General features: G+C 70.3%; 97 protein-coding genes, 1 tRNA gene and 1 pseudogene (1 of these 99 running past the window's edge). 79 read left to right on the top strand and 20 right to left on the bottom strand.

Annotation, left to right across the window (positions count from 1 at the left end):
* From ACZK5D_RS05815 to ACZK5D_RS05790, 6 genes are all read right to left on the bottom strand, one after another.
* Positions 1-527, bottom strand: partial view of a TadA family conjugal transfer-associated ATPase gene (locus ACZK5D_RS05815; protein ID WP_463664613.1) — the beginning only. 829 nt of this gene lie to the left of the window's left edge; 527 of the gene's 1,356 nt are visible here — the first part of the coding sequence; its start codon is at positions 525-527; the stop codon falls past the left edge of the window.
* A gap of 133 nt (positions 528-660) precedes the next feature.
* On the bottom strand, positions 661-1,833 hold the full coding sequence (locus tag ACZK5D_RS05810) for a CpaE/TadZ family protein (protein WP_463664612.1): 1,173 nt from the start codon (positions 1,831-1,833) through the stop codon (positions 661-663).
* Positions 1,830-2,564, bottom strand: coding sequence for a Flp pilus assembly protein CpaB (locus ACZK5D_RS05805; protein ID WP_463664611.1), 735 nt, complete (start codon positions 2,562-2,564; stop codon positions 1,830-1,832). The genes ACZK5D_RS05810 and ACZK5D_RS05805 overlap by 4 nt, the downstream gene beginning before the upstream one ends.
* 22 nt (positions 2,565-2,586) lie before the next feature.
* Positions 2,587-3,543, bottom strand: coding sequence for a pilus assembly protein TadG-related protein (locus ACZK5D_RS05800; RefSeq protein ID WP_463664610.1), 957 nt, complete (start codon positions 3,541-3,543; stop codon positions 2,587-2,589).
* The gene (locus tag ACZK5D_RS05795) at positions 3,540-3,932 is read right to left on the bottom strand and encodes a TadE family protein (protein ID WP_463664609.1); all 393 of its coding nucleotides are present in this window, start codon (positions 3,930-3,932) and stop codon (positions 3,540-3,542) included. Before ACZK5D_RS05795 ends, ACZK5D_RS05800 begins: the two co-directional genes overlap by 4 nt.
* Positions 3,933-4,027: 95 nt before the next feature.
* Positions 4,028-4,231 (bottom strand): Flp family type IVb pilin, encoded by a 204-nt coding sequence (locus ACZK5D_RS05790; protein ID WP_463664608.1) that lies wholly within the window; start codon positions 4,229-4,231, stop codon positions 4,028-4,030.
* A 256-nt stretch (positions 4,232-4,487) separates the two neighbouring features.
* Between ACZK5D_RS05790 and ACZK5D_RS05785 the strand changes: the two genes are divergently transcribed.
* From ACZK5D_RS05785 to ACZK5D_RS05765, 5 genes are all read left to right on the top strand, one after another.
* Positions 4,488-5,933: a vWA domain-containing protein gene (locus ACZK5D_RS05785; RefSeq protein ID WP_463664607.1), complete on the top strand. Its 1,446-nt coding sequence runs from the start codon at positions 4,488-4,490 to the stop codon at positions 5,931-5,933.
* A 495-nt stretch (positions 5,934-6,428) separates the two neighbouring features.
* A complete protein-coding gene (gene gatC, locus ACZK5D_RS05780; RefSeq protein WP_463664606.1) occupies positions 6,429-6,722 on the top strand; it encodes an Asp-tRNA(Asn)/Glu-tRNA(Gln) amidotransferase subunit GatC in 294 nt (97 codons plus the stop codon).
* A gap of 2 nt (positions 6,723-6,724) precedes the next feature.
* On the top strand, positions 6,725-8,233 hold the full coding sequence (gene gatA, locus ACZK5D_RS05775) for an Asp-tRNA(Asn)/Glu-tRNA(Gln) amidotransferase subunit GatA (protein WP_463664605.1): 1,509 nt from the start codon (positions 6,725-6,727) through the stop codon (positions 8,231-8,233).
* Positions 8,230-9,720: an Asp-tRNA(Asn)/Glu-tRNA(Gln) amidotransferase subunit GatB gene (gene gatB, locus ACZK5D_RS05770; protein ID WP_463664604.1), complete on the top strand. Its 1,491-nt coding sequence runs from the start codon at positions 8,230-8,232 to the stop codon at positions 9,718-9,720. The genes gatA and gatB overlap by 4 nt, the downstream gene beginning before the upstream one ends.
* Before the next feature lie 9 nt (positions 9,721-9,729).
* Positions 9,730-10,014 (top strand): antibiotic biosynthesis monooxygenase, encoded by a 285-nt coding sequence (locus ACZK5D_RS05765; RefSeq protein ID WP_463664603.1) that lies wholly within the window; start codon positions 9,730-9,732, stop codon positions 10,012-10,014.
* Positions 10,015-10,017: 3 nt separating this feature from the next.
* On the opposite strand, the gene ACZK5D_RS05760 is transcribed toward ACZK5D_RS05765, so the two are convergent.
* The 7 genes from ACZK5D_RS05760 to ACZK5D_RS05730 form a co-directional block, all read right to left on the bottom strand.
* Entirely contained in the window at positions 10,018-11,634 is a 1,617-nt protein-coding gene (locus ACZK5D_RS05760) for a peptidoglycan-binding protein (protein ID WP_463664602.1), read from the bottom strand.
* Between the two features lie 28 nt (positions 11,635-11,662).
* A complete protein-coding gene (locus tag ACZK5D_RS05755; protein WP_463664601.1) occupies positions 11,663-14,218 on the bottom strand; it encodes a hypothetical protein in 2,556 nt (851 codons plus the stop codon).
* Between the two features lie 12 nt (positions 14,219-14,230).
* Positions 14,231-16,438 (bottom strand): hypothetical protein, encoded by a 2,208-nt coding sequence (locus ACZK5D_RS05750; protein WP_463664600.1) that lies wholly within the window; start codon positions 16,436-16,438, stop codon positions 14,231-14,233.
* A gap of 83 nt (positions 16,439-16,521) precedes the next feature.
* On the bottom strand, positions 16,522-18,942 hold the full coding sequence (locus ACZK5D_RS05745) for a CHAT domain-containing protein (RefSeq protein ID WP_463664599.1): 2,421 nt from the start codon (positions 18,940-18,942) through the stop codon (positions 16,522-16,524).
* Entirely contained in the window at positions 18,943-19,419 is a 477-nt protein-coding gene (locus ACZK5D_RS05740) for a hypothetical protein (protein WP_463664598.1), read from the bottom strand.
* Positions 19,416-19,979: an RNA polymerase sigma factor gene (locus tag ACZK5D_RS05735; protein WP_463664597.1), complete on the bottom strand. Its 564-nt coding sequence runs from the start codon at positions 19,977-19,979 to the stop codon at positions 19,416-19,418. The genes ACZK5D_RS05740 and ACZK5D_RS05735 overlap by 4 nt, the downstream gene beginning before the upstream one ends.
* A gap of 315 nt (positions 19,980-20,294) precedes the next feature.
* Positions 20,295-20,903, bottom strand: a complete 609-nt coding sequence (locus ACZK5D_RS05730; RefSeq protein ID WP_463664596.1) for a TIGR03085 family metal-binding protein — start codon at positions 20,901-20,903, stop codon at positions 20,295-20,297.
* Between the two features lie 32 nt (positions 20,904-20,935).
* Between ACZK5D_RS05730 and hisI the strand changes: the two genes are divergently transcribed.
* From hisI to ACZK5D_RS05560, 34 genes are all read left to right on the top strand, one after another.
* Positions 20,936-21,262, top strand: a complete 327-nt coding sequence (gene hisI / locus ACZK5D_RS05725) for a phosphoribosyl-AMP cyclohydrolase (protein ID WP_458993892.1) — start codon at positions 20,936-20,938, stop codon at positions 21,260-21,262.
* A complete protein-coding gene (locus ACZK5D_RS05720) occupies positions 21,262-22,749 on the top strand; it encodes an anthranilate synthase component I (RefSeq protein ID WP_463664595.1) in 1,488 nt (495 codons plus the stop codon). The genes hisI and ACZK5D_RS05720 overlap by 1 nt, the downstream gene beginning before the upstream one ends.
* Positions 22,746-23,153 (top strand): hypothetical protein, encoded by a 408-nt coding sequence (locus tag ACZK5D_RS05715; RefSeq protein WP_463664594.1) that lies wholly within the window; start codon positions 22,746-22,748, stop codon positions 23,151-23,153. Before ACZK5D_RS05720 ends, ACZK5D_RS05715 begins: the two co-directional genes overlap by 4 nt.
* A gap of 36 nt (positions 23,154-23,189) precedes the next feature.
* A complete protein-coding gene (locus ACZK5D_RS05710; protein ID WP_458993895.1) occupies positions 23,190-23,396 on the top strand; it encodes an HGxxPAAW family protein in 207 nt (68 codons plus the stop codon).
* On the top strand, positions 23,393-24,187 hold the full coding sequence (gene trpC / locus ACZK5D_RS05705; protein WP_463664593.1) for an indole-3-glycerol phosphate synthase TrpC: 795 nt from the start codon (positions 23,393-23,395) through the stop codon (positions 24,185-24,187). The genes ACZK5D_RS05710 and trpC overlap by 4 nt, the downstream gene beginning before the upstream one ends.
* Positions 24,184-25,419: a tryptophan synthase subunit beta gene (gene trpB, locus ACZK5D_RS05700; RefSeq protein ID WP_463664592.1), complete on the top strand. Its 1,236-nt coding sequence runs from the start codon at positions 24,184-24,186 to the stop codon at positions 25,417-25,419. Before trpC ends, trpB begins: the two co-directional genes overlap by 4 nt.
* Positions 25,416-26,264, top strand: a complete 849-nt coding sequence (gene trpA, locus ACZK5D_RS05695; RefSeq protein WP_463664591.1) for a tryptophan synthase subunit alpha — start codon at positions 25,416-25,418, stop codon at positions 26,262-26,264. The genes trpB and trpA overlap by 4 nt, the downstream gene beginning before the upstream one ends.
* Positions 26,261-26,884: an SCO family protein gene (locus ACZK5D_RS05690; RefSeq protein WP_458993899.1), complete on the top strand. Its 624-nt coding sequence runs from the start codon at positions 26,261-26,263 to the stop codon at positions 26,882-26,884. The genes trpA and ACZK5D_RS05690 overlap by 4 nt, the downstream gene beginning before the upstream one ends.
* Before the next feature lie 59 nt (positions 26,885-26,943).
* Positions 26,944-28,128, top strand: coding sequence for an alpha-amylase family protein (locus ACZK5D_RS05685; RefSeq protein ID WP_458993900.1), 1,185 nt, complete (start codon positions 26,944-26,946; stop codon positions 28,126-28,128).
* A 140-nt stretch (positions 28,129-28,268) separates the two neighbouring features.
* Positions 28,269-32,798, top strand: coding sequence for a glutamate synthase large subunit (gene gltB, locus ACZK5D_RS05680; RefSeq protein ID WP_458993901.1), 4,530 nt, complete (start codon positions 28,269-28,271; stop codon positions 32,796-32,798).
* Positions 32,791-34,257, top strand: coding sequence for a glutamate synthase subunit beta (gltD, locus tag ACZK5D_RS05675; RefSeq protein ID WP_463664590.1), 1,467 nt, complete (start codon positions 32,791-32,793; stop codon positions 34,255-34,257). The genes gltB and gltD overlap by 8 nt, the downstream gene beginning before the upstream one ends.
* 32 nt (positions 34,258-34,289) lie before the next feature.
* Positions 34,290-34,589, top strand: coding sequence for a putative quinol monooxygenase (locus tag ACZK5D_RS05670; RefSeq protein WP_463664589.1), 300 nt, complete (start codon positions 34,290-34,292; stop codon positions 34,587-34,589).
* Positions 34,590-34,685: 96 nt separating this feature from the next.
* Positions 34,686-38,225, top strand: coding sequence for a DNA polymerase III subunit alpha (gene dnaE / locus ACZK5D_RS05665; RefSeq protein ID WP_463664588.1), 3,540 nt, complete (start codon positions 34,686-34,688; stop codon positions 38,223-38,225).
* Positions 38,225-38,794, top strand: a complete 570-nt coding sequence (locus ACZK5D_RS05660; protein WP_458993905.1) for a hypothetical protein — start codon at positions 38,225-38,227, stop codon at positions 38,792-38,794. Before dnaE ends, ACZK5D_RS05660 begins: the two co-directional genes overlap by 1 nt.
* A gap of 11 nt (positions 38,795-38,805) precedes the next feature.
* Positions 38,806-40,107, top strand: coding sequence for a histidinol dehydrogenase (gene hisD / locus ACZK5D_RS05655; protein ID WP_458993906.1), 1,302 nt, complete (start codon positions 38,806-38,808; stop codon positions 40,105-40,107).
* Positions 40,104-41,195: a histidinol-phosphate transaminase gene (locus ACZK5D_RS05650; protein ID WP_458993907.1), complete on the top strand. Its 1,092-nt coding sequence runs from the start codon at positions 40,104-40,106 to the stop codon at positions 41,193-41,195. The genes hisD and ACZK5D_RS05650 overlap by 4 nt, the downstream gene beginning before the upstream one ends.
* Positions 41,192-41,800, top strand: coding sequence for an imidazoleglycerol-phosphate dehydratase HisB (hisB, locus tag ACZK5D_RS05645; RefSeq protein WP_463664587.1), 609 nt, complete (start codon positions 41,192-41,194; stop codon positions 41,798-41,800). The genes ACZK5D_RS05650 and hisB overlap by 4 nt, the downstream gene beginning before the upstream one ends.
* 8 nt (positions 41,801-41,808) lie before the next feature.
* The gene (hisH, locus tag ACZK5D_RS05640; protein WP_463664586.1) at positions 41,809-42,408 is read left to right on the top strand and encodes an imidazole glycerol phosphate synthase subunit HisH; all 600 of its coding nucleotides are present in this window, start codon (positions 41,809-41,811) and stop codon (positions 42,406-42,408) included.
* 65 nt (positions 42,409-42,473) lie between these two features.
* A complete protein-coding gene (gene priA / locus ACZK5D_RS05635) occupies positions 42,474-43,211 on the top strand; it encodes a bifunctional 1-(5-phosphoribosyl)-5-((5-phosphoribosylamino)methylideneamino)imidazole-4-carboxamide isomerase/phosphoribosylanthranilate isomerase PriA (RefSeq protein ID WP_463664585.1) in 738 nt (245 codons plus the stop codon).
* Positions 43,204-45,552 carry an HAD-IB family hydrolase gene (locus ACZK5D_RS05630; protein ID WP_458993911.1) on the top strand — a complete coding sequence of 783 codons (2,349 nt, stop codon included), beginning with the start codon at positions 43,204-43,206 and terminating at the stop codon, positions 45,550-45,552. Before priA ends, ACZK5D_RS05630 begins: the two co-directional genes overlap by 8 nt.
* Before the next feature lie 16 nt (positions 45,553-45,568).
* On the top strand, positions 45,569-47,089 hold the full coding sequence (locus ACZK5D_RS05625; protein ID WP_463664584.1) for a lactate racemase domain-containing protein: 1,521 nt from the start codon (positions 45,569-45,571) through the stop codon (positions 47,087-47,089).
* Positions 47,086-47,880 carry a lysophospholipid acyltransferase family protein gene (locus ACZK5D_RS05620; protein ID WP_458993913.1) on the top strand — a complete coding sequence of 265 codons (795 nt, stop codon included), beginning with the start codon at positions 47,086-47,088 and terminating at the stop codon, positions 47,878-47,880. Before ACZK5D_RS05625 ends, ACZK5D_RS05620 begins: the two co-directional genes overlap by 4 nt.
* Before the next feature lie 7 nt (positions 47,881-47,887).
* Positions 47,888-48,829 carry a GNAT family N-acetyltransferase gene (locus tag ACZK5D_RS05615; RefSeq protein WP_463664583.1) on the top strand — a complete coding sequence of 314 codons (942 nt, stop codon included), beginning with the start codon at positions 47,888-47,890 and terminating at the stop codon, positions 48,827-48,829.
* 60 nt (positions 48,830-48,889) lie between these two features.
* Positions 48,890-49,663, top strand: a complete 774-nt coding sequence (locus ACZK5D_RS05610) for a YebC/PmpR family DNA-binding transcriptional regulator (RefSeq protein WP_463664582.1) — start codon at positions 48,890-48,892, stop codon at positions 49,661-49,663.
* Positions 49,664-49,682: 19 nt separating this feature from the next.
* On the top strand, positions 49,683-50,198 hold the full coding sequence (ruvC, locus tag ACZK5D_RS05605) for a crossover junction endodeoxyribonuclease RuvC (protein ID WP_458996532.1): 516 nt from the start codon (positions 49,683-49,685) through the stop codon (positions 50,196-50,198).
* Positions 50,195-50,803 carry a Holliday junction branch migration protein RuvA gene (gene ruvA / locus ACZK5D_RS05600; RefSeq protein ID WP_463664581.1) on the top strand — a complete coding sequence of 203 codons (609 nt, stop codon included), beginning with the start codon at positions 50,195-50,197 and terminating at the stop codon, positions 50,801-50,803. Before ruvC ends, ruvA begins: the two co-directional genes overlap by 4 nt.
* 3 nt (positions 50,804-50,806) lie before the next feature.
* Positions 50,807-51,832, top strand: coding sequence for a Holliday junction branch migration DNA helicase RuvB (gene ruvB / locus ACZK5D_RS05595; RefSeq protein WP_458993917.1), 1,026 nt, complete (start codon positions 50,807-50,809; stop codon positions 51,830-51,832).
* Between the two features lie 43 nt (positions 51,833-51,875).
* Positions 51,876-52,664, top strand: coding sequence for an HAD-IIA family hydrolase (locus ACZK5D_RS05590; protein ID WP_458993918.1), 789 nt, complete (start codon positions 51,876-51,878; stop codon positions 52,662-52,664).
* Between the two features lie 89 nt (positions 52,665-52,753).
* Positions 52,754-53,194, top strand: a complete 441-nt coding sequence (gene yajC / locus ACZK5D_RS05585; RefSeq protein WP_458993919.1) for a preprotein translocase subunit YajC — start codon at positions 52,754-52,756, stop codon at positions 53,192-53,194.
* A 2-nt stretch (positions 53,195-53,196) separates the two neighbouring features.
* Positions 53,197-54,816 carry a protein translocase subunit SecD gene (gene secD / locus ACZK5D_RS05580; RefSeq protein ID WP_458993920.1) on the top strand — a complete coding sequence of 540 codons (1,620 nt, stop codon included), beginning with the start codon at positions 53,197-53,199 and terminating at the stop codon, positions 54,814-54,816.
* Complete coding sequence (gene secF / locus ACZK5D_RS05575; protein WP_463664580.1) at positions 54,816-55,934, top strand: protein translocase subunit SecF; 1,119 nt, start codon at positions 54,816-54,818, stop codon at positions 55,932-55,934. The genes secD and secF overlap by 1 nt, the downstream gene beginning before the upstream one ends.
* Positions 55,935-55,936: 2 nt before the next feature.
* Complete coding sequence (locus tag ACZK5D_RS05570; RefSeq protein ID WP_458996533.1) at positions 55,937-56,479, top strand: adenine phosphoribosyltransferase; 543 nt, start codon at positions 55,937-55,939, stop codon at positions 56,477-56,479.
* Positions 56,480-56,483: 4 nt separating this feature from the next.
* On the top strand, positions 56,484-57,569 hold the full coding sequence (locus ACZK5D_RS05565) for a potassium channel family protein (protein ID WP_458993922.1): 1,086 nt from the start codon (positions 56,484-56,486) through the stop codon (positions 57,567-57,569).
* A 57-nt stretch (positions 57,570-57,626) separates the two neighbouring features.
* Entirely contained in the window at positions 57,627-59,900 is a 2,274-nt protein-coding gene (locus ACZK5D_RS05560; protein ID WP_458993923.1) for a RelA/SpoT family protein, read from the top strand.
* An 18-nt stretch (positions 59,901-59,918) separates the two neighbouring features.
* Here ACZK5D_RS05560 and ACZK5D_RS05555 read toward each other — a convergent pair whose 3' ends face one another.
* Positions 59,919-61,166 (bottom strand): DUF349 domain-containing protein, encoded by a 1,248-nt coding sequence (locus ACZK5D_RS05555; protein ID WP_463664579.1) that lies wholly within the window; start codon positions 61,164-61,166, stop codon positions 59,919-59,921.
* A gap of 30 nt (positions 61,167-61,196) precedes the next feature.
* Between ACZK5D_RS05555 and ACZK5D_RS05550 the strand changes: the two genes are divergently transcribed.
* The 4 genes from ACZK5D_RS05550 (at position 61,197) to aspS (ending at position 67,771) form a co-directional block, all read left to right on the top strand.
* Entirely contained in the window at positions 61,197-61,868 is a 672-nt protein-coding gene (locus ACZK5D_RS05550; protein WP_463664578.1) for an MBL fold metallo-hydrolase, read from the top strand.
* Between the two features lie 7 nt (positions 61,869-61,875).
* Positions 61,876-63,210, top strand: coding sequence for a histidine--tRNA ligase (hisS, locus tag ACZK5D_RS05545; RefSeq protein WP_463664577.1), 1,335 nt, complete (start codon positions 61,876-61,878; stop codon positions 63,208-63,210).
* Between the two features lie 219 nt (positions 63,211-63,429).
* Positions 63,430-65,820, top strand: coding sequence for a beta-galactosidase (locus ACZK5D_RS05540; RefSeq protein ID WP_463664576.1), 2,391 nt, complete (start codon positions 63,430-63,432; stop codon positions 65,818-65,820).
* Positions 65,821-65,974: 154 nt separating this feature from the next.
* Entirely contained in the window at positions 65,975-67,771 is a 1,797-nt protein-coding gene (gene aspS, locus ACZK5D_RS05535) for an aspartate--tRNA ligase (protein ID WP_458993928.1), read from the top strand.
* Between the two features lie 201 nt (positions 67,772-67,972).
* Here aspS and ACZK5D_RS05530 read toward each other — a convergent pair whose 3' ends face one another.
* On the bottom strand, positions 67,973-69,202 hold the full coding sequence (locus tag ACZK5D_RS05530; protein ID WP_458993929.1) for a multidrug effflux MFS transporter: 1,230 nt from the start codon (positions 69,200-69,202) through the stop codon (positions 67,973-67,975).
* 74 nt (positions 69,203-69,276) lie between these two features.
* Between ACZK5D_RS05530 and ACZK5D_RS05525 the strand changes: the two genes are divergently transcribed.
* From ACZK5D_RS05525 to rpe, 26 genes are all read left to right on the top strand, one after another.
* Positions 69,277-70,686 (top strand): replication-associated recombination protein A, encoded by a 1,410-nt coding sequence (locus tag ACZK5D_RS05525; protein ID WP_463664575.1) that lies wholly within the window; start codon positions 69,277-69,279, stop codon positions 70,684-70,686.
* A complete protein-coding gene (locus tag ACZK5D_RS05520) occupies positions 70,683-71,057 on the top strand; it encodes a DUF948 domain-containing protein (protein ID WP_458993931.1) in 375 nt (124 codons plus the stop codon). The genes ACZK5D_RS05525 and ACZK5D_RS05520 overlap by 4 nt, the downstream gene beginning before the upstream one ends.
* Complete coding sequence (locus ACZK5D_RS05515; protein ID WP_463664574.1) at positions 71,054-71,287, top strand: hypothetical protein; 234 nt, start codon at positions 71,054-71,056, stop codon at positions 71,285-71,287. The genes ACZK5D_RS05520 and ACZK5D_RS05515 overlap by 4 nt, the downstream gene beginning before the upstream one ends.
* Positions 71,288-71,307: 20 nt before the next feature.
* Positions 71,308-73,959: an alanine--tRNA ligase gene (gene alaS, locus ACZK5D_RS05510; protein WP_463664573.1), complete on the top strand. Its 2,652-nt coding sequence runs from the start codon at positions 71,308-71,310 to the stop codon at positions 73,957-73,959.
* A complete protein-coding gene (gene ruvX / locus ACZK5D_RS05505) occupies positions 73,952-74,413 on the top strand; it encodes a Holliday junction resolvase RuvX (protein ID WP_463664572.1) in 462 nt (153 codons plus the stop codon). The genes alaS and ruvX overlap by 8 nt, the downstream gene beginning before the upstream one ends.
* On the top strand, positions 74,410-75,525 hold the full coding sequence (gene mltG / locus ACZK5D_RS05500; RefSeq protein WP_458993935.1) for an endolytic transglycosylase MltG: 1,116 nt from the start codon (positions 74,410-74,412) through the stop codon (positions 75,523-75,525). Before ruvX ends, mltG begins: the two co-directional genes overlap by 4 nt.
* Entirely contained in the window at positions 75,519-76,337 is an 819-nt protein-coding gene (locus ACZK5D_RS05495) for a shikimate dehydrogenase family protein (RefSeq protein WP_463664571.1), read from the top strand. Before mltG ends, ACZK5D_RS05495 begins: the two co-directional genes overlap by 7 nt.
* A 13-nt stretch (positions 76,338-76,350) precedes the next feature.
* Positions 76,351-77,547 (top strand): chorismate synthase, encoded by a 1,197-nt coding sequence (gene aroC, locus ACZK5D_RS05490; RefSeq protein ID WP_463664570.1) that lies wholly within the window; start codon positions 76,351-76,353, stop codon positions 77,545-77,547.
* On the top strand, positions 77,544-78,041 hold the full coding sequence (locus tag ACZK5D_RS05485) for a shikimate kinase (RefSeq protein ID WP_458993938.1): 498 nt from the start codon (positions 77,544-77,546) through the stop codon (positions 78,039-78,041). Before aroC ends, ACZK5D_RS05485 begins: the two co-directional genes overlap by 4 nt.
* A complete protein-coding gene (aroB, locus tag ACZK5D_RS05480; protein WP_463664569.1) occupies positions 78,038-79,111 on the top strand; it encodes a 3-dehydroquinate synthase in 1,074 nt (357 codons plus the stop codon). Before ACZK5D_RS05485 ends, aroB begins: the two co-directional genes overlap by 4 nt.
* A gap of 19 nt (positions 79,112-79,130) precedes the next feature.
* Entirely contained in the window at positions 79,131-79,763 is a 633-nt protein-coding gene (locus ACZK5D_RS05475) for a hypothetical protein (protein WP_463664568.1), read from the top strand.
* Positions 79,760-80,698, top strand: coding sequence for a hypothetical protein (locus ACZK5D_RS05470; RefSeq protein WP_463664567.1), 939 nt, complete (start codon positions 79,760-79,762; stop codon positions 80,696-80,698). Before ACZK5D_RS05475 ends, ACZK5D_RS05470 begins: the two co-directional genes overlap by 4 nt.
* 79 nt (positions 80,699-80,777) lie before the next feature.
* Positions 80,778-81,341 (top strand): elongation factor P, encoded by a 564-nt coding sequence (gene efp, locus ACZK5D_RS05465; protein WP_458993942.1) that lies wholly within the window; start codon positions 80,778-80,780, stop codon positions 81,339-81,341.
* Positions 81,342-81,767 (top strand): transcription antitermination factor NusB, encoded by a 426-nt coding sequence (gene nusB / locus ACZK5D_RS05460; RefSeq protein WP_463664566.1) that lies wholly within the window; start codon positions 81,342-81,344, stop codon positions 81,765-81,767. It abuts the gene before it with no gap.
* 18 nt (positions 81,768-81,785) lie between these two features.
* Complete coding sequence (gene carA / locus ACZK5D_RS05455) at positions 81,786-82,910, top strand: glutamine-hydrolyzing carbamoyl-phosphate synthase small subunit (protein ID WP_463664565.1); 1,125 nt, start codon at positions 81,786-81,788, stop codon at positions 82,908-82,910.
* Complete coding sequence (gene carB, locus ACZK5D_RS05450; RefSeq protein ID WP_463664564.1) at positions 82,910-86,212, top strand: carbamoyl-phosphate synthase large subunit; 3,303 nt, start codon at positions 82,910-82,912, stop codon at positions 86,210-86,212. Before carA ends, carB begins: the two co-directional genes overlap by 1 nt.
* Entirely contained in the window at positions 86,209-87,267 is a 1,059-nt protein-coding gene (locus ACZK5D_RS05445) for a quinone-dependent dihydroorotate dehydrogenase (RefSeq protein ID WP_463664563.1), read from the top strand. Before carB ends, ACZK5D_RS05445 begins: the two co-directional genes overlap by 4 nt.
* Entirely contained in the window at positions 87,264-88,073 is an 810-nt protein-coding gene (pyrF, locus tag ACZK5D_RS05440; RefSeq protein WP_463664562.1) for an orotidine-5'-phosphate decarboxylase, read from the top strand. Before ACZK5D_RS05445 ends, pyrF begins: the two co-directional genes overlap by 4 nt.
* A gap of 101 nt (positions 88,074-88,174) precedes the next feature.
* Positions 88,175-88,486 carry an integration host factor, actinobacterial type gene (mihF, locus tag ACZK5D_RS05435; RefSeq protein WP_458993948.1) on the top strand — a complete coding sequence of 104 codons (312 nt, stop codon included), beginning with the start codon at positions 88,175-88,177 and terminating at the stop codon, positions 88,484-88,486.
* A 26-nt stretch (positions 88,487-88,512) separates the two neighbouring features.
* A complete protein-coding gene (gene gmk / locus ACZK5D_RS05430; RefSeq protein WP_463664561.1) occupies positions 88,513-89,070 on the top strand; it encodes a guanylate kinase in 558 nt (185 codons plus the stop codon).
* A gap of 25 nt (positions 89,071-89,095) precedes the next feature.
* Positions 89,096-89,449, top strand: coding sequence for a DNA-directed RNA polymerase subunit omega (gene rpoZ, locus ACZK5D_RS05425; RefSeq protein WP_463664787.1), 354 nt, complete (start codon positions 89,096-89,098; stop codon positions 89,447-89,449).
* A gap of 91 nt (positions 89,450-89,540) precedes the next feature.
* Positions 89,541-90,728 (top strand): methionine adenosyltransferase, encoded by a 1,188-nt coding sequence (gene metK, locus ACZK5D_RS05420; RefSeq protein WP_463664560.1) that lies wholly within the window; start codon positions 89,541-89,543, stop codon positions 90,726-90,728.
* 3 nt (positions 90,729-90,731) lie between these two features.
* A complete protein-coding gene (locus tag ACZK5D_RS05415; protein WP_463664559.1) occupies positions 90,732-92,666 on the top strand; it encodes a primosomal protein N' family DNA-binding protein in 1,935 nt (644 codons plus the stop codon).
* Positions 92,663-93,577 carry a methionyl-tRNA formyltransferase gene (fmt, locus tag ACZK5D_RS05410; protein ID WP_463664558.1) on the top strand — a complete coding sequence of 305 codons (915 nt, stop codon included), beginning with the start codon at positions 92,663-92,665 and terminating at the stop codon, positions 93,575-93,577. The genes ACZK5D_RS05415 and fmt overlap by 4 nt, the downstream gene beginning before the upstream one ends.
* Positions 93,538-94,878, top strand: a complete 1,341-nt coding sequence (locus ACZK5D_RS05405) for an RsmB/NOP family class I SAM-dependent RNA methyltransferase (RefSeq protein WP_463664786.1) — start codon at positions 93,538-93,540, stop codon at positions 94,876-94,878. Before fmt ends, ACZK5D_RS05405 begins: the two co-directional genes overlap by 40 nt.
* Before the next feature lie 21 nt (positions 94,879-94,899).
* Complete coding sequence (gene rpe, locus ACZK5D_RS05400) at positions 94,900-95,553, top strand: ribulose-phosphate 3-epimerase (protein ID WP_463664557.1); 654 nt, start codon at positions 94,900-94,902, stop codon at positions 95,551-95,553.
* On the opposite strand, the gene ACZK5D_RS05395 is transcribed toward rpe, so the two are convergent.
* Complete coding sequence (locus tag ACZK5D_RS05395) at positions 95,547-96,410, bottom strand: proteasome assembly chaperone family protein (RefSeq protein WP_463664556.1); 864 nt, start codon at positions 96,408-96,410, stop codon at positions 95,547-95,549. The genes rpe and ACZK5D_RS05395 overlap by 7 nt on opposite strands.
* Before the next feature lie 42 nt (positions 96,411-96,452).
* Between ACZK5D_RS05395 and metH the strand changes: the two genes are divergently transcribed.
* The 7 genes and pseudogenes from metH (at position 96,453) to ACZK5D_RS05360 (ending at position 105,413) form a co-directional block, all read left to right on the top strand.
* Positions 96,453-99,926, top strand: coding sequence for a methionine synthase (gene metH / locus ACZK5D_RS05390; RefSeq protein WP_463664785.1), 3,474 nt, complete (start codon positions 96,453-96,455; stop codon positions 99,924-99,926).
* Positions 99,916-101,513 (top strand): annotated as a pseudogene (locus tag ACZK5D_RS05385) (HAD-IA family hydrolase). The gene metH and the pseudogene ACZK5D_RS05385 overlap by 11 nt, the downstream one beginning before the upstream one ends.
* 84 nt (positions 101,514-101,597) lie before the next feature.
* Positions 101,598-102,668 carry a prephenate dehydrogenase gene (locus ACZK5D_RS05380; RefSeq protein ID WP_463664555.1) on the top strand — a complete coding sequence of 357 codons (1,071 nt, stop codon included), beginning with the start codon at positions 101,598-101,600 and terminating at the stop codon, positions 102,666-102,668.
* Positions 102,668-103,324 (top strand): (d)CMP kinase, encoded by a 657-nt coding sequence (gene cmk, locus ACZK5D_RS05375; protein WP_463664554.1) that lies wholly within the window; start codon positions 102,668-102,670, stop codon positions 103,322-103,324. Before ACZK5D_RS05380 ends, cmk begins: the two co-directional genes overlap by 1 nt.
* Before the next feature lie 33 nt (positions 103,325-103,357).
* Positions 103,358-104,689, top strand: coding sequence for a ribosome biogenesis GTPase Der (gene der / locus ACZK5D_RS05370; protein WP_463664553.1), 1,332 nt, complete (start codon positions 103,358-103,360; stop codon positions 104,687-104,689).
* 85 nt (positions 104,690-104,774) lie between these two features.
* The gene (locus ACZK5D_RS05365) at positions 104,775-105,203 is read left to right on the top strand and encodes an OsmC family protein (protein ID WP_463664552.1); all 429 of its coding nucleotides are present in this window, start codon (positions 104,775-104,777) and stop codon (positions 105,201-105,203) included.
* 136 nt (positions 105,204-105,339) lie between these two features.
* A tRNA-Pro gene (locus tag ACZK5D_RS05360) sits at positions 105,340-105,413 on the top strand.
* 756 nt (positions 105,414-106,169) lie between these two features.
* Here the strand turns inward: ACZK5D_RS05360 and ACZK5D_RS05355 are convergent.
* From ACZK5D_RS05355 to ACZK5D_RS05340, 4 genes are all read right to left on the bottom strand, one after another.
* Positions 106,170-107,882 carry an AAA family ATPase gene (locus tag ACZK5D_RS05355; RefSeq protein ID WP_463664551.1) on the bottom strand — a complete coding sequence of 571 codons (1,713 nt, stop codon included), beginning with the start codon at positions 107,880-107,882 and terminating at the stop codon, positions 106,170-106,172.
* 620 nt (positions 107,883-108,502) lie between these two features.
* Complete coding sequence (locus ACZK5D_RS05350; RefSeq protein WP_463664550.1) at positions 108,503-109,423, bottom strand: toll/interleukin-1 receptor domain-containing protein; 921 nt, start codon at positions 109,421-109,423, stop codon at positions 108,503-108,505.
* Positions 109,424-109,731: 308 nt separating this feature from the next.
* On the bottom strand, positions 109,732-110,781 hold the full coding sequence (locus ACZK5D_RS05345) for a hypothetical protein (protein ID WP_463664549.1): 1,050 nt from the start codon (positions 110,779-110,781) through the stop codon (positions 109,732-109,734).
* A 200-nt stretch (positions 110,782-110,981) separates the two neighbouring features.
* Entirely contained in the window at positions 110,982-111,773 is a 792-nt protein-coding gene (locus tag ACZK5D_RS05340) for an abortive infection family protein (protein WP_463664548.1), read from the bottom strand.
* Between the two features lie 131 nt (positions 111,774-111,904).
* Between ACZK5D_RS05340 and ACZK5D_RS05335 the strand changes: the two genes are divergently transcribed.
* The 3 genes from ACZK5D_RS05335 to ACZK5D_RS05325 form a co-directional block, all read left to right on the top strand.
* Positions 111,905-112,417, top strand: a complete 513-nt coding sequence (locus ACZK5D_RS05335; RefSeq protein WP_463664547.1) for a GNAT family N-acetyltransferase — start codon at positions 111,905-111,907, stop codon at positions 112,415-112,417.
* 931 nt (positions 112,418-113,348) lie between these two features.
* Positions 113,349-114,395 carry a LacI family DNA-binding transcriptional regulator gene (locus ACZK5D_RS05330; protein ID WP_463664546.1) on the top strand — a complete coding sequence of 349 codons (1,047 nt, stop codon included), beginning with the start codon at positions 113,349-113,351 and terminating at the stop codon, positions 114,393-114,395.
* A 164-nt stretch (positions 114,396-114,559) separates the two neighbouring features.
* A partial coding sequence (locus ACZK5D_RS05325; RefSeq protein ID WP_463664545.1) for a substrate-binding domain-containing protein occupies positions 114,560-115,343 on the top strand: 784 nt, incomplete at its 3' end.

Genomic DNA, 115,343 nt, shown 5'->3' with positions numbered 1-115,343 from the left:
ATGATCGCGTTGACGCGGGATCCGTCCTCCAGGCGGGCGTCCACCAGGGGGGACGACTCGTCGATTCGTCGCCCCATGCGACCCACGATGCGGTCGATGATCTGCCGCAGGTGCGCCTCGTCTCGGAAGGCCACGTCAGATCTGTAGATGCGGCCGGCGTGTTCGATGTATACCTTGTCGGGACCGTTCACCATGACCTCGGTGACGGAGGGGTCCGCGAGGAGTCCCTCGATGGGGCCGAGGCCCAAGACATCGGACTGGACATCGTCGATGAAGCGGCGACGTTCCGCGCCGGTCATCGCAAGGTTCTCGCCCTCGATCACCGAGGCGAGTTCCTGCTGCACCATCTGCCGCAGCTGGTCGTCCGTCAGGGACGGGTCGCTCAAACGGCTGCCCAGCCGTTCGTACAGGGTCTCTGTGGTGCGGGCCTTGAGCGCCTGCATGGCATCCTGCGGTGCGGCGCGCGGTGCTCCGGCCCGCTGGGCGAGAGGCGAGGGCGGCGTGGACGAGGGCTCCTGGGCGGGCATGCGGCTCACCGTGGGGAGGGGCGAAGAAACGGACACCGGAGCGACATGTGTCTCTGGGTTCTCCGCAGCCGGCTCCATCACGGGTGTCGGGACGGCAGGCGGTTGCCCGTCGCCTCTCGCCGCCCGCAGCCTGTCAGCGAGACCCATCTGTGGCTCCCTTTCCCCTGCCGAACAGACGGCCCTTGGGGGCAGCGTCCGCGGGGCGCCGCGCGATGCGGTCGACCAGCACCGAGAGTTGCTTGGTGAGTGGATCCTTGCCCCCCGTCTGAAGCAGCGGGACGCCTTGGTTCACGGAGATCGGCACCAGTTTCGCGGTGGGGAGAGTCACGTCCACCTTGGCGTTGATGGTGGCCTCGACGTCGGCCACCGTCAGTCCGCGCGAGGAGTCGGCAAAGTTGAGCACCACGTGGCGCGACTCGATGAGCAGGGCGAGTTGGCCGAGCGTTTCGATCTCCTTCCTCAGTCCACGCACCCCCGGCACGTCCAGCCCGGTGACCAGGACGAGTTCGCCGGTCAGGTCGAGGGCGGCCAGCGTGTGCTCGGACAAACCGGGGGAGGTGTCGACCACGACGAAGTCGAACGACTGTGCTAATGCCTTGAGTAGCGCAGTGGCGTCGTCGGCGGTGACGGCGTCCGACGCGGCGGGTGAGTCGGAGCCGGGAACCACCCAGAGGCCCGTCTCGTGTCTGGCGAGGTAGGGCTTGAGGGCCAGAGGGTCTCCGGTGCCGGCGGGCCGCACAGTGTCGGGGAGCGTGTAGGTGGGTGAAAGGTTCAGCGCGCTGGCGACATCGCCGAAGTGCAGGTCCAGGTCCAGCAGGACGACCCGGTCGGGGTGGACCTTGGCCAGGCCGACTGCGATGTTCGTGGCGACGGTCGTTTTCCCCACACCGCCCTTGGGGGACGCCACGGTCACGATTCGCCCTCGCTGGGTAGCCTGGGACGTCTCGGTGGTGGGCACGCGCCGATTGCGCGCGACCGCGTCGCGGACGTCGTCGACGCTCGCCGCCGGCGAGACCATGTCCCTGACCCCGGCACGCATCGCCGGGAGCGCGAGCCCCGACGGGTCGTCGGTCACGAGCACCACCGGCACGCCGAATCGCTGCCGTGCCCAGTCCGCGATGGCCAGCGCCCCCTGCGGGTCGGGTCCGGCGTCGATCATCAGCAGTTCGGCGACGGGATGGGTGGACAGGGCGCGGGCCAACTCGTCTGCGTCCCTGCCAGAGAGTGGGGTGAGTTGGCCCGCGGTGGCCAGGGTCACCTGGTTGATGAGGTGCGTGTCGGTGGCGACGAGGATGACGGTGCTCACGGCTCGGGGGTCACTTCTGTTGCCCACACGGTGGTGGGTGTCACGATCGTCGTCCCGTCGACGATCGAACCCTCACGCTCGAGGGTGAGCCACAGCGTGCCGTGCTCGGCGCCCCAGACCACCCGCTCCGCGTCGACGGCGGGCAGCGCGAGGGTGATGAACTGTGCCCCCGGAGCCTGCACGGTGCCCTCGGTCTCGTCCGCTGGCGCGGGCTCGACGTCTTGGACCCGGCTGACCAGGATGCGGTGCAGGATGGTCTCCGACCAGTACGGGCCGACATCGGGGGAGACCGACACGATGATGCCGACGGTGTCCCCGGCTTTGAGGCGGCCACCCAGCACCCGCTCGGGCGTCAGGAGGACACTCACCTGGACGGCGGTCTCGGGCACGACCACCACGTCGCCGGTGACCGACTCGAGGGAGGTGAAGCGCTGCGGCACCACCTGCTCACCGGGGATGATCGGCGACGCCGCCACCAGCCCGCTGAGTTGCTCGTCGTCGGTGAGCGCACCTGGCACCACTGCTGACCGGGGGAGGTCGCGGAGTTCGGCGTTCTCGCCGAGCACCAGCGTTCCGCCCAGGGGGATGTCGGCGGTGACGACCAGCACGGGGGTGGGATCGAACTGGGCCAGGGCCCGTTCGTCGGCGCGCACGACGTAGGCCGCGACGAGCGCGGCCCCGGCCAAGGTGAGCAGGGTCGCCACGACCGCGGCGATGACACGTCTTCTCATTGTGTGTGTGGCCTTATCCTTCTCAAGCGATGAGAGACACAGTCACGGCGCCGTAGTCGTCGGGGCCTCCGCCTGCATCTTCGAGGGAGACACGTTTAATGTATTTGCCGGTGATCCAGCGATCGGCGGGGCACTTGGGAGGCTTCTTGTCCGGATCATCAGCCGAGCCGTTGAGCTTCTCGCTGAAGCAATAGTCGATCACCTGAATCCGGACGTAGGCCGCCAAATGGAAGGACGCCCCGGCGCCCGTGCCGTCATCCGTGTCGAAGATCGGCAGGAGGATCTCACTGCCGACGAGGCCAGCGAGGACTGTCTTGCAGGCCTCCTCGCTCGGGACCGAGATGCCTGGCTTGCTGGCGGCGTTGTAGTCGAGGTCGGTCGTGGCCATGCACTCCGCATCTGGAGCGAGCCAGCCGAATCCTCCTGGCAACTCGGTCGGCGGGGAGACCGGATCGCACGGATTGACGTCGTCGTTGTTGGGGGAGGCCTTGTGGTAGAACCGAACGATCCCATCCACAAGTCCCTCGATCTGGCACTCGGAGATGGTCAACGGCAGCACCCGCGCGCTGCCGATGCCGCCGTAGGACGCGGTCGCGCAGGCTCTCACTTCGGACGAGTCGTGCCCGATGACTGGGGCGAACCAGTGCTGGCGGATGGTGGTGACCGTGACGGAGACGGAGTTGCTTGCCGGCGAGCCGTCGCACTTTTGGTTGTGCACGATGCCGCCCGCCACGACCGCCACGCTGGCGTCCCGCTTATTGCCTGTTGCATAACTGTTGGCCATGGCGTACTCGTCGGCTTCGCATCCGCCGGTCGAGCAGCTCTGGGCCAAGGCCAAAGCGGCCGCATCGGCGCCGTTCTGCAACTCCTTGCGGTCCATCATCAGGGCGCCGACGTCCACGGCGAGCGCGGTGACGCCCACAAGGGACACCATGAGCAGGGCGACGGTAATTGCAACCGCTCCGCGTTGGGATTTCATCCGCCGCATCTCATCTCTCCCCTTCCAGTGGCCTCGAACGAGGAGCCAAAGAAGCCGGTCACTGAGCCATAGGGTGCAGTCAAGCTAATCGTCACTGACCCCCCCGGCGGACAGTCGGAAGATAGAGCTGCAGCTGTGACGGAGTCCGATACCCAAATCGGGGACAAATCACGGAAGACATCCTCGGCGTGACCCTCACCCTCGGACACATTTCCAGAAATCGCCGCGGCGCGGGCACCTTCGCGGGCTGCTTCCGCTGCGCCAGCGTTGACGAACATGAGAAAGCCGAACTCCACACTGCCAAGAACCAGAACAATCAACACAGGAAGGATGAGGGCGAATTCGACGGCCGCAGCGCCGCGGGAGGAAACTCGCCGATGGCTAGTCATTTTCATCCCCCGCCCGCAAATCCAGAGAACCGAACCCCTGCACTCTGGGGGCCTTAAGATCGTGCCACACGTTGCCGCCCCCCGACTCCCCTAGATCACGGAGCCTTGACCTTCCCGCCGACGTAATTGAACAGGCCGTTGAGGTTGGTGCCGACGAGGGTCACGCCGACGATGATGGCGATCGCAATGAGCGCGACCATGATGCCGTACTCGACGGCGGTGGCGCCCTTGGTCTTGTCGGCGAAACGGTGACCGACGACGTGCAGGAGGGCGGTGAGGTGGGCGTACAGTGCAACCATGGCGGTTGCCCCCTTTCGTGTTAAGGCCGGGGGAGAGAAATCCGGTCCCCCAAGGGGTGCACAACGCTGCTTCCCCCGTGGGCTAAAGTTAGGGCCCGGTTGGCCGTTCGTCAACTTGTTTCGGGCGCGGGTAGCGCTATGAGACGCGTCACGCAAGTTCGGGGGAGATGTGCAGGGACTCAGATCGGCGGTCGCGGCCCTTGTCGGCCTACTATTAGTTGTAGTAGGGGTACTCCCGGCGGCGGCTGACGAACAGTTGGAAGCCATCGCCGCGACACTCGGCATCGAAGACCAGGCCACCGACTACATCCTCATCGTCGACACCTCGCTCTCCATGCAGGAGGAGGGCCGCTGGGATCGCGCCCGCGATGCCCTCTCAGGCCTCGCTGACAGCCTCACACCCGACGACCACGTCACCCTCATCACGTTCGACGACGGCGCCCAGACCGTCTTCGACGGCGACGCCCCGGACACCGACACCCTCCTCGACGCGCTCCCTGCAGAGCCCACCGGTGATCAGACCGACATCGGCGCCGCCATCGACGAGGGCGTCGACGCGCTCAGCCGGGACGGGGCCTCCGACATCGCGGCCTTCGTCCTCCTCACCGACGGCGAGCTGGATGCCGCCGAAGACTCCGACTTCGTGACCGCCGACGCACCTGCCTGGGACGATCTCCGTACGCGCGCCGACGAGGCCACCGCAGACCGTCAGGTGGGCGCCTTCGCCCTCTCACTGGGCCCTGAGTCGGACGCCGGGCTCCTCACCCAGGTGTTCCCGAACGCGCAGGTGGCCACCCCGGACGACATCGTCGCCTTTCTCTCCGGCCTCACCGACGAGATCACGAGATTCCGCGTGGGCGAGATCCTCGCTCCCGAACTCGAGCAGCCGGTCACGGTGACGTTGAGCGAGCCCACGGTCGACGGCTCCACCGCGACCCTCACCGCCACCTGGACCTCCACCACCACGAACCTGCCCACCGCGGTGTCGGCGATCCAGCTGTCGCCGGCCATCGAGGGAGCTGCCCTCGGCATGGAGCCCGCGACACTCGAGCTCGCCCCCGGCCAGACCCAGACCAGCACGGTGACGATCACCGCCCCGCCCGGCACCGACGCAGCGGTCGCCTTGGCCGCGACCGTCACGTCCCCGTGGCAGCCCCAGCTCGCCCCGCTGAACCTCGGCCAGGCGCTCGCCGCCACGTCCGCGCCGGTCCAGCTCACCGTCGCCGCCTCTGCCCCGCCGCCGTCGCCGTCGCCCACGGTGTCGGCCGCCCCGGAGCCCGAGGCCGCCGAGCAGCCCGACCTTCTCGCGGGCCTGCCGTCGTGGGCCATCCCCGCCGCGCTGGGGACGCTCGCGGCCCTCATCGTGCTTGCCTTGGTGATCCGCGAGATCCGCAAGCGGATGCCCCAGCTCGACGGCTCGCTGGCCGTCGTCACCCCGGACGGGCAGGTCGCGGACGAGTTCCTCGTCACCGGTCCCTCTGCCAGGGCCAACCGCGGCGGGCTCACGGTGAGGGCCCGCCCAGGCAAGGGCGAGGCCATCCGCGTCGACGGCCGACTCGGTAAGGAGCGTTTCACCGCGACACTCGCTGACGGTGCCCAGCTCACGCTCCCCGACGGCCGCACCCTGCGCTACACCACGGAGCGCTCCCGCATGCTCGAGATGATCAACTCCACCGGCCCCGCGGTCCCATCCGGAGGCTGATGGGTCGTCTTTCAGGCCCCTGAACCGGGCGCGAGGGGTTCGACTCGGCGGCCGACGCTACGCAACCTCAACCAGCTGTCGGGCAGGGCGTCAGGGCTCCGCGAGGGCGGGGGACGGCAGGGCGGCTGCGCGCAGGGATGCCCAACTCGACGAAGACCCAACTGGCGTCCCGCCTCAACAGACCCGAGCCTGGGCCGCCCTGTCGGCACACGCCCGGACCCGACCACGCCACAGAGAGACGAGTGCAGGGAGACGTGAGACGAGGCCCGGGCGGCATCAAGTTACCCACCGCCAGACCACGGAAGAGTTCGAGCAAGCCATGGACAACGGCCGCCCGGGCCTCGTGTCAGGGCTCCCGGCACCGGTACACGAGGCTGCGGCGCTGCGCGGCTCAACCAGCGTATTCCGGATCGGCGGGCGAACCGCGCTACGCCAGTGGGTCCTAAGATGGGGCCGAGCCGCCGCCGCGGCACCCCGTCGACAGAAGGAACACCCGTGGGAATCACCGCCGACGACGTGGCCCGGTTGGGCGCGCTGGCCCGGATCCAGCTCACCGAGCAGGAGTGCCAGGACCTCGCGCCCGAGCTCAACGTCATCCTCGAGTCCGTCCGCAGCGTCTCCGAGGTGGCAGGCCCCGACGTCCCGATGGCCACGCACGCCATCCCGCTCACCAACGTGTTCCGCGACGACGTGGTCACTCCGTCGCTCACGCAGGATCAGGCGCTCTCCGGCGCCCCCGACAACGAGGACGGCCGCTTCCGCGTGCCGCAGATTCTGGGGATGGAGTGAGTGTGAACCCCCTCCTCGCCAAGCCCGCCCACGAGCTCGCCGCCCTCATGGCCGCCGGCGAACTCACCTCCGAGGCGCTCACCCGGGCCTGCCTCGACCGCATCGCGCAGCTCAACGACGAGCTCAACGTCTTCCTCTCCGTCGACGCCGATTCCGCGATCGCCCAGGCCCGCGCCATCGACGCCCGCCGCGCCGCGGGTGAAGGCCTGGGCCCGCTCGCCGGCATCCCGATCGGCGTCAAGGACAACTTCTGCACCACCGATCACCCCACCACCTGCGGCTCCCGCATGCTGGAGGGCTGGGTGCCGCCCTACGACGCCACCGTCGTGGCGCGCCTGCGAAACGCCGGGCTGGTCATCGTCGGCAAGACCAACATGGACGAGTTCGCCATGGGCTCCTCGACTGAGACCTCCTACTTCGGGCCCACCCGTAACCCGTGGGACACAGAGCGCATCCCGGGCGGCTCCGGCGGCGGCTCGGCCGCGGCCGTGGCGTCGTTCATGGTGCCGCTCGCCGTCGGCTCGGACACCGGCGGCTCCATCCGCCAGCCAGGATCGGTGACCGGCACCGTCGGCGTGAAGCCCACCTACGGGGGAGTGTCGCGCTACGGCCTGGTGGCCATGGCCTCCAGCCTGGACCAGCCGGGTCCCTGCGCCCGCACCGCCCTCGACGCGGCCCTCCTACAGCAGGTCATCGGCGGCTACGACCCGCACGACTCGGCCTCCATCGACAAGCCCGTCGGCGACCTCGCCGGCGCCGCCACCTCGCCGAACCTCACCGGCGTGCGCGTCGGCGTGGTGAAGGAACTCGGCGGCGAGGGCTACGAGCAGGGCGTGCTCGACCGGTTCACCGAGGCCGTCGAACTCCTGCGCGAGGCAGGCGCCGAGGTGGTCGAGGTCTCCTGCCCGGCGTTCAGCTACGCACTGCCCGCCTACTACCTCATCCAGCCCGCCGAGCTCTCCAGCAACCTGGCCCGCTTCGACGGCATGCGCTACGGCCTCCGCGTGGGCGACGACGGCACCCGCTCGGCCGAAGAGGTGATGAACATCTCCCGCGACGAGGGCTTCGGCAAGGAGGCCAAGCGCCGCATCATCATCGGCACCTACGCCCTCTCCGCCGGCTACTACGACGCCTACTACGGCTCCGCGCAGAAGGTCCGCACCCTCATCCAGGGCGACTTCGACAAGGCCTTCGAGGCCTGCGACGTCCTGGTCTCGCCCACCACCCCCACCGTCGCGTTCAAGATCGGCGAGCGGATGGCGGACCCCATGAGCATGTACATGGCGGACCTCTGCACCATCCCGTCGAACATGGCCGGCAACGCGTCCGCCTCGTTCCCGGCGGGCCTCAGCAGCGACGGCCTCCCCGTCGGCCTGCAGGTGATGGCCCCACCCATGGAGGACGCCAGGCTCTACCGGGTGGGCGGCGTGCTGGAGCGCGCCCTCGAGGAGCAGTGGGGCGCACCCCTGCTCAGCACCATGACCGACGGCGAGAAGGCGGTGTCCGCATGAGCGAGACGGTGGACTACGACGACCTCCTCACCCGCTACGAGCCCGTGCTGGGGCTCGAGGTGCACGTGGAGCTCAACACCCGCTCCAAGATGTTCTGCGGCTGCCCCACCACGTTCGGCGGGGAGCCCAACACCCAGGTGTGCCCGGTGTGCCTCGGCCTGCCCGGCTCCCTGCCGGTGATCAACGGCAAGGCCGTGGAATCGGCCATCCGCATCGGGTTGGCGCTCAACTGCCAGATCGCCGAGTGGTGCCGCATGGCCCGGAAGAACTACTTCTACCCGGACATGACCAAGAACTTCCAGACCTCCCAGTACGACGAGCCCATCGCGTTCGACGGCTGGGTGGACATCGAGGTGGACGGACACACCTACCGAGTCGAGGTCGAGAGAGCGCACATGGAGGAGGACGCGGGCAAGGCCCTGCACATGGGCGGCGCCACCGGCCGCATCCACGGCGCCAGCCACTCGCTCATCGACTACAACCGCGCGGGTGTGCCGCTCATCGAGATCGTCACCCGGCCGATCCGCGGCGCGGGGGAGAAGGCGCCGGAGGTGGCCAGGGCATACGTGGCGCACCTGCGCGAACTGCTCCGCTCCCTCGGCGTCTCGGACGTGCGGATGGAGCAGGGGTCGCTGCGCTGCGATGCCAACATCTCCCTCATGCCCATCGGCTCCGAGGTGCTAGGCACCCGCACCGAGACCAAGAACGTCAACTCCCTGCGCTCCGTGGAGCGGGCCATCCGCTACGAGATGACCCGCCAGGCCGCCATCCTCGACGGCGGCGCCAAGGTCAAGCAGGAGACCCGCCACTTCCACGAGGCCGACGGCACCACCTCGCCCGGCCGCTCCAAGGAGGAGGCCGAGGACTACCGCTACTTCGCGGAGCCCGACCTCATGCCGATCGCCCCCTCCCGCGAGTGGGTCGACGAGCTGCGGGCGACCCTGCCCGAGCCGCCCGCCGAACACAGAGCCCGCCTGCAGGAGCAGTGGGGCTTCAGCGACGTCGACTTCGGCAACATCCTCGCCTCAGGCGCGCTGAACCTCGTCGAGGCGACGGTGGCGGCGGGCGCTGCGCCCGCGTCGGCCCGCAAGTGGTGGGTCACGGAGCTGGCCCGCCGGGCCAACGAGGCCGGCGTCGAGCTCGAGGAGCTGGCCATCACGCCGGCCCAGGTGGCCGCCGTGCAGGGGCTCGTCGACGAGGGGAAGATCAACGACAAGCTGGCCCGCCAGGTCATCGAGGGCGTGCTCGCCGGCGAGGGCGAGCCGGCCGAGGTGGTCGCGGGGCGTGGGCTCGCGGTGGTCTCCGACGAGGGCGCGCTGAGCGCCGCCGTCGACGAGGTGATCGCGGCCAACGCGGATGTCGCGGCCAAGATCCGGGAGGGGAAGATCGCGGCGGCGGGCGCCCTCATCGGCCAGGTGATGAAGGCCATGCGCGGCCAGGCCGACGCCGGCAAGGTGCGCGAACTGATTCTCTCGAAGCTGTCCTGAGGAGGGGCGATGTATCTGTTCCATGCGAGCGTGAGGGTCGCGGAGGGGTCGGAGGCGGAGTTCGCCGAGGCGTGTGCCGTCAACAGCGCGGCGTCGCTGCAGGAGCCTGGCTGCCTGCGCTTCGACGTGCTGCAGGAGGCCGACGACCCAACCCGGTTCCTGCTGGTGGAGGCCTACGACTCCGAGGAGGACCTGGCCTCCCACAAGACCACCGACCACTACAAGGCGTGGGCCGAGGTGGCGAACCGCGTGCAGGTCGAGCCGCGCTCCAAGACGGTCTACGTTCCGGCCTGACCTTCAGCCCAGGGCGGCCCAGGTGGCAGGGCCCACCACGCCGTCGGCGGTGAGGCCGTTGCTCCGCTGGAAGCTCCGCACCTGGGACTCGGTGCCCGGCCCGAACTGGCCGTCGACGCTCAACCAGTAGCCCTGCTCGGACAGCCGCTGCTGCAGGTACTTCACGTGCTCGCCGGTGGAGCCGCGGCGGATCGTCGGCCGCGCCTGGGGCGCTGTGCCCGAGCCGCCCCCGCCACCGCCCTGACCGCCGGACGGATCCTCCCAGCCGCCGTTCCACCCGCCCGGGTTCCCACCGCCGGAGTTCCCACCGCCGGAGTTCCCACCGCCGGAGTTACCCGATCCGCCCGAGTTTCCGCCGGGGTCGCCCCAACCGCCGGAGTTGCCGCCGCCCGAGTTCCCGCCCGAGCCGCCGCCGGTGTCGCCCCAGCCGCCCGAGTTGCCGCCGGGCTCCTCCCAGCCGCCAGAACCGCCGGAGCCGCCGCCCGACCCGCCGCCGTCCAGGGCCTCCCAGGTGGCGGGGCCCACCACGCCGTCGACCGTCAGGCCGTGGGCGCTCTGGAAGCCGCGCACCGCGTTGGCCGTGGCGGGGCCGAACTTCCCGTCGACGGTCAGCCAGGCGCCGCCCTCGACCAGCTTCTCCTGCAGGTACCGCACGTCCTCGCCGCTGTCGCCCTGGCGCAGCGTCCGCCGCGACGTGCCGGGCTGCGGCGTCGGGTCCCCCCACCCTCCCGGGTTCACGGGGGCCGACGGGGCGGGCGCGGTGATGGTGAACGGCCGCTGCGCCTGGAAGCCCGCCGTCACGGTGCCCACCGTGTAGAAGTTGGGCGTCTGATCCGACGGCATCCGGCGCACGATCGCGGAGTGGAACGAGCGGTAGTCGCCCGAGAACGAGGCGTTCGCCCACACGCGCAGCAGCGTCTCGGTGAACAGGCCGTTGACGTCGCCGTCGCTGGACAGCTGGTTGTCCTGGCAGCCGGAGATGAGGATCAGCTCCGCCGCGATGTCGGTGCTGCGCGTGGTGCCCGCCACCGCCTTGGCCACGTCGTAGAGCTCCCGCCGTCGGGCCGAGTCGGCCGCCGCGACACTGGGCGCCATCATCCGGGGCTGCAGCCTCGGCACGTGGACCTCGTCGGGCCAGTACTCCTCGCCCAGGGGGTTGCGCAGCAGCGCCTCGCGGGTGGCGATGGCCAGGATGCTGCGCGCCACGGTGCCCGAGTGGCAGGAGTCGGACAGCACCACGATCCGCACCCCGGCGCAGAACTGGGACCACTTGAGGTACAGCTCGTCGTCGAGCACCTGACGGTCGTAGAGGCACCAGGTCTCGTCCTGGCCGTCGTCCTCGTCGCCGGTGTTGTCCCGGATCTGGCCGCCGTGGCCGGAGAAGCTGATGAACGCGATGTCCCCGGCGACGGTGGTGGCGGCGAGGCTGTCGAGGGCCCCGAGCACCGCCACCGAGGTGGCCTGCGCGTCGAGCAGCTTCCGGGTGCGGAAACCCTCCCCGGAGGCCAGGCGCTCCATGTCGTTGGCGTCGTTGACGCACCCCGCGAGCACGGTGGGCGCCGGGATGTAGCAGGAGGTGTCGACCACGTTGAGTCCGACGTGGAGCGAGTAACCGGTCATGGAAGTGTCCTTTCGGATGTCTCGTGGCTCAGGGTTGCGCGACGGGGGTGGGCAGGGGGATCAGGACGCCGCGGCTCCGGACCGGCCAGTCGACCGGCGGTGCCGAGGTGCGGGTGCCGTCGGCCGCGACAGCGGTGACGGTGTAGGTCACCGCCGGGTCGGTGGCGTAGGTGGTGAGGGGGAGCACGAACTGGCGCTCGACCTGGCGGCGGCTCGCGGTGAGGGTTGCGGGCTCCGCCGCGGTGCCGAGGAAGGTCGCGGCCACCTCGAGCCCGGCGAGCTCGGTGAGGCTGCCGGTGGCGACGAACGTCACCCCGAGGTGCAGGTCCTCGATGTAGCTGCGGGTCTCGTCGAGCGTCTCGGTGCCCGGCTCGACGGTGTGGTCCAGCGCCACCGGATCCGGCGTCCCCGGGGGCAGGCTCACCGTGGCCGACTCGCCGGGTGCCAGCAGGAGCGCCGGTGACCCGACGACCGCGCCGCCGGCCACGATCCGGTTGACCGACACCCGCCGGTCCAGCCGGTTCGTCAGCCGGAGGTCGTCCCCGTCGCGCTGCGCAGTCACCGGCCCGTCGGCGGGCCCGACCACGCGGCTCAGGTCCAGCCGGAGCGTGCTGACCGCGCTGTCCCCGCCCGGGATGACGTAACGGGCGGAACCGACGAGCCCCCCGCGCTGCAGGAGGGTCCGCAGGGTCAGCAGGCCGGGGACGTCGGTGGTGAGGAGCAGGGTGAAGCCGGTGTCGATGGCCACGCACTCCACGCGGTCCGTGCCGGGCACGGCCCAGCTGATCTCCGGCGTCACCCCGGCCTGCCACGGGCCCACCAGCTCGACGGGCCGGCCCAGCCGCTGCCGCAGCTCGCCCGCCAGCAGCGCGAGATCGGCCGAATCCAGCTCGGACTCCAGCGCCGCGGCCAGCACGCAGCGGATGTTGGCCGGGTTCTCGACGTCGATCGTCGAGGTGAGCAGGAGGGTCGGCTCGAAGGCCCGCTCGGGGTCCTCGGCGGGGTAGCGGCCCACGGAGTACCGCTCGGGGATGACGAGGAACCTCCCCGGTTGGGTCAGCGAGCGGAACACGGCCACCCCCGCGGCGCCCACCGGCTCGCGCTGCCACGGCCGGTACTCGGTCTCACCGAGCCGGAGAGCCGGCCTGCAGCCGACGGCCTCCCAGCCGTCGCCGGCGCGCTGCCGGTAGAGCTGGGGGTGGTCCGCGCACGGCACCAGGGCGGGTAGGCGTGTGGTCGCGGTTGCGCTCACCTTGACGTGCTTGACCACGCCGAAGTCCGCGAAGTCCAGCCGGTCGAGGGCGATGGCCGGGCTCAGCCGGATCTCGGCCTTGGCCATGGCCAGCAGCTGCGTGGCCGCGATGGGCCTGGCCAGGTCGTCGCGCCGGCGCAGCGCCACCAGCTTCTGGCCGGCCAACCTGTCGATCGGCAGCTTCGTCGGCGTCCGCTCCGCCCGCCAGCCGCTGTGCGCCAGCCCAACCTCCAGGACGGCGGGCTCGGCCTGGAATCCGGGCGCGGACAACGCGCCGTAGGCCAGCCTGGCCCAGTTGTTCTGGAGCACGAACGTGGCGGTCAGCGACGACCCGGCCTCGCCGAACACGCCCGAGACCACCACGGAGTTGGCGGTGACCAGCTCGGTGCGCGCGGCCCCGCCGTCGTCGCGGAAGGGCAGGTGCAGGCCCACCTGCGGCACGCACGGCACCACCCGGAGCGTGGGGCGGCCGGCGGCCTCCCACGGCGCGAGAGTCGCGGCAGAGGGGCCGGCGAGCATCGTGACGACGACGGTGGCCTCGAGCCCCGGCGAGCCGTCGGACTGGAGACCCACCTGCGCGAGGTCGAACCTGAACGGGGAGGAATCGGGGTCCTGACCCGCGGCGGGGACGGCCAACGTGACCTCCGGGAGGTACCAGCGGTCGTCGTTGGCCCGGTCGGCCAACAGCGGGCGCCCGTCGAGCACCGGGCCGGACTCCTGGGGCGCCAACGGGGTGGCGAGCAGGAGGTTCTCGGCGAGCAGCGGGCGGATGACGGCGGGATGGGGCCGGACCACCTGGGCCAGCGGCACCGCCTCGTCGCGCCGCAGGAGCATGACCCCCAGGCCCGGGCCACGGGTGCGGGTGGACCGGGCGGGGAACACCTCGTCGACGGCGCCGCCCGCCGCGGTGACCAGGTGCACGAGGCTCTCGGGTGAGGATGCCAGCAGGGGCACGATGAGGTCGGCCAGGGGCCGACGCCACCGCCCCGTCGCCCCGTCGGTCCGGCGCGCCCGGATCACGAGGTCCGGGCCGCCCCCGCCGCCGGCCAGGGCGGCAAGGAGGCCCCTGGCCTCGTCGCCGGCCAGTGTCGCGGCCAGCGCCGCCGTCCCGAACGGGCCGTGCGACTCAGCGCGGACGGGACGTGCCACGTCCAGGCTGAACTCCACCCACGCGAGGTCCTCAAGGCCGCACCGCAGTTCCAGCGCGAGCGTGGCGGTCTCGACGAGGCCCGAGATCTGCTCGTGCGGCGCAGGCCTGCGGCTGAGCAGGAACGTGCACGAGCACGCGGGCGCCCCCGACGGGTCCCGCCGGATCTCGGCGATGCTGGCCATGTCCGTGGCCCCTCACAACGGGTAGGACAGGAAGCTGGTGGGGGCGCTGCGCGGCTCCGGCTCCTCGTGGACGGCGGTCGGCGCGGCGGCGGCCTTCGGCTTCGCGGCGGCCGTCGGCGCGGCGGTGGCGTAGGCCACCTCGCCCGAGGGCGCCTCCCTGGGCTCCGGCGCCGCCAACTCCCTCAGCCTGCGGACCCTGTCGTCGGTGAGCGAGCGCGTCACCACGCCGTCGCCGTCCGGCGGCGGCACGTCGACGATCAGCGGCCCGTTGCCGTTCGCGGTGGTCCAGGGGCCCGTCCAGCTCTGCCCCTTGCGGAACAGGGTGCCCTTCACCGTGGCCGTCACCTGGTAGCGGTAGTACGGCAGCATCTGCGGGTCGCCCGAGAAGACGGTCCAGCTCCGGTCGGTGTCGAGGTCCTGGAAGCCCCACCTGAACCGGACGGGGGCGAGGCCCAGCGGCGTGTAGTCGGCGTCGGTGGCCTCCATCACCACCTCTACGGTCTGCGAGGCGTCCTCCAGCATCACGCCCAGCCCGATCGGCCCCACCGCGATCCGGCCCGCGTTGTCCGCGCGGACCTCGAGCGTGGTGTCGTTGAGCAGGGTGCCGTTGGGCTCGGGGTCCAGGTCGATGACGTTGCGCTCGATCTGGACGCGGTGGTAGGGATCCAGCGTCTCGCTGGGCGGCTCGGCCAGGTGCACCTTGCGCTTGACGTAGGTGAGGTCCGGCGTCCAGCCGGCCGGCGGGTTGGTCACATCCCCGGCCACCTTCTTCGCGGTCTGGAACTTCCAGGTGGGGTCGTTGCCGTCGGCCCCGGAGAAGCTGTGGCCCTGCCAGTTGAGCTCGCCTCCGGTGTTGGGGTACCCGATCTGCACCGAGAGGAACTGCACCGTCCGGTCCGCCCAGCTCGCGACGGGGCGCACCACGCGCGCGAGCCGCTGCGGCCAGTCGTCGAGGTAGACGGTGAGGAAGTACTTGCGCTCGGCCTCCGGGTCGGCCTTGATCTCGTCGGCCATGCCGGCCAGCGAGCTGGAGATGGTGTGGTCCTGCAGGTAGGCGAACTGCCTGGTCTCCTCGTAGTGCAGGTCCAGATGGTTCTCGTCGCGCCGGTACTTCAGGGACAGGCCCACTCCCCACGGGGAAAAGAAGGAGCTTCCGGACGACGACTGGGCGGCGTCCACCTTCGGCTGCGGCTGATCGAAGATGGTCTTCTGCGCCATCTCCATGAACTTGTTGAACACCAGGTCCGAGCGCTCGTCCATCTTGCGCGCGATCTCCTCGGCGCCCGGCAGGGTGGTGTCCACCTTGACGTCCACCTTGATGGTGCCGGACTTGCGCATGTTGTTGAACTCGGCCTGCGCGTCCACCTTGGCCCAGAGGTAACGGCCCGACGCGGCGGCGGAGAAGTGCGTGAACACCGAGTCCCAGTTGCCGTCGATCTTGATCGTGCACACGGGCGACCAGACCTTCAGCTTGTAGTTCTGGATCACGATGAGCGGGCTGGCGGTGCCGTGGAAGGCGGCCCAGGCGATGTTGGCCGGGTAGACCCCCAGCAGGCCGGAGAACGCGTGCGTGCCGGTGGGGTCGATGGAGCCGCCGCCCTGGCCCTGCATCATGCAGTACCACGGATCGAGGTTGTTGTCGGCGGCCGGCGTCTGGCCGGGCTCGGGGTCCCGGGTCAGCGCCCGGTTCGCGGGCATGCCGACGGTGCGGAAGCCGCGGGTGCGGCCCCCGCGGGTGGGCTGGTCCGCAGTCGGGAAGCCGGTGGGGGTGGGCGACATGTTGGACACCGACGTGATGGTCTGCGCGATGACCGCGGGCCTGAACATCGGCGGCTTCCGGGTGTTCTTGATGCCCCAGAAGGCGTCGGTGCTGTCGCTGAACCGCGCGGTGATGTCGGCCTCGGCCTGGCGCCTCGTCTGCTCCGGCAGGGCACCGGTGACGGAGAAGGTGAGGATGCCGCCGGCCACGTCGCCGCCGCCACCGATCACCCCCTCGCCGCCCGTTCCGGAGAAGCGGACAAGGTTGAACAGGTAGTCGCCCTTGTCCGGGCCGTCCTTGCGGGCCATGCGGATCCGGTTCGGCACGTAGTAGAAGACCGGGGCCTCGCCCTGGGCGATGAGCTCACGATTGTTGACGTCGGGCAGGTACAGCACGTCGTACCCGTCCTTGGTGATGGGTTGAGTGCCGCCTGCGTAGGTGGGACCCGCTGCCTGGACCATGGTTGCGCCTTCCTTCGTCTGATCCCTCCGGTGCGCACTGCACCGTCACAGACACAGGAGCGGCGCGCAGGCCCCCTGATACATCAGACCGTGGCCCGCCACGGCGCACCGAAGCAGACGAACGCGCCGGCGCTCGGGCGTGACTCGGTGGCCCGGGCCAGGGCCGTGGCCGAGTCGGCCCCGCCGCAGAGCTCCGCGTGGTAGGCCGCCATGACGGCGGCGGCCAGCTGGTCGTTGACCGGCGCCACGGGGGCGACCACGCAGGCCGCCCCTGCGGCCAGCAGCGTCGACGTGAGGCCGAGGGGCTGGTCCCCGGGCCGGTGGGTGGCCCGGCCGACCTCGCAGGCCGAGAGCACGACGAGGCTGGCGGCCATGTCGAGGCCCTCCAACTCGTGCGCGAACACCGGGCCGCCGTCCAGCAGCAGGCTGGAGAACTGCGGGTTGTCGCCCCGGTGCTCGCCGTGCGCCGCGACGTGCACCAGATCGTCCGTCGCCAGGGCGTCGGCCAGGTCCCGCGCCGGGACCAGCGGCCAGCACCCGGCGATCGCGGCTGCCTCCTCAGCGGCGAAGGGCAGCGAGGGGCCCGTGAGGACGCTCACCCGTGGCCGGTGCACCACCCTGCCCGTCGCCGCCCAGCTCGACGCGGTGGGGGAGACGGTGACGGCCCGGCCCCGCAACGGCGGGAGGGCCAACCACGGCACGCCGGCCAGCACGCGCGTCGGGACCACCACCAGCTGGCCGGGCAGGGCGGCCAGGGGCGCGGCCACCAGCCCGCCCAGCTCGTCCAGGCGGGCCGCCAGCGACGCCGCCACCACCCCGCTCAGCGGATGCGACGGCGGCAGGCTGGCTTGCGCCGTCATGTCCGCGCGGATGACCTCCACCAGCTCGCCGATCCGCCCCGCCGATCCCAGCGCCACCGAGCGGTCCGGGCCCTCGCCGAGCACGGTGGCCCGCACCTCCTCACCGCGACGCACGGTCACCACCAGGCTGCACCCTCGGGCGCGGGCGGCGCTCCTCAGCGCGGCGGTGCGCAGAGCGACGGCGGTGGGTGGAAGGGCGCTGGCCGCGCCCCAGGTGAGCGAGCGGAGCTCGCGTTCGGCCGCGACGACGGCGCGGGCCGCGCCCTCGGCATCCGCGCCGCCGGGGTCGAACTCCGTGCGCAGGCGCCGCAACCGCGTGGCGGCCTCCACCACGCGGGGATCCGTGTCGGGCCGGAGCCGGGGGGTGGGCCGGGTGGCGGCCCGCCAACGCTCGCTCGCCTCCACCAGCGCCTGAGGTCCCCTGAGCTCGGCGAGGTCCAGGTCCAGCGCGGCGGCCGCCTCCCCGTGCAGCGCGGTGGCGGTGCGCAGGTCGAGGCTGGCGAGCCCGAGCTGCGCCCTCACCAGGGTCGCGTTGGCCCGGCGCAGGATGCCGCGCGCCTCGCGGGTGTGTCCCCGCCGGGCGGCGTCGGTGGCCAGGGCCACGAGCCCCGCCATCCTGAGCGAGACCACGGGCGAGCGGGACAGCCACACCGCGTCCGCCGTCAGGTCGCCCACCTCTGCGGGCTGGGCACCGGGGGCGCGCAGCCCGGCGGCCGCGGCCTGAGCGGCCACGAGTCGGTCCCCGGCCTCCCGCGCCGCCTCCCACAGGGCCCTCGCCGCGGACAGGCGCGGCTCCGCCGTCACCTCCGCCAGCACGGCGCGACGGTGCCACGCGGGCTCGCCCCGCCGCCGGAACACCCGGGCCGCGGCCCGGCTCCGGGCCATCGCCTCGTCGCGGCGGCCCATCAGCAGGGCGCACCGGGCCAGGTCCAGGTCCAGCTCGGCCGCCTGCTGCGCCCCGCCGCACCCCTCCCGGGCCTGGAGCAGGAGGTCGTGGGCCTCGCCGACCAGACCCGCCTCCAGCAGCGCCCGGGCGCGGTCCTGGCGGGCCACCGTCCGGTCCAGCTCCACGTCGAGCGCGTCCGCGTCGTGCATCTCGCGCAGCGCGGCCGGCAGGTCCCCCCGGAGGAATCTGATCCAGCCGAGGTTGTGGCGGGCCATGAACGCCACCGGTGCCTCGCCCAGTTCCTCGGCGAGCAGGGCGGCGGCCGCCAGGTCGGCGGCGGCGTCGTCGAAGCGGCGCAGCTCGGAGGCGATCGTGCCCCGGTTCATCAGCATCCGCATCCGGTCCGGCGGTGGGAGCGCCGACGGGTCCACGCGTGCGAGCGTGCGCCAGGCGGTGCCGCGGTCCCCTGCGCGCGAGTGGAGGATCGCCGACTGCACCGCGGCGGCCCCGGCAACCCCCGGGAGGCCGACGCGGGCTGCGTCGTCGGCGGCCCCGCGCAGCGCCTCCTGGGCGGGCGCGGCGCCCTCCTCCTCGAACAGCACCCACGCCGACGAGATCCTGATCCTGAGCGCCAGCTCGACGTCCGAGGCCCCGCAGGCCGCGGCGGCCCGTCCCAGGAGCGCACCCGCCTCACCCGTGCGCTGCTCCGCGAGCCTTGCACGTGCCAGTGAGTACAGCTCCTCGGCGGACTGGACCACCTACACCTCGATCACCGGTGTGACGACGGGCCGCTGGCCCGGAAGGGGAGGGTGGATGAGGAAGCGCAGGGGGCCGTGGGGCAGCTCGGCCCACGTGAGCCGGCCCGTGGCGTCGGAGACCTGGGTGTCCACGGCGTCGGCGGACCGCGCCTCCACCGTCACTCCTCCGCCGGTGACCCAGCCGTCGACGCGCACGCCGCCGTCGGCCTCGCTCAGCACCACCATCAGGCTGAGCCCGGAGGCGGTGAAGGTCAGTGTGTCGGTGACGGCGGGATCAACCCCCCTCACCCCGGCCGGCGATCCGGTCTCCAGGGCGGCGAGCTCGGCGTTCATCAGCTCCAGCGACAGGGCGAACCGCATGCGCTCCATCAGGCCCGCGGGCGGCGGATCCTGGTCTGCCTGCGCTGCCGCGATCGCTGCGACGAGCAGCTCGTCGCGGTCGTCGAGAGGCATCAGGGCGTCGTCGTGGGCGGTCATGCGGGGCTCCATGAGGGGTCGTTGGCAAGGGCGCGGCGAAGCGTGGACAGGCATCGCCCCCGGGTGGGGCCGATGGAGCCGACGGGCATGCCGAGCGCGGCGGAGATGGTGGCGTAGTCGGGGCGGGTGGAGTAGGCGATGACGCGCAGCAGTGCCTGGCAGCGGGGGCTGAGGGCCCGCACGTGCGTCCACAGCCGGCGGTTGAGATCGTCCGACTCCGCCGCGTCCTCGGGCGTGGGTCCACGCGCCACCGCAGTCTCGGGCAGCTCGACCTCCGGCGGCACCCGCGCCACTCGCCACGCCTCCCGTCGTGTCGTGGTGAGGAGCCAGGCGAACACCGCCTGCGGCTCGGCGATCGACGACGACGATCGGACGAGGGCCAGCCAGGAGGACTGGACGACGTCCTCGGCCTGGGCCGGGTTCAGGCCGGAGGACCGGGCCACGGCCCACAGCGGCGGGGTGAGGAGCGTGACGAGGTCTGCGAGCCGGGCCGAATCGCCCGCGCGGAAGGCGACGAAGGCATCGGCCGCACGTGCCGCCAACGACTCTGCCGAGGTCACGGAGCCTGACCCGCCGTCACCCCCGCCGGGGTGTGCTGACGACGCACAGCCGGCCGCGCCGACCCGTAGGACGGCATGGGCACGTAGTAGGGCATCGGGACGTAGTAGGGGTTGGGCACGTAGTAGGGCGCTGGGAAACCGTACGAGGCGCGGCCGGTGGCCGGCGGTCGGGGAGCTCGACGGCATGGTGGGTGATGCACGGGACACCTCCGGTGGTGACGGACGAGGGGGCTGTACCGGTCAAGAGCACGGTTCATGCCTCCCTGATACGCCATCATCGCCCGCGCCCGGCCCGGGTCAAATGGGGACAGCAGGTCAGAGCCCGGAGACGGCGGCCTTCCACTCCTCGATCGCCTCCGGCTCGCCGCCGAGGGAGACGTCGGCCTCACGGCCGCTGAGGTGCAGAACCAGCTCCGAGGGCAAGCCGGAGACGTAGACGGGCCTGGTGCCGCGCCCCATCTCGGTCCGGCTCCCGGTGTCGGTCCGGGTGAGCAGCACCCTGCCCCCGAAGGCGGAATATGCCTTGCGGGCGAGCATTACGGCCACCGGCCACAGCTCCTGCTGCTCCAGCGCGGTCAGCATCTGGGCGCCCCCGTTGGCGCGCAGCACGTCCTCGTGATGGATGTACAGCTCCGAGGTGTTGACCAGCTTGTCCAGGGGGCGCATCAACCACCCGGGCCGCTCGATCGCGTCGAGGAGGGCGGGGTAGCCGAGGGTGTGCAGCGACTCGCGCTGGATCCTCTCGGTCCGCCCGGCGAAGCGCTCGAGCCCGATGCCGGGCAGCGCGTCGAGCCGGTGTTCGCGGATGTAGAGGTGGGCGGCGAGGTCCTGGGTCTGCCAGCCGCCGCACTTCGTGGGCGCGAACGGGCCGAGGGTACGCAGGAGGGAGACGAGGGCGGAGCGCTGGCGCTGGGCGAAGGTCATGGCCCCAGCTTAGGCAGGGCACAATATGCCCCATGACAGGCACCATCAGGTACAACGCCGACGGGCTGATCCCCGCCGTCGCCCAGGACGCCGGGACGGGGGAGGTGCTGATGCTCGCGTGGATGAACGCGGAGTCGCTGCGGCGCACCCTCACCACCGGGCGCGCCACCTACTGGTCCAGGTCGCGGCAGGAGTACTGGGTGAAGGGGGAGACCTCCGGGCACACCCAGGCGGTGGTGTCGGTGGCGCTGGACTGCGACGGCGACGCCCTGCTCGTGACCGTCGACCAGACCGGGGCCGCCTGCCACACCGGCAACCGGACCTGCTTCTTCACGCCCCTCACGGCCGAGGACCTCTGATGCGCATCACGCCCACGCTGGCCGGGTTCACCGAGCTCGCCGAGGACCGGCGCGTGATCAGCGTGCACGCCAAGCTGCTGGCGGACGACCTCACCCCGGTGGCCGTGTACCAGGCGCTCTGCGGGGGCCGCGAGGGCACGTTCCTGTTCGAGTCCGCGGAGGCGGGCGTGTGGTCGCGGTACTCCTTCATCGGGGTGCGCACCGCCGCGACCCTCACCGAGGTGGACGGCAAGGCCCAGTGGATCGGGCATCAGCTCGCCGGCATCGGCGAGGGCGACCCGCTCCAGGTGCTCCGCGCCACCCTGTCCGAGCTCGCCACGCCCATCGTCGAGGGGCTGCCGCCGTTCCACGCCGGCATGGTGGGCTACCTCGGCTACGACGTGGTCCGCCGCCTCGAGAGGCTGCCGGACACCACCGTCGACGACCTTGGCCTGCCCGAGCTGGTGATGATGCTCGCCAGCGAGGTGGCCGTGCTCGACCATCACACCGGCGAGCTGTGGCTGATCGCCAACGCCATCAACTTCGACGGCACCGACGAGGGCGTCGAGCGCGCCTACTACGGCGCCGTGGCCGCGGTCGAGGACATGGCCCAGCAGGTGCGCGCGCCGCGCCCGTCCATGGCCGCGCAGGAGGGCCTCCCCGTCGAGCTGGAGATCCGCCGGCAGCGCACCTCCGCCGAGTACATGGCGATGGTGGAGGAGGCCAAGGAGGAGATCCGCGCAGGCGAGGCCTTCCAGATCGTCGTGTCGCAGCGGTTCGACATCGCGATCACCGCCGACGCGCTGGAGGTGTACCGGGCGCTGAGGCTCACCAACCCCAGCCCCTACCTGTACCTGCTGCGCCTGCCCGGCTTCGACGTCGTCGGCTCCAGCCCCGAGGCCCTGGTCACGGTGCAGGACGGCCTGGTCACCACCCGCCCGATCGCGGGCTCCCGACCCCGCGGTGCCACGCCGGAGGAGGACCGGCACCTCGGCGAGGAGCTCCTCGCGGACCCGAAGGAGAAGGCCGAGCACCTCATGCTCGTGGACCTGGGCCGCAACGACCTGGGCCGCATCTGCAAGCCCGGCAGCGTCACGGTCCACGAGTTCATGAACATCCACCGCTACAGCCACATCATGCATCTCGAGGCCGCCGTGTCCGGGCGGCTGGCCTACGGGCGCAGCGCGCTCGACGCGGTGCTGGCCTGCTTCCCGGCCGGCACCCTCTCCGGGGCCCCGAAGGTGCGCGCCATGGAGATCATCGACAGGCTGGAGGTGTCGCGGCGGGGGCTCTACGGCGGCGTCGTCGGCTACTTCGACTTCGCCGGCAACTCCGATGTGGCCATCGCCATCCGCACCGCGGTGCTCGCCGACGGCGTGGCCCACGTGCAGGCCGGGGCCGGCATCGTCGCGGACTCCGTTCCCGAGACGGAGGACGCCGAGTGCCAGCACAAGGCGAGGGCCGTCATCACGGCGCTGGCCCGGGCCGAGGCCATGGGCACGGCGTGACCGGACGCTGGCCGGTCACGCTCCTCGCGCTGGCGGGCGCGCTAGCCGCGGGCTTCGCGGCCCAGGCCGGGGGGAGCGGCGTGGCTTCGCTGGCGTGGGCCGTCGCGGCGGGGCTCGGGCTGTCGCTGATGCTGCGCGGGCTGTGGCTGCGGGTCCTCGGGGTCGCGCTGACCGCCCTCGCGGCCGCCTCCGCCGGCTGGGCCTGGCAGGCGGGCCAGTGGGTGGCGCTCGGCGGCTTCGTCGTCTCGGCGGTGGCCCTGCTGGGCATGGCCTGGCGGGGGCCGGCCTGGGTGTCGCGCGCCAGGGGGGCGGGGGACCACCCCGTCGACCTCTGGAAGGCCATGGACGACGGCGCGGATCCCACCGGTGAACAGGACGTGCGGGCCGTCGGCGGCTCAGGGTAATCTCGGCCATCAAGGCAGCGACGAAAGGCGAGGGTCATGGCGCGTACCCCTAAGCACTACCACCACGGCAAGAGCCCCGCGGCATGGGCGGGATCGGTCACGGCCGCCGTCGGCTCCGTGATCACCGCGGGCGGCGCGATGCTGGGCCCCAACTGGGCGCTCGTCATCTTCGGCGCGGCGCTGCTGCTGATCGCCGGGCTGGGCACCATGGTCATGAAGGCCATGGGCTACGGCCAGCCGTGACCGTCCTGGACGACATCATCGCCGGAGTCCGGCTCGACCTCGACCACCGGAGGGCACAGGCCCCCCTGGCAGACGTGATGCGCGCCGCCCGGGAGGCGGAGCCCGCGATGGATCCCATGCCCCGGTTCCGCGAGGACCGGCTGGCGGTGATCGCCGAGGTCAAGCGCAAGTCGCCCTCCAAGGGTGACCTGGCGCACATCGCGGACCCCGCGGCGCTGGCCGCCTCCTACGAGGCGGGGGGAGCGGCCGCCATCTCGGTCCTCACCGAGCAGCGGCGCTTCAACGGCACCCTGGCGGACCTGGACGCCGTCCGGGCCGCCGTCCGGGTGCCCGTGCTCCGCAAGGACTTCATGGTGGACGAGTACCAGTTCCACGAGGCCCGCGCCCACGGGGCGGACATGGTCCTGCTCATCGTCGCCGCCCTGACCGACGAGGAGCTCGCCCGCTTCGGCGCCCTCACCGCGGACCTCGGGATGACGGCGCTCGTCGAGACCCACACCCTCGACGAGGTGGACCGGGCGCTGGCCCTGGGCTTCGACCTCATCGGGGTCAACAACCGCAACCTCAAGACCCTCGACGTGGACCTCGACACCTTCGGGTCCCTGTCCGGGCACATCGGCGCGCGGGCCGTGAGGGTCGCGGAGTCCGGGATCCTCACCACCGACGACGCGGCCAAGGTCTCGCGCCAGGGGGCGGACGTCATCCTCGTGGGGGAGGCGCTGGTCAGGCACGGCGACCCCACCCGAGCCATCGCGGACTTCATGTCCGCCGCAGAGAGGCAGGACGCATGAGCGTGCCGGACGAGAAGGGCCACTTCGGACGCTTCGGCGGCCGGTTCGTCCCCGAGGCGCTGCAGGCGGCGCTCACCGAACTCACCCTCGCCTTCGAGGAGGCCCAGGCGGATCCGGCCTACCGGGCCGAGCTCGCCCGCCTCCAGCGGGACTACTCCGGGCGCCCCACCCCCATCACGGTGGCGGAGAACTACTCCAGGGAGTGCGGCAACGCCCGCATCCTGCTCAAGCGCGAGGACCTCAACCACACCGGCGCGCACAAGATCAACAACGTGCTGGGCCAGGCGCTGCTCACCAAGCGGATGGGCAAGACCCGGGTCATCGCGGAGACCGGCGCCGGGCAGCACGGCGTGGCCACGGCCACGGCGGCCGCCCTGCTGGGCCTCGAGTGCCGGGTCTACATGGGTGAGGTGGACACGAAACGCCAGGCCCTCAACGTGGCGCGCATGCAGCTGCTGGGCGCCGAGGTGTACGCGGTGGCGGCCGGGTCACGCACCCTCAAGGATGCGATGAACGAGGCCATGCGGGACTGGGTCACCACGGTGGACTCCACGCACTACCTGATCGGCACCGTCGGCGGCCCCCACCCGTTCCCCTGGCTCGTGCGCGAGTTGCAGCGGATCATCTCCACCGAGGCCCGCCGGCAGATGCTGGAGGACCACGGCGCGCTGCCCGACTATGTCGCGGCCTGCGTCGGCGGCGGCTCCAACGCCATCGGCATGTTCTACGACTTCATCCCCGACGAGTCGGTGCGTCTCTACGGCTTCGAGGCCGAGGGCGAGGGGGTGGCCACCGGCCGCCACGCCGCCACGATCGTCGCGGGGTCCCCGGGCGTGCTGCACGGCGCCCGCACCATGGTGCTGCAGGACGAGGACGGGCAGACCATCGAGTCGCACTCGATCTCGGCCGGGCTGGACTACCCCGGCGTCGGCCCCGAGCACGCGTGGCTTGCGGACACGGGGCGCGCCGTCTACGAGGGCGTCACCGACGACGAGGCCATGGAGGCCTTCAGGATGCTCAGCCGCACAGAGGGAATCATCCCCGCCATCGAGTCCGCCCACGCGCTGGCCGGCGCGCGCCGCCTCGGCCTGCGGATCGCCGCCGAGGACCCGACGGCACGGCCCACCATCCTGGTGTGCCTGTCCGGGCGAGGGGACAAGGACGTGGCCACCGCCGTCGAGTACTTCGGGCTGACCGGCGTGCCGGACAAGACGGTCGGGGGCATGGAATGAGCCAGTTCACCGACGCGTCGAGGCTGGGGATCACCGGACAGGTGGTCGCCAAGGCGCTGGACTCAGGGCGCCCGGCGCTGGTGGGGTACCTGCCCGTGGGGTACCCGAGTGTCGCGGACTCGATCTCCGCGCTCAAGGCGATCACCGAGGGCGTGGAGGGTCGCGGCGTGGACATCGTCGAGATCGGCATGCCGTACTCCGATCCTTTGATGGACGGGCTGGTCATCCAGCACGCCACTGCCAAGGCCCGCGCCCGCGGGGTCCGCACGAGGGACGCGTTCCTCGCCGTCGAGGCGGTGGCACAGACCACGGCCGCCCCCATGGTGATGACCTACTGGAACCTCATCGAGGCCTACGGCCCCGACGCGTTCGCCCGGGACCTCGCGGCGGCCGGGGGCGCCGGCGCGATCACCCCTGACCTGCCGCCGGACGACTGCCCGGAGTGGCTGGCGGCCACGGACAAGTACGGCCTGGACCGGGTCTTCCTCATCGCGCCGTCGTCGACGGAGGACCGGATCGGCCTCACGATGGCCCGGTGTCGCGGCTGGGTGTACGCCTCCAGTGTGATGGGCGTCACCGGCGCCCGAGCGGCCACCTCCGACGCCGCCCCTGTCATCACCGCCCGGGCGCGCGCGGTTGACCCCGGGCTGCCCGTCGGCATCGGGCTGGGCGTCTCCAACGGGGACCAGGCCGCCGAGGTGGGCAGCTACGCGGACCTCGTGATCGTGGGTTCCGCCCTGCTCAAGTGCCTCGACTCCGACGGGCTGGACCTGCAGACGGACCTCGCCAGGCTGCGCAGGCTCGCCACGGAGCTGGCCGACGGCGTGGAGAGGGCGCGCCGGTGATCCCACGGCGCGTCGTGCTGGGCGGCGGCGCCCTGGCGCTGCTGGCCGGCTGCGCGCCCGCGGACGACGGTCCGGCCGCCAGCGTCGACACCGGGCAGGAGGGGTGGCACGGCACGCACCTCGCCGAGGGCGGCAACCCCCTGCCCGACGTCACCCTCACGGACCACAACGGCCAGCCCTACAACCTGGCCACCGGGCCCACCACGCGCGCGGTGGCGCTGTTCTTCGGCTACACCAACTGCCCCGACGTGTGCCCGGGCATCATGGCCGACATGGCCACCGCCCGGCGTCGGCTCCCCGAGGACCTCGTCGACGACATCACGCTCGTGGTGGTGACCACCGACCCTGCGCGGGACACTCCCGAGGTGCTGAAGACCTACCTGTCCCGGGTTGACGACTCGTTCGTGGGGCTCACCGGCCCGCTGGAGGACATCGTGCCCGCGGCGATGACCCTGGGCATCGACATCGCGGAGGGCAGGCAGCTGCCTTCTGGCGGCTACGAGGTGGACCACGGCACCTACGTCCTCGGCTTCGGCGAGGACCGCCTGCTGAGGGTGGTCTGGAACGGCCTGTCGGCCGGCGAGCTCAAAGACGACTTCGAGCGCCTGATCGCGGCCTGACAGGCCCGGGAGTAGCCTGGGGCGCGGTGGTGACCGCTGATCGGACGAGGAGAATCCCCATGGGCATGATGGAGCACGCGATCTGGTGGCAGGTCTACCCGCTGGGCGCCGTCGGGGCGCCGATCCGCGGGGACCACGGCAGTCCCGCCCACCGGCTCACCATGCTCGAGGGATGGCTGGACTACCTAGTCGAGCTGGGCTGCAACGGGCTGCTGCTCGGGCCGGTGTTCGAGTCCGTCTCGCACGGCTACGACACCCTGGACCACTTCCGCATCGATCCGCGCCTGGGCGACGACGCCGACTTCGACCGCCTCGTCGCGGGGGCCCGGGCCCGCGGGATCAACGTGATGCTCGACGGCGTGTTCAACCACGTCGCCCGCGAACACCGGATGGTCACGGAGCGCCCGGAGCTGATCCGTCACCAGGACGGGCACCCGAGGGGCTGGGAGGGCCACGACTCGCTCGTGGAGCTCGACCACGACAACCCCGCCGTCCTCGACCTCGTCTCCGACGCGATGCTGCACTGGCTTCGCCGGGGGATCGCCGGCTGGCGGCTCGACGTGGCCTACGCCGTGCCCACCCGGTTCTGGCGCGACGCCGCCGCCAGGGTCCGGGCCGAGTTCCCGGACGCGGTGCTGCTCGGCGAGGTGATCCACGGCGACTACGCCGGCTTCATCGAGGAGTCGACGCTGGACTCGCTGACCCAGTACGAGCTGTGGAAGGCCCTCTGGAGCTCGCTCAAGGACACGAACCTCTGGGAGCTCGCCCACGCCCTGGGGCGGCACGGCGAGTTCTGCCGGAGCTTCCTGCCGCAGACGTTCATCGGCAACCACGACGTCACCCGGATCGCCACCACGCTCGGCGCCGGGCGGGCCGCCCTGGCCGCCCGGATCCTCATGACCCTGCCCGGCATGCCCAGCGTCTACTACGGCGACGAGCAGGGCTTCACCGGCACAAAGACCGAGGCCTGGCACGGCGACGACGAGGTCAGGCCGCCCCTGCCCGCGACGCCGGCCGAGCTGTCGCCGCTGGGGGAGCCCCTGCACCGCGCCTACCAGGCGGCCATCGCGTTCCGCCGCCGCAACCCCTGGCTGGCCACCGCGACGCTGGAGGTGCTGCACCGCGAGAACGCCGCCCTGACCTACCGCTGCCGTGCCGCGGGGGCCGAGGCGGAGTTCCTCGTCGACCTCGACGCCGGCACCCTCACCGTGCGTCAGAACGGCTCCAACACCGTGCTGGCCTGATGTAACAGCCAAGTAACGATTGTCTTACGCTCTCCCTACGGACGTGGACCTCGGTTGCTACGAGAAACCCGGCCGCATACTGTTTCCTCGCTACGGCCCCGCCGCGGCACGTCCTTAACTGACTTCGAGAGGACCAGTAGATGGCTCAGAGCGTGTTCCCGCACCGCGAGAAGGTGGGTCTGTACGACCCGGCCTACGAGCATGACGCCTGCGGTGTCGCCTTCGTCGCACACCTCGACGGCGTGCCCCGGCACCAGATCGTCGAGCAGGGGCTCGAGGCGCTGCGCAACCTGGACCACCGCGGCGCCACCGGCGCCGACGAGGCGGCCGGTGACGGCGCGGGCATCCTCATCCAGGTCCCGGACCGCTTCCTGCGCTCAGTCGTCGACGCCCGGCTCCCCGAGGCCGGCGAGTACGCCGTCGGCATGGCGTTCCTCCCCGTCGACGGGCAGGGGCGCGCCGAGGTGAAGGCCGCCGTCGAGGCCATCGCCGACGAGGTGGAACTCGACGTCATCGCCTGGCGCGAGGTGCCCGTCGAGACCGGCACCCTGTCGCCCATCTCGATCGGCGCCATGCCGCACTTCGAGCACCTGATCGTCGCCGGGCGCGAGGGCCAGACCGGCATCGACCTCGACCGCCACACCTACGTGCTGCGCCGCCGCGCCCAGCACGAGGCGGGCCTGTACTTCTCGTCGCTGTCGTCGCGGACGCTGGTCTACAAGGGCATGCTCACCACGGCCCAGCTCGAGGAGGTCTTCCCCGAGCTCCACGACGACCGGGTGGAGTCCGCCCTGGCGCTGGTGCACTCCCGCTTCTCCACCAACACGTTCCCCGCGTGGGAGCTGGCGCACCCGTACCGGATGATCGCGCACAACGGCGAGATCAACACCGTGCGCGGCAACCGCAACTGGATGCGCGCCCGCGAGGCCCTGCTCACCTCGGACAAGCTCCCGGGCAACCTCGACAAGCTCTTCCCGATCTGCACCCCCGACGGCTCGGACTCGGCCTCCTTCGACGAGGTGCTGGAGCTCCTGCACCTCGGCGGGCGCTCCCTGCCCCATGCCGTGCTGATGATGATCCCCGAGGCGTGGGAGGGGCACGCGGAGATGGACCCCCAGCGCCGCGCCTTCTACGAGTACCACTCGATGATCATGGAGCCGTGGGACGGCCCCGCCTGCATGACCTTCACCGACGGCACCATCATCGGCGGCTGCCTGGACCGCAACGGGCTGCGCCCGGGGCGCTTCTGGGAGACCGCGGACGGCCTGGTGGTGTTCGCCTCCGAGGCCGGCGTCCTGCCGATCGAGGCGGGCGACGTGGTCCGCAAGGGTCGCCTCCAGCCGGGCCGCATGCTGCTGCTCGACCTCGAGAAGCACACCATCGAGTCCGACGACGAGGTCAAGGGCGCGCTCGCCGCGGAGCACCCGTACGGCCAGTGGGTCGCGGAGAACAAGATCGAGCTCGACCGGCTGCCCGGCCGGGCGCACATCGTGCACTCGCACGCCTCCGTGATCCGGCGCCAGCAGGTGTTCGGCTACACCGAGGAGGAGCTGCGGCTCATCGTCGCGCCCATGGCCAACACCGGCACCGAGCCCATCGGCTCGATGGGCACCGACTCGCCGATCGCGGTCCTCAGCAGCCGCCCGCGCCTGATCTTCGACTACTTCAAGCAGCTGTTCGCGCAGGTGACCAACCCGCCGCTGGACGCCATCCGTGAGGAGCTCGTGACCTCGCTGACCACCAAGATCGGCCCCGAGCGCAACCTGCTGGAGCCCACAGCGGAGGCGGCCCGCCAGATCACCATGAACCGGCCCATCCTGGACTCGGAGCAGCTGGCCAAGATCGTGCGCCTCAACCAGGACGGCGACCTGCCCGGCTACGGCACGCACGTGGTGCGGGGCCTCTACAAGGTGGCAGGTGGCGGACGCGCGCTGGAGAAGAAGATCGACGAGATCTGCCAGGAGGTGTCGGCCGCCATCCGCGGCGGCGCCCGGGCGATCGTCCTGTCGGACCGGCACTCCACCGCCGAACTCGCGCCCATCCCGTCGCTGCTGCTGACCGCCGCGGTGCACCACCACCTGGTCAGGGAGAAGACCCGCACCCAGGTGGGCCTCGTGGTCGAGGCCGGCGACGTGCGCGAGGTCCACCACATGGCGCTGCTCATCGGCTTCGGCGCGGCGGCGATCAACCCATACCTCGTGTTCGAGTCCGCCGAGGACCTGGCGCGGCGCGAGATGTACGTCGACGTGTCCGCCGAGAAGGCCATCGCCAACGTCGCCAAGGCGCTGTCGAAGGGCGTGCTCAAGGTGATGAGCAAGATGGGCGTCTCCACCATCGCCTCCTACACCGGCGCCCAGATCTTCGAGTGCGTCGGGTTGAGCCAGGAGGTGGTGGACCGCTACTTCACCGGCACCACCAGCCGGCTCGGCGGCCTCGGCCTCGGCCAGCTGGCCGATGAGATCAAGGCCCGCCACACCACCGCCTACCCCAGCGACGGCATCCCCCTGGCGCACCGCAACCTCCTGGTGGGCGGGGAGTACCAGTGGCGCCGCGAGGGCGAGCCGCACCTGTTCGATCCAGAGACGGTGTTCCGCCTCCAGCACGCCACCTCCACCGGCGACTACACCATGTTCAAGCGCTACACCTCGCTGGTCAACGACAACTCGTCGAGGATCATGACGCTGCGCTCGCTCATGGACTTCAAGCCCGCCGAGCCCATCAGCATCGACGAGGTGGAGCCGGTCGAGAGCATCGTCAAGCGGTTCTCCACGGGCGCCATGAGCTACGGCTCGATCTCCATGGAGGCCCACCAGACCCTCGCGGTGGCGATGAACCGCATCGGCGGCAAGTCCAACACCGGTGAGGGCGGCGAGGACCCGGAGCGCCTGCACGACCCGGCGCGCCGCTCCGCCATCAAGCAGGTGGCCTCGGGGCGCTTCGGCGTCACGTCGGAGTACCTCACCTACGCCGACGACATCCAGATCAAGATGGCGCAGGGCGCCAAGCCCGGCGAGGGCGGTCAGCTGCCCGGCCCGAAGGTGTACCCGTGGGTGGCCAAGACGCGTCACTCCACCCCCGGCGTGGGCCTCATCTCCCCGCCGCCGCACCACGACATCTACTCGATCGAGGACCTCAAGCAGCTCATCCACGACCTCAAGTGCGCCAACCCCTCGGCCCGGGTGCACGTGAAGCTGGTCTCCGAGATCGGCGTGGGCACCGTCGCCGCGGGCGTCAGCAAGGCCAAGGCGGACGTGGTCCTCATCTCCGGCCACGACGGCGGGACGGGCGCCGCCCCGCTCACCTCGCTCAAGCACGCGGGCGCGCCGTGGGAGCTCGGCCTCGCCGAGACCCAGCAGACCCTGCTGCTCAACGGGCTGCGGGACCGCATCGTCGTCCAGTGCGACGGCCAGCTCAAGACCGGTCGCGACGTGGTCGTCGCCGCCCTGCTGGGCGCCGAGGAGTTCGGCTTCGCCACCGCACCCCTGGTGGTGTCCGGCTGCGTGATGATGCGCGTGTGCCACAAGGACACCTGCCCGGTGGGCGTGGCCACGCAGAACCCCGAGCTGCGCGGCAAGTTCCACGGCGACCCGGACCACGTGGTCAACTTCTTCATGTTCATGGCCCAGGAGGTGCGCGAGCTGCTCGCCTCCCTGGGGCTGCGCTCCATCGACGAGGCCGTGGGCCGCGCCGACCTGCTGGACGTGGCCAAGGCCGTGGGCCACTGGAAGACCCACGGGCTCAACCTCTCGCCCATCCTCACCCAGATCGACGTGCCGGCCGGCTCGCAGCGGCACTGCTCCACGAAGCAGGACCACGGCCTGGACGCCAAGCTGGACGTCGAGCTCATCCGGCTCGCCGAGCCGGCCCTGGCCCGGGGGGAGCAGGTGCGCCACTCCCTGACCGTGCGCAACGTGGACCGCACCGTCGGCACCATGCTCGGCCACGAGGTCACCAAGGCCACCGACGGGCTGGGCCTGGCGCCCGGCACGATCGAGTTCACCCTCACCGGCACCGGGGGCCAGAGCTTCGGGGCGTTCCTGCCCCGCGGCATCACGCTGCGGCTCATCGGAGACTCGAACGACTACTTCGGCAAGGGGCTCTCGGGTGGTCGGCTCGTGGTCACCCCGCCGGCGGGCGTCCGCTTCGATCCCTCCGAGCAGATCGTCGCCGGCAACGTCATCGGCTACGGCGCGACATCCGGGTCGATGTTCCTCCGCGGCCTCGTGGGCGAGCGGTTCTGCGTGCGCAACTCGGGCGCCACGGCGGTCGTCGAGGGCGTGGGGGACCACGGCTGCGAGTACATGACCGGCGGTGAGGTGCTGGTCCTCGGACCCACCGGCCGCAACTTCGCCGCGGGCATGTCCGGCGGCGTGGCGTGGGTGCTGGACCTCAACCCGCTTCGGCTCAACACTGAGCTCGTGGACCCCGTCGAGCTCAGCGACGCTGACGTGGCCCGGGTCAGGGAGCTGATGGGCGAGCACCGGGCCGAGACCGGTTCGCTGGTGGCCGACGAGCTGCTCCAGCTGGGCGACGACGAGCTGCGGCTCCGCTTCACGAAGGTGCAGCCGCGTGACTTCGCCCGCATCATGGCCGTCCAGGCCCGGTCCGTCGCCGACGGGCTCTCGGAAGAGGAAACCACCAAGCTGATGATGGAGGCCGCTCATGGCTGATCCCAAGGGTTTCATGACCACACCCCGTCAGGTGGCCGCCCGCCGCCCCGTGGAGGAACGCATCCATGACTGGAAGGAGGTCTACCCGGGCAGCCCGGGCAAGGCGCTCCTGCCGATCATCTCGGAGCAGGCCGGGCGCTGCATGGACTGCGGCATCCCCTTCTGCCACAACGGGTGCCCGCTGGGCAACCTCATCCCCGAGTGGAACGACCTGGTGTGGCGCGACGAGTGGCAGGCCGCGCTCGACCGGCTGCACGCCACCAACAACTTCCCCGAGTTCACCGGCCGGCTGTGCCCGGCGCCCTGCGAGACCGCCTGCGTGGTGGCCATCAACATGGACGCGGTGACCATCAAGAACGTCGAGGTGGCCATCATCGACAAGGCCTGGGAGGACTCCCGGGTCACCCCGCAGCAGCCCGAGTGGCACACCGCCAAGACCGTGGCCGTGGTGGGCTCCGGCCCCGCCGGCCTCGCCGCGGCGCAGCAGCTGACGCGCGCCGGGCACACCGTCGTCGTCTACGAGCGGGCGGACGCCATCGGCGGCCTCCTGCGCTACGGCATCCCCGAGTTCAAGATGGAGAAGGCGGTCCTCAACCGCCGCCTCAAGCAGATGGTGCTCGAGGGGACGCAGTTCAAGACCGGCGTCAACGTGGGCGTCGACATCACGGGCAAGGAACTCCTCGACCGGTACGAGGCCGTGGTCCTGGCCATCGGCGCCACGGTGCCCCGCGACCTTCCCGTCCCGGGCCGCGAGCTCGCCGGGATCCACCAGGCCATGGAGTTCCTGCCCCAGGCCAACCGCCGCGCCGTCGGCGAGGAGGTGCCGGACCAGATCACCGCCGAGGGCAAGGACGTGGTGATCATCGGCGGCGGAGACACCGGCGCCGACTGCCTCGGCACCTCGACCCGTCAGGGGGCCCGGTCCATCACGCAGCTCGAGATCCTGCCGATGCCCCCCGAGGACCGCCCCGCGGGGCAGCCGTGGCCCACCTACCCGATGACGTTCAAGATCACCTCCGCGCACGAGGAGGGCGGGGACCGCGTCTACGCCGTCTCCACCAACCGGTTCGTGGGCGACGACGAGGGTCGCGTGGCCGGCCTCGACATCGTCGAGGTCCGCTTCGAGGCGGGGCGCTTCGTGCCCGTCGAGGGCACCGAGCGGCACATCCCCGCGCAGCTCGTCCTGCTCGCGATGGGCTTCACCGGTCCGCAGCAGGCCGGCCTGGTGGAGGAGCTGGGCTTGGAGCTCGACCCGCGCGGCAACATCGTGCGCGACGACCAGTACCGCACCAGCGTCGAGCACGTGTTCGTGTGCGGCGACGCGGGCCGTGGGCAGTCCCTGATCGTCTGGGCGATCGCCGAGGGCCGGTCCTGCGCGCAGGGCGTCGACGCGCACCTCAGCGGCTCCTCGAAGCTGCCCCGCCCGATCGGCCCGGAGGTCCGTCAACTCCTCGTCTGACGCGGCCGGAGCCTCGGCGTAGGGTGTCTGCCATGAAGACACTCTTCGCCGAGTTCACCGCGCTGCCCGGGCACGAGGACCGGGTGGCGGAGCTGATGGCGGGCCTGACAGAGAAGGTCCGCCGCGAGCCGGGCAACGTGATGTTCCTGCCGTTCACCCGGGAAGAGCATCCCCGTCGCTGGTTCGTGTTCGAGCAGTACCGCGACGACGCCGCGTTCGAGGCACACATCACGGCGGACTACGGCGCCGAGTTCAACGCGGAGCTCGCGCACCACATCGTAGAGGACGGCTCCCACCTCACCTGGCTCGACGAGCCGGCCGCCACCGCCTGACCCCTCCGCGACGCGCCCCAGCGTGCGGGGCGTCGCGGCGCAAGGGCGGGTATGGTGGGGAGCCGCCGCCCGGTTGGCAGATGGAGGAGATGTGTGATGGCCGAGAGCTTCGTTCACCTCCACAACCACAGCGAATTCTCCATGCTCGACGGCGCCGCCCGCGTCAAGGACATGTTCAGCCAGGCGGAGAAGCTGGGCATGACGGCCCTGGCCATCACGGACCACGGCAACCTGTTCGGCGCGTACGAGTTCTACAAGGCGTCGAAGAACTTCAAGGTCAAGCCGATCATCGGCCTCGAGGCGTACCTCACGCCCCGCACCCACCGCTCCGAGCGCAAGCGGGTCCAGTTCGGCGACGGCACCGGCGACGACGTGGCCTCCAAGGGCGCCTACACCCACATGACCATGTGGGCCGCCACCCCCGAGGGCATGCACAACCTGTTCCGGCTGAGCACCCGCAGCTCGCTGGAGGGCTTCTTCTACAAGCCGCGCGCGGACCGGGAGCTGCTCCACGAGTACGGCACGGGCCTCATCGCCACCACCGGCTGCCCGTCCGGCGAGGTGCAGACGTTCCTGCGGCTGGGCCAGTACGACAATGCCGTCGCCACCGCCGCGGAGTTCCGCGACATCTTCGGCGAGGGCAACTTCTACGTCGAGCTGATGGACCACGGCCTGGAGATCGAGACGCGCGTCCGCCACGACCTGCTGCGGCTGGCCAAGGACCTCAGGCTTCCGCTGGTGGCCACCAACGACTCGCACTACGTCCACGCCGACGACGCCGACGCCCACGACACGCTGCTGTGCGTCTCGGCCGGGTCCCGGAAGGCGCAGACCGACCGGTTCAAGTTCGACGGCAACGGCTACTACATGAAGTCGCCCGCGGAGATGCGGGCCCTGTTCCACGAGCTCCCCGAGGCCTGCGACAACACGCTGGCCATCGCCGAACGCATCGAGACCTCCTTCGACGAGGGCTCCGGCACCTACATGCCGAAGTATCCGGTTCCCGAGGGCGAGACCGAGGACTCCTGGTTCCACAAGGAGGTGGAGCGCGGCCTGCACGAGCGCTACCGCGGCCAGATCTCAGCCGAGGTGCGCGAGCGAGCCGAGTTCGAGACGGGCATCATCGCCGCGATGGGCTTCACCGGCTACTTCCTCGTGGTGGCGGACTTCATCAACTGGGCCAAGAAGAACGGGATCCGCGTGGGCCCCGGCCGAGGCTCCGGCGCGGGCTCCATCTGCGCCTACGCCCTGCGCATCACGGACCTCTGCCCGCTGCAGCACGGGCTGCTGTTCGAGCGGTTCCTCAATCCCGAGCGCGTGTCCATGCCCGACTTCGACATCGACTTCGACGATCGCCGCCGCGCCGAGGTGATCGCCTACGTCTCCGAGAAGTACGGCAACGACAAGGTCGCCCAGATCATCACCTACGGCTCGATCAAGGCGAAGGCCGCGGTCAAGGACGCCGCCCGCGTCCTCGACATGCCGTTCGCCATCGGCGAGCAGATCACCAAGGCGATGCCGCCGGACGTGATGGGCAAGGGCGTGCCGCTGGCGGACCTGTTCGACGAGAACCACAAGCGCTACAACGAGGGCAACGAGTTCCGCGAGCTCTACCAGAGCTCCCCGGACGTGCGCACCGTCGTCGACACCGCCAAGGGCCTCGAGGGCCTCAAGCGTCAGTGGGGCGTGCACGCCGCCGGCGTGATCATGAGCTCCGATCCGCTCATCGACATCATCCCCCTGATGAAGCGCGAGGCCGACGGCGCAATCATCACCCAGTTCGACTACCCGGGTTGCGAGTCGCTCGGCCTGATCAAGATGGACTTCCTGGGGCTGCGCAACCTCACGGTCCTCGACGACGCGGTGCGCAACATCAAGCTCAACCAGGGCTTCGACCTGGACCTCGACGCGCTCGTCGACGACATGACCGACAAGGCCGCCTACGACCTGCTGGCCAGCGGCGACACCCTGGGCATCTTCCAGCTCGACGGCGGCGGCATGCGCACGCTGCTGCGCCTGATGCAGCCCGACAACTTCGAGGACATCTCCGCGGCCCTCGCCCTCTACCGCCCAGGCCCGATGGGCGCCCAGTCCCACACCAACTACGCGCTGCGCAAGACCGGCGCCCAGGAGATCGTGCCGATCCACCCCGAGCTGGAGGAGCCGCTCGCCGACATCCTGTCGACCACCTACGGGCTGATCGTCTACCAGGAGCAGGTGCAGCAGATCGCCCAGCGCGTCGCCGGCTACTCGCTGGGCAAGGCGGACCTCCTCCGGCGTGCCATGGGCAAGAAGAAGAAGGAGGTGCTGGACGCCGAGTTCGTCCCGTTCTCCGAGGGCATGCGGGCCAACGGCTACTCCGACGCCGCGGTCAAGGCGCTGTGGGAGATCCTCGTCCCCTTCTCCGACTACGCCTTCAACAAGGCCCACACCGCCGCCTACGGCGTCATCTCCTACTGGACGGCCTACCTCAAGGCGAAGTACCCGGTGGAGTACATGGCCGCGCTGCTCCAGTCGGTCCGCGACGACAAGGACAAGTCGGGCCTGTACCTGGCCGAGTGCCGCCGCATGGGCATCCAGGTTCTCCCGCCGGACGTCAACTCCTCCGAGACCGCCTTCACCCCTGTCGGGGACCACATCCGGTTCGGCCTGGGCGCGGTGCGCAACGTCGGCGACAAGGTGGTCAGCGCCTGGATCGCGGAGCGCAACCGCAAGGGACCGGCCACGGACTTCCACGACTTCCTGGACAAGTCCCCGCTGCTCATGTGCAACAAGCGCGTCATCGAGTCGCTGATCAAGTCCGGGGCCTTCGACGAGCTCGGCCACACACGCCGGGCGCTCATGGGCATCTTCGAGACCGCCGTGGACTCGATCATCGACGTCAAGCGCAACGCCGAGAACGGGCAGGACGGCTTCGACTTCGGCTTCGACACCGCCGAGGTCGCGGGCGGCGCCACCCCCCACGATCAGGTCCCGCAGGTCGACGAGTGGGACCGGCGGACCAAGCTCGCGTTCGAGCGCGAGATGCTCGGGCTCTACGTCTCCGACCATCCGCTCAACGGCCTCGAGCACGTCCTGCAGACCCACAGCGAGCGGCCGATCGCCGCCGCGACGGCGGGGGACGGATACCGGGGGCCGACCAAGCTGTGCGGCCTGATCACCAGCGTCAACCGGCGCGTGAACAAGGCCGGCAACATCTGGGCGCTGGTGGTCCTCGAGGACCTGACCAGCTCCATCGAGGTCACGGTCTTCCCGCGGGTCTACGACCAGGTGGCCACGCTCCTCGCGCCGGACACGATCGTCTCGATCGAGGGCACCGTCGAGGCCGGCGAGGATCGCGGCCGGATGCGCGCCCAGAGCGTCGTCGCGCCGCACATGAGCGCCGAGGGCAACGCGGGCCCGCTGGCGTTGACCCTGCCGGCCGTGCGCTGCACGCCCGGGGTGGTCAGCCGGATCAAGGAGATCCTGGCCCAGTATCCGGGCTCGGCGGAGGTGCACCTCCAACTGCGGACGGGGGACCAGGTGAAGACCTTCAGACTGGGCGACGGGTTCCGCGTGGAGCTCACGTCCGCGCTGTTCGCGGACCTCAAGGCCGTGCTCGGGCCCAGCTGCGTCGGGGTCGGGAGGCAGGACTGATGTCCGACGACGTGCTCATCATCTCCCGGAAGGGCCAGCTCACCGAGCTGTGGGACTCGACGGCGTGGCGGGTGGCGCTGTACCTGCTGGCCTCCGTTGCCCTCGGCGTGGTGGCCGGGCTGCTCTGGTCCTGGCTCGCGCCCCTGCCCGCCTACACCATCAACGACGACATGACCGCCGTCATCAACGAGCGGGCGCACACGAGCATCGTCGCGGCGGACGTGGCGTTCACCTTCATCACCGGGGCGGTGGGGCTGGTGCTCGGCGCCGTCGGGTGGGTGATCCTCCACCGGCAGGGGTGGGTGGTCATCGCCGTGCCGCTCATCGGGTCGCTGGCGTGCGCGCTGACGGCGTGGCAGGTGGGGCTTCTGGTCGGGGAGTCCGGCTTCGTGGACAGGCTCGCCGGCGCGCAGGCCGGCGACGTGGTGCGCGTGGACCTGATGCTGAGGGCTCTGTCGGCCCTGCTGGTGGCTCCGTTCGCCGCGATCACCCCGATCATGCTCATGGCCGCCTTTTGGCCCGAGCCGCGCGTGGAACGCCCGGAGGAGGAGTCCGGCGAGGCCCACTAGACTTGGGCGTTGTGCTGCGAGTTCTAGATCTGACGGGCGTCGACGGCGCCTACCGCGACCACCTTCCCCGGGGCCAGTTCGACGTGGAGGCCGCCGTCTCCGTCGTCGCGCCCATCGTCGACGCAGTCGTGCATCGCGGCGAGGACGCGCTGCGCGAGTTCTCGCAGAGGTTCGACGGCGTGACCCCCACCCACCTCCGGGTGCCGGCGGAGGCGTTGAGGCGCGCCGCCGACGAGCTGGACCCTGACCTGGCCGATGCCTTCGCGGAGGCCATCCGCCGCCGACGCCACGTGGCCGGCGAACTCGAGCTCGACCGCAACCCGGCGCCTGCCGTCCTGGCCGACGGCGCCCGCGTGGGGCTGCGGAACATCCCGGTGGACCGCGTGGGCCTCTACGTGCCCGGCGGCCTGGCGCCCCTGGCCTCCAGCGTCATCATGAACGTGGTGCCCGCGCAGGTGGCCGGGGTGCCGTCCATCGCGGTGGCCTCCCCCCCGCAGAAGGAGTTCGGCGGCCTGCCGCACCCCAACATCCTGGCCCTGTGCCACATCCTCGGCGTGGAGGAGGTCTACGCCGTCGGAGGCGCCCAGGCCATCGCCATGTTCGCCCACGGCGTGCCGGGGCTCTGCGAGCCGGTCTCGCTCATCACCGGTCCCGGGAACATCTACGTGGTGGCCGCGAAGCGGCTGGTGCGCGGCCTGGTCGGCATCGACTCGGAGGCCGGCCCCACCGAGATCGCGGTCATCGCCGACGACACTGCCACCCCCGCCTACGTGGCGGCGGACCTCATCTCCCAGGCCGAACACGACCCGATCGCGGCCTCGGTCCTGATCACCGCGTCCCCACGGCTGGCCGAGCGGGTCCAGGAGGAGCTGGCGGCCCAGGTGCCTGCCACCCGGCACGTCGAACGGATCCGCACCGCGCTGGGCGGCCAGCAGTCCGCGGTGGTGCTGGTGCGCGACATCGACCAGGCGATCGCGGTGGCGGACGCCTACGCCGCGGAGCACCTCGAGATCCAGACCGCAGACGCGGAGTCCGTGGCCAACCGGATCCGCAACGCCGGCGCGATCTTCGTGGGTGACTACTCGCCGGTGTCGCTCGGCGACTACTCGGCCGGCTCCACGCACGTCCTCCCCACGGCCGGGTGCGCCTGCCACTCGTCCGGGCTGAGCGTGCGCTCGTTCATCAAGACGGTCCACGTCATCGGCTACACGTCGGAGGCGCTCATGGCCATCGCCGACGGCGTGGAGCGGTTCGCCAACGCGGAGGACCTCCCCGGCCACGCGAACGCCATCACCGTCCGGAGGCCCCGATGATCACCCTCGACCAGCTGCCCCTCCGAGCGGACCTGGTGGGGCAGGAGCCCTACGGCGCCCCCCAGCTGGACGTGCCCGTGGTGCTCAACGTCAACGAGAACCCGTACCCGCCGTCGCCGCTGATCCGGCACGAGATGGCGGCAGCCGTCGTCGCGGCCGCCGGCACCCTCAACCGGTACCCCGACAGGGAGGCGACGGCGCTGCGCCAGGACCTGGCGGCCTACCTGGGGCACGGGCTCACGGCGGAGCGGATCTGGGTGGCCAACGGCTCCAACGAGATCATGGCCCACCTGCTCACCGCCTTCGGCGGACCCGGGCGCCGGGTGCTGGCATTCACCCCCACGTACTCGATGTACCCGGAGTACGCGCGCAACACGTGCACCGAGTACGTCGCGGTCCCCAGGCACCCGGACTTCACGCTGGACGCCCGGCTGGTGCTGGACGCCGTCCGCGAGGAGGAGCCCACCGTCGTCCTCATCGCCACGCCCAACAACCCCACCGGCACCGTGGTCCCGCTGGAGGTGATCGACGAGATCTGCTCCGGCACGGACGCCATCGTCGTGATCGACGAGGCGTACCAGGAGTTCTCGGCCAAGCCGTCGGCGCTGGAGCTGCTGGATCGTCACCCGCGGCTGGTGGTGTCGCGGACGATGTCCAAGGCCTTCGCCCTGGCCGGCGGCCGCGTCGGCTACATGGCGGCGGCCCCTGCCATCGTGGACGCCTGCCGCATCGTCCGCCTGCCCTACCACCTGAGCGCCCAGACCCAGGCCGTGGCACGCGTGGCGCTCGCGCATGCCGACGAGCTCCTGGCCCAGGTGCGTGAGCTGGCCGCGGAGGCCAGGGGCTTCGAGGCCTGGGCACGGGGCCGCGGCTACGACGTGATCGACTCAGAGGCCAACTTCAGCCTCATCGGGCGTTTCGCGGACCGGCACCGGGTCTGGCAGGACCTGCTCGACCGGGGCATCCTGATCCGGGAGACCGGACCCGCCGGCTTCCTCCGCGTCTCCGCCGGCACGCCGACGGAGATGGCCACGCTGCGCGCGGCCCTGGACGACCTCAACCCCACGATCGAAGGGACCACACCGTGACCCGCACCGCCACCGTCGAGCGCTCCACGAGCGAGTCGAGCATCAAGGTCACCGTCGACCTGGACGGCACCGGCCGCTCCACGATCAGCACGGGCGTGGGCTTCTACGACCACATGCTGACCGCGTTGTCGCGGCACTCCCTCATCGACCTCACCGTCGAGGCCACCGGGGACCTGCACATCGACGGCCACCACACCATCGAGGACGCGGCCATCTGCATCGGCCAGGCCATCAGGCAGGCGCTGGGGGACAAGTCGGGCATCCGCCGGTTCGGCCACGCCGTCGTGCCGCTCGACGAGGCGGTCGCGGACTGTGTCGTCGACGTCGCGGGCCGCCCGTACGTGGTGTGCAAGGGGGAGCCGGACGGCCAGGTGTACGCGCTCATCGGCGGATCGGGCGTGCCCTACGCCGGGTCCATGACCTACCACGTGGTCGAGGCGCTGGCCCTCAACGCGGGGCTGTGCGTGCACCTCACCCTCCTCGCCGGCCGCGACCCGCACCACATCGTGGAGGCCCAGTTCAAGGCGCTGGCCCGGGCGCTGCGCGAGGCCGTCGAGATCGACCCGCGCGTCACCGGCGTGCCCAGCACCAAGGGCTCGCTCTGAGCCGCCGCGTGGGGCTGCTCGACTACGGCTCGGGCAACCTGCACTCGGCCGCCCGCGCGTTCGCCAACGCGGGAGCGGAGCTGGTGGTCACCGACGATCTGGCGGAGCTGCGCCGCCAGGACGCCCTCGTGGTCCCGGGGGTGGGCGCCTACGCGGCCTGCATGGCCGGGCTCCGGGCCGCGGGCGGCGTCGAGCTGATCGCGGACTGGGTGGCCTCGGGGCGCCCGCTGTTCGGGATCTGCGTGGGACACCAGGTGCTGTTCGACGGGGGCACCGAGCACGGCGTCGACACCCCGGGCCTGGGCCTGTTCCGCGGCCGCGTGGTGGAGCTCGAGGCCAGGCGCCTGCCGCACATGGGATGGAACACCGTGAGCCCGCCCGAGGGCAGCACGCTGTTCGAGGGCCTTGCGGGGGAGAGGTTCTACTTCGTGCACAGCTACGCCGCCGTCGACGGGCCCGCGGACGCGCTGGTCACCACGGCGCGCCACGAGGACGCCACGTTCGTCGCGGCCGTCGAGCGCGGCCCCGTGAGCTCCACCCAGTTCCATCCCGAGAAGTCCGGGGCCGCCGGCGCGCGGCTCATCGCGAACTGGCTCGGCTCCTGGTAGCGCGGCGCCCGCGCATAGATCCGGCCTCCGGAGGGCACGGCCGGTTTCGGCTAGGGTTGGGCGTCGTGGAGAACTTGCAGCTGTTGCCGGCCGTCGACGTGCAGGGCGGCCAGGCCGTCCAGCTCGTGCAGGGAATCGCGGGGTCGCAGAAGGAGTTCGGCGACCCGCTCGCAGCCGCGTTGCGGTGGCAGGACGGCGGGGCGGAGTGGCTGCACCTCGTGGACCTCGACGCCGCCTTCGGCCGCGGCAGCAACGCCGAGCTGCTGCGCTCGATCGTCGGTAAGCTCGACATGATGGTGGAGATCTCCGGAGGCATCCGCGACGACGCCTCGCTCCAGCGGGCCCTGGCCACGGGAGCCCGGCGCGTCAACATCGGCACCGCCGCCCTCGAGAACCCCCAATGGTGCGAGCGCATCATCGCCGAGCACGGTGACCGCATCGCCATCGGCCTCGACGTGCGCGGCGAGAACCTCGCGGCCCGCGGCTGGACGACGGAGGGCGGCCCCTGGCCCGAGACCCTCAACAGGCTCGTCGCGGCGGGCTGCGAGCGGTTCGTCGTCACCGACGTCAACGCCGACGGCATGCTGACCGGCCCCAACGTCGACCTCCTCCTCGCCGTCGCCGAGCGCAGCGGCCGGAAAGTCATCGCCTCCGGCGGCATCGCCACCCTGGACAACCTCCGGGACCTGCGCCGCCTCGTGGGCCAGGGCATCGAGGGGGCCATCATCGGGACGGCGCTCTACCTGGGCCGGTTCACGATCCAGGAGGCGCTCGCCGTCGCCGGAGGAGAAGCAGATGCCTAAGCCCCCCGCCAGCACCTTCGGCGAGGTGCACCCCGACCGCGTGCACGTGCCCCCGCTGCTGGAGGGCCGGATCTCGGAACTCCTCGACGGCAAGAAGATCGTGATGACCGGCGTGACCGGGTTCATCGGCGAGCAGCTCCTGTGGAAGGTGCTCACCGAGTGCCCCGGGACCACCACCGGCGTGCTGGTGCGCCCCAAGGGCTCGGTGACGGCCGCGCAGCGCGTGGCCGGGCTGCTGGGGAAGAAGATCTTCAAGCCCATCGTCGAGGCCGCCGGGGGCGTCGAGAAGCTGATGGCCGAGCGCGTCCAGGTGATCGAGGGCGACCTGCCCAACGTGCCCGAGCTGCCGCGCGACCTCGACATCCTGCTGCACTGCGCCGGCGACGTCTCGTTCGACCCACCGATCGACCAGGCCTTCCTGACCAACGTCGTCGGCACCAAGGCGCTCCTGACCAGACTCCGCGAGGCCTGCTCCGACGAGGACGGCACGCTGGTGAAGGTGCCCCACTACGTGCACGTCTCCACCGCGTACACCGCCGGGCGGCGGCGTGGCGCCATCCCCGAGGCCGCGCACGTCCACGACGTCGACTACGAGGCCGAGACGGCCGCCGCGCTGGCCATGAAGCAGCACATCGAGGCCCGCTCCCGCGACGCGGACCAGCTGACCAGGCTCCGCAAGGAGGCCGAGGCCCTGCACGCCAAGGCCGGCTACCTCACCACGTCCCGCGACACCGAGCGCCGCCGCCAGGAATGGGTGAAGCGCGAACTGGTCCAGGCCGGCACCGAGCGTGCGCGCTCCCTGGGCTGGACGGACGTCTACACCTTCGCCAAGGCGCTGGGCGAGCGGGTGGTGGCGGACCTGGCACAGGACTTCCGGGTCTCCATCTACCGGCCCGCCATCGTCGAGTCCTCGCTCGTCCACCCGTACCCGGGCTGGATCGAGGGCTTCAAGATGGCCGAGCCGCTCATCCTGGCCTACGGCCGCGGCCAGCTCCCCGAGTTCCCCGCCTCGCCGGACGCGGTGATCGACATCATCCCCTGCGACTTCATCGTCAACGGGATCATCGCCGTGTGCGCGAGCACCCCCCAGGTCGGGCGGCCCGAGTACTACCACGGGTCCTCCGGGGCCAGGAACCCGCTAACGTTCCGCGGGGTCTACGAGCACGTGCGGGCCTACTTCGAGAAGCACCCCTACACCTCCGGTCAGGGTTCGACGCCGCTGGCCACCTGGACGTTCCCCGGCGCCGAGCCCATCGAGAAGCTGATGTGGGTGGCGCAGAAGGGCGTCTCGGCGGGCAACGCGCTGCTGAGCTTCGCCCCGCGCGGGAAGGCCACCCGCGCCTGGGCGACCAGCCTCGACAAGTCCGCCAAGCAGCTGGACTTCCTCAGCAAGTACCTCACCCTGTACGGCGAGTACCTGCAGTCCGAGCTGCACTTCGTCGACGACTGCGCCCTCGCGCTGCACAACTCGCTCCACCCCGACGACAAGCCCCTGTTCGGCTTCGACTCGGCCTCCTACACGTGGCAGCACTACCTGGAGGAGGTGCACATCCCGGCCATCACGGACCCCGTGCGCCGCCTCGAGGCCGCCCGCAAGCGCAGGCAGGCCCGTTCCGCCACCTTCAGGGAGCTGAAGCCCGCCGCCCCCGGCACGGTCCTGGCCGCCTTCGACCTCGACGGCACGGTGATGGCCACCAACGTCGTCGAGACCTACCTGTGGGCGCGGCTCCCGGAGCTCTCCCCGATGCGCCGCGCGATCGAGGTGGCCAGGGTGGCCGCGCAGCTGCCGGTCTACCTGGGCGCCGAGCGCCGAGACCGCGGCGTGTTCCTGCGCTCCATCTACCGGCGCTACGCGGGCGCGGACCTGGCGGCGCTCGAGGCCTATGTCGACGAGAAGCTCGCCCCGCTGATCCTCGACCGGATGTCCCCGGACGCCATCCGCCGGATCCGCGAGCACCGCGACGCCGGCCACACCACCATCCTCATGACGGGCGTGATCAGGCCGCTGACCCGCCCGTTCGAGGGGCTGTTCGACACCATCGTCGCCGCAGAGCTGGCCACCGACGGCGCCGGACGCTGCACCGGCTACCTCAGCGGGCCTCCCATGGTGGGCGAGTCCCGCTCGGCGTGGCTGACCCACTACGCCGCCCTCCACGACATCGATCTCAGCCAGTCCTACGGCTACGCAGACAGCCACGTGGACCTGCCGATGCTGACCACCGTGGGCAACCCGGTGGCCGTCAGCCCGGACATCGGGCTGATGAGGGCCGCCAAGACCAAGGGCTGGTCGATCGTCGAATGGCCGGCCATGTCGCCGCTGCCCCGCTGGAGGATGTCGTGAACGGAAAGGAAGACTGATGTCTCGTCCCGGATTCGTCCTCGAGGTGGACGACAAGACCCCGCCGCTGCTCACCATGGCGGGCGCGGACCTCCGCCTCCAGCGCCTGGGCGTCGGCACGAGGGTCGTCTACGCGGCCGATGCCGTGCCCTCGACGGACCCGGTGGGTCTCGTCGACGCCGCTCTGGCTGCCCCGATCGGGGCGGATCCGCTCGCCGCGCAGCTCAAGCCCGAGACGCGGCTGACCATCGTGGTGGCGGACTCCGAGCAGCCGCTGCCCCGGCCGCAGTTCGAGGTGCGCCGCACACTGGTGGAGCGGGTGCTGGAGACGGCGGCTCGCGCCGGCGTCGACGACGTCGAGCTGGTCATCGCAACCGGCCTCAGGCAGCGCTGGAACGCGGCGCTCGTCACCGAGATCCTGGGCGACCGGGTGGCCACGTCCTTCCTCCCCGACGCGCTGGTGACCAGCCACGACGTGACTGATCCCGATCTCGTCACGCTCGGCGAGGTCGACGGCGTCCCGGTGAGGTTCAACCGCCGCGTGGCCAACTCGGACCTGGTGGTGCTGGTGTCCACCCGGGCGGACTCGGGGGAACAGTGCCCGTTCGTCGCCGGCCTGGCCGACGTCTTGACGCTCAACCGACTCTCAGGCGCCGGGCGCACCGATGAGTACTGCGCGCAGGTGGAGCGACTGGTGCGGGAGAAGATCCCCACCTTCGCCCTCGTCGCGGTCCTCGGGCAGCCGCTGCTGGGCCGCTCCCTGCGGTTCGCCTCCAAGCGGGAATGGGAGTGGAACCTGGGCGACAAGCTGTCGTTCGCGAGCGCCCGCCAGATCGTGGCGGCGCTCCCCAGGCAGGGTGCGCAGGCGCTGCACGGCAACCCGCGCGCGGACTACGCCGTCGTCGACGTCCTCGGGGGCGACTACCCGCGCGTCCTCGCCGACTCCAGGCTCGTGTGGAAGGCCGCCAACGCCGTGGAGGTCAAGGGCCGCTCCGACGTCCTGGTCACCTCGGTCTGGGGCGCGTCCTTCGACCAGGGAGATCCGGTGGGCTCCCCGCTCGGGGCGGCGCACCACGCCCTGGTCGCCCGGGCCGGCGCCCACCTGGGCACCCCGTTCACCCGCCCCGGCGGCGCGCTCATCGCCTTCCACCCGTTGCGCAGGCGGTTCTCCAACCGCCGCCAGTCCGCCGCCGCGGACTTCTTCGCCACTGTGCTGACCAACACCACGGACCCGGCCGAGATCTCGGCCACGTACGAGCCGCGGGCCATCGACGACGAGTGGTACCTGGACCTGTACCGCAAGCAGTTCGCGGAGCATCCGCTGCACGTGTTCCACCAGTGGTACGCCACGGCCGGCGCGGCGGAGCAGTTCGCCGACGTGATCTGGGTGGGCGGGGACCGGCGCAGCGCCGCCCTGCTCGGCCACCGCGCGGCGACCACGTACGCGGACGCCTTGGAGATCGCCTCCAACAGCGTCGGGGGCACGCCGGACATCACCGTGCTCCGCGGCCCCGGGCTGGCACTGGGCGACGTGCGATGACCCGCCAGCTCCCGTCCTGGGCGCAGAGCGGGCGCGGGCGGCAGAAGCCGAAGCTGACCTGGCCCCGGGACCTGACGCAGATCGCCACGGGGCTGCTCCGCCCGGAACGCCCCACGGGCGCCCCGGCGCGCCCCCCGCTCACCCACGATCATCTGAGCCTGCGCGCCACCCTCAGCGGGCGCCACCTCAGGCTCCTCCTGCTCAGCCTGCGGCTGCGGGTCGAGCTCGTCTCGGCGGACAGCATCGCCGGGCTCCAGGCGCCCGTGGTGTTCGCCGCCAACGAGCAGGGGGCCCTGGACTACCAGCTGCTGCGCTTCGCGCTCCCGGCGCGCGTCCGGCCCACCATGATCGCGCCGTCGCGCGCGATAGCCCGCGGGCGCAACGTCGTGGTCTTCGCCGACGAGGCGGTGGGACGCGGCCTGGTGGGGGAGTTCTCCACGGTGCCGGCGGACCTCGCCAACCAGCACAACGTGCCCATCGTGCCCGTGGGCATCGTCGGCACGTTCAAGCTCAAGGACACCCTGAAGCTGGCGCTGCGCAGCAAGCCCAAGGTGTCGGTCAGGTTCGGCGCGCCCATCTACACCCGCGGCCGGTCCCTGACGGAGGCCACCGCCGAGCTGCAGGCCCGAGTCGAGGAGCTCGTCCACGAGGGCGACCTGTCGTGGTGGACGGTGCAGCGCCGCCGGGACGCCGCGTCATCGGCCAACCCCGCGCTGACCGCGCCCCGATGGCGCCGGCTCTGGGACCAGTCCGCCCCGAAGGCGGCGCCCGAGTCGCGGATCTGGCGGTAGCCCGGGCATGGACGCCTATGTGGAGCCGCACCTCGCGTGGCGCCTCCTCGGGCCCGACGACTCAGCGGAGCTGGACCACTTCAGGGCCCAGTTGGACGCCCTGGAGGACTCGGTGCTGTCCGGGGTGGCCGCCTCCATCACGCAACGCGACCTGCGTGTCGCGCACGCCGTCGGAGGATACGACGCGTACCAGTCCCTGTCGGCCTACGCCATCACCTACATCGCCGACGGTGATCCGCTGCGGATGTACCTCATGGGCGGCGTCCACCCCACCCATCGGCACCTCCACATCGGCACGGCCCTGCTGCACTGGCAGATGACCCACGCCACTGCCTGGCGCGACGAGTTCCGCCCCGGCCAGCCGCTGTGGCTCGGCTGCTACGCGGAGCTGGGCCGCCCAGGGCTGGAGCGGGTGGCCACCAACCTCGGCTTCACCCGGGAGCGGTTCTACTACGACCTCCAGCGTGACCTGACCCTGCCGCTGGCCGTCCCCGACGTCGACGGCGTGGAGCTGGAGCGGTTCGCCCCCGTCCACTCGGAGCCGGTGCGGCAGCTGCACAACATCTGCTTCCGCGGCATGGGCGACGAGGTGGCCGAGGACGTCTGGGCCGCGCGCCTGGACGACGACGACTTCCGCCCCGAGTGGTCCTTCCTCGCCCGTGTCGAGGACCGCGTCGTCGGGTACGCCATGAGCGGCGTGGCCGACACCGACGACGACGGGGCCCCCGTCGGCTGGATCGAGCGGTTCGGCGTGCACCCCGGGCACAGGGGCCACAAGATCTCACTGGCGCTCATGGGCCGCTGCCTCCAGGCCATGCGCGACGCAGGCTGCCAGGAGGCGGGCATCGGCATCGACACGCCCGACGGAGTGGGCGTCCAGCGGCTGTGTGCGGAGCTCGGCTGGACGACACGCGACGCCGTGGCGCTGCTCGCGAAGGTCGTCCCCTGACCCCGCGATAAGCTGTCCCGAGCAGTCAGACACGAGAGCGATAAAAGAAGGTGGGTCCGGATGAGTGGCCATTCCAAGTGGGCGACGACCAAGCACAAGAAGGCCGTCATCGACGCCAAGCGCGGCAAGCTGTTCGCCAAGCTGATCAAGAACATCGAGGTTGCGGCCCGGATCGGTGGCGGGGACCTGTCCGGCAACCCCACGCTCTATGACGCCGTCCAGAAGGCCAAGAAGTCCTCGGTCCCCAACGACAACATCGACCGCGCCGTCAAGCGCGGCTCGGGTGCCGAGTCCGGGGGCGCCGACTACGAGACCATCATGTACGAGGCGTACGGACCCGCCGGCGTGGCGATCCTCATCGAGTGCCTCACCGACAACCGCAACCGCTCCGCCTCCGACGTGCGTGTCGCGGTCACCCGCAACGGCGGCACCATGGCAGACGTGGGCTCCGTGCAGCGCCTGTTCGCGCGCAAGGGCGTGGTGACGGTCCCCAAGCAGCAGGGCGGCAGGGACGTCTCCGACGACGACCTTCTCGAGGCCGCGCTCGAGGCGGGCATCGAGGAGGTCGACGACGACGGTGACGTGTGGGAGGCGGTCTGCGACCCCAACGACACGGTCGAGGTGCGCAAAGCCATCGAGGCGGCCGGCCTGGACTACGACTCCTCCGAGGTGCAGTTCGTCCCCTCGTTCGACCAGGAGGTGGACTCGGTGGACGTGGCGCAGAAGGTGTTCCGCATCATCGACGCGCTGGACGATTCGGACGACGTGCAGAACGTGTACACCAACCTCGACGTGACCCACGAGGTCGCCGAGGCCCTCGAGGCCGAGGACTGATCCACCGGGCATGCGCATCATCGGAATCGACCCCGGACTCACCCGCTGCGGTGTGGGGATCGTCGACGGTACCGTCGGCCGGCCGCCTGTCCTGGTGGCCGTCGGGGTGGTGCGCACTCCCGTCGGACTCGACGTCGCGTCGAGGCTGCTCGCCCTGGAGACGGGGCTGGCCGAGTGGTTCGAGGAGCACCGGCCGGACGCCGTCGCGATCGAACAGGTCTTCTCGCAGCACAACAAGAGCTCGGTGATGGACACCGCGCAGGCCGCGGGTGTCGCGGCGTTGACCGGCGCCCGCCGCGGGCTGCCGGTGACGTTCCACACGCCGTCGGAGGTCAAGGCGGCCGTGACCGGGTCGGGCGGAGCTGACAAGGCCCAGGTGGCGCTCATGGTCACGCGCATCCTGCGGCTCGACGCGCCGCCGCGCCCCGCCGACGCCGCGGACGCCCTCGCCATCGCCGTGTGCCATGCCTGGCGCGGGGGCGCCACCAACCGCTACGCCGCGGCTGTCGCGGCAGCCAGGACGGGCAGCAGATGATCTCCCAGCTCACCGGGACCGTGGTCACGGCCGGCGCCACCTCCGGCGTGCTCGACGTCGGGGGCGTCGGCTTCCGGGTGCTCACCACGCCCCAGACCGCGGCCGGGCTGCGCCCCGGCGAGCGCTGCACCCTCCACACCTCGCTGGTGGTCCGTGAGGACTCGATGACCCTGTTCGGATTCGGCGACGAGGGGGAGCGCGAGGCGTTCGAGCTCGCGCAGACCGCCAGCGGCGTGGGGCCCAAGCTGGCGCTGGCGATCGTGTCGGTCCTCACCCCGGGGGAACTGCGCCGGGCGGTGCTCGCCGAGGACCTGAAGCGGCTGTGCTCGGTGCCCGGCATCGGGCTCAAGGGCGCCCAGAAGCTCGTGATCGAGCTCAAGGACAAGGTCCTGACGCTGACGGACCCGGCCTCGGACGGCGTGCCCGCCCCTGCCGACGGCGAGGCGTGGCGCGCCCAGGTCAGCGACGGCCTGCAGGGGCTCGGCTGGTCCGCGCGCGACGCGGACGCGGCCTGCGACAACGTGGCCCACCTCGTCGAGGCGGACCCGGGAATCGGCATCGCCAAGCTCCTGCGCGCCGCCCTGAACTCGCTGGCGAGGAGGTAGCAGGTGGTGGACCAGCACTCCGAGGTGGACCCGACGGCCGACGTCGAGGACAGGGACTACGAGGCGGCGCTGCGGCCCAAGCGGCTGGCCGAGTTCGAGGGGCAGCCGAGGGTCCGCGAGCAGCTGGCCCTCGTGCTCGACGCGGCCAGACACCGGGGCACGTCCCCGGACCACGTGCTGCTCTCCGGGCCGCCCGGGCTCGGCAAGACGACGCTCGCCATGATCATCGCCGCCGAGCTCGGCACCGGGCTGCGCATCTCGTCCGGCCCGGCCATCCAGCACGCCGGCGACCTCGCCGCGATCCTCTCCGGGCTCGCGGAGGGCGAGGTGCTGTTCCTCGACGAGATCCACCGCCTGTCCCGCCCCGCCGAGGAGATGCTGTACCTCGCCATGGAGGACTTCCGGGTGGACGTCATCGTCGGCAAGGGGCCCGGCGCCACCGCCATCCCGATCGAGCTGCCGCCGTTCACCCTGGTGGGCGCCACCACCCGCGCGGGCCTGCTGCCGGGGCCGCTGAGGGACCGGTTCGGCTTCACCGCGCAGCTGGACTTCTACTCCTCGGCAGACCTGGAGGGCATCGTCTCCGGGTCGGCCGGAAAGCTGGGCGTCCGGATCGACGGCGCCGCGCGGGGCGAAATCGCAAGCCGCTCCCGAGGCACGCCCCGCATCGCCAACCGCCTGCTCCGCCGAGTGCGGGACTTCGCGCAGGTGAAGGGCCACCCCGAGGTCGACCGGGGCGTGGCCCGGTCCGCGCTCGAGCTGTACGAGGTGGACGAGCGGGGGCTGGACCGGCTGGACCGTTCGGTGCTCGACGCGCTGTGCCGGCTCTTCGACGGAGGGCCCGTCGGCCTGTCCACGCTGGCGCTGAGCGTGGGGGAGGAGATCGAGACGGTGGCCGAGGTCGCCGAGCCGTTCCTCATCCGGCAGGGTCTGATGGTGCGCACCCCCCGCGGGCGCGTGGCCACACGGGCGGCGTACGCGCATATGGGGATGACGGTCCCGTCGGCGAACCCGGCGCTCTTCGACTAGTCGGGGCGCCGGGTCCCGCCCGGCGACCGGTAGCCTACGCAGCATGCGCACGCGTTCCGACATCAAGGCCTGGCTCACCGACATGGACGGCGTGCTGGTGCACGACAACCGGGCTCTGCCCGGCGCGCAGGAGCTCATCGACCACTGGGTGGCCACGGACACCCCCTTCCTGGTCCTGACCAACAACGCCACCTTCACGCCGCGCGACCTCGCCGCGCGCCTCCAGGACTCCGGCCTCAACGTGCCTGAGGGACGGATCTGGACCTCCGCGATGGCCACGGCCAAGTTCCTGGCGGAGCAGAAGCCCGGCGGCACCTGCTTCATGGTGGGGGAGGCCGGCCTCTCGACGGCGCTGCACGACGCAGGGATGGTGCTCTCCGACCGCTCGCCCGACTTCGTCGTCATCGGCGACACCCGCACCTACTCGTTCGAGGCCATCACCACCGCCATCCGCCTCATCGACGCGGGCGCCCGGTTCATCGCGACCAACCCCGACGCCACGGGCCCCACGCCGACGGGCGTGGTTCCCGCGACCGGCGCGGTCGCCGCGCTCATCACCAAGGCCTCGGGGCGCGAGCCCTATGTGGTGGGCAAGCCCAACCCCATGATGTTCCGCTCCGCGCTGAACAAGATCGGGGCCCACTCGGAGGAGACGGGCATGATCGGCGACCGGATGGACACCGACATCGTCGCGGGCATGGAGGCCGGCCTCCACACCGTGCTCGTGCTGACGGGCATCTCGACGGCCACCTCGATCACCCAGTTCCCCTACCGGCCGGTGGAGATCCTCGACGGCGTGCACCAGATGCTGACCCACGACCCCCGAAGCTGACCCAACTCCCACGCCAGGGAGCGCCGCGGCTGACATTCTTCGCCGCTCCGCTATCCTGAGCGATGGCTTACCCACGTCTGGAGTGAAATATGGACCTGATCCTCATGATGATCGCGCTGTTCGCGGTCATGTACTTCCTCATGATCCGCCCGCAGCAGAAGCGCGCCAAGCAGCACCAGGAGATGCAGTCCGGCCTGAGCGAGGGCGATCGTGTCCTGCTCACCTCCGGCATGTTCGGCACGGTCGCCCACGTGGGCGAGCGGCAGCTGATCATCGAACTGGCCCCCGGCGTCGAGGTGACGGTGCTCAAGGGCAACGTCGCCCGCAAGGTCGGCGCCGAGGACGAGGAGTTCGAGTTCACCGACGAGTCCGCCGCTGACGAACTCGTCGAGGACGCCACCCCGGAGCTCGTCGAGCCCTCTTCGGCCGAGACCACCGAGGGCACCGTCGTCCAGGCTGAGGCCGACGCCGCGGCAGACTCGTTCTTCCAGGATCGCACTGCGGAACCGCGTGCGGAGGACACCAAGTAACAGTGGCCACCACAGCGAAGAGGGGGCGCCCCGGCGTCGTCCTCACCGTATTCCTGCTCATCGTCGCGGGCCTGTACACCATCATGGCCGCCACGAACACGTGGACGCCGAAGCTCGGCCTCGACCTGCAGGGCGGGCAGACCATCACCCTGACCGCCACCAACGAGTCCGTGTCCCTCGAGTCGCTCGAGCTCGCCCGCGACATCATCCAGCAGCGCGTCGACGGCCTCGGCGTCGGTGAGGCGTCCGTCGTGGTCCAGGGTGAGCGCAACATCGTGGTCTCCGCCCCCAACGTGGAGCGCGACGACCTGGTGGAGCTCGTCGGGGCGACGGCCCAGCTGTCGTTCCGGCCCGTGCTGCAGGTGACCGCCGGTACCGGCACGGACCCGTCCGCCAGCCCGGATCCGTCGGAGACCCCGGTCCCCGGCCTGCCGACGGCGCCCCCCAGCCCCACGCCCTCGCCCGAGCCTGGAGAGCAGGGCGAGGCCGGGGACCAGCTCCCCATCGCCGAGGCGCTGGCCTACCAGCCCACCGAGGAGGAGTACCAGGCCTTCCTGGACTTCACCTGCGGCGACGAGGTCACCGACAACCCGCTCACGGCCCAGGTGGTGTGCGACGCCGAGGGCCTGCAGAAGCTCCTGCTCGGCCCGGTGGCGGTGCGCGGCCAGGACCTCACCACCGCCTCCTTCGGCATCCCGCAGGGCGAGCTCGAGTACGCCGTGACGCTCAGCTTCAACAGCACCGGCACCGCCAACATGTCCGAGCTCACGGGTGCCCTCGTCGGCGCCGCGGAGCCCCGCAACATGTTCGCCATCGTCCTCGACGGCAAGGCCGAGTCCGTGGCCACCGCCCAGGCCAAGATCACCAACGGCGAGGCCATCATCCGCGGCGGCTTCACGGCCGAGTCCGCGGCCGGCCTGGCCAACGTGCTGAAGTTCGGATCCCTTCCGCTGTCCTTCGAACCCTCGCAGGTGGAGACCGTGTCGGCCACCCTCGGCGGCGAGCAGCTGCGGGTCGGGATCATCGCGGGAATCGTGGGCCTGCTCGTGGTGATGCTCTACAGCTTCCTGTACTACCGGGGCATGGGCATCGTCGTGGTGCTGTCCCTGGCCGTCGCGGCGGCCACCACCTACGCGATGATGGTGCTGCTGGGCTCCGTGGTGGGCTTCGCGCTCAACCTTCCCGGCATCGCGGGCGCCATCGTCGGCATCGCCGTCACGGCGGACTCGTTCATCATCTACTTCGAGCGCATCCGTGACGAGATCCGCGAGGGCCGCAGCCTCAAGTCCGCCCTGTCGGCGGGCTGGACCAAGGCGCGGGGCACCATCGTGATCTCCGACGCGGTCTCGCTGCTCTCCGCAGTGGTCCTCTTCGTGCTGGCCGTCGGCGCGGTGAAGGGCTTCGCGTTCACGCTCGGCCTCACCACGCTGATCGACCTGGCCGTGGTCTTCTTCTTCACCAAGCCGCTCGTCGAGCTGCTGGCCCGCACGAAGTTCTTCGGCGAGGGGCACAAGTGGTCCGGCCTCGACGCGCACCACATGGGCGTCACGCGCGAATCGCTGCTCGGACGACGGCCCCGCCGCACGACGGTCGCCGCCTCGACAACCCCGCAGGAGGCATGATGTCGACCAGAAAGCTCGGGATCGCCGAGCGTCTGTACACCGGGCAGACCAGCTACGACTTCATGAAGAACCGGCGGCTCTGGTTCATCGTGTCCGCTGTCATCATCGGGGTGTCGCTCCTGCTGCTCGTGTTGCGCGGGCTCACCCTCGGCATCGAGTTCAGCGGCGGCACGGACTTCCAGGCGCCCATGAGCATCCAGCAGGGCACCGTCGACGAGGTGCGCGCCCAGGTGGCGGACCTGCCCATCGAGGATCTCAGCGCGCAGGTGTTCACGCTGGGAGAGGACGCGATCCGCGTCCAGACCCGGGCGCTCACCCCCGACGAGACCAATCAGGTTCGCTCGGCGGTGGCAGACATTGCGGGCACGACGGTGGACAACGTCACCTACAACGCCATCAGCGGCTCCTGGGGCGCGCAGATCACGCGCCAGGGCACCATCGCCCTGGTGGTGTTCATCGTGCTGGTGATGGCGCTGATCGCCATCTACTTCCGGGACTGGAAAATGTCCGTCGCGGCTGTGGTGGCCGTCTTCCACGACCTGCTGGTCACCGTCGGCGTCTACGCGGCGGTGGGCTTCACCGTCACCCCGTCCACCGTGATCGGCGTGCTGACCATCCTGGCCTACTCGCTCTACGACACAGTCGTGGTCTTCGACAAGATCCGCGAGAACGTCAAGGGCATCGAGCACACCAGCCACACCTACTCGGAGCAGGCCAACCTGGCCGTCAACCAGGTGCTTGTGCGCTCGCTGAACACCACGGTCATCGGCGTCCTGCCGGTCCTGGCGCTGTTCATCGCCGGCGCCACCCTGCAGAGCGGTCCCCTGGCGGATCTGGGGCTCGCGCTGCTGATCGGCATGATCGCCGGCGCGTACTCCTCGCTGTTCATCGCCGCCCCCGTCCTGGCGCTGCTCAGGGAGCGCGAGCCGGCCATGGTGGAGCATCGCGCGCAACTCGCCCGCCGCAAGGCCCGCGCCGCGCAGCGGTCCACCCGCCAGGCCACCCTCGACGCGGCGGCCGAGCCGCTCGCGACCGCGGGCGTCACGGGGGTCACCCCCGGTGTGCGCCAGCAGCGGCGCACCGGCGGTTCGCGAGCCGAGCGGAAGGGCAAGGCGTGAGCATCAACGAGGCGGCACGCCGGCGAGGGCTGGTGGAGGCTCTGGTGGCGGACGTCCCGGACTTCCCCCGCCCGGGGGTGGTGTTCAAGGACATCACACCCCTCCTCGCCTCCCCGCAGGGGTTCCAGGCGGCGGTCACGGAGCTGGTCACCACCGCCCCCCGCGAGATCGACGTCGTGGTGGGCATGGAGGCGCGCGGCTTCATCTTCGCCGCCCCGGTGGCGCTCGCCCTGGGCGCCGGGTTCGTGCCCGTGCGCAAGCCGGGCAAGCTCCCCGGCGAGACCATCAGCGAGTCGTTCGAGCTGGAGTACGGCTTCGAGACGCTCACCATGCACCGCGACGCCATCCGGCGCGGTGCCCGGGTTCTCGTGGTCGACGACGTGCTGGCCACCGGCGGCACCGTCGGGGCGACGGCCGCCCTGCTCAAGCAGATGGGGGCGGACCTGGTGCACGTCAGCGTCCTCATCGAGCTCGGCTTCCTGGGTGGCCGCGAGCGCCTCGCCACCATGGGCATCGACAACCTCACCGCAGTCCTGACAGTCTGAGCCCATGCCCAAGTTGGAGCCCGGGGGACGCGGCGGGGTGCTGTCACTGGTCAGCCTGCCCCGGATCAGCTCGTCGCCCTTCAAGGAGCTCACCCGGCGGGCCCTGCTGGCCCTGCTCCTGCTCCTCATCAGCACCGCCATCGTGTACCTGGACCGCGACAGCTACATCGACAACACCGCCGGAGACGGCGTCAGCCTCATCGACGCGCTCTACTACTCGACGGTGACCGTCACCACCACCGGCTACGGCGACATCACGCCGCTGGCGGCCCATGCCCGCCTGATGAACGCCCTGATCGTCACCCCGCTGCGCATCGGCTTCCTGGTTCTCCTCGTCGGCACCACCATCGAGGTGCTGACGAAGGAGGGGAGCCGGAGCATCAAGGACACGTTCTGGAGGAGGAAGATGCGCAACCACGTCGTCGTCATCGGCTACGGCACCAAGGGCCGCAGCGCCGTCAACACGCTCCGCCGACAGGGCGAGCCGTTGGAGAAGATCCTCGTCATCGACGCCCACGCCAGCGCCGTCGCGGACGCCAACTTCGACGGCCTGGCCGCGTTCCAGGGCGACGCCACCCGCCGCGAGCTGCTCCGCAGGGCGGAGATCAGCAAGGCCAAGCAGGTCATCATCTCCCTGGACCGCGACGACACCGCGATCCTCGCCACCCTCACGGTCCGGCAGCTCAACCCCACGGCCGGCGTCGTGGTCGCGGTCCGGGAGCACGAGAACGTGCCCCTGGTGCGCCAGTCGGGCGCGTCGTCGGTGGTCACCAGCTCCGAGACGGTGGGCAGGCTCCTCGGCCTGTCGGCCATCGGCCCCGAGCTGGGCACCATCATGCAGGACATGCTCACCGGCGCCGAGGGCCTCGAGGTGCATCAGCGGCTCGCCGACGCCAGCGAGGCCGGACAGCCGCCTGCCTCGGTCCAGGGGGAGCGCGTCATCGGCATCATCCGCAACGGCACGCTGCGCCGCTTCTACGACCAGACGGCCACCAAGATCGAGATCGGCGACGAGCTCATCGTGGTCCGTCGCGCCCAGCCGCCCGCCAAGGACGCCCACGCGATTCTCGCCCGACACTACGACGAGTGACGCCGTCGTCCGTGCCGCTACGATTGAGCGAATAGGCGGCGCGGACGGAGGTGGCCAATGTCAGACGATTCGCTGACCGGAGCCTCCAGACTCGTGACCGGCCCGGAGCAGCCCAGGCTGCGCATGCGCCACCGGCTGGCGAGGCTGGGCGCGGTCCGTTCGAAGTCCGCCGTCCTGGACCCGCTGTTCCGGATCGTCAAGTCCAACCACCCCAAGGCGGACCTGGACGTCATCGAGCGCGCCTACCGCGTCGCGGACCAGTGCCACGCGGGTCAGAAGCGCAAGTCGGGGGATCCCTACATCACGCACCCGCTCGCCGTGGCCACCATCCTGGCCGAGCTCGGCATGACGGAGCCCGTGCTCGTGGCGGCCCTTCTGCACGACACCGTCGAGGACACGCCGTACTCGCTCGAGCAGCTCCGCCTGGACTTCTCCGACGAGGTGGCCCGGATGGTGGACGGCGTCACCAAGCTGGACAAGCTCACCTACGGGGAGACGGCCAAGGCCGAGACCATCCGCAAGATGATCATGGCCACCTCGGAGGAGGTGCGCGTCCTCGTGATCAAGCTCGCCGACCGCCTCCACAACATGCGCACCATCGGGTTCCTGCGGCCCGACAAGCAGGTCCGCATCGCGACGGAGACGCTCAACATCTTCGCGCCCCTGGCCCACCGGCTGGGCATGAACACCATCAAGTGGGAGCTGGAGGACCTGTCCTTCTCGGTCATCGAGCCGAAGGTCTACTCAGAGATCGTGGACATGGTGGCGCAGCAGGCGCCCTACCGCGAGCGCTACCTGCGGGAGCTCATCGCCCAGTTCCAGAACCTGCTCACCGAGGCGAAGATCACCGCCACCGTGTACGGGCGGCCCAAGCACTACTACTCGATCTACCAGAAGATGATGGTCCGGGGCCGGGACTTCAAGGAGATCTACGACCTGATCGGGCTGCGGGTCCTGGTGCAGGACACGGCCACCTGCTACGCCGTCCTCGGCGTGGCCCACGCCGCCTGGAAGCCCATCCCGGGGCGGTTCAAGGACTACATCGCCGGCCCGAAGTTCAACATGTACCAGTCGCTGCACACCACGGTCCTCGGCGCCAACAACGAGCCGGTGGAGCTGCAGATCCGCACCCACGAGATGCACCGTCGCGCGGAGTACGGTGTCGCGGCCCACTGGAAGTACAAGGAGGACCTGCGCGAGGGCGTGACGCCGGAGGAGGCCGGGCTGCGTGCCATGCACCAGCTGGGCGTCATGTCGAAGGAGACCGAGGACCCGAGCGAGTTCCTCGACTCGGTGATGTTTGAGATCAACTCCGACGAGATCTACGTCTTCACCCCCAAGGGTGAGGTGATCGCCCTCCCCGTCGGCGCCACTCCCGTGGACTTCGCCTTCGCCGTGCACACCGAGGTGGGCTACCGCTGCATCGGCGCCCGCGTCAACGGGCGCCTGGTGGCGCTCAGCACCCGGCTGGCCCAGGGCGACAAGGTGGAGGTGCTGACCTCCAAGGCGGAGGGCGCCGGACCCAGCCGGGACTGGCTCGGCTTCGTCGTCTCCAGCCGCGCCAGGCAGAAGATCAAGGCGCACTTCTCCCGCGAGCGCCGCGACGAGGCCATCGAGCAGGGGAAGGAGGCCCTCGCCAAGGACCTCCGCCGCACCGGGATCCCGATGCAGCGCCTGCTGACGTTGGAGAACCTCACGGCGGTGGCCAACGAGCTGGGCTTCAAGGACGTGCCCGCGCTGTACGCGGCGATCGGCGAGGCGCACATCGGCCCGCAGGGCGTGGTGGAGAAGCTCATCGCGCTGCACGGCGGCGAGGAGGAGGCCGTCGACACGGTCACCGAGGACGTCGTCGTCAAGCAGCGCCGTCGGCCCGTCCGCGACGGCGCCCACATCCTCGTCGACGGCGACGCCTCCGTGGTGGCCAAGTTCGCCAAGTGCTGCTACCCGCTGCCGGGCGACGAGATCATCGGGTTCGTCACCCGCAGCGAGGGCGTGTCGGTGCACCGCGCGGACTGCTCCAACGTGCCCGCGCTGATGCGGGAGCCGGAGCGCATCGTCGACGTGGCCTGGTCCGGCCGCGAGCAGGGATCCACGTTCCTGGTGACCATCCAGATCGAGGGGATCGACAGGGCACGCCTGCTCTCGGACGTCTCGTCGGCGCTCTCGGAGCAGCACGTCGACATCCTCGCGGTCAACATCACCACCAACAAGCAGCGGCAGTTCAGCGGCAAGATGACGTTCGAATCGGCGGACCCGACGCACCTGCAGCATGTGATCAACCAGGTGCGCCGGGTCCCCGGCGTCTACGACGTGTTCCGCGTGGCGGGCTAGCGGTCTCCTACCGGTGCCTCAGCGGGCGGTGAAGTCCGCCAGGGTCTCGCGGGCCTGGGCCAGCCAGCTCTGGTACGTCTCGATGGACTGCTTCGCGTCCTTGACCCGCTTGGCGTCGGACTTCGCCTCGGCCTTGGCCAGGTCCGCCTCCAGCTTCGCGATCTGGGCCTCGAACATCGCCACCGTGTCCTCGGCGCGGCGACGCGCCTCGGGGTCAGTGCGGCGCCACTCGTCGGCCTCCATCGCAGAGACCTTCTCGCCCAGCGCGCGGACGCGGCCGTCCAGGTCCCGCATCGCGGTGCGCGGGACGTGGCCGAGCTCGTTGAACTTCGCCAGGAAGTCGCGGTGGATGGCCTTGACGGCCTCGACGTCGGTGACGCCCTCGAGGTCCTTCTCCACCTGCTCGACCAGTGCCTGCTTGGCCGCGAGGTTCTCCGACTGCTCGCCGTCGACGGCGCTCTGGGCCAGCGTGCGGGCCTCGAAGAACGAGTCCTGGATGGCGCGGAACCGCGCCCACAGGGCGTCGTCCTCCGCGCGCCGGGCGCTGCCGGCCGCCTTCCAGCGCTGCATCAGGTCGCGGAACGCCGCGGACGTGGCGCCCCAGTCCGTGGAGGCGGCCAGCGGCTCAGCCTCCGCGATGATGGCCTCCTTCAGCTCCTTGGAGCCGTCGCGACGCTGGTTGAGCTCCGCGAAGTGCGCCTTGCGACGCCGTGTGTACTGCGTGCGGGCCGAGGAGAAGCGGTGCCACAGCTCGTTGTCCGTGGCGCGGTCCACGCGGGGGAGCGCCTTCCACTCGTCGAGCAGCACCCGGAAGCGGTCCACGCCGCCGCGCCAGTCGTCGCCCTCGGCCAGCTTCTCGGCCTCCTCGACCATCGCCTCCTTGGCGGCGACGGTGACGGAGTTCTGCTCGGCCCTCAACGCCTTGCGGGCCTCGATCTGGGCCGGGAGCACCTCAAGGAGGGCGTCCAGGCGGCGGGTCAGCGCAGCCAGATCCCCGACGGCGTTGGCCCCGGCCACGTTCGTGCGGGCCGTACCGATGGCCGTGCGGGCCTCCTCGGGAGACATCGCCTGGGCGGCCACGCGGGATTCGAGCAGGCCCACCTCGGCGGCCAGGTTCTCGAAGCGGCGCACGTAGAACGCCATGGCCTCGTCGGGGGTGGAGTCGGGGATCTGCCCGACACTTCGTTCGGTGTCACCCTCGCGGACATAGACCGTGCCGTCGGCATCGACCCGGCCGAAGCTGGAGGGCGCTTGCGATTCGCTCATGCGCCCAATCTAGCCGTATAGGGTGTCGTCGTGCTCATCCAGCCCATTCAGGTCTCGCCCTGGCAGGCCAACTGCTACCTCGTCTCTCCGCATGAGGACACGGCCGAATGCCTCATCGTCGATCCCGGCATCACGGCGGCGGAGCCGGTCATCGCCGCCGTCGCGGAGCGCGGCCTGAACCCGGTGGCGATCCTCGCCACGCACGGCCACCTCGACCACGTCGGCGACGCCCACATCCTCGCCGGGCGCTGGCACATCCCCGTCTACCTGGCCGCGTCGGACCAGCACCTGCTGATCAGGCCGGGGGACGGGCTCGGGCCCCAGGGCTCCGCCATGATGCGGCAGCTGACCGGCTCCGACACGCTGCCCCCGATCGCCGACGTGCGGGACCACGACGGTCCCGTCACCCTGGCCCGGATCACGGTCACGCCGTTCCCCGCACCGGGACACACGAAGGGGTCCACGCTCCTGGAGTTCACGTCGGCCCGCACCTCGGTGGTGTTCACCGGGGACGTGCTGTTCGCGGGCACGATCGGGCGCACGGACCTGCCCGGCGGTAGCATGTCCGAGATGCGCGAGTCGCTGCGGCGCATCGCCACGCACTTCCCGGCCGAGACGCCGCTGCTGCCCGGCCACGGCCAGCCCACCAGCATCGGCCAGGAGCTCGACTCGAACCCCTTCCTGCAGCCAGACCACTTGTGAGGAACCCTTGTCCCGCCCCAAGCCGCTGAGCGGTTTCCCCGAGTTCCTGCCCGCCGGCCGCATCGTCGAGAACCGCGTCCTCGACACGGTGACGGGCACCTTCGAGCTGCACGGCTTCGCGCCCATCGAGACGCGCGCCGTCGAGCCGCTGGCGCAGCTGTCGCGGAAGGGGGAGATCGAGAAGGAGATCTACGTGGTGCGCCGGCTGCACGCCGAGGCGGGCGACGTGGATGAGCTCGGGCTGCACTTCGATCTGACCGTTCCGTTCGCCCGTTACGTGCTCGAGAACGCCGGTCACCTGGCGTTCCCCTTCCGGCGCTACCAGGTGCAGAAGGTGTGGCGTGGGGAGCGGCCCCAGGAGGGTCGGTACCGGGAGTTCACCCAGGCCGACATCGACATCGTCGGGCAGGACGCGCTGGCGGCCCACCACGACGTTGAGATCCCGCTGGTGGCGCTCGACGTGTTCGAGAAGCTCCACCGCGACCTCGGCCTCCCGCCGGTGTCCCTGCACGTCAACAACCGCAAGCTGTCCGAGGGCTTCTACCGCGGCCTGGGGATCGAGGACACCGCCGCGGTCCTGCAGCGGGTGGACAAGTACGACAAGATCGGGCCGGACGCCGTCGCCGAGCTGCTGACCGCCGAGGTGGGCCTGTCGGAGGCCCAGGCCCGCGCCTGCGTGGCGCTGGCGGGCATCGCGGCCACGGACGAGTCGTTCGTCGACGACGTGCGCCGGCTCGGCGTGACGGGCGAGCTGCTGGACTCCGGGCTCGAGGAGCTGTCGGCCCTGGTCCGGGTGGCCGCCCGCTCGGTGCCGGACCGGGTCGTGGCGGACCTGAAGATCGCACGGGGCCTGGACTACTACACCGGCACGGTCTACGAGACGTTCCTCGTCGGCTCCGAGCGGCTCGGTTCGGTGGCCTCGGGAGGCCGCTACGACTCGCTGGCGAGCGACGGCAAGGTCACCTTCCCCGGCGTCGGCTACTCCTTCGGCATCACCCGCATCCTCGCCCCGCTCATCGGTAAGGGGAAGCTCGTCGCCTCGCGCAGCGTCCCCAGCGCGGTCCTCGTGGCGGTGGACGACGAGTCCTCGCGCGAGCGGGCCATCGCGGTCGCGGCCAAGCTGCGGACCCGGGGGATTCCCGTGGAAGTGGCGCCCAAGGCGGACAAGTTCGGCAAGCAGATCCGGTTCGCGGAGCGCCGCGGCATCCCGTTCGTGTGGTTCGGTGCCGGGTATGACGATTCCGTCAAGGACATCCGCACAGGCGAGCAGACCCCGGCATCGCCGGACGACTGGCGGCCGTCGCCGGATGACCTCGTGCCCGGTGTGACGGCCACCCTCTGAGCCGAGCGGTCGCGCCCGTCGCGTGGTGGTCCCGTGGCGCCACGGCATCGACGGGTCGAGCACCCCACCCGGTAGGACCGTGCGATCGGCGGCGAGGCGAGCGATCCGAGCGTGTTCGGTGATTCGTCCAGGTTCGCCGTGAGTTCTCACATGGCGGTCCAGGTCGGGGCCGTCTAGATTCTCCAGGTCGCCGCTCGCGGATCTGCCTGAAGGAGAGACATGGCCATCGACCATCGACGGGATCGCCGCCTCCGGCTGAGGGCGCCCGGCCACCCTCGACGGGGACACCTGGCCCTGGGTGAGCCGGACACGGCACCCGATCGGATCGAGGTGACGAGCCGCTCCCTCGAACGCGCCGGGAAGCCGTGGTTCCCGGTGACCGGCGAGATCCACTTCTCACGCATCCCGCGCGACCGGTGGCCGGAGGTGCTCGGGCATGCCAGGGCTGGCGGCCTCGACTCCGTGGCGACCTACGTGTTCTGGCAGGCCCACGAGCCCACCGCGGGATCGTTCCGCTGGGACGGCGACCTGGACCTGCGCGCCTTCGTCGAGCTGGCGCGGGACTTCGGTCTCGACGTCATCGTCCGGATGGGACCCTGGGCGCACGGCGAGGCCCGCCACGGGGGCTTCCCGGACTGGCTCATCGAGTTGGGGCTGGACACCCGGACCAACGACCCGGCCTACCTGGAGCTGGTCCGGCGGCTCTACGCGGAGATCATCGCCCAGCTCGCCGGCCTCACCCACGCCGACGGCGGTCCCGTCGTCGGCGTCCAGATGGACAACGAGCTGTACGACCAGCCGCAGCACCTGGCCGCGCTGCGCGGCATCGCTGAGGGCCTCGGGCTGAACGTCCCGATCTGGACGGCCACCGGATGGGGTGGCGCGCAGGTGCCCGAGACTCTGCTGCCCGTCTACAGCGCCTACTCGGAGGGGTTCTGGGAGGACACCGATGTGGAGTGGCCCGCTAACGCATCGTTCCACTTCCGCTATACGGAGGTCCGCGACGACCTGAGCGTCGGGAAGGATCTCCGGGAGGCCCTGGACGGCATCACACTCGGGCCCGACGAGGTCGCCCTCAAGGACGACGACGCACTGCCCTTCGCCACGTGCGAGCTGGGCGGCGGCATGCACGTCGCGTACCACCGTCGTCCGCTCGTGAGCGCCGAGGACGTGGCCAACCTGGCACTGGCGAAGATCGGCGGCGGATCGATCTGGCAGGGCTACTACATGTACGCCGGCGGCACGATGCGCGTCGGCGGGCACGGGACCGAGCAGGAGTCCCAGGCCACCGGCTACCCCAACGACGTCCCGTCCCGCACCTACGACTTCTTCGCCCCCATCGGGGAGTTCGGCCAGATCCGTGGGCATCACCACAGACTGCGCCGGCAGCACCTGTGGCTGCAGCTCGACGGCGCGGCCGTCGCGGCCATGACCACCACCGTCGGAGGCGGCAGCGAGGACCCGGGGGAGCTGCGGTGGTCGGTGCGCTCCGACGGCCGGCGCGGCTATCTGTTCCTCACCACCTACCAGCCGCCGAAGCGCCCCATCGCGGCCCAGCCCGGAGTGTCGCTCACCCTCGACTTCGAGGACGCGACCATCACCGTGCCCTCCGCCCCGGTGGACCTTCCCGAGGGGATCTCCGTCGCCTGGCCGCTGCGCTACCCGTTGACCGACGACCTCGTGCTGCGCAGCGCCACCGCGTCGATCCTCAGCCGTGGCACGGACGAGGTGGGCGACGTGGTGGTCCTGTCCGCCACCCCCGGCATCGACGTCGAACTGGTCCTCGAGGGAGAGGTCGAGGTCGGGGGACCCGCCACCGCGGAGGTCGTCGATGGGGCCACTGTCGTGCGGCTCACCGGCCTGCCCGGCCCGGCGTGCGTCGTCGAGTTGCCGGGGGTCCGCGTCGTCATCCTCGACGACGGCCACGCCGATCAGCTGTACCGACTCCGCTTCGCCGGGGCCGACCGTCTTGTCCTGTCCGACGCACCCGTCTACGTCACGGGCGACGCGCTCATCGCACACACCGACCAGCGCCACGCGACGATCGGGTTCCTGCCGGCACCCGTTGGGCTGACCGCCGACGGAGCCCTACTCGGGCCGGCCGCCGCTGCGGGGCCGTGGGAGTTCGTCAGACTCTCGGTTCCCGGCGCAGGATCCGTGCGACTGCTGGACGACCTCGCACCGGTTGCCCCCGCACCACCGGCACCCCGGACGGGCGGCCCACTGGGGCGGCTCTCCGCACCCACCGACTTCTCAGGGGCGGCGAGCGTGCAGGTGGAGGTGCCCTCGGAGGCCTTCGACGACACCGACCGGGTGCTCGTCCGGGTGACCTGGACCGGCGACGTCGGAAGGGCCGTCCTCGGCGGCGAGGTCATCAGTGACCACTTCTGGCACGGCCGCGTCTGGGACATCGACGTGACGCCCCACCGCGACACGCTCCGCACCCGGCCGCTGGAACTCCAACTGCTGCCGTGGCGGAAGGAGACCGGGGTATGGGTCGACCCGAGCGTCCGTGAGGTGCCAGACGGCATCTCGATCAGCGGCATCGACGCGGTCCGCGTGGCCCGCGTCGCGCTCACCACCAGGGAGGATCCCCGCACACCCCGGTGAGCCGGCCGTCGCCCGACAGCGGCGGCCGGTGCCACCCAGAGGCTGCCCGAGCCGCCCGCCGACCCGCCGGTCGCGCGCTTCCAGCCCTGACGGCCGAGCCGTTACGATGTCGGGGCGAGCTGCACCGTCTATGCAGCCGAACGAGAGGAATACTGTGATCCGCACCCACGACGCCGGCGCCCTGCGCGCCGAGCACGCAGGCAACCAGGTCGTCCTAGCCGGGTGGGTGGCCAAGCGCCGCGACCACGGCGGCCTCGCCTTCATCGACCTGCGCGACGCCTCGGGCCGAGTCCAGGTGGTCATCCGCGACGAGCTGCTCGAGGCCACCGGCGCCCACGACCTCCGCAACGAGTACTGCATCAAGGTCACCGGCGTCGTCGAGGTCCGGCCCGAGGGCAACGAGAACCCGGACCTGCCCACCGGTCAGATCGAGGTCGCGATCACCGAGCTCGAGGTGCTCAACACCTCCGCGCCGCTGCCGTTCCAGATCGACGAGCGGGTCACCGTCGGTGAGGAGGCCCGCCTGCGCTACCGCTACCTCGACCTCCGCCGCCCGGCGCCCGGCGCCGCCATCCGCCTCCGCTCCGACGTGAACAAGGCCGCCCGGAAGGTGCTGGGGGAGCGCGACTTCGTCGAGATCGAGACGCCCACGCTGACACGGTCCACACCGGAGGGCGCCCGCGACTTCATCGTCCCGGCCCGCCTGTCCCCGGGCTCCTGGTACGCGCTGCCGCAGTCGCCGCAGCTGTTCAAGCAGCTGCTCATGGTGGCGGGCATGGAGCGCTACTACCAGATCGCACGCTGCTACCGCGACGAGGACTTCCGCGCCGACCGGCAGCCCGAGTTCACCCAGCTCGACATCGAGATGAGCTTCGTGGACCAGGACGACGTGATCGAACTGGGCGAGGCGCTGGTCAAGGAGATCTGGGCGCTGATCGGGGCAGACCTCCCCACGCCCTTCCCGAGGATCACCTACCTCGACTCCATGGACCGGTACGGCTCCGACAAGCCCGACCTGCGCTTCGACCTGGAGCTGACCGAGCTCACCGGGTACTTCTCCGAGACGACCTTCCGCGTGTTCCAGGCGCCGTACGTCGGCGCCATCGTGATGCCCGGCGGCGGCTCGCAGCCCCGCCGCACCTTCGACGCGTGGCAGGAATGGGCCAAGCAGCGCGGCGCGAAGGGGCTGGCCTACGTCACCCTCGACGAGAACGGCGTGCTGGGCGGCCCCGTCGCCAAGAACCTCTCGGACGCGGAACGCGACGGCCTGGCGGAGATCACCGGCGCCAAGCCGGGGGACTGCATCTTCTTCGCCGCCGGCGCCCGCGCGGCCTCACAGGCCCTCCTCGGCGCCGCGCGCAACGAGATCGGCGAGCGCTGCGGCCTGATCGACGAGGACGCGTGGAGCTTCCTGTGGGTGGTCGACGCTCCGCTGTTCAAGCCCACCTCGGACGCCAAGGCCGAGGGTGACGTCGCGGTGGGTGAGGGCGCATGGACGGCCGTGCACCACGCGTTCACCTCGCCCAAGCCCGAGCACCTGGACACGTTCGACACCGCCCCGGGCGAGGCGCTGGCCTACGCCTACGACATCGTGTGCAACGGCAACGAGATCGGCGGGGGGTCCATCCGAATCCATCGCCGCGACGTGCAGGAGCGCGTGTTCAAGGTGATGGGCATCGGCGCGGAGGAGGCGCAGGAGAAGTTCGGCTTCCTGCTGGACGCCTTCCAGTTCGGCGCCCCGCCGCACGGCGGCATCGCGTTCGGCTGGGACCGGATCGTGGCGCTGCTCAGCAGGTCCGACTCGATCCGCGACGTCATCGCGTTCCCCAAGAGCGGCGGCGGGTTCGACCCGCTGACCCAGGCGCCCGCGCCCATCTCCGTGCAGCAGCGCAGGGAGGCCGGCGTGGACGCCAAGCCCGAGGCGAAGAAGGACGCCCCCTCCGCCTCCTGACCAGCCACTCGCCCCCGTCGGTCCGTCCGGCGGGGGGCGAGTTGAGCCTGACACGGCTTTCGTTGCGGGCGGTTGAGCCTGACACGGCTCTCATTGTGAGCGGTTGAGCCTGAATCGAGGGTCACCCGCTCGACGGCGGGAGTTGAACGTTCCAAGCCGGACGAGGTCGATTTCAGGCTCAACGCCTTCCCGACGGGCGGGTTAACCGCCAGCGAGCACGTTCGGGATGCTGCGCGGGCGCAGCACCAGCCACAGGGCCGCGGCAGACAGGGAGGCGCTGGTCAGGATCGCGACCCCCATGGGAACGGCGCTGGTCATCGGCACCAGGCCGATGAGGGGGCCCACCGTGGAGCCCACGATCTGGGTGGTGGCACCCATGAGCGAGGCCGCCGTGCCCGAGTGCTGGCGGTGGTTGTGCAGCAGGAGGATCTGCCCGCACGGCGCCGAGAGGCCGAAGCCGAAGGTGAGCAGCCACAGCGCAGGCACGAGCGGGACGAAGCCCACGTCGGCGGCGTCGACGATCAGGACCGACACGCCGGAGAGCACCATGAGGCTGGTCGCCAGCGCGAGGACCCACTGCGGGCCCCAGCGCTGCGCCAGTCGGCTGCCCAGCTGGACGCCGACGAAGACCCCGAACGAACAGATCGCGAACACGGTGCCGAATCCCTGCGGCGACAGTCCGTAGACCTCCTGGAGCAGCACCGACGAACTGGCCACATAGGAGAACAGGGCCCCGAACGCGAAGGCGGCCACGAGAATGGCGCCGAGCGACATGCGGTCGGTGAACACCGCACGGAAGGCCCGCCCGACGGGCTTCAGCCCGCCCCTGGTCCGCTCCGACGGGGGCCGCGTCTCGACCGTCATCACCACGATGAGCGCGATGACGACGGAGCCGTAGGCAGCCAGGCCCCAGAACACGCCGCGCCAGTCCATGAAGCCCACCATCCATGAGCCGATGATCGGGGCGACGATGGGCGCGAGGCCCGAGATGAGCGCCAGCCGCGACAGCATCACCACGAGGGGACGGCCGCTGAAGAGATCGCGTGCCATGGCCATGGCCACCACAGCGCCGCCGGCCGCGCCGACGCCCTGCAGCAGCCGCATGGCCGTGAGGAACTCGATGGTGGGGGAGACCGCGACCAGGACCGACGACACCACGTGCAGGATCGAGCAGGCGATCAGCGGCAGCCGGCGCCCCAGCCGGTCGCTGAGGGGGCCGACGAGCAGCTGGCCCGTGGCGAAGCCGAGGGTGGTGGCCGACAGCGTGAGCTGGACCTGCGCGTCGGAGATCCCGAGGTCCGACTTGAGCGCCGGGAAGGCCGGGAGATAGAGGTCGATGGTGAACGGGCCGAGGCCCGTCAGCATGCCGAGGGTGACGATGATTGCGATGCGACGACGTCTGGAGAATGTGTTGCCGAGGTGGGAAGCCACAACTGACCATCCTAGGATGGTTTGGGATTCAAACAAACTCGGGGCCCGCGAGCGGGAGCACTAGAGTGGAACCGATGAGCTTCGACCTGTTCGGCAATCCCGACCCGGCACCCCCCACCCGCGGCGGCTCGCTCAGCGACTCCACGAACCCCCAGGCCCCGCTCGCGGTGCGGCTGCGGCCCCGGACGCTGGACGAGATCGTCGGGCAGCAGCACCTCCTCGCCGCAGGCTCCCCGCTGCGCCGCCTCGCCGACGGGCAGCCCATGTCGGTGTTCCTGTGGGGGCCGCCCGGGGTGGGCAAGACCACCATCGCCTCCGTAGTGTCCCAGGCCACCAACCGCCGCTTCGTCGAGCTGTCCGCGGTCACCGCGGGGGTGAAGGAGGTCCGGGCCGAGCTGGAGACCGCGCGCCGCGAGCTGGCACGGGGGCATGCCACCGTCCTGTTCGTCGACGAGGTGCACCGCTTCTCCAAGGCCCAGCAGGACGTCCTGCTGCCGGCGGTGGAGAACAGGCTGGTCACGCTCATCGCCGCCACCACGGAGAACCCGTCGTTCTCGGTCATCTCACCGCTGCTGTCGCGCTCGCTGCTGCTGCGCCTGAAACCGCTCACCACCGAGGATCTCGTCGCGCTGGTCGAGCGCGCCCTGACCGACGAGCGCGGCCTGCGTCGCGCGTCCGGGGAACCGTTCGAGCTGTCGGGGGACGCCCGCGACCTCATCATCCGACTCTCGGGCGGCGACGCCCGGCGTGCCCTGACGTACCTGGAGGAGTCGGCGGCCTCCGCCCAGGCCCTCGGTGTCGCGGTGATCGACCAGGCGGCCGTCGAGTCCTCGGCGGACCGGGCCGCCGTGCGCTACGACCGCGACGGTGACCAGCACTACGACATCATCTCCGCGTTCATCAAGTCCGTCCGCGGGTCCGACGTCGACGCGGCGCTGCACTACCTGGCGCGCATGCTGGAGGCGGGCGAGGACCCGCGCTTCATCGCGCGGCGGCTCATGATCTCGGCGTCCGAGGACATCGGCATGGCGGCGAGCGGGGTCCTGCAGACCTGCGTCGCGGCGGCCCAGGCGGTCCAGCTGCTGGGCATGCCCGAGGCGCGGATCACCCTGGCCCACGCCACCGTCGCCGCGGCCACCGCGCCGAAGTCCAACGCGTCCTACCTGGCCCTTGACGCGGCGGTCGCCGATGTGCGCGGCGGCAAGGGGGGCCTGGTCCCGCCGCACCTCCGCGACGCCCACTACGCCGGCGCCGAGAAGCTGGGCCACGGCACGGGCTACCGCTACCCGCACGACTTCCCGCACGGGGTGGTGGCCCAGACCTACCTCCCGGAGGACCTGGAGGGCGCGCGGTATTACGTGCCCACCGACCACGGCCAGGAGGCCGCCATCGCCGAACGCGTCACGCTGCTGAGGGGGCTTCTGGCGGGGGAGCCGTCGGCTAGAGTTACGCCGTCCGCAGATCCAAGGAGGACAGGACCATGACCGTTGGAGACATCGCCGGGCTCATCGCCGCGATCGCGCTGTGCGTGCTGGTGGCGTTGCTCGCCGTGCCCCTGCTCAAGCTCAGCCGCGTGCTGGACGAGGTCAGGCTCACCGTGCGGGACGTTGGCCATAACTCCGTGCCCATCCTGCAGGAGCTGAAGAGCACCGTCGTGGCCACCAACGAGGAGCTGGCCAAGCTGAGCCTGGTCACCGACGACGTGAGCAAGGCCTCCGGGCACGCCACGGTGGTCACCGAGAACGCGGCGCAGATGTCGACCCTGTTCGCCGCGACGCTGGGCGGGCCCCTGGTCAAGACCGCGGCCTTCACCTACGGCGTCCGCAAGGCCTTCCAGGGACGGAAGAAGAAGTGAAGGGCCTGTTCTGGATCCTCGTCGGCGCCGGGCTGGCGGTCTTCCTCATGATGCGCGGCAAGGAGCTGCTCCACCGGCTGACCCCGCGCGGCGTGCAGGAGCAGGTCGCCGAGAAGGGGCACGAGGCCGCCGCGAGCTACGGAGACTTCATGGGCACCTTCCGCACCGCCATGGCCCAGCGCGAGGCCGAGCTCCGGCACGAGCTCAACATTCCCGCGACCACCCACTGACCACCTGAGGGACACAACTCATGAAGACCTCCGAGATCCGGAGCCGATTCGTCGACTTCTTCGCCGCGAACGACCACACCGTCGTGCCCAGCGCCTCACTGCTGTACAACGACCCCACGCTGCTGTTCGTCAACGCCGGCATGGTGCCTTTCAAGCCGTACTTCCTCGGCGACGAGCCCGCCCCGTTCAAGCGGGCGGTCTCCTCGCAGAAGTGCGTCCGCACACTGGACATCGACGAGGTGGGCAAGACCACCCGCCACGGCACGTTCTTCCAGATGCTCGGCAACTTCGCGTTCGGTGACTACTTCAAGGAGGGCGCCATCACCTACGCCTGGGACCTGGTCACCGGGTCCGAGGCGGACGGCGGCTGGGGCTTCGACGGGGACAAGGTGTGGGTCACCGCGCTCCACGGGGACCAGGAGACCATCGACCTGTGGCAGAAGGCCGGCATCCCGCGAGACCGGATCCAGGAGCGTGGGCTGAAGGACAACTACTGGCACATGGGGGTCCCCGGCCCCGGCGGGCCCTGCTCTGAGATCTACATCGACCGTGGCCCGGCCTTCGGCGCCGACGGCGGCCCCGAGGCGGACGAGGACCGGTTCCTCGAGATCTGGAACCTGGTGTTCCAGCAGGAGGAGCTGTCCGCCGTCCGCGCCAAGGACGACTTCGACGTCCTGCGGCCCCTTCCCAGCCAGAACATCGACACCGGTTCCGGCCTGGAGCGTGTCGCCCTGCTCAAGCAGGGCGTGGCCAACATGTACGAGATCGACGAGGTGTTCCCCGTCATCGCGAAGGCCTCGGAGCTGTCCGGCCGGCGCTACGGCGCCGATCCGGTGGACGACGTGCGGTTCCGCGTGGTCGCGGACCACGTGCGCTCGTCGCTGATGCTCATGACCGACGGCGTCACGCCCGGCAACGAGGCCCGCGGCTACGTGCTGCGCCGCCTGCTGCGGCGCGTCATCCGCTCGATGCGCCTCCTGGGCGTGGGGGACCCGGTGCTCGGCGAGCTCCTCCCCGTGTCCAGGGACCTCATGCGCGTGTCCTACCCCGAGATCGACGACAACTGGGCGCGCGTGTCACAGGCGGCCGGCGCGGAGGAGGAGTCCTTCCGCCGCACCCTGCAGGCCGGCACCGTGATGTTCGACATGGCCGTCGGCGAGGCGAAGAGCCACGAGGCGCCGACGCTGGCCGGGGCGCAGGCCTTCCAGCTGCACGACACCTACGGGTTCCCGATCGACCTGACCATGGAGATGGCGGCCGAGCAGGGCCTCACCGTGGACCGGGCCAAGTTCGACGAGCTCATGAAGGAGCAGAAGGAGCGCGCCCGGGCCGACGCGAAGGCCAAGAAGGGCGCCGCCGCGTCGATGGAGGCCTACCGCGAGCTCCGCGACAGCGGGGAGGTGCCCTTCCTCGGCTACACGGATCTCGACGTGTCCACCCGGATCCGCGGCATCATCGCCGGCGGCGTCACGGCGGATCGTGCGCTCGACGGCAGCACCGTGGAGATCGTGCTCGAGGAGACGCCCTTCTACGCCGAGGCCGGAGGCCAGGACTCGGACCGGGGCATCATCGTCGGCGAGGGCTTCACCCTCGAAGTGCTGGACGTGCAGAAGCCGGTCCCTGGGCTCACCGTGCACCGGGTGGAGGTCTTCGGCGAGCTTGCCCTGGGCGCGTCGGCAGACGCCCGCGTGGACGCGGCGGCCCGCCACGGCGCCAGCCAGGCCCACACCGCCACCCACATCGTCCACGCGGCGCTGCGCGAGCTCGTCGGTCCCACGGCCACCCAGGCCGGGTCCTACAACAAGCCGGGCTACATGCGCTTCGACTTCGCGTCGCCCCAGGCGCTGTCCGGGCAGCTGAAGGCCGAGGTGGAGGCCCGCGCCAACCAGGCCATTGCGGACAACTTCGAGGTGACGGCGCAGCAGATGCCGCTGGAGCGGGCCAAGGCGCTCGGCGCGATGGCGATGTTCGGCGAGAAGTACCCGCCGGTGGTGCGGATGGTGGAGTTGGCCGGCCCCTGGTCGCGCGAGCTGTGCGGCGGCACCCACGTCGCCACCACCGCGCAGATCGGGATGCTCAACCTGCTCACCGAGGCGTCCATCGGCTCCGGGGTGCGCCGCGTGGAGGCGCTCGTGGCGCACGACGCGTTCGCCAGGTTCGCGGCGGAGCGGGCGCTGGTCTCGGAGCTGACCGACACCCTGCGGGTGCAGCCGGACCAGCTCGTGGGCCGCGTCGAGCGGCTCGTGGCCCAGCTCAAGGAGGCCGAGAAGCAGATCGCGGCGCTCAACGCGGAACGGCTCCTGGCCTCCGCTGCGGCCATGGCCGCGAAGGCGGAGGACGTCGCCGGTGTGAACTTCCTGGGCCTCGAGGTGCCCGGTGTGGCCGGCGCGGACCTGCGCACGCTCGCGCTTGACCTGCGGGAGCGGCTCGGCTCTGCCGCGGCGGTGGTCGCGCTCGTCGGCGGGGGCGAGAAGCCCAGCGCCATCGTCGCCACCAACAACGCCGCACGTGGCCTCGCGCTCCGCGCGGGGCAGCTCATCGGGCTCGCCTGCGCCGAGCTGGGCGGCAAGGGCGGAGGCAAGGACGACCTCGCGCAGGGCGGCGGCACGGACCCGTCAGGCGCGCCTTCGGCCCTCGCCGCGGTCCGTCGGGCGCTGGAGACGCGTGCCTGACGGCGCCAGGATCGGCATCGACTGGGGAAAGGCCCGGATCGGGGTCGCGGCCAGCAACCGGCGCACCAGCTTCGCCTTCCCCGTCGAGACCGTGCACGCGGGTCGCGACGAGCTGACCCGCCTCGCCGCGCTGATCGACGAGTACGCACCTGAGCTGATCTACGTGGGGCTGCCGCTCACGCTCGCCGGCGAACGGGCGCAGGCCGCCGCGTTCGTCCTGGAGCGGGCCGCCGCGCTCGCGGCGGCGGTGGCGCCCGTCCCCGTGCGCCTGGTCGACGAGCGGATGAGTACCGCGTCGGCATCACGTAGTCTGGGCAGCGCGGGCCGCCGGGCCAGGCAGCAGCGCAGTGTGATCGATCAGGCCGCGGCCGTCGAGATCCTGCAGCGCGCCATCGACGCGGAGAGCCGCGACGGATCACCGGCCGGGGAACCCGCACCGAAGGAGGAACCGTGAGCCCTGGGCTGATCGACAACGACAGCAAGCTCGACTGGCGCAAGGTGGGCTACTACGGGCGCAGCGCGTTCGCGGTGCTGCTCTCGCTGGCCGTCCTGGTGGGGGGCGGCTGGTTCGTCTACTCCAAGGTCAACGAGGCCTACATCGCCTGGCGCACCGAGGACGACTATCTCGGCGAGGGCACCGATCCTGTCCAGGTGGTCATCCCCAGTGGGGCGACCATCACTCAGATCGGGGACCTGCTCGTCGAGGCGGAGGTGGTGAAGTCCACCCGCACCTTCCGGCAGGTGGCCCAGCGCAGCGGCGAGTCGGACAAGCTTCAGGCCGGTCGGTTCAACCTGAAGAAGCAGCTCCCGGCCGAGACCGCGTTCGCCATGCTGCTCGATCCGAGCAACCAGGAGCGCCTCCTGGTCACCTTCCCGGAGGGCACGACGGCGGCCGAGCAGGCCGCGATCATCACCGCCAAGCTGGAGATCCCCGCCGCCGACGTGGCGGCCGGTGCCGCCGACACCAGCATCTTCGCGCTGCCCGCGTACGCGGGAGGGAAGCTGGAGGGCTTCCTCTTCCCCTCGACCTATGCCGTCGCGGAGCCGCCCAAGGCGTCGAGCATCTTCGCCACCCAGATCAAGCAGTTCGGCGTCGTCGCCGAGGAGATCTCGTTGGAGGGGCGTGCGGCGGAGATGTCGGTGGCCCCCCTCGACGTGGTGACCATCGCCTCGATCATCGCCAGCGAGGTCAGCAACCCCGACGACCAGCCGAAGGTCGCGGCGGTGATCTACAACCGCCTCGAGCAGGACATGCTGCTGCAGATGGACTCCACGGTCCACTTCGCGGTCGGCAAATCCGGCGGGGTGACCACCACGGCCGAGGACCGCCTGGTGGATTCCCCGTACAACACCTATCTCTACAAGGGCGTCCCGCCGGGCCCGATCAGCAACCCCGGCAAGACGGCGTTGGAGGCGGCGCTGTCGCCGGCCGACATCGCGGCGCTGTACTTCGTCACCGTCGACCTCGACTCGGGCGAGACCCGGTTCGCCGACACGCTGGAGGAGCACAACGCCAACGTGGCGCTCTTCCAGGCGTGGTGCCAGGCCAACACCGGCCGATGCTGAGGCGCTCGGGCGTCGTCGGGGACCCGGCCGGGCATTCGCTGTCCCCGGCCATCCACCGCGCCGGCTACGCCGCCAACGGTCTGGACTGGGCCTACGAGGCCTACACCGTCGCCCCGGCGGAGCTGGAGGGCTTCGTCGCGGAACGCGTCGACGACCCCGCGTGGGCCGGGCTGAGCGTCACCGCCCCCCACAAGGAGGCCGTGCTGGCCTTCGGAGAGGCCGACGAGCCCACCCGCCTCCTCGGCGCCGGCAACACCCTCGTGTTCGGCGCAGACGGCGCGCGCGTCTTCAACACCGACGTCCCGGGCTTCGTGCGTGCCTGGCGGGCGCACGGCCTGGCCGCACCGCGCACCGCGGCGATCCTCGGCAACGGCGCAACCGCACGCTCGATACTCCTGGCCCTCGCCGGCCTGGGGGTGACTGATGTGACGGTGCTCGCCCGCCGGCCCGAGCGTGCCGCCGCGATCATGGACCTCGCCAAGGTCCTCGGGGTGCGCGCGGAGGTGCGGGGCCTCGCGGACGGCGTCGACGAGGTGGATCTGGTGGCCAACACCATCCCCGCCGCCGCCACCGCCCCGCACGCGACGGCTCTCGCGGGCGCCGCCCGGGTGGTGTTCGACGCCGTCTACGACCCGTGGCCCACCCCGCTGGGGGAGGCCGCCGCTGCCGCCGGCCGCGCGTCCCTCAACGGCCTGGACCTCCTCGCCGGCCAGGCCGTTGACCAGTTCTTCCTCCTGACCGGTGCGGGCGTCACGTTCGACGCGTGCCGGTCGGCAGCTGAGCAGGAACTGAGGCGCCGCGCGGGTCTCTGACACAATGGCGCCCATGCTTCGTTACCTGACCGCCGGGGAGTCCCACGGCCAAGCGCTCATCGCGACCATGGAGGGCATCCCCGCCCACGTGCGGGTGGGCGTCGAGGAGATCTCGGCCAACCTCGCCCGCCGTCGGCTGGGGGCGGGCCGCGGCGCGCGGATGAAGTTCGAGGCGGACGAGGTCACCCTCCTGGGCGGCTTCCGGCACGGGGAGACCCTCGGCTCGCCCATCGCCATCATGGTGGGCAACACCGAGTGGCCGAAGTGGCAGCAGGTGATGGCCCCGGGAGAGGTCGACGAGGACGTGCTGGCGGCGCTCGCCCGCAACGCGCCCCTCACCCGTCCCCGCCCGGGCCACGCGGACCTGGCCGGCATGCAGAAGTACGGCTTCGACGAGGCGCGCCCCATCCTCGAGCGCGCCTCCGCCCGCGAGACGGCGGCCAGGGTGGCGTTGGGCACCGTCGCCCAGGCGTTCCTCAGCCAGGCGCTGGGCATCGAGGTGCTCAGCCACGTCGTCGAGCTCGGGCCCGTGCGCGCCACGCGCGGGGACCTGCCCACGCGCGCCGATCTCGACGCCATCGACGCGGACCCCGTGCGCTGCTTCGACCCTGAGGCATCGGCCGCCATGCAGGCGGAGGTGGAGTCCTGCCACCGCGAGGGCGACACGCTGGGCGGGGTCGTCGAGGTGGTCGCATGGGGCCTTCCCCCGGGCCTTGGCTCGCACAGTCAGGGGGACCGGCGGCTCGACGCACGGCTGGCCGGCGCGCTCATGGGCATCCAGGCGATCAAGGGGGTCGAGCTGGGCGACGGGTTCGACCTCGCCCGGCGCCGCGGGTCCGCCGCGCACGACGAGATCCTGCCCGGCGACGGCGGCATCCACCGCGCAACCCATCACTCGGGAGGCACCGAGGGCGGCATGTCCACCGGTGAGGTGCTGCGCGTCCGCGCCGCGATGAAGCCGATCGCCACCGTGCCCCGCGCCCTGCGCACCATCGACACCGCCACCGGCCAGGCGGCGGCCGCCCACCACCAGCGCTCCGACGTGTGCGCGGTGCCCGCGGCCGGTGTCGTCGCCGAGGCCATGGTCGCGCTCGTCCTCGCGGAGGTGGTGCTCGAGAAGTTCGGGGGAGACTCGGTGGCCGAGACCAGCCGCAACGCATCGGCCTACCTGGCCGACGTGGAGGCCCGCGGACTCAGGATCGGCCGATGACCATCGTCCTCATGGGGGCCCCCGGCGCCGGCAAGTCCTCCGTCGGGCGGCGCCTGGCGAAGAAGCTCGGGCGCACCTTCGTCGACGTGGATCAGCGGATCGAGGAGGTGGTGGGCAAGCCTGTCGCGGAGATCTTCGCCGACGAGGGCGAGGCCCACTTCCGCGCCCTGGAGCAGGACGCCACCCTGGAACTGCTCAACACCTACGACGTGGTGGCGCTCGGCGGCGGCGCGGTGATGAACCCCGTCATCCGCGAGGCCCTCGCCGGGCACGAGGTGATCTGGCTCAAGGTCTCCATCGGGCAGGCGACGCGGCGCGTGGGCATGAACACCGTCCGGCCCTTGCTGCTCGGCAACGTCCGCGGGCGGCTCATCGAGCTGCTGCGCGAGCGCACTCCCGTCTACGAGGCACTGGCGACGCAGACGGTGGAGACCGACGGCCGCGGATGCGCCGACGTCGCCGACACCCTCGCCGCCGAGAGGATGGCCGGATGAGCGTCCGCGTCGAGTCCGCCCTGGGCCCCTACGACGTCCACATCGAGCGGGGCGCCGTCGACCGGCTCGCGGACCTGGTGCGCGACGCCAGCCGGGTCGCCGTGATCCACGGGCCGGCCGTCGCGGCCACCGCGCGCGGCCTCGCCGAGAGCCTGGGGGTCCCCGTCACCCTGATCGAGGTCCCGGACGCCGAGCGGGCCAAGACCCCCGAGGTGCTCGCCCACTGCTGGGACGCCATGGCGGCGGCCGGGCTCACCCGCAACGATCTCGTCGTGGGCATCGGCGGCGGCACCACGACGGACCTGGCCGGCTTCGTCGCGGCCACATGGCTGCGCGGGGTGGGCTACGTCAGCGTCCCCACCACGGTGCTGGCGATGGTCGACGCCGCAGTGGGGGGCAAGACCGGGATCAACCTGGCCGCGGGCAAGAACCTGGTGGGCTCCTTCTACGAGCCCCGCGCCGTGCTGTGCGACCTGGCGCTCCTCGACACCCTCCCGCCGCGTGACGTCCGGGCCGGGCTGGCCGAGGTGGTCAAGTGCGGATTCATCGCCGACGCGCAGATCCTGCGCCTCGTCGAGGAGGATCTGGACGACAGCGCCGACACCACAGGGGCGCGCTTCGCGGAGCTGGTGGAGCGGGCGGTCGCCGTCAAGGCGGCGGTGGTCGCCGTCGACTTCCGCGAGGCCACCTCCACCGGGTCCCGCGTGGGGCGCGAGGCACTCAACTACGGGCACACCCTGGGGCACGCCATCGAGGCGCACGCCGGGTACACCTGGCGCCACGGCGACGCGATCAGCGTGGGCATGGCCTGGATCGCCCGGGTCTCCCGCGACGCGCTCGGGCTGCCCGCCTCCTCCGTCGCGCTGCACGACGAGCTGCTCGGCGGTCTGAGCCTGCCGCTCCGCTACCGGCCGGATGCCTTCCCGGAGCTGCGGACGTTGATGAGCCTCGACAAGAAGGCCAGAGGGTCACGGCTGCGCCTGGTCGGTCTCTCGGCCCTGGGCAGTCCGCAGATCATCGAGGGCCCCTCGGACGAGCTGCTCGCGGCCGCCTACCGCGAGCTCGGCTGATCGGCCTGGGCTGACCGCCATGGCCGACGTCCTCGCCGCGCTGCTCGCGGCCCTCACGCTCGACAAGGCCGCCATGTCGGCGGTGGGCACCTGGGACGCCGTCGGAGTCGCCGCGCTCGCCTCGCTGTCGACGTTGCTCGGGCACGGCGCCGTGCTCGCGCTCAACCGGATCAGGGGCCTGCGCCTCCTGTCCACGCTGCTGCTCAACGCCGTGGTGCTGTCCTTCCTCAGGATCCTGCAGGCCGCCATCACCTGGACGGTCGCCGGCATCGTGCTGGGGCGTCCCGTCGCCCTGCTCGAGTTGGTGACCATCGCGCTCCTGTCGCTGGCACCCCAGGTGTTCGGCGTGGTCACGGCCATGCCGCACGCCGGGCTGTTCGTCGGCCGGATGCTGGAGGCGTGGCAGTACCTGGTGCTGGTCGTCGGAGTCAGCGCCGCGTTCGGCGTCACGCCCGCCACCGCGCTCGGCATCACGCTCGCCGGGTGGGTGGTCATGCAGATGGTCTCCAGACTCCTGCGGGTGCCGGCCACCTGGCTGGGCTCGAAGCTCTGGACGCTGGCCACCGGGCGGCCGACCATGGTGACCGCACGCGACATCCTGGCCGGCACGCCGCTCATGCCGGTCGAGGCGCAGGCGGTGAGGAGGCCGTGATCACGTGGGCGCTGGGCATCCTGCTCATCACGGTGGTGGTCCTGGCCGTGCTGTCCCCGCTGGAGTCGGCCCGATGGTGGGCGGACCGCGGCGAGGTGGAGATCAGGCGCACGTTCGACGAACTGCCCACCCGCGAGGTGGCGGACGCCGACGACGCGGAGACCTACCTGGTCTACCTCTCGGGCGTGGGTGACGTGGGCGGCAACCGGCTGCTCGACAGGGAGACCGCCTGGCTGGAGACCCTCAGGGAGGCCCTCCCGCGCACCCGGGTGATCTCCGACGTGTTCCCCTACGCCGTCGACAACCGCGGCCTGCTGCAGCGCGCGACGGAGCGGCTCTGGGCCTGGCTCGACCAGGGCCGCCGCAACCGGCGGCTGAAGGGCCTCCACATGCTCATCAACGCGCGCAACGTGCTGCACGTGCTCGTCTCGGCGGATCCGCGCTACGGCCCGGCCCACAACATCGGCCTCGCGCAGGAGATCTGGCGCTCGCTCCAGCGGCACGGATACCGGCCGGGCAGCAGACGCCGGGTCATCCTCGTGGGGTACTCCGGCGGGGGCCAGATGTCGATGGGGGCCGCCTGGTTCCTCTCGGCCGCGGGCGTGCCGATCTCGGTGATCTCCATCGGCGGGGTCTTCGGCGACGACCCCGGCCTGGACCGGGTCGATCACCTCTGGCACCTCACCGGCACCGCGGACCGGGTGCACCTGATCGGCCCCGTCGCGTTTCCGGGCCGGTGGCCCACCGCCCCGCTGTCGTCGTGGGGGAGGGCCGTGCGCGAGGGTCGCGTGACCCGGCTCACGATCGGCCCCATGAACCACGACGGGGCGCAGGCGTACTTCGGGCGCAGGGCCGTGGCCGAGGACGGCCGGACATACGCCGAGGTCACACGTGACGCCGTCGCCGGGATCGTGGAGGGCATCGCCCGCGGGTAGGTGATCCCCGGCCGCGTCGGGTAGACTGCCGCGTTGGCCGGACAGCGCCGCTGAGACACCGCGAACGAGGAGACCCTGCATGGCGTCAACCAATGATCTGAAGAACGGAATGGTGCTCGACCTCGACGGTCAGCTCTGGCAGGTGTTGTGGTTCCAGCACCACAAGCCGGGCAAGGGCAACACCGTGGTCCGCTCGAAGCTCAAGCACGTGCTCACCGGCAAGATCATCGACCGCACGTTCAACTCCGACACCAAGGTCGACACCGCCACCGTCGACCGCCGCGAGATGCAGTACCTGTACCTCGACGGCGACGACTACGTCTTCATGGACAACACGTCCTTCGAGCAGTTCCACGTCTCGGCCGAGACCGTCGGGGACGCCAAGGACTACATGCTGGAGAACCAGACCGCCATCGTCGCCACGCACGAGGGTAACCCACTGTTCATCGAGCTCCCCGCCGCCGTCGAGCTCGAGGTGACCTACACCGAGCCCGGCCTGCAGGGTGACCGGTCCACCGGCGGCACCAAGCCCGCCACGCTGGAGACCGGCAAGCAGATCCAGGTGCCGCTGTTCATCACCACCGGCGAGCGCATCAAGGTCGACACCCGCGACGGGTCCTACCAGGGCCGCGTCTCCTCGTAGATGGAACCCAAGCCCCACTACTCGACCCAGACGAAGGCCCGCAAGGCCGCCCTGGACATCCTCTACCAGGCGGAACTGCGGGGGGACTCGCTGGCTGAGACGTTCGCCGAGCAGCGCTCACTCGCCGGCGGCGTGGTGCGTGAGCTCACCACCCGCATCGTGCTGGGCGTGGCCGAGCACCAGCTGGAGATCGACCAACGCATCGCGGAGTCGACGTCCAGCACGTGGCCACTGGAGCGGATGCCCGCCGTGGACCGTAATCTGGCCCGGATCGCCGTGTACGAACTCGACTACTCGGATGTGCCGGCCCCGGCCGTCATCTCGGAGGCCGTCAGGCTCGCCGGAGATCTCTCGACAGACGATTCCCCGACCTTCCTCAACGGACTGCTGTCCAAGGCCCTGGCGGCCAAGCCGACCACGAACTGACGATCAAGCGAGGTGCGCATGAGTTCCCTTCCTGCGATTCTGGTATTGGAGGATGGGCGCGTATTTCGTGGCCGGTCCTTCGGTGCCTCCGGTGAGACGTTCGGCGAGCTGGTGTTCTCCACCGGCATGTCGGGCTACCAGGAGACCCTGACCGACCCCAGCTACCGCGGACAGGTGGTGCTCGCGACCGCGCCGCACATCGGCAACACCGGATGGAACGACGAGGACGACGAGTCGGGCCGAATCTGGGTGTCCGGCTACATCGTGCGTGACCCAGCCCCCAGGCCGTCCAACTGGCGCTCACGGCGCAGCCTGGACTCCGAACTCGCGGCTCAAGGCGTGGTGGGCATCAGCAGCATCGACACCCGGGCACTCACCCGCCACATCCGCGACCGCGGCGCCATGCGGGTGGGTATCTCCACCCAGACCCTCAACCCCGAGGCGCTCCTGGCCAAGGTGATCCAGCAGCCGCAGATGGCAGGCCAGGACCTCACCGCGGACGTCACCACGGCGGAGACCTACATGGTCCCGGCCGTGGGGGAGAAGCGGTTCACGGTGGTGGCGGTGGACCTCGGCATCAAGTCGATGACCCCCGTCCAACTCGCGGCGCGCGGTCTCGAGGTGCACGTCGTCCCGGCGCACGCCACCTACGAGCAGATCAGCGCCTTCAACCCCGACGGCGTCTTCTTCAGCAACGGCCCTGGAGATCCTGCCACGGCCGACGGCCCGGTAGCGGTGCTCCGGCAGGTGCTCGACGCCGGCACCCCGTACTTCGGCATCTGCTTCGGCAACCAACTGTTCGGCCGGGCGCTCGGCCTGGGCACCTACAAGCTGAAGTTCGGCCACCGCGGTATCAACCAGCCCGTCATCGACCGCACCACCGGCAAGGTGGAGGTCACCGCGCACAACCACGGCTTCGCCGTCGACGCCCCCCTCGACGGCTCCGTCGAGACCCCCTTCGGGGCGGTGACGGTCAGCCACGTCTGCCTCAACGACGACGTGGTGGAGGGCCTGGAGCTGCGCCGGGACGGCCGCCTGACCGGGTTCTCCGTGCAGTACCACCCCGAGGCCGCCGCCGGTCCGCACGACGCCAACTACCTGTTCGACCGCTTCGTCGACGTCATGAACGCAAAGGACGCCTGATGCCCCGTCGCACCGACATCTCCTCGATCCTTGTGATCGGCTCCGGCCCCATCGTCATCGGCCAGGCCTGCGAGTTCGACTACTCGGGTACCCAGGCCTGCCGGGTGCTGCGCGAGGAGGGCTTCCGGGTCATACTGGTCAACTCCAACCCCGCCACGATCATGACGGATCCGGACTTCGCCGACGCCACCTACGTGGAGCCGATCACGCCCGAGTTCGTCGAGCGGGTCATCGCCAAGGAGCGCCCGGACGCCGTCCTCGCCACCCTCGGCGGCCAGACGGCCCTCAACACCGCCATCGCGCTGCACGACAACGGCGTGCTGGAGCGGTACGGCGTCGAGCTGATCGGCGCCTCCGTCGAGGCCATCCAGCGCGGCGAGGACCGCGAGCAGTTCAAGGACATCGTGGTGTCCATGACCGACATCGCGGGCGGCGCACCTGAGGTGGCCAGGTCGCAGATCTGCCACACCCTCGACGAGGTGCTCGCCGCCGCGGAGGCCCTCGGCTACCCCGTCGTCGTGCGCCCCAGCTTCACGATGGGTGGCGTCGGGTCCGGCTTCGCCCACGACGAGTCGGAGCTGCGCCAGATCGCCGGCGCCGGGCTGTCCGCGTCGCCTGTCACCGAGGTCCTCATCGAGGAGTCCATCCTCGGATGGAAGGAGTACGAACTGGAGGTCATGCGCGACAAGGCCGACAACGTCGTGATCATCTGCTCCATCGAGAACTTCGACCCCATGGGCGTGCACACCGGGGACTCGATCACCGTGGCGCCAGCCATGACGCTCACGGACCGCGAGTACCAGCGCATGCGCGATGTCAGCATCGGCATCATCCGGGCGGTGGGCGTCGACACCGGCGGCTGCAACATCCAGTTCGCGGTCAATCCCGACGACGGCCGGCTGATCGTCATCGAGATGAACCCCCGCGTGTCGCGCTCCTCGGCGCTCGCGTCGAAGGCCACGGGCTTCCCGATCGCGAAGATCGCGGCCAAGGTGGCGGTGGGCTACACCCTCGACGAGATCCCCAACGACATCACGCAGGAGACCCCGGCCAGCTTCGAACCCAGCCTGGACTACGTCATCGTCAAGGTGCCGCGGTTCGCGTTCGAGAAGTTCCCGGCGGCGGATCCCATCCTCACCACCCACATGAAGTCCGTGGGGGAGGCGATGGGCATCGGCCGCAACTTCACCGAGGCCCTCGGGAAGGCGCTGCGGTCGCTGGAGGATCCGCGGGCGCCGTTCGACTTCGCGGCGCCGCTCCAGGACGTCGACGACCTCCTCGCGCGCGCCTCGAAGCCCCACGACGGCCGCATCCAGCTCGTCATGCAGGCGCTCCGCGCCGGCGCGACGGTGGAGCAGGCGTTCCAGGCCACGAAGATCGACCCGTGGTTCCTCGACCAGATGTCGCTCCTCCTCGAGGTCGCCCGCGAGGTGGAGGACGCACCGGACCTGACCCCCGAGCTGCTGCGCCACGCCAAGCGGCACGGGCTGTCCGATGCGCAGATCGCCTCCCTGCGCAACCTCAGCACCGATGTGGTGCGTGGCGTGCGGTGGGCGCTCGGCATCCGTCCCGTCTACAAGTCGGTCGACACCTGCGCCGCCGAGTTCGCCGCCGCCACCCCGTACATGTACTCGTCCTACGACGAGGAGACCGAGGTGCCGCCGCGCACCAAGGAGGCCGTCCTCATCCTCGGCTCCGGCCCGAACCGGATCGGCCAGGGGATCGAGTTCGACTACTCGTGCGTGCACGCCACCATGGCGCTCCGCGAGGCCGGGTACGAGACCGTGATGGTCAACTGCAACCCCGAGACGGTCTCCACGGACTACGACACCTCGGACCGGCTCTACTTCGAGCCGCTCACGGCCGAGGACGTGCTGGAGATCTACCACGCCGAGCTCAAGGCCGGCCCGGTGGCCGGGGTGATCTGTCAGCTCGGCGGGCAGACGCCGCTGAAGCTGGCCCAGGCCCTCAAGGACGCCGGCGTGCCCATCGTCGGCACCTCCCCTGAGGCGATCAACCTCGCGGAGGAGCGCGGCGCGTTCGGGCGGGTGCTGGCCCGCGCCGGGCTACCGGCGCCCAAGCACGGCATGGCCACCACCGCCGACGAGGCCACGGCCATCGCCGGCGAGATCGGCTACCCCGTGCTGGTGCGGCCCAGCTACGTGCTGGGCGGGCGCGGCATGCAGATCGTCTATTCCGACGACGCGCTGGAGGCCTACATCGCGCAGGCGACGGAGGTGGACGAGGATCGGCCGGTGCTGGTGGACCGCTTCCTGGACGACGCCGTCGAGATCGACGTCGACGCGCTCTACGACGGCACGGACCTGTACGTGGGCGGGATCATGGAACACATCGAGGAAGCCGGCATCCACTCCGGCGACTCGGCGTGCGCCCTTCCGCCGATCACGCTGGGCGACGCCCTGATCGACCAGATCCGCCACTACACCCGCGCCATCGCGGACGGCGTCGGGGTCCGTGGCCTGCTGAACATCCAGTTCGCGCTGCACGCCGACACCCTCTACGTTCTGGAAGCCAACCCCAGGGCCTCCCGCACGGTGCCGTTCGTGTCGAAGGCCACCAACACGGCGCTGGCCAAGGCCGCGGCGCTGATCATGCTCGGACGCAGCATCGCCGACCTCCGTGCCGGCGGCATGCTCCGGGCCGACGGTGACGGCTCGGTCCCCCTGCCGGGTGCGCCGATCGCGGTGAAGGAGGCGGTGATGCCGTTCAACCGTTTCCGGACGGCTACGGGCGCCTTCGTCGACACGCTGCTGGGCCCCGAGATGCGCTCGACGGGCGAGGTGATGGGTCTGTCGGACAACTTCGGCACGGCGTACGCCAAGTCGCAGGACGCGGGCGGCGGCCCCCTGCCGACCTCGGGCAAGCTCTTCGTCTCCATCGCTGACCGCGACAAGCGTCACGCCATCTGGCCCATCAAGCGCCTCGTGGACCTCGGGTTCCAGGTGCTGGCCACCAAGGGCACCGCGTCGGTGCTGCGCCGCAACGGCGTGGCCGCGGAGGAGGTACTGAAGCTCTCGGAGATGACCGCCGACCAGACGCAGCCGAGCATCGTCGACCTCATCATCTCGGGCGGCATCGACCTGATCTTCAACACCCCCGAGGGCTCCTCGTCGGGCGCCAGCACGCGCGAGGACGGTTACCTCATCCGGACCGCGGCCGTGCTGGCCGACGTCCCCGTCGTCACCACGGTGCCCGGCCTCGCGGCCGCCACGCAGGGGATCGAGGCGCTGCAGCGCGGCGAGGTGGAGGTGCGCTCGCTGCAGGAGTGGGCCGCGCGGTGACCTCCCCGGTCACCCGGGGGCTGCGGCTCGGCTACCACGGGCTGCGGGCCGGCCTGTTCCGCTACGCCGGTGGAGACCCCGAGCGCGTGCACGAGGACATGATCCGGGCGCTGTCCCACGCCCCCGTCAGGGGGCGCCCGCCCGTGGTGGACCCGGTGACGGTAGGTGGCGTCCGGTTCCCGAACCGCGTGGGGGTCGCGGCGGGGCTGGACAAGGACGGGTTGGCAGCCCAGGCCTGGCCGTGGTTCGGGTTCGGGTTCGCGGAGCTCGGCACCGTCACCGCGCTCGCCCAACCCGGCAACCCGAAGCCGCGCGTGTTCCGCGCCGTGGCCTCACACGGGATCGTCAACCGGATGGGCTTCAACAACCACGGCGCCGAGGCCATGGCCGGGACACTGCGCGCGAAGGGCGTGGCCCGCGGCAACGGTGCGTTGGGGATCCCGCTGGGCATCTCCATCGGTAAGTCGAAGGTGGTGGAGCTGGACCGGGCGGTGGAGGACTACCTGACCTCGTTGCGCCTGCTCGCGCCGCTCGCGGACTACGTGGCGGTCAACGTGTCGAGCCCCAACACCCCCGGCCTGCGCAGCCTCCAGGCCGCCACCGAACTCGCGGCGCTGCTCCGGGCGCTCACCGACGAGGCGGCAAGGCTCGACCCCGGGCGCCCCGTGCCGGTGTGGGTGAAGCTGGCCCCGGATCTGCGGGGCCAGGACCTGGCCGAGACGATCGCTGTGGTCAACGCCTCGGGTATCACGGGCGTCATCGCGACCAACACCACCCTCGCCCGGACCGGACTCGCACCCGCCGATGCGCACCTGGCCCGGGAGGCGGGCGGCCTCAGCGGCGCCCCCCTGACGGCGGCCGCCCTGGCCTTCGTCGAGAACCTCGCGCGCTCCACCCAACTCCCCGTTATGGGCGTGGGCGGCATCATGAGCCCCCGCGACGGCGCCCGCATGTTCGACGCGGGGGCCACGCTGGTGCAGCTGTACACAGGCTTCATCTACGAGGGTGCGGCGCTGGTGCGCGGCCTCCACGATCTGCGAAGGAACCCACGATGAACTACGCGTCCCGCCTGGCGGCGCTGACGGCGGAACGCGGCCGCCTGTGTGTGGGCATCGACCCGATGCCCAGCGTCCTCGACGCCTGGGGCCTTTCCCAGGACCTGTCAGGACTGGAGCGCTGCGCGCGGGGCATCGTCGAGGCGCTGGGGGAGAGGGTGGCGGTGTTCAAGCCCCAGTCGGCCTTCTTCGAGGCGTTCGGTTCCCGCGGCGTGGCCGTGCTGGAGAGCGTTCTGGCCGACATCCGCTCCGCAGGAGCCTTGAGCATCCTGGACGTCAAGCGCGGGGACATCGGCTCCTCGATGGCCGGCTACGCCGCCGCCTTCCTCGGCGATGCGGCTCCCACCAGGGCTGATGCCATCACGCTCAGCCCATACCTCGGGGTCGGGGCCCTGCGGCCGGCGATCGACGCCGCTGTCGCCGGCGGACACGGCCTCTACGTGCTCGCCCGGACGTCCAACCCGGAGGGCGCACCCATCCAGCTCGCGCAGAGCGGGGACGCCAGCGTTGCCCAGCATGTGGTCGACACCGTCGCCGCCCTCAACGAGACCGCCGACCACGCCGTCGGGCTGGTGGTCGGGGGAACCCATGCGGACCTCGGCTGCCGGCTCGACTCCTTCAATGCCTCCATCCTGGTGCCCGGGATCGGCGCGCAGGGCGGCACCATCGAAGGGCTGCGGGGCACGTTCGGGGCGGCCCTGCGCCACGTGCTGCCCACGGCCAGCCGCGAAGTGATCGGTGCGGGCCGGTCGGCCTTGTCAGGAAGGTTCGATTCCCTCCTGGCATCGACCGCCGCCCTCGGCTGATTCGTCGCCCATTTCGATCCGCGCAGGGGGCTGGCGCGGTACATTTCACGCAGGGCCCCACTTGGGGTTGTCTAGGACATATTTCGCGAAGGGGACTTCCGATGGCGATTCCTCAATTGAGCAGTGCTCAGCTCGAAGCCGCCCGCGAGGCGGCCACCCAGGCACGGCGTGCGAGGGCCGAACTCAAGGAGCAGGTGAAGAGCGGTGCGGTGTCGTTCACCGATGCGCTGAACAAGGCCGTCGGTGATGACACGCTGTCGCGCATCAAGGTGGTCGACCTCCTCCGCGCGATGCCGCGCGTCGGCATCACCCGGGCCTCGGAGATCATGGAGAACCTGCAGATCGCCCCCAACCGGCGCATCCGCGGCCTCGGCCGGCACCAGGTTGACCGCCTCAACGAGTTGTTCAAGTAGCGCCCGGGTCCCCTAAGCTCGGCCGGGTGAGCGCCTCTGTAGATGTCTGGGTGATCTCCGGCCCGAGCGCGGTCGGCAAAGGTACCGTGTGCGCCCGGCTGCGCGAGCTGCACCCCGAGCTCTTCTATTCGGTGTCGCTGACCACGAGGCCTCCGCGTGTCGGCGAGGTCGACGGCGTCAGCTACCACTTCGTCGACGTCGACGAGTTCCGGCGGATGATCGAGCAGGGGGAGCTGCTGGAGTGGGCCGTGGTGCACGGCACCCACTACTACGGCACCCCACGCACGCCCGTCGTCGAGGCCGTGGCAGCCGGCCGGCCGGTCGTGCTGGAGATCGATCTTCAGGGAGCCCGGCAGGTCAAGCGGAACCTCCCGTCCGCCCGGATCGTCTTCCTGGCCCCTCCCACCTGGGACGAGCTGGTGGCGCGCCTCCGCGGCCGGGGGACAGAGGACGAGGCGGCCCAGGAACGACGGCTGAGCACCGCCCGCCTGGAGCTCGAGGCGCAGGCCGAGGCGGATTTCGTCGTCGAGAATCGCCGGATCGAGGAAACGGTCGATGCTTTGGTAAGCTTGATGGGCCTGTGATCAGGCAGGACTCTCGAGAAGGATCATCTTGAACACTCAGCCAGAAGGCATCACGTACCCGCCGATCGACTCCCTGCTGGAGAACATCGACTCCAAGTACCGCCTGGTGCTGTTCGCCGCCAAGCGCGCGCGGCAGATCAACGCCTACTACTCGCAGCTCGGGGAAGGCCTTCTGGAGAACGTCGGCCCCATGGTGGCCGCCGCCCCTGAGGAGAAGCCGCTCTCCATCGCGCTGCGCGAGATGAACGAGGGCATGCTTCAGTACACCCAGATCGACCCCGAGCAGGAGGCCGCCGAGCGCACCGCCGAGGCGGACCCGGCGTTCTCGTTCGTTGACCCGTTCGCCGAAACGCCGCAGGACCCCAACCAGGCCTCCTGAACGGGCGCCCGACAGGGCTGAAGAGGGGGCGGCTTGTTGCCGCCGATGTCAACCCCACGATGCGGCTTGTCGCCGCGCTAGGAGTGCTCGCATGAGCCGTCTGTTCACCTCCGAATCCGTCACCGAGGGTCACCCCGACAAGATCGCGGACTCCATCTCGGACGCCGTGCTCGACGCGCTGCTCGAGCAGGATCCGGCCGCGAGGGTCGCCGTCGAGACCCTCGTCACCACCGGTCTGGTGGTCATGGCCGGCGAGGTGTCGACCACCGGCTACGTCGATGTCGCAGGGCTCGCCCGGCAGCGGATCCTCGACATCGGCTATGACTCGTCGCGCAAGGGGTTCGACGGTGCCTCCTGTGGTGTCTCTGTCGCCATCGGCGCGCAGTCGCCTGACATCGCCCAGGGCGTCGACGACGCGTATGAGCACCGTACGGGCGGTGAGGACGACGCGCTGAGCCATCAGGGCGCAGGCGATCAGGGTCTGATGTTCGGGTTCGCATGCACCGAGACGCCCACCCTCATGCCGCTGCCGATCGACCTCGCGCACCGCCTTGCGGAGCGCCTCACCGAGGTCCGCAAGACCGGAGCCCTGGACTACCTGCGGCCCGACGGCAAGACGCAGGTCACCGTCGAGTACGGCGACGACGGCCGGCCCGTCGGCATCGACACCGTGGTGGTGTCGTCGCAGCACAGCGCCGACGTCGGCCTGGACCGCATCCAGCCGGAGATCCAGCGCGAGGTGATCGAGCCGGTGCTCGAGCGCTACGGGTTCCACGCGCCACGCCGCGTTCTGGTCAACCCCACCGGCAAGTTCGTCATCGGCGGCCCCATGGGTGACGCCGGGCTGACGGGCCGCAAGATCATCGTCGACACGTACGGGGGCATGGCCCGCCACGGTGGCGGAGCGTTCTCCGGCAAGGACCCGTCCAAGGTGGACCGGTCTGCGGCGTACGCGATGCGGTGGGTGGCCAAGAACGTCGTGGCCGCAGGGCTCGCGGACCGGTGCGAGGTCCAGGTGGCCTACGCCATCGGCACGGCCCACCCCGTCGGCTTCTACCTGGACACCTTCGGCACGGCCGCCGTCCCGGAGGATCGGATCCGCGACGCAGTCCTGGCCACCTTCGACCTGCGCCCCGGCGCGATCGTGCGGGACCTCGAGCTCCTCCGCCCCATCTACAGCGACTTCACGGTCTACGGCCACTTCGGCCGTGAGCTTCCCAACGCCACGTGGGAGCGCACGGACCGGGCCGAGGCGTTGGCCGCCGCCGTCAAGGGCTGACCCGTGTCCCCGCGGGTGGCGCGGGTCGCCGTCGACGTGCCGCTGGCCCATCTGGACCGGTTGTTCGACTACGAGGTGCCCGAGTCGCTGGCGGAGGCCGCGGTGCCCGGGGCCCGCGTCAAGGTCCCGTTCGCGGGGACCATGCGGGACGGGTGGCTCATCGAACTGGCCGCCGCGTCCGAGGTCGCGTCCCTGGCCCGCATCGCCAAGGTCGTGTCGTCTGAGCCCATCGTGACCCCGGCCGTCCACGCCCTTATCCGGGCGGTCGCGGACCACTACGCGGGGACGTGGTCGGACGTCGCCAGGCTCGCCATCCCGCCGCGCCACGCGGCCACAGAGAAGGCGCCGCAGAGGGAGTGGCCCCAGCCCCGGCCGCCCGCCGCCGCCGCCGTGCTGCCCGCGTACCCCGAGGGCCGGGCCCTGCTCGACGCCCTGGCAGGTGGCCAGGCGCCCCGGGTCCTCTGGCAGGCCGCGGCGGTCTTCGGCGGGCCGGGGGACCTCATCGGGGGGGTGATCGAGGCAGTCGACGCCACGGTGCGTTCGGGCCGCTCGTCCGTCGTCGTCGTCCCCACCATGCGTGAACTCGCAGTGACGGCCGCCCGCCTCAAGGGCGCGTTCGGCCATGGCGCGGTGGGCGTGCTCGCCGCCGAGGCCGGCCGGTCCTCGCGCTACCGCGCCTACCTGGCCGCGTCGCGGGGCGAGGCGCGCATCATCGTGGGCACGCGCAGCGCCGTCTACGCGCCGCTGCAGGACCTCGGGCTCGTGGTCGTCGTCGACGACGGGCACGACGCCCATGCCGAGCTGCGTGCACCTCACCCCCACACGAGGGCCGTCGCGGTCATCCGTGCGGCGCGGCAGGGGGCAGCGCTGATCCTGGCCGGCCACGGCCGCAGCACCGAGGCGCAGGCCCTCGTCGAGCGCGGCTGGCTGAGGGACCTGTCCCTGACCCCGACGCAGGCGCGGCTGGTCTCCACTCCGGTGCGCGCCGTCGGAGAGGTGGACCGCGAGCGTGACCCGAGCGCCGCCCAGCTGCGCATCCCGTCGGTGGCGTTCAGATTCCTGCGTGACCACCTCCCCCAGGGACCCGTGCTGGTCCAGGTCCCCATGAGCGGGTTCTCGGGGGCATTGAGCTGCGCACGCTGCCTCAACCGGGCCGTGTGCCCCAAGTGCGGGGGGCCGATGAGAGAGCGTCAGCGCGGCGTGCCGGAGTGTGCCCTGTGCGGGCACACCCCCGTGCGCTGGTCCTGCCCCCACTGCCACACCGGCGGGCTGCGCACCCCGTTGCCCGGCGCGGCACGCACGGCCGAGGAACTGGCCAAGGCATTTCCCGGAGTGCTGGCCCTCAACAGCTCCGCGGACCGGATCCGCGACGGGGCCCCCGACGAGCCCGCCATCGTGGTGTCGACCCCCGGCGCGGAGCCCATCGCACCCATGGGGTACGCGGGCGTGCTGATCCTGGACGCGGAGGTCTCGCTCGGTCGCGCGGATCTCCGGGCCGCAGAGGAGTCGGTCAGGCGGTGGGCCACAGCGGCCGCGCTGGCGCGCGGTCCGCGCGAGGGCGGCTCGGTGCTCATCGTGGGACCCTCTCCCCACCCGGCCGTCCAGGCGCTGGTCCGCGCAGACCTGGCCGGCTTCGCGTCACGCGAACTCGCGGATCGCGCCGACGCCGGCCTGAGCCCGGCCGTCAAGCTCGCCCGCATCGTCGGCGAACCGGACGGCGTGCGTGACTTCCTCGACAATGACGACTGGGAGGGTGTCGAGGTGCTCGGCCCCACCGAGGTGGGACCGGACAGGTGGGCAGCGCTGCTGCGGGTACCCGTCGAGCGCGCCAAGGACCTCACCTCCCGCGTCAAGAGCGCCGCAGCCATCCGCTCGGCCCGCAAGGAGCGCGGCTCGCTCAGCATTCACGTCGACCCCGAGGCATTGGAGGACAGATGAGGCTCGTGTTCGCGGGGACCCCGCAGGTGGCGGTCCCCTCACTGGAGGCGTTGGTGGCATCGGACCATGAGGTGGTGGCCGTGGTGACCCGGCCCGACGCCCCTGCGGGCCGTGGGCGGAGGCTGACCCCGTCGCCCGTGGCCTCCCGGGCGGAGGAGCTGGGGATCGAGGTGCTCAAGCCGGATCACCCCCGGGATCCCGGATTCCAGGACCGGCTGCGGGAGATCGACCCGGACGTCTGCGCGGTGGTGGCATACGGGGCGCTGCTGCCCCAGTCGGCCCTCGACATTCCCGCCCACGGCTGGGTCAACCTGCACTTCTCCCTCCTGCCGCGGTGGCGCGGTGCGGCGCCCGTGCAACGGGCCATCATGGCCGGTGACCGGGAGATCGGCACGGCGTGCTTCAAGATCGTCCGGGCCCTCGACGCCGGGGACGTGTACCTCATGGAGTCCATCCCGATGCCGGACGCGACGGCGGGGGAGGTCCTGGACCTCCTGGCCGAGTCCGGAGCCCGCCAGTTGGTGACCGCCATGGACCTGGTGCAGGCGGGGCTCGCGCCCACGCCGCAGCTCACCGACGGGGTGACGATCGCCCCCAAGATCACCGTCGACGAGGCGCGCCTCGATTGGTCGCGGCCCGCGCACGAGCTGCGACGCCTCATCCTCGGATGCTCCCCCGATCCGGGGGCCTGGTGTGAGCTCGGGGGAGATCGATTCAAGATCTACCGGGCGGCCCTCGCCGCCGATGCGCCTGCCCTCGGGCAGGGCGAGATCGCGGCCACCCGGCGGCAGGTGTTCGTGGGCACCGGAACAGTCGCGCTGGAGCTGCTCGAGGTGCAGGCCCCCGGGAAGCGGCGTATGCCGGCCGCGGACTGGGCCCGTGGCGGCGTGGCGGGGACGGTGCTCGCGTGACCCCCCGTCGGCTCGCCTTCGACGTGCTGCGTCAGGTGACGGGCGAGGGCGCCTACGCCAACCTCGCCCTGGCCAAGCGCCTCGCGACCGCGGGCCTCAACTCCCGCGACTCCGGGCTGGTGACGGAGCTCGTCGCCGGAACGTGCCGCCTCATGGGCACCTACGACAGGATCATCGAGGCGGCCGCTGGTCGGCAGCTGTCGTCGCTCCAGCCGGCCGTGGTGGACATCCTGCGCCTGGGGGCGCATCAGCTGCTGACCATGGGCGTCAAACGGCATGCCGCGGTGGGCGCCACCGTGGACCTTGCCCGCGACACCGTCGGCCAGCGGGTCACCGGCGTCGTCAACGCCATTCTGCGCAAGGTCGCGGCCCGGACCATGGACGAGTGGACCCACCAGCTGGCCGCCGGCGAGGACACGATCGGCGCACTTGCGGTGAGGGGGCACCACCCCCGCTGGATCGTCGAGGCCTACGCCGATCTTCTCCCAGTCGAGGAGCTCGCGGACGCTCTGGCGGCCAACAACGTCAACCCGCGGCCGACCCTGGTGGTGCGTCCCGGGCTCGCGGCCCGCGAGGAGCTGGTGGATGCGCAGCCGACGGCATTCTCCCCGTTCGGGGCCGTGGCCGCCGGTGCGCCCGCGGATCAGCCGGCGGTCCGTGAGGGGCGGGCGGGCGTGCAGGATGAGGGCTCCCAGCTCGTGGCATGGGCCCTGGCGCGCACGGAGGCACCGGACGGCCCGTGGCTGGACATGTGCGCCGGCCCGGGCGGCAAGGCGGCGCTCCTGGCCGGCCTGGCCCGTGAGGCCGGCACCTGGCTCCTCGCCGGCGAATCGCAGGAACACCGGGCCCGTCTGGTGAGACAGTCGCTGGCCGCCTACCCGGACGGTCACGCCACCATCGCGGCGGACGGGACCTCACCCGCGTGGGGGCGCTCCTTCGCCCGCGTGATGGTGGACGTCCCCTGCACGGGATTGGGGGCGCTCCGGCGCCGCCCGGAGTCGCGGTGGAGGCGGGATCCCGCGGACGTGGCGGCGCTGGGGCAGCTCCAGCGCTCACTCCTGCGGCACGCGCTGGACTCGGTCGTGCCCGGCGGTGTGGTGGCCTATGTGACGTGTTCGCCGCACCGCGCCGAGACGGTCGAGGTGGTCGACGACGTGCTGCGGGAACGGCCCCATGTGAAGCGCCTCAGGGCGGCGGACGCGCTGCCGGTTGTGCCCGACTGCGCGCTCGGCGATGACGTGCAGCTGTGGCCCCACCGGCACGGCACCGACGCGATGTACCTCGCGCTCCTGCGCGGCTGACCGGCGGATAGGCTGTCGGGCATGCGCATCACGCCCAGCATCCTCAACACCGATTTCGCGAACCTGGCCGCCGAGATCGGCCGGATCCCCGGCGCGGACATGATCCACGTCGACGTCATGGACAACCACTTCGTGCCCAACCTCACCCTCGGCCTGCCTGTGGTGGAGTCGTTGCGCAAGGTGACCGGCCAGATGCTGGACATCCACCTCATGATCGAGGATCCGGACCGCTGGGCCCCCGCGTATGCGGAGGCGGGGGCCGAGTCGGTCACCTTCCACATCGAGGCAGCTGGAGCGCCCGTCCGTTTGGCCCGTGAGCTGCGCAGGCTCGGCGCCCGCGCGTCGATGGCGCTCAAGCCCGCGACCCCCATCGAGGGCTACGCCGACATCCTCGGCGAGGTGGACATGGTGCTTCTGATGACGGTGGAGCCGGGATTCGGTGGGCAGAAGTTCCTGGATCTGGTGCTGCCCAAGATCCGTCGGACCCGCAAGCTCATCGGGGATCGGCCGATCTGGCTGCAGGTCGACGGTGGCGTCAGCGCCGACACGATCGGGAGATGCGCGGAGGCCGGAGCGGACACCTTCGTCGCCGGTTCCGCGGTCTACAGCGCGCCCGACCCTGACGCCATGGTGCGCGAGCTGCGCGAGGCTGCCCTGGCAGCCTGCGGTCACTGACCGCCTGAGGCGGATCCGCCGTCGTCATCCTCGATCTGACGGCGGAGGAACTTCTCCAACTCGGCCGCGATCGTGTCGCCCGTGGCCTCCTGGACCTCCTCCTGGTCCCGTGCCTCCTCGAGCTGCTCGATGTACTCGGCAATGTCCGGGTCCTGCTGGCTCAGCTGATCCACGGCGGTGGACCACCGCTCGGCCTCCTCAGGGATGTCCTTGTGGTCAACGGAGATCTTGAGCACCCCCTCCAGCTCGGTGAGCAGCGCGTCCTGCGCCTTCGGGTTGGGTGGAGTGGAGACGTAGTGCGGCACCGACACCCACAGTGAGGCCGATGGGATGCGTTCGTGGATCATGAGCTGGCCCGCCACCCCGATCATTCCGGTGGGTCCGGTGTAGTCGCTGCTCTCCATCTTGAACCGCCTGCCCACCTCCGGATCCGAGGTGTAGAGCCCCACCGGGAGCGGACGCGAGTGGGGGGTGTCGCTCAGCATGGCCCCGAGGAACAGCACGATCTCGGGTTCGATCTGCTTGATCCTGCCGATCAGTTCGGTGGCGAAGCTCCGCCACAGCAGGTTGGGCTCAGGGCCCAGCATCACCACCAGGTCTCTCTCCGGGTGGTGCACGATGCGGATGCGCACCGCCGGCCATTCCACCCAGGGGCCGTCCGCCGCCCGGTGCAGCAGCGGGCGCGTGTGCTGGAAGTCGTAGTAACGCTCGTCGTCGATGATGCCGGCGTCGGAGCCCGGGTACGCCTCGATGAGGTGCCGCATCAGGTCACTGGCCGCGTTGCCCGCGTCGTTCCAACCGGAGAAGGCGATGACGACGGCGGGGTCGCGGAGCCCTTCCAACGGCGTGAACTGCATTGTTCCACCCTACCGTGGTGCCGGTAGCCTGTGCTGGTGTCGATAACCCTGTCTGAGCTGCTCAACCGTCGCGTCCTCGTCGCCGATGGGGCGATGGGGACGATGCTCCAGTCCTTCGGCGAACTGTCCGTGGACGGCGACTTCCTCGGCCTTGAGGGCTGCAACGAGATCCTCAATGTGACCCGGCCGGATGTCGTCGCGGCGGTGCACCGCGCCTACTTCGAGGCCGGTGCAGACGCGGTGGAGACCAACTCGTTCGGCACCAACCTGGCCGCGCTGGCCGAGTACGACATCGTCGACAGGCTGGAGGAGCTCGCGGAGGCCTCAGCCCGCATCGCCCGCGGCGTCGCGGATGAGTTCAGCACCGAGGAGCGGCCCCGGTTCATCCTGGGGTCCATGGGCCCCGGTACCAAGCTGCCCACGCTCGGCCACATCTCGTTCGCCGAGATCCGAGACGCCTACCAACGCCAGGTCGAGGCGATGATCCGCGGAGGCATCGACGCCGTCCAGATCGAGACCTGCCAGGACCTGCTCCAGGCGAAGGCCGCCGTCATCGCCGCGAAGCGCGCCCGCGACCGGATGGGCGTCGAGTTGCCCATCCTGGTCAACGTCACGGTGGAGACGACAGGCACGATGCTCCTCGGCTCGGAGATCGGCGCCGCGCTCACCACGCTCGAGGCGCTGGGAGTCGACTGCATCGGCCTCAACTGCGCGACCGGCCCCGCAGAGATGAGTGAGCACCTGCGGCACCTGTCGCGGCGCGCCGGCGTGGCCATCGGCGCCATGCCCAACGCCGGCCTGCCGGAACTCACCGCCGACGGCGCCCGCTACCCCCTGGGCCCCGAGGGCCTCGCCGACGCACTTGGCGGCTACGTGGAGGAGTACGGCCTGGCCGTCATCGGTGGTTGCTGTGGCACCACCCCGGAGCACATCCGGCTGCTGGCTGACCGCTACGCGGGGCGCGAAGTGATGCAGCGCAGTCCCGAGTCGGAGCGGTCCGCGTCGTCGCTGTACATCGAGGTGCCCTTCGCACAGGACGCCAGCCACCTCAACATCGGGGAACGCACCAACGCCAACGGCTCCAAGGCCTTCCGCGAGGCGATGCTCGCCGAGAACTGGGACGAGTGCGTAGACATCGCCAAGGCCCAGGCCCGCGACGGCGCGCACGTGCTGGACCTGTGCGTGGACTACGTGGGCCGGGACGGCGCCGCTGACATGGCGGTGTTGGCGTCCCGCCTGTCCACCTCGGTGACGCTGCCGGTCGTGCTGGACTCCACCGAACCACCCGTGCTCCAGGCCGGCCTGGAGCGGCTGGCGGGCAGGAGCATCATCAACTCGGTCAACTACGAGGACGGCGACGGCCCTGACTCGCGCTTCGGGCGCATCATGCCGATGGTGCGTGAGCACGGCGCGGCCGTGGTGGCCCTCACCATCGACGAGGAGGGCCAGGCCCGGACCGCCGAGTGGAAGGTGCGGGTGGCGTCGCGGCTGATCGACGACCTCGTCGGGAACTGGGGCATGAACGTCGGCGACATCCTGGTGGACTGCCTGACCTTCCCCATCGCCACCGGCCAGGAGGAGACGCGCCGAGACGGCATCGAGACCATCGAGGCCATCCGTGAACTCAAGGTCCGCTATCCCGGGGTGCGCACCACGCTCGGGGTCTCGAACGTGTCCTTCGGCCTCAACCCAGCCGCGCGGATGGTGCTGAACTCGGTGTTCCTGCACGAGTGCGTGGCCGCCGGCCTGGACTCGGCCATCGTCCACAGCGCCAAGATCATCCCGATGGACCGCATCCCGGAGGAGCAGCGCCGGGTGGCGCTGGACCTGGTCTACGACCGCCGCGACGGCGACTACGACCCGCTGACGACCTACCTGGAGCTGTTCGAGGGCGTCACCGCGGCCTCAGTCCGCGCCTCGCGCGCGGCCGAGCTGGCCGCACTGCCGTTGGCCGAACGGTTGCAGCGCCGCATCATTGACGGCGAGGGCAAGGGCCTGGCCGCGGACCTTGACGAGGCTCTGCAGGGCAAGCCGGCGCTCGACATCATCAATGAGGACCTCCTCGCCGGCATGAAGGTGGTCGGAGAGCTGTTCGGCTCCGGGCAGATGCAGTTGCCCTTCGTGCTGCAGTCCGCCGAGGTGATGAAGCAGGCGGTGGCCCACCTCGAGCCCCACATGGAGAAGACGGAGAGCGACGCGGGCAAGGGCACGCTGGTGCTGGCCACCGTCCGCGGCGACGTGCACGACATCGGCAAGAACCTCGTCGACATCATCGTCAGCAACAACGGCTACACCGTCATCAACATCGGCATCAAGCAACCCATCCAGGCCATCATCGACGCCGCCGAACAGCACGGGGCCGACGCCATCGGAATGTCCGGGCTACTCGTGAAGTCCACCCTCGTGATGAAGGACAACCTCGCCGAGCTGAACCGGCTCGGACTGGCCGAGAAGTACCCCGTGCTGCTGGGCGGGGCGGCGCTCACCCGCACCTTCGTCGAGCACGATCTCGGCGACATGTTCGAGGGGGAGGTGCGCTACGCCAAGGACGCGTTCGAGGGGCTCGCACTGATGGATGCGGTCATGGCCGTCAAGCAGGGGCTTCCCGGTGCCGCGCTCCCCGAGCCCCGCAAGCGTCGCTACGCCAAGACCTCCCTGGTCGAGGTCGTGGAACCGGAGCTCGGCGTCCGCTCGGACGTGGCGCGCGGGATCGATGTGCCCGCGCCCCCCTTCTGGGGCAGCCGCGTGGTGAAGGGAATACCCCTGGCGGACGTGGCCGCGTGGCTGGACCATCGGGCCACGTTCCTCGGGCAGTGGGGCCTGAAGCCGCTGCGCGGAGGCGCCACCTACGAGGAGCTCGTGGAGAGCGAGGCCATGCCGCGGCTGCGGATGTGGATGGATCGGATCAAGACCGACAACCTGGCGAACTTCGGCGTGGTCTACGGCTACTTCCCGGTGCACTCGGCCGGCGAGACCCTCATCGTCGGCTCGCCCGAGGACCCGTCGCGCGAGGTGGCCCGGTTCACGTTCCCGCGTCAGCGCCGCGACAAGCGGCTGTGCCTCGCCGACTTCTTCCGCGACGAGGAGGAGGCCGCGGCCCAGGGCCCGGATGTGCTCGCGATGCAGCTGGTCACCATGGGCAAGGAGGTGGCCAAGGCCACCCAGCGCATCTTCGAGGCCAACTCCTACCGCGACTACCTGGAGCTGCACGGGCTGTCGGTGCAACTGACCGAGGCGCTCGCCGAGCTGTGGCACAGCCGGATCCGCGAGGAGCTCGGATTCGGGACCAGCCCGGACATCACCGCCGCCATCCGGGACCAGGCCTACCGGGGATCGCGGTACTCGTTCGGCTATCCCGCGTGCCCGGACCTCGAGGACCGGGCCAAGCTGGTGGAGCTGTTGGACCCGTCGAGGATCGGCGTGGAACTGAGCGAGGAGCTGCAGCTGCACCCGGAGCAGTCCACGGACGCCATCGTCGTGCACCACCCTGAGGCGAAGTACTTCAATGCGGGCTGAGCCCAGTGCGGTCCTGTGGGACTTCGACGGGACGCTGGTGGACACCGAGCCGCTCTGGGCCGCCACCGAGCGCGAGATGCTCGCCGACTACGGCGTGCGCTGGGGCGAGGAGAAGATGATCGCCTGTCACGGTCAGCACGCGCTGATCACGGCCCAGATGATGGCCCACGACATGGGCATCCCCGAGCGTGCGGCGTGGGTGTGGCGGGAGCTGCACGAACGCATCGCCGATCAGATCCGCGCCACTGATCTTCCATGGCTGCCGGGCGCGCGGGAGCTGATGGCGGAACTCGCCGACGCCGACGTGCCGTGCGCCATCGTGACCGCCAGTGACCGGATCATTCTCGACGCCGCCCGTGAGCGGCTTCCCGCCAACCTGGACGTCATCGTCACGGTCGACGAGGTGGCGCAGGCCAAGCCGCACCCCGAGGGCTATCTCACCGCCGCCTCCCGCCTGGGAGTGGACGCGCGCGACGCCGTTGCGCTGGAGGATTCGGTGCCGGGGACCACCGCGGCGCTCGCGGCAGGGGCCGTGGTGTACGCGGTGCCGTCCATGGTGGAGTTGGCGCCGCATCCGCGGATGCATGTCTCCGCCACGGGGCTGACCACCTCCACCTGGGCCGAGCTGGCCCAGGTGTGGCGCGAGCTGAAGGAACAAGCATGAACCTCTCCGGCGTAAAGACCGGCCCGCTCCAGCCCGGTGACCGCGTCACGCTCACCGACAGCAAGGGGCGTCGCAAGTCCATCGTGCTGCGGGAGGGCGCCACGTGGCACACGACGAAGGGCGCGGTCAGCCACGACGACCTGATCGGGGGCCCCGAGGGCGTGACCGTGACCTCCGTCGGGGGCATGCAGTACCTGGCGTTCCGCCCACTGATGAGCGAGTTCATGGTCTCCATGCCTCGCGATGCCGCCGTCATCTACCCCAAGGACGCGGCCCAGATCCTGATGTGGACCGACATCTACCCGGGAGCGCGGGTGCTGGAGGCCGGCGTCGGCTCCGGAGCTCTCTCGCTGGCGCTGCTGCGGGCCATCGGTCCCGACGGCAGCCTGCACTCCTACGAGCGCCGGCAGCAGTTCGCCGACGTCGCCCGCGGCAACGTGGAGACCTTTCTCGGCGGGCCCCACCCGGCCTGGACGCTCACCGTCGGGGATCTCGTGGAGGCGATCACCGACGATCCGATCGACCGCGCCATCCTTGACATGCTGGCACCCTGGGAGTGCATCGACGCGGTGGGGGAGCGGCTCGTCGCCGGCGGGGTGCTCACCTGCTATGTGGCCACTGCCACGCAGCTGGGCAAGGTCGCGGACACGTTCAGGGCGCACGGCGGTTTCACGGAGCCGCACGCCACCGAGACCACCGTGCGGGACTGGCACGCCGAGGGCCTGGCCATCCGGCCGGGTCACGGCACCTCCGGACACACCGGGTTCCTCATCACCTCCCGGCGCCTGGCCCCCGGTGTTGCGGCCCCGATGCGGAAGCGTCGTCCCGCCCCCGGCGCGTACGGGCCCGACTACCAGGGCCCGCGTCCCGCGAACATCCCTGCCGAGCTGGGCGGACGGGAGGCGGGCAGTGCCGGCGAGTGAGTCCCTGGCAGACGGCGGTCGAGGTGGGGTCCGCCGTGGTCTGGCTGCGCCCGAGATGACCGGCCTCCGGGCCGGGCGCGGCGCATGACCCGGCGGGTGCTGATCCTGGGCGCGGGGCTGGTGGGCTCCTCCCTAGGGCTCGCGCTCACCCGGGCCGGCTACGACGTGATGCTGTGGGACATCGTGCCCTCGCACTCGCTGGTGGCCGCCGGCCTCGGAGCCGGACGCATCAGCGATGAGGCCACCGACGACCCCGATGTCGTGGTGGTGGCCACACCCCCGGGAGTCATCCCCGATCTGGTGGCGGAGGTGCTGGGCAAGTTTCCCGGCGCCGTGATCACCGACGTCGGGTCCGTCAAGGCGCCCATCCTGGCTGCCGTCTCCGCGCTGGCCCCGGAACACCGTCGATACGTGGGCTCCCACCCGATGGCCGGCTCCCAGTTCACCGGCCCGCTGACCGCCTCGGGCGATCTGTTCAAGGACCGCACCTGGGTGGTGACCCCGGTGAGCGGCAACACCGCCGAGGACGTGGCCACCGTCGAGCAGCTCGCCCGCGATGTCGGCGCCCGCGTGGTGACGATGCCGCCCGAGGAGCACGACGAGGCCGTGGCCCAGGTGAGTCACCTGCCGCACCTCATGAGCATCCTCACCGCGTCGCATCTCCGCGAGGTGCCCACCGCCAACCTCAGGCTGGCCGGTCAGGGCATCCGCGACGTCACCCGCATCGCGGGGTCGGACCCAGGGCTGTGGCGGCAGATCCTCACCGCCAACGCCGACGCGGTGCGGCACGAGCTCAGCGAGGTTGCCGAGGATCTCAGCCACCTCATCGGGGTGCTGGACCGGCCCGAGGAGCTTGAGCGGTTCCTGGCGATGGGGCAGGCCGGGGCGCATTCCCTGGTGGGCAAGCACGGCCACGACCCGCTGGACACCGTGCAGGTCACGGTCGAGATCCCGGACGAGCCGCGCGCGCTGGGGCGGCTCTTCACCGACATCGGCGAGGCCGGGTTCAACGTCGAGGACTTCGAACTCACCCACGACCCGGTCCGCGAGGTGGGCTACCTGTCCATTGCGGTGGAGCGGGACGTGGCCGAGCAGTTGCGGGCCAACATCGTGGCCCGCGGATGGACCGGCTGGGCCGGGAGGGGGAGCGACTGATGACGCTGCTGATCGCGATCGACGGGCCGAGCGGGTCTGGCAAGTCCACCACCGCGAAGCTCCTCGCGGGCCGACTCGGCCTCGGTTACCTGGACACCGGCGCCATGTACCGGGCCGCGACCACCGAGTTCCTGCGGCGGTACCCCGACGGTGCACCGGCTGAGGATGTCGCGGCAATGGTGGCCGAGTGCGACCTGGTGGTGCAGACCTCGCCCGATGCCCCGTGCTTCCTGATCAACGGCACGGACGTGACCGACGAGATCCGCGAGCCGAGGATCTCTGCGGCCGTCTCGCAGATCGCCACCAACATCGAGGTCCGCCGGCTCCTGACGGAGATGATGCGCAGGATCATCGACGAGCACGGCCGCCGGATAGTGGTGGAGGGCCGCGACATCACCACGGTCGTGGCCCCGGACGCCGATGTGCGCGTGCTGCTGGTGGCAGACCCGGAGGCGCGTGTGGCCCGCCGGGCCGCCGAGGTGGCGGGTCAGGCCAGTGCTGCGGAGGTGACCGATCAGGTCCTGCGCCGTGACCGCGACGACTCGACTGTGTCGAACTTCACCGACGCCGCCGAGGGGGTCGTGGTGATCGACTCGACGTGGCTCAGCCCTGACGAGGTGGTTGCGCGAATCGTCGCGCTTGTCGCTCGCCAGTAGGATGGGGAGTCCGCACAAACCCGAGGAGCCACAGTGAGCGAGCTTCGCAAGCCGATCGTCGCCGTCGTCGGACGGCCCAATGTCGGCAAGTCGACGCTGGTCAACCGCATTCTGGGCCGCCGGGAGGCGGTGGTGCAGGACCAGCCGGGTGTCACCCGGGACAGGGTCTCCTACGACGCGAACTGGAACGGGCGCGAGTTCGTCCTCGTCGACACCGGCGGCTGGATGTCGGACGCCAAGGGGATGTCCGCTCAGATCGCCGAGCAGGCCGAGCTCGCCATCTCCATGGCGGACGCGGTGCTGTTCGTCGTGGATGCGACCGTCGGCACCCTCGATGAGGACGAGGCTGTCGTGCGGGTTCTCCGGCGCTCGCAGAAGCCGGTGGTGTTGGCCGCCAACAAGGTGGACGACCAGCGCCACGAGGTGATGGCGGCCTCGATGTGGAATCTCGGGCTGGGGGAGCCTTATCCGGTCTCGGCCATGCACGGCCGCGGCTCCGGAGACCTGTTGGATGCGCTGCTGGATGCCCTCCCGGAGGCGCCCCGCGAGAAGGACGTCGAGGAGGCCGGCCCCCGTCGCGTGGCCATCGTCGGTAAACCCAACGTCGGCAAGTCGTCGCTGCTCAACAAGCTGGCCGACCAGCAGCGGGTCGTGGTCTCCGACGTCTCCGGTACCACCGTGGACCCCGTCGACGAGATCGTCGAGGTGGGCGGCCAGGTGTACCGGCTGATCGACACGGCCGGCATCCGGCGCCGCGTCAAGGAGGCCAGCGGGCACGAGTACTACGCGTCGCTGCGGACCCAGGCCGCGATCGAGCGGGCCGAGGTGTGCATCATGGTGATCGACGCGTCCGAGCCGCTGACGGATCAGGACCTGCGGATCCTCAACTCCATCGAGGAGTCGGGACGCGCCATGGTGATCGCCTTCAACAAGTGGGACCTGACCGACGAGGAGCGCCGCAAGTACCTCGAGCGCGAGATCGAGCGGGACCTGACCGGGTGGCGCTGGGCGCCCACCGTCAACATCTCGGCGCTGACGGGCCGCAACGTCGACAAGCTGAGCAAGGCCATCGAGGCGGCCGCGGCGGGCTGGGAGACCCGGATCTCCACCGGCAAGCTCAACGCCTTCCTGGGCCGCCTCGCAGCCGCGCATCCGCACCCCGTCCGCGGAGGCAAGCAGCCCCGGATCCTGTTCGGCACCCAGGCGCACACCTGCCCGCCCACGTTCGCGCTGTTCACCAGCGGCCTCATGGACGAGACCTACAAGCGCTTCATCGAGCGACGGCTGCGCGAGGACTTCGGTTTCATCGGCTCGCCGGTGCACGTCGAGATCCGTGCTCGCGAGAAGCGTAAGGATCGCGCCTGACCTTCCCCCCGGCGCGGGGGTGTGGTTGGGTGGAGGTCCGATGAACCAGAGGCCCCACCGGGGCTGACGATAAGGAGACCCAACCATGGCATCAGTCAACACCGCGCAGGCACACTGGGAAGGCAGCCTCTTCGAGGGCTCCGGCCGGGTCGAGCTCGTGACCTCCGGCGTGGCATCGTTCGACGTCGCCTGGGCGGCGCGCGCCGAGTCCGGACCGGGAACCACCAACCCCGAGGAGCTCATCGCCGCGGCCCACGCCACCTGCTTCTCCATGGCGCTGTCGAACATGCTGGCCAAGAACGGCACGCCCCCGGCGTCCCTGGACACCCGGGCAGACGTGACGTTCGTGCCCGGCACCGGCATCACCACCAGCCACCTCACCGTCGTGGGTCGCGTGCCCGGTCTCGACGCCGAGCAGTTCACCGCGGTCGCCCAGACGGCCAAGGCCGAGTGCCCGGTGTCCAAGGCCCTGGCCGGGGTGGAGATCACCCTCGACGCCAGCTTCGAGGAGTGACCCGGTAGCCGTTGGAGCGCGAGCGGGCGGGCGTCCTTCGGGGCGTCCGCCCGACCCCTTCTTGAGTCCCGGACGGCCGATGTGCCAAGTCCGGGCAAAGTCGCTAAGCTATCCGAGTTGCCAGAAATGGCGACGGCGGGCTGTAGCGCAGCTTGGTAGCGCACTTGACTGGGGGTCAAGGGGTCGCAGGTTCAAATCCTGTCAGCCCGACGAGGTCTTTGACCTTGTCAGGACCGCATTCAGAAGCCACGACATGGCTCGCGTGCCAGATACGTGCCAGATCCGATCCTGGTGTGACCCCTGAAGTGGCCGTGAGTGGCCATAGCTGTACGCCACTTTCCCCAGGGGGCGCGTGGCCAGTCGGCATCCGTCGGGGCAAAGTCGACCGCACATGCCGATGGTCGTCATCACGCACATGCCCATGTGCGACTGTTCGCGGACATGCTGATAGTCGTGACAAGGCGCTCTTTGTGTTCCCCTCAAGGTAGCGTCGACCGCCAGCCCCAAAAACTTGACCTCTATCCTCTGGTGCGTAGCCGCATGGGTGCCTCTGAGTGGGATCGCGATTCAGACCATGCTGGGCATGGGGGAAAGAAAATGGGATCCGCCGGCCTAGCACATGAAGAGCGATTGGTCTCGCTGCTGACAGGACCAAGTGGGTCGTCCCTGCGGCCGGCGGCTACCTCACGGGACAGGCCTCCGCAGTATCTCCAAATATCAAGCCACTAGGTCCACTGGCTGCCGTCGCCGAGACGTACTGGGCAACTCCTTTCCACATCGGGGCCACCTCACTAGCCCTGTTGACGCCTGTCACACGGTGGCCCTTCAGGCTGTGGCTACGCCAACGCGAATCCCGCACTGTGGATCATGATTTGTTAGTTGATATGTCGAGCTAGGTGGATGCGAGTCTTTCGGGCCATGAAATGGAGGAAATCGCTTGGGGCACGATGGGATGGTCAGCTTCGACTACGTGAGAACGAGTGCTCCGCACCTACAGACCAGTCGTGCGCTGGCTCGTTGAACCCAGTCGGCGCAAGCCTCACAGTGGACCGCGCTATAAAGGGCCAGCACGTCACTTGCTAGACGGCTAACATCACTCCACGGTACTTCATCCGCCCAAGCATTGAAGTGTGCGCCAAGCAAATTTCGGAGGTCTAGCCGCAAATCGATGGTAGCTACGATATCGCCGACGGTCGTCTTGCGAAGCAACTTGGCAACGCTTGGCCATAGGTCACCCAGGGTGTACTTGTCGTCAGGACGACGCGTCACGCTGGCACCGATTCGCCAGCTGAGCTCTTGGGAGATCTCCTCTAGCAATAGCCCTGCTGCAGACGCCGTCATACGTTCGTCCGTCTGATGGAGCCCCACCCGCAGTGTGTCCGCCCGAGTACGTGCCGCACTGGTGACCTCAAGCCCGTCACTGAACGACCAACCCGCGATTCGCTGTTCCAGGATCGTCCGTCCACGACGGACGAATAGGCCTCTCAACTGCTCCAGCCAAGCGCGATCATGACCCGTAACGATCAGTTGCCATCCTGAGAAACGATCGAGCACGAGATCCATCACACCCAGACGGATGCTGGCATCCACACTCTGGAAGACGTCGTCAAGAACAAGGACCTTCGCTTGACCGAACTCGGACGCCTTCCGCGTTACCGTCAAGAAGAACAGGAGAGCGATTAGGTCCTTGTACCCCTCACTGAACACTTGCTGAGGTAGTGCGGAGGAGCCATTTTCGAACTCGACAACTACGTCGAGGCTGACCGGGCCAGACTTCGCCACCAGGACGCGAAGTGCAGCTATATGCGTAGCGTGGGTGACTCGCTTGAAGTTGGCTGTCAGTTCTTCACTAACTGTCTGAAGAATCGGCGCAAGGCGCTCGAGTTGTGACCGATAGGCAATTGGGTTCAAGGTCTGAACGCCGCGATCTAGCAGTTTCTTAATCGCTGACAGGCGCTGCTGTGTTGCCCGGAGCTCTCCGATCAGCCCCCGCACCTCCTGCGGCAGAGTCTCAATGCGGTTTGGGTGCTGTGAAGCTGGAACCGCATCCAGAAGTCTCTCAACGAATGATTCGAGCTGGGCCGCGTTGGTCAGATCGTCCGTGGTCTCTGGGTATAGGCCTCGGAGCTGGCTAGCCGCGTCGTCACGGACCACACGAAGGATGAAGCGCTCCTCTTCCAGCGACTTGAGCTCCTCGTCGGGGCGCACACCAAGCACGCCGGATGGGTCGGGGAAGTAGTCAAAGAAGACGGTGCCACGAGACAGCCCATCCGTGTCAAGGAAGCGGAGAATATCCGCACGTCGGATCACAACGGGCGCGATGCGAAACCCAGGCCGAACGTCAAGGGAGGAGGGCTCATCTCGGCCCGCCTGATTGGTTGTTAGTGAACGCTCGATCCTGGACCCGTCGCTCAGCTCAACGATCGAAATGGCGCTCGGAACGTTCAGATTCCGCACGGACGGACGAAGCGCTCCGTTGAAGTCGGCTGACCTATCGACGCGGCGTTGCAAGGCAAATTCAATCCCATCCACCAGGGTCGATTTACCGACCCCATTGTCCCCCCATAATAGGACGTCCACGGGCTTGTCGTGCTTCGTCAAATCAAACTCGACGGTGCCTGGAGAGCCACGGAATCCGGTAACTGAAACTCGACGCAAGCGAAGGTTGCTATCACCCATGTCATATTTGGGTGCAGTTCGCGTAGACCGATCTTCTCGGTCTGCGAGCCGAGAAAGGCGCGCTGCAACGTTAAGATCGGGCGGTTCGGAAGTGGCGTCTGCGATACGCTGGACAGTTGGGACCCGGCGTGCGATCGCCTCCTCGGCAAGGCGAGCCGCAAGGTCGTTCCATCCGGTGGGCGTAAGACCCGTGAGCCTGTGTAATTCCTGCTGCGCTGGCGGCTTCCGCGAGTTGCCAATGAATTTCGAGACCCAATCGGGTACCGACTCGAGGCCGACCGCTAGGTCACGCGCCATTGCGCGACCAGTTTCGTTGAGTGATGAAGCCCTGCTGCCCGCCGTGTCCTGCAATAGCGAGATCAAGGCCAAAAGAACGCGAACGTGTGCCTTTGACGAGGTGTCCGTGCGAGCGAGGCCAGCCTCACGAGTCAGAATCTCCAAACCTACCCGCCGCGCGAAGTCGCTCTTGCCCTGCTTCCGGGAGCCACTCCGCAGGCTATAGAGGCTGCCCAATTCCATGTCGCTCAGGCCGCGTGAACTATCACGCGAACCACGCGCACCATAGATCCACCGAGCCACCTTCTCGACCGAACTATAGACATCGACATCCGCATCCGCTGTCACACGACCCAGCCTAGCCATCCCCGAGGGTCGCTTTGAACCGGTCCCAGCGTGGCCGGTGACGTGTTCGCCGAACTCAACCCAGCCTCACGGGTCACCGAACTCAGCAGGCACGGCGAGAGCTCGGTCATGCCGCTGGGCGGCGTGCCAAGGTGGGACCGGTCTACTGGGGTTGGACGATGTCCGGTAGGGGGCGCGGCGGTGGACGCCGCGGTCCCCGTGCCCGCCTCAGCTGCGGCCGCCGCCGCGATCTTCTTCGCGACCTCATCCAGCGACAAGGTGTCCCCGGTAGTCAATCCGGAACGCGCACCGAGCAGCGGGCTCACGTCCCGCAACGCGTCGAAGTCCGTACCGTGAGCCACCGGGATCACACGGTCAGTGGCAAGTAGCGCGGCCAGCTCCTTGCTCGCGATTCCCGTCGCAGCCTCTAGGGTCTTGAGCATTGCGGGGGTCACCAGCACGATCCCGGCCCGGGAATTCCGCAGACCCTTGTCGATCTCTGTTAGCAGCGACTTACCGAGCCCGACGTCGTACTCACTGAACCAGACGGTTGCGCCGTATGAGACGAGCAGGTCACACAGCTCTCTAGCGGCCCCCTGTCGATCATCCCAGGCGTGGCACAGGAAGATGTCGCGCCGGTCCGGATGGGCGCGCGCCACGACCTCGGCCTGACGGGCCAGCGGCTCAAACGTTCGCTCTTCGGTGGCCGTGTATGTCGCCGTGCCGCCGCTGCGGGTGCGCCGCGACGTCGTCCGATCGCCTCCGCCAGACGAAATGCCGTCGCCATTGCCGTAGCGGAAAGGCGGCGGAGGATTGTAGGACGGGGTCCTGTAGTACGAACGGCCACCTCGGCAGGCGGGGCAGTTTGCTACGCCGCTCGCCGTGCGGTGACCGTCAACGGGTGCTGTGCACTGAGCCATGTCCTCATGCTAAGAGAGCCCTGCGACACTTCGGGGGAAAGGAGGCGCCCACGACAGGTCTGCGCTGGCCCCGTCCAGCGCAGACCGTGTTCCGGCGATAATACGTCGGCACTACTGCCGCCAATCGCGAACATCCTCACATGCCGCGAGGCGCGGCTGAAGTCTCGGCGAGTTGCACGGACTTGCGGATGTACTCCCGTAGGGGCGACCACACACGATCCGGTCTGCCACTCGGCCTGCAGAGGTAATGCCCGTAGTCATGGAGCGAGCTGGCGCTGCTCCACCCGTGAAGCAAGGGCGTGGGCCGATCAGTTCCGGGCCTTTTTCATGGTCTCGCGGAGTTCACCGAGCCATGTGGCGCCGTCCTGGCGCATCACTGCGACCGTTGCGCCGTCACGTGGCTCGCCGATCAGCACCACCCGTTCATTGGTCTCTGGCGCCGGGCCGTGCACGGCTTCGCACAGCGCAGTCCAACGTCGCGGGTCGGCCATCGCCCGGCGCACGTCGGCTACATCCTCATCATCAAGGTCGTCGAGGTTGATCAGTTCGCCGTCATCGTCGTGGGCGAACTGGATGATCCCCGCGTCTACCCGGTCTACGACGCCATCCAGAGCTACGATGCGCAGTCGCTCTCGGTCGTCATCGACGGCCCCGACGAAATGGTCACCGTCCACCTCGGTGAGCAGCGCCTCCCGGGCGGGGCCGCCTTCGGCCATCAGTCGCAACCGCGCGGCGTGTCGGTGCTGTGCTCTCGGCCAGGCGCTGAGCCCCAGAAGCAGCACGAAGGCGATGAGGCCCAGCAGCATCGACTCAGGCGTCCCCCAGATCACCTCGATGATGAACAGGACCGCGACGACCACCGCCGTCGCGGCGAGCGCGACCCGGCCGGCCTCGGCACCGATGTTGGCGTAGGAACGCTCGAACGGTCGCTCGCCCCCGGGGCGGGCCCGTCTGGCCGTCGACTGGGCGCGGCGAGGGATGAGGAGCCAGGCGAGCGCCAGCGCGGAGGCGATCGCCCACGCCCGCCACCCCCACGGCCACGAGGCCCCACCGTAGGGGAGGAGCCATCCCAGCAACGACGCACAGGCGAGGGTCCAGCGTGGTAGAGCCCAGATGGAGGTCAGAATCAGCACCGCCGCGAGCCACAGGCGTCCAGCCCAGGGTGCAACGGGAGCTACGTCGCCCGCAGCCACCTCCGCAACCAACAGGACCGCCAGTGCGACCACCCACGCAAGACGGATGGCTACCGTGTGGAGCCGGGTGGCCCGCAGGTCGGCCGCGAGGAGTGGCGTCATGCCCGCAGTATCTCGCTCCTGCGGCGAAAGCGCTGAGTAGCCCCACTCCTCGCCGCGCAGCATTTGCCTATCTGCGCCCATCGGCGAGCCGTGATGATCCTCGCCGGGTGACCACGACCTCGCGGACGGGCAATGAACTGGAAGCGGTCACAGGCCCAGGCACCAGCGCAACGGTGACGCCTCCGCGCAGCGGTTCCGAACGCGCGGATCTGCCGCGGCCAGGTCGATCGGTGTCCATCAGCGCCCCCTTCTGCCGAAACCCTTCACCCAGTGAGTGACCCCTTCTTCTCCACATGAGTGTCAATGAGGAACCCGGCAACAGCGAAACCCGAGTTGACAGCGAGCTTCGCGTGCCGGGGGGCCGGTCGAACCGCCCGCTTACTCTTGCCGTGGGCATCGCTCAAGGCGTTGCGCATGGCCGCAAGCCCACCAACGACAGTGGTGACGCCGGTGAGGATCTGCTTGATGATTTGCTCGCTGTGCTGATCCGGAGCGATGTCCATCGATGTGGCCGCCGCCTTGTAGAGCCTCGCCAAGTCCCAGCCGTCCTCGTAGTTGGCTCCCCGCTCATCGCAGATGTGCTTGCAGACGCTCTCGAGCATGGTGCGTGTTGCAGTGATGGCACCTTCTGGATCAGCGGTCACCTTGGCCAAGGCGGCTTCCCACGCTCTGGTTACGGCTGTCCAGTCCGTCAACTGGGCCAGCGCGGTTCTCGCAGCCGCCGCACCCGGTGCAGAATCCGCTAGCAGCATCGCGCGAAGCGAGGCCCGGTCCTCCTGGGACGGAAGGTCGTACTTGCTGGGACCGTCGTAGTCGCAGAGAGCCAGGAGAAGGCTTCGCTGATCGGCCGGGGGCAGTGCTTTGAGGCCATCCTGGAAGACCTGCCACCGCGATGCTCCACCACCGCCCCAACCTTGGTAGGGGCCGAGGGCGTCTGTGTGCTCGGAGAAGAGGTCATGAAGTTCGGGGCCGCTGAAGCCGGTATCTCGCGCGAACATGTCCGTTGCCTTCTTGACGATGCGGAAGGGCAAGCCATCGGCGGCAGAAGCAGGCATAACTGGATGGTGTCACGCGTCGCCGACGGGCACAATCAAAGCCTCCGGGCTTGACGAAATGATCGCGCGCGAACATCCGGACATGCCGCGCTCCGAGCTTGTGAACTGCAGGCTTGTTAGCCTCGGCACCGATGAGTACGCGCCGTCCCGCGGTGCTCCGCCGTGTCCTGCCCAGCGACGACGAGGCGATCTTCGATGCCTTCAAGGCGGAGCACATGTCGCGTCAAGGCGACGTCCGCGATCCTGCCTCTGCCGCCACCTACGCCCGGCGTCTCTCCGAGAACCCCTTCGCCTTTGCCTTGGATGCCGACGGCTCGCTTGTGGGTGTCGTAGCGCTCAATGCCGACCACGAGAACCGGCTGGGTTGGTTCTGGTACTGGAACGCACCATTCGCACCGCCATCGCGGCTGACCAAGCGGGCCGCGACGGTGGCCAACTGGGCGCTGCGAGACGGAGGTATCGAGCGCCTCGAACTGGGGCATCGCGCCAACAACCCCGCCTCCGCAGCCGTGGCACACGCCGCGGGGTTCGTGCAGGAGGGCATCGAGCGGGAGAAGTTCCTCGTCGGTGGTGAGCGCGTAGATGTGCTGACGTATGGAGCCTGCGCAGCGCCCCGTGGCCAAGCACCCCGATGCGTCGCCTGACGGCCGACTAGACCCCACCCGAAACGCATCCGGACATGCCGCGGTCAGGGTCGCCTTCGGACGCCGCTCCCGAGGGCGACCGCGTCCTCAACCGCCGCTCTTGGCGGTGTGGACGGTCATTCTGAGCAGGCTCTACGTTGCTGCGACCGTCTGGGGTGTGAGTCGGCTGGCTGGTAGTTCGCTGATGCGTAGGTCGGGGTGGTCGAGCCAGGCGACTCGGGCGTGCCATTCCTCGCGCAGTACCCATTCGATGATGAGGCCGGGGTGTTGGTTGTCGACGAGGCAGAACGGTGTTGTGGGTTTCCATAGTCGCTCGCCGAGGTTCCCGAAGCCTGATCGTGTGCGGCTGGACGTACCGGGAAGCCTGCCAGTCGGGTCAGACAGTTGCGAGCCGATTCGGCCCAGGTTGTCCGATGACTCGCGACAGCAGCGCAGTCAGGCCGGTACACACACCCACCAACTCCTGGGCGCTTGGGAGTCTGCTGACCCGTCGTCGAGAGGGATCGCCGGGTGATGCCTAGGTGGCTCCTTCCGTCGACGCTGGGCCGAAGGCCGTCGTCCGCGCAGCAGGCCTTATCGACGTGATCAGGCGGTCGTGAAGATGCGGAAGACAACGTCGGACCCGGACCGACGTCGCAGAAGCGAGCACGCCGCCAAGTCCCGGGGAGAGCTGAGGCGGCGACGGAGGGACGCACTCACCCGGGTTCGGTGACCCACGCCCGCGCACCACACCTGTGAAGATGCGGTACCCGTTGCTTGCTCGAAACGTGCAGTCATGAAGCGCACTCGTGACTCTGTGCCTGCTCTGTCCGTGGCTGGTTGACACGGCCAACATCCTGATGCTAGGCTCCTGCTAATCGTTTATTTGCCGCTGGCAACTTCATGTGCTTCGACATAAACGTTTAGATATCGCGAGGAGGCGGTGGGACCAGTGAAGAAGCCAACACTCAACGATGTGGTCAGGGAGTCGGGTCTGTCCATCTTTACCGTCTCGCGCGCTTTGAATGGCGCGGAGGGTGTGTCGACGGAGAGCCGGGAGAGGGTCCTAGAGGCGGCGAAGAGCATTGGGTATGTGCCGAACAAGGCGGCTCGGGCTTTGCGGACGCAGTCTCCGGGTCCGGTGATCGTGATGACGGCTTCGACGGCCAACTATTACTACATCGACATGATTGACGGAATTCAGGCGGGGTTGCGTGAGGCGAAGATCGCGATGAGGTTCGCGGACTTGGCCCCGTCGGGTGAGTTTGACGCCGCGCTTGAGGACGCTGCGGTTGAAGAGGCTATGCAGTCCCGGGCGACGGGGCTGATCTCAACGCTGACCCTGAGCCCTGAGAACTACGTGAAGCTGACCCAGTGGGGCATCCCTGCGGTGTTCGTTGACTCTCAGGCGCCTGTCTCGCCGTTGGGTGCCGCCTCGGTGACTACCGACAACGCTGATGCCACCGCCCAGGTAGGTGAGCACCTAGCATTTCACGGCGTGAAGGACTGGGTGCTGTTGATCTACCCCCACCTATGGTCGACCCGCGCTGCCCGCGAGGCAGGTCTCCGAACGGCCGCAGAACGCCATGGCGCGACGCTGACGGTGCTCGAGAGCCACAACGATCCGACATCGGCTCGAGAGGTGCTCGATAATTACCTTTCCCAGCACAGCAATCGGACTCCGTTCGCTCTAGTAGCCGGTAACAACCCGTTGCTTCAAGGTGCATTCACGGCCTTGCGGGACCGTAGCCTGCGGGTACCGGAGGACGTCGTCCTGATTGCGTTCGACGAGTTCGCGTGGGCGCCCCTCCTCGATCCTCCCCTCACGGTCGTCGATGAAGACTCCCGGTCCATCGGCGAACTTGCGGCCCAGACGCTCACCACGATCATCAAGCGAAGCGCAGCCAAGAGCAGCGGCTCCAACGGTCCCGTCTACAACACTGGAGACGTGCGGGAGGTGAAAGCCAGTCTCCTGATCCGCAAATCCTGCGGCTGCTGACCGGGATCCATCCACCCCATCCCAGCCGTCCCCCCTCAATCCTTCCACGCCTGTGCGCGCCCCAAAGTAGGGGCGAGGTACATCTCTTTTCCCTCTCTTCAAAGTAAGGAACCCCCATGAAGAACACCAAGAAGGCCTTCGCCGGCTCCCTGCTGGCCCTGTCTGTGCTGGCCCTGGGTGCCTGCACTTCCGGTGACGTTCAAACCAGCGCGCCAGGCTCAGGTGGCGCAGCTGTGCCCGAGAAGATCGAGTCCATCGCACTGATGGTCCAAGACATGTCCAACCCCTTCTTCTCCGCCATGACCACCGGTGCTGAGGATGCGGCCGAGGAGCTCGGGGCCACGATCAATGTTCAGGACGCGCAACTGGATCTGGCGAACCAGAACACCCAGATTGATGCGTTCATCCAGCAGGGCGTCGATCTGATCGTCATCTCCGCCGTCGATGAGGATGGCATCGCTCCCGCGATCGAACGGGCTCGGGCGGCCGGGACCATCGTGATCGCCGTCGACACCCCTGCTGTGGGCGCTGACGCGGTGGTCATGACCGACGCCGTCGAGGCTGGCGAGGTTGCCTGCCGCTACCTGTTTGAGCAGATGGGCGGCGAGGGGAACATCCTCATCGTCGACGGCACCCCGATTCAGACGATCATCGATCGGATCACCGGTTGTGAGAACGTGATGGAGGAGTTCCCGGGTATCGAGGTCGTCGGTCACCAGGCGTCGAAGAACGACCGCGCCACAGGCCTGACGGTGACCACGGACATGCTCACCGCCACCCCCGACGTTCAGGGCATCTTCGGCATGAACGATCCCTCCGCTCTCGGCGCCGTACTGGCAGTGGAACAGGCGGGACGCGCTGATGACATCATCGTCGTCGGAATCGACGGCAGCCCCGAAGCAGTCGAGGAACTCAACCGCGACGGCTCTCCCTTCGTCGCCTCCGCCA

This window comes from Tessaracoccus yangjingae, from assembly GCF_055326235.1.
This window is presented reverse-complemented; position numbering and strand designations above follow the sequence as displayed.

Excerpts from the sequence above, each read along its gene's own strand:
- ACZK5D_RS05805 (WP_463664611.1), bottom strand. The coding sequence starts at position 2,564 with ATGAGAAGACGTGTCATCGCCGCGGTCGTGGCGACCCTGCTCACCTTG.
- ACZK5D_RS05800 (WP_463664610.1), bottom strand. The coding sequence starts at position 3,543 with ATGAAATCCCAACGCGGAGCGGTTGCAATTACCGTCGCCCTGCTCATG.
- ACZK5D_RS05795 (WP_463664609.1), bottom strand. The coding sequence starts at position 3,932 with ATGACTAGCCATCGGCGAGTTTCCTCCCGCGGCGCTGCGGCCGTCGAA.
- ACZK5D_RS05790 (WP_463664608.1), bottom strand. The coding sequence starts at position 4,231 with ATGGTTGCACTGTACGCCCACCTCACCGCCCTCCTGCACGTCGTCGGT.
- gatB (WP_463664604.1), top strand. The coding sequence starts at position 8,230 with ATGAGCGAGACGGTGGACTACGACGACCTCCTCACCCGCTACGAGCCC.
- ACZK5D_RS05765 (WP_463664603.1), top strand. The coding sequence starts at position 9,730 with ATGTATCTGTTCCATGCGAGCGTGAGGGTCGCGGAGGGGTCGGAGGCG.
- ACZK5D_RS05760 (WP_463664602.1), bottom strand. The coding sequence starts at position 11,634 with ATGACCGGTTACTCGCTCCACGTCGGACTCAACGTGGTCGACACCTCC.
- ACZK5D_RS05755 (WP_463664601.1), bottom strand. The coding sequence starts at position 14,218 with ATGGCCAGCATCGCCGAGATCCGGCGGGACCCGTCGGGGGCGCCCGCG.
- ACZK5D_RS05750 (WP_463664600.1), bottom strand. The coding sequence starts at position 16,438 with ATGGTCCAGGCAGCGGGTCCCACCTACGCAGGCGGCACTCAACCCATC.
- ACZK5D_RS05740 (WP_463664598.1), bottom strand. The coding sequence starts at position 19,419 with ATGACCGCCCACGACGACGCCCTGATGCCTCTCGACGACCGCGACGAG.
- ACZK5D_RS05730 (WP_463664596.1), bottom strand. The coding sequence starts at position 20,903 with ATGACCTTCGCCCAGCGCCAGCGCTCCGCCCTCGTCTCCCTCCTGCGT.
- hisI (WP_458993892.1), top strand. The coding sequence starts at position 20,936 with ATGACAGGCACCATCAGGTACAACGCCGACGGGCTGATCCCCGCCGTC.
- ACZK5D_RS05720 (WP_463664595.1), top strand. The coding sequence starts at position 21,262 with ATGCGCATCACGCCCACGCTGGCCGGGTTCACCGAGCTCGCCGAGGAC.
- ACZK5D_RS05710 (WP_458993895.1), top strand. The coding sequence starts at position 23,190 with ATGGCGCGTACCCCTAAGCACTACCACCACGGCAAGAGCCCCGCGGCA.
- trpB (WP_463664592.1), top strand. The coding sequence starts at position 24,184 with ATGAGCGTGCCGGACGAGAAGGGCCACTTCGGACGCTTCGGCGGCCGG.
- trpA (WP_463664591.1), top strand. The coding sequence starts at position 25,416 with ATGAGCCAGTTCACCGACGCGTCGAGGCTGGGGATCACCGGACAGGTG.
- ACZK5D_RS05685 (WP_458993900.1), top strand. The coding sequence starts at position 26,944 with ATGGGCATGATGGAGCACGCGATCTGGTGGCAGGTCTACCCGCTGGGC.
- gltB (WP_458993901.1), top strand. The coding sequence starts at position 28,269 with ATGGCTCAGAGCGTGTTCCCGCACCGCGAGAAGGTGGGTCTGTACGAC.
- gltD (WP_463664590.1), top strand. The coding sequence starts at position 32,791 with ATGGCTGATCCCAAGGGTTTCATGACCACACCCCGTCAGGTGGCCGCC.
- ACZK5D_RS05670 (WP_463664589.1), top strand. The coding sequence starts at position 34,290 with ATGAAGACACTCTTCGCCGAGTTCACCGCGCTGCCCGGGCACGAGGAC.
- dnaE (WP_463664588.1), top strand. The coding sequence starts at position 34,686 with ATGGCCGAGAGCTTCGTTCACCTCCACAACCACAGCGAATTCTCCATG.
- ACZK5D_RS05660 (WP_458993905.1), top strand. The coding sequence starts at position 38,225 with ATGTCCGACGACGTGCTCATCATCTCCCGGAAGGGCCAGCTCACCGAG.
- ACZK5D_RS05650 (WP_458993907.1), top strand. The coding sequence starts at position 40,104 with ATGATCACCCTCGACCAGCTGCCCCTCCGAGCGGACCTGGTGGGGCAG.
- ACZK5D_RS05630 (WP_458993911.1), top strand. The coding sequence starts at position 43,204 with ATGCCTAAGCCCCCCGCCAGCACCTTCGGCGAGGTGCACCCCGACCGC.
- ACZK5D_RS05625 (WP_463664584.1), top strand. The coding sequence starts at position 45,569 with ATGTCTCGTCCCGGATTCGTCCTCGAGGTGGACGACAAGACCCCGCCG.
- ACZK5D_RS05620 (WP_458993913.1), top strand. The coding sequence starts at position 47,086 with ATGACCCGCCAGCTCCCGTCCTGGGCGCAGAGCGGGCGCGGGCGGCAG.
- ACZK5D_RS05615 (WP_463664583.1), top strand. The coding sequence starts at position 47,888 with ATGGACGCCTATGTGGAGCCGCACCTCGCGTGGCGCCTCCTCGGGCCC.
- ACZK5D_RS05610 (WP_463664582.1), top strand. The coding sequence starts at position 48,890 with ATGAGTGGCCATTCCAAGTGGGCGACGACCAAGCACAAGAAGGCCGTC.
- ruvA (WP_463664581.1), top strand. The coding sequence starts at position 50,195 with ATGATCTCCCAGCTCACCGGGACCGTGGTCACGGCCGGCGCCACCTCC.
- ACZK5D_RS05590 (WP_458993918.1), top strand. The coding sequence starts at position 51,876 with ATGCGCACGCGTTCCGACATCAAGGCCTGGCTCACCGACATGGACGGC.
- yajC (WP_458993919.1), top strand. The coding sequence starts at position 52,754 with ATGGACCTGATCCTCATGATGATCGCGCTGTTCGCGGTCATGTACTTC.
- secF (WP_463664580.1), top strand. The coding sequence starts at position 54,816 with ATGTCGACCAGAAAGCTCGGGATCGCCGAGCGTCTGTACACCGGGCAG.
- ACZK5D_RS05565 (WP_458993922.1), top strand. The coding sequence starts at position 56,484 with ATGCCCAAGTTGGAGCCCGGGGGACGCGGCGGGGTGCTGTCACTGGTC.
- ACZK5D_RS05560 (WP_458993923.1), top strand. The coding sequence starts at position 57,627 with ATGTCAGACGATTCGCTGACCGGAGCCTCCAGACTCGTGACCGGCCCG.
- ACZK5D_RS05555 (WP_463664579.1), bottom strand. The coding sequence starts at position 61,166 with ATGAGCGAATCGCAAGCGCCCTCCAGCTTCGGCCGGGTCGATGCCGAC.
- ACZK5D_RS05540 (WP_463664576.1), top strand. The coding sequence starts at position 63,430 with ATGGCCATCGACCATCGACGGGATCGCCGCCTCCGGCTGAGGGCGCCC.
- ACZK5D_RS05525 (WP_463664575.1), top strand. The coding sequence starts at position 69,277 with ATGAGCTTCGACCTGTTCGGCAATCCCGACCCGGCACCCCCCACCCGC.
- ACZK5D_RS05520 (WP_458993931.1), top strand. The coding sequence starts at position 70,683 with ATGACCGTTGGAGACATCGCCGGGCTCATCGCCGCGATCGCGCTGTGC.
- alaS (WP_463664573.1), top strand. The coding sequence starts at position 71,308 with ATGAAGACCTCCGAGATCCGGAGCCGATTCGTCGACTTCTTCGCCGCG.
- ACZK5D_RS05495 (WP_463664571.1), top strand. The coding sequence starts at position 75,519 with ATGCTGAGGCGCTCGGGCGTCGTCGGGGACCCGGCCGGGCATTCGCTG.
- aroC (WP_463664570.1), top strand. The coding sequence starts at position 76,351 with ATGCTTCGTTACCTGACCGCCGGGGAGTCCCACGGCCAAGCGCTCATC.
- ACZK5D_RS05485 (WP_458993938.1), top strand. The coding sequence starts at position 77,544 with ATGACCATCGTCCTCATGGGGGCCCCCGGCGCCGGCAAGTCCTCCGTC.
- aroB (WP_463664569.1), top strand. The coding sequence starts at position 78,038 with ATGAGCGTCCGCGTCGAGTCCGCCCTGGGCCCCTACGACGTCCACATC.
- ACZK5D_RS05475 (WP_463664568.1), top strand. The coding sequence starts at position 79,131 with ATGGCCGACGTCCTCGCCGCGCTGCTCGCGGCCCTCACGCTCGACAAG.
- efp (WP_458993942.1), top strand. The coding sequence starts at position 80,778 with ATGGCGTCAACCAATGATCTGAAGAACGGAATGGTGCTCGACCTCGAC.
- nusB (WP_463664566.1), top strand. The coding sequence starts at position 81,342 with ATGGAACCCAAGCCCCACTACTCGACCCAGACGAAGGCCCGCAAGGCC.
- carA (WP_463664565.1), top strand. The coding sequence starts at position 81,786 with ATGAGTTCCCTTCCTGCGATTCTGGTATTGGAGGATGGGCGCGTATTT.
- carB (WP_463664564.1), top strand. The coding sequence starts at position 82,910 with ATGCCCCGTCGCACCGACATCTCCTCGATCCTTGTGATCGGCTCCGGC.
- pyrF (WP_463664562.1), top strand. The coding sequence starts at position 87,264 with ATGAACTACGCGTCCCGCCTGGCGGCGCTGACGGCGGAACGCGGCCGC.
- mihF (WP_458993948.1), top strand. The coding sequence starts at position 88,175 with ATGGCGATTCCTCAATTGAGCAGTGCTCAGCTCGAAGCCGCCCGCGAG.
- metK (WP_463664560.1), top strand. The coding sequence starts at position 89,541 with ATGAGCCGTCTGTTCACCTCCGAATCCGTCACCGAGGGTCACCCCGAC.
- fmt (WP_463664558.1), top strand. The coding sequence starts at position 92,663 with ATGAGGCTCGTGTTCGCGGGGACCCCGCAGGTGGCGGTCCCCTCACTG.
- rpe (WP_463664557.1), top strand. The coding sequence starts at position 94,900 with ATGCGCATCACGCCCAGCATCCTCAACACCGATTTCGCGAACCTGGCC.
- ACZK5D_RS05395 (WP_463664556.1), bottom strand. The coding sequence starts at position 96,410 with ATGCAGTTCACGCCGTTGGAAGGGCTCCGCGACCCCGCCGTCGTCATC.
- ACZK5D_RS05380 (WP_463664555.1), top strand. The coding sequence starts at position 101,598 with ATGACCCGGCGGGTGCTGATCCTGGGCGCGGGGCTGGTGGGCTCCTCC.
- cmk (WP_463664554.1), top strand. The coding sequence starts at position 102,668 with ATGACGCTGCTGATCGCGATCGACGGGCCGAGCGGGTCTGGCAAGTCC.
- ACZK5D_RS05365 (WP_463664552.1), top strand. The coding sequence starts at position 104,775 with ATGGCATCAGTCAACACCGCGCAGGCACACTGGGAAGGCAGCCTCTTC.
- ACZK5D_RS05355 (WP_463664551.1), bottom strand. The coding sequence starts at position 107,882 with ATGGGTGATAGCAACCTTCGCTTGCGTCGAGTTTCAGTTACCGGATTC.
- ACZK5D_RS05350 (WP_463664550.1), bottom strand. The coding sequence starts at position 109,423 with ATGGCTCAGTGCACAGCACCCGTTGACGGTCACCGCACGGCGAGCGGC.
- ACZK5D_RS05345 (WP_463664549.1), bottom strand. The coding sequence starts at position 110,781 with ATGCTGCGCGGCGAGGAGTGGGGCTACTCAGCGCTTTCGCCGCAGGAG.
- ACZK5D_RS05340 (WP_463664548.1), bottom strand. The coding sequence starts at position 111,773 with ATGCCTGCTTCTGCCGCCGATGGCTTGCCCTTCCGCATCGTCAAGAAG.
- ACZK5D_RS05335 (WP_463664547.1), top strand. The coding sequence starts at position 111,905 with ATGAGTACGCGCCGTCCCGCGGTGCTCCGCCGTGTCCTGCCCAGCGAC.